We start from the raw sequence: 115,343 nt of genomic DNA, 5'->3' as shown, positions 1-115,343 counted from the left end.
CATGATTTCAGCATTTTGTGCTTCATCAGTAAGACCGACAAAGATGTTCAAATGCTCAGTCAAAATCTTCGAACCAAGAGCAATCGCTTCTTTTGGCCCAGTGCTTCCATCTGTCCAAACATCTAGCGTTAGCTTATCATAGTTTGATAATTGACCTACACGAGTGTTTTCTACCTGATAAGAAACACGAGCAACAGGTGTGTAAATGGAATCAATAGGGATAACACCGATTGGCTGATCCTCTCTTTTGTTTTGGTCAGCAGGCGTATATCCGCGTCCGCGTTTAGCAGTCAAACGCATATGAAGATGTCCATTTGCAGATAATGTTGCAATATGAAGGTCTGGATTTAAAATCTCCACGTCACTGTCATGCGTAATGTTGCCAGCAGTAACAGGTCCTTCACCCTGAATATCAATTTCAAGTGTCTTTTCTTCATCAGAATAGATTTTTAATGCTAATTTCTTAATGTTTAAAATGATGGATGTTACATCCTCTACGACGCCTTCAATTGTTGAGAACTCATGAAGTACCCCATCGACCTGAATCGAAGTAACAGCGGCACCTGGGAGTGAAGATAATAGGATACGACGTAAGGAGTTACCCAAAGTGGTACCATATCCACGCTCAAGTGGCTCTACGACGAATTTGCCGTATTTGGCATTTTCGCTGATCTCAACCGTTTCGATTTTTGGTTTTTCTATTTCGATCATCCAATAACCCTCCTTCAAAACGTCGAAACCTCGATTAGAATTCTAATCGAAATTCCCCCATGTATACGTTCCCGTTTTGTGCACAACAACTGGAATAAAAATTCTGTATAAAAAGCACTAAATTCATATCATATCCCATTATAGACAGATGATATAAATTCTATACAGAAAAATTACACACGACGGCGTTTTGGCGGACGGCATCCGTTATGTGGAACAGGAGTAACGTCTTTAATTGCCGTAACTTCAAGACCTGCAGCTTGAAGAGCACGAATAGCTGCTTCACGGCCTGCACCAGGGCCTTTAACTGTTACCTCTAAAGTTTTCATACCATGTTCCATTGATGCTTTTGCTGCAGTTTCAGCTGCCATTTGCGCTGCGAAAGGAGTAGATTTACGAGAACCTTTAAATCCAAGCGCACCTGCACTAGACCAAGAAATTGCATTTCCATGTACATCAGTGATGGTTACGATCGTATTGTTAAATGTTGAGCGGATATGAGCAACCCCAGCTTCAATATTCTTTTTAACACGACGCTTACGTGTATTAGTTTTACGTGCCATTTAAATTAACCTCCTTTGCCGATTACTTCTTCTTGTTCGCAACAGTCTTACGAGGACCTTTGCGAGTACGGGCGTTGTTTTTCGTATTTTGTCCACGAACCGGTAAGCCGCGACGATGACGCAATCCGCGGTAGCAGCCAATTTCCATTAAACGCTTAATGTTAAGTGAAATTTCACGGCGAAGGTCACCTTCAACCTTTAGCTTGTCAACGATATCACGGATTTTGTTTAATTCCTCTTCTGTTAAATCACGTACACGAGTATCTTCAGAAACAGCAGCTTCTGATAAGATTTTTTGTGCAGTTTTTTTGCCAATACCATAAATGTAAGTTAAAGAGATAACTACACGTTTTTCACGTGGAATATCTACACCAGCAATACGTGCCATAAATGTGCACCTCCTTGTCGATTAACCTTGTTTTTGTTTATGTTTAGGGTTTTCACAGATAACCATTACTTTGCCGCGTCTGCGGATAACTTTGCACTTTTCGCAGATCGGTTTAACAGATGGTCTTACTTTCATTATCCTAACCTCCTTGAGTTTCGGAGTGCAAACAATTATTTAAAACGGTACGTAATTCTACCGCGCGTTAAGTCATATGGAGAAAGTTCAACAGTCACTTTGTCACCTGGCAGAATCCTGATAAAGTGCATGCGGATTTTCCCAGAAACGTGAGCCAGCACAGTATGACCATTTTCCAATTCTACCTTAAACATTGCATTTGGCAAAGTTTCAATGACTTTACCTTCAATTTCAATTACATCATCTTTGGCCACATTCTCGTCCCCCTTCTCTTTAAAGAATTATCGTTCGTAAGACTAGTAATGTAAAGCGAGTCTTCTCGTTAGTACGAAGTTAGCAACCCTACAATTTTAACATATTGTTGTGTCTTTGTCCGCAAGTAATTTTTGCATAAAAGAAGAATAATTTCTTCAGTCATTCTTGCCCAACTCTCGGTTCTGCATACCCAGTACAATAGAAAAGCCAGTTACTTGCACATACAAATCAATTCTATGAGAGAAAAGCGAGAGTCGCGTGCCAATTTGGAACGATGAGCATTAACGAAGACCCCGCAAAAGTTCTTCGATATCAGCAAATACTTTATTAATATCCTGCTGACCATCAAGAGTACGCAAGTACCCTTTCTCTTCATAAAAAGATAATAATGGTTCTTGCTGTTTGATATTGACATCTAATCTGTTTTGAACGGTTTCAGCGTTATCATCTGCTCTCTGGTAAAGCTCTCCGCCGCACCGGTCGCATTCACCGTCTTTTGCAGGAGGATTGAACACTAGATGATAGGTTGATCCACATTCCTTACAGATACGACGTCCAGTCAAACGCTCCATTAAAATGCTTTTATCAACATTTATATTGATTACATAGTCGATTTTTTTATTTAAATCTACTAGTAAGTTTTCTAATGCATCTGCTTGAGGTACTGTTCTAGGAAAGCCATCAAGTAAGAAGCCATTTTGACAGTCTTCTTTACTCAACCGTTCACGAACGATGCCGATTGTTACTTCATCTGGAACAAGCTCGCCTTTGTCCATGAAGGATTTAGCTTTTAAACCCAGTTCAGTTCCTTCCTTCATTGCTGCACGGAACATATCTCCAGTTGAGATATGAGGGATGCGGTATTGTTCAACAATTTTTTCAGCCTGAGTGCCCTTACCTGCACCAGGTAGCCCCATTAATACTAAATTCACACATATTCCCCCTCGTGCTATATGTGAGGTTTATTGGGGCCCATTAAAGGGTCCCGCAAAACCCTTTTATTTAATAAATCCTTTATAGTGACGTTTAACTAATTGTGCTTCAAGCTGCTTATACGTTTCAAGCGCAACACCGACAACGATCAGCAAGCTAGTGCCGCCAATTTGAGCCGATTGCGGCAGATTCGCAATTTTAATAAATAAAACTGGAAGTACTGCAATAATAGCTAGGAAAATGGCGCCGATAAAAGTTAGACGATATAAAACGCGTGTTAAATATTCCTGCGTGCTCTTACCTGGACGAATTCCAGGGATATAGCCGCTTTGCTTTTGTAAGTTTTCCGCTGCTTGTTCAGGGTTAACTTGGATAAAGGCATAAAAATAAGTAAACGCAATAATTAATGCTGCATAAAGTGTCATCCCGATTGGATGAGAATAATCAAACACTTTCATAATCCAAAGCGTTACATCATTCGTTGGGAAGAAAGATGCAATCGTTCTTGGTGTAACTATAAACGAAACGGCAAAGATTACAGGGATTACTCCGGCTGCATTTACCTTTAATGGCATATGGGTAGACTGTCCGCCCACTGGATTACGTCCAACTGCCATTCTTTTCGCATATTGAATTGGAATTTTCCGAGTTGCCTGCTGGATAAAGATAACACCCACTACAATGGCAATTACTGCTATTGCAATTAGAACAACTGTCACGATACGTAGGAATAATTGCTCGCCTGCATTTTCAAACTGCTGAACATACATTTGATTGATAACATTTGGGATTCCGGCAACAATACCTGCAAAGATGATAATAGAAATACCATTTCCAACACCCTTAGCGGTAACTTGCTCACCTAACCACATTAAGAACGATGTACCTGCAGTCAGCACAACGGCAATTAATAAATACGTTCCAATTCCAGGATTTTCAATCAATTGTCCTTGGGACAAATTGTTAAAGCCATATGACATACCTAATGCTTGGATAAACCCAAGCACAATGGTGAAATATCGAGTGAATTGGGCAAGCTTCCGACGCCCTGCTTCCCCTTGCTTTGACCACTCCGTAAACTTAGGAACTACGTCCATCTGCAGGAGCTGAATAATAATTGAAGCAGTGATATATGGCATAATCCCCATTGCAAAAATAGAGAATTGCTTTAATGCGCCTCCGCCGAATGTATTTAGTACACCGAACACACTTAGCTTATCTTGCGCAGCAAGCACTTCGGCATTTACATTCGGCACTGGAATGAAAGTGCCGATTCGAAATACGACTAACATTAAAAGGGTGAATATGATCTTTCGACGTATATCACCCACGCGCATAAAATTGGAGATTGTCTGGAACATTAGATCACCTCAGTAGTTCCACCGGCAGCTTCGATCGCTTCCTTAGCAGCAGAGGAGAATTTATGAGCTTTAACTGAAAGTTTTTTCTCAACGTTCCCTTTAGCAAGAATCTTGATTCCTGCTTTTTCGTTACTTACCACGCCTGATTCGATAAGAAGTTCTGGAGTAACTTCTGTACCTTCTTCAAAGCGGTTTAGTGCATCAAGGTTAACAACGGCATATTCCTTACGGTTGAAATTGGTGAAACCGCGTTTTGGTAAACGACGGAATAATGGTGTTTGACCACCTTCAAAACCGATACGGACACCGCCGCCAGAACGAGCGTTTTGACCTTTATGACCTTTACCAGCTGTTTTACCTTGGCCAGAACCGATACCACGGCCTAAACGTTTACGCTCATGACGAGAACCTTCGGCAGGCTTTAATTCATGAAGTTTCATATTGGCACCTCCTTATGAAAGAAAACAATGAATTATTGTTCTTTTACTGTTACAAGGTGAGCAACTTTAGTAATCATACCGCGAATAGCAGCGTTATCTTGATGCTCAACTGTTTGATTTAATTTACGTAAACCTAGCGCTTTAACTGTTTCGCGTTGGTCTTGTGGACGACCAATTACGCTGCGGCTGAGGGTAACTAAAAGTTTATTCGCCATTTGATTTCCCTCCTTATCCTAACAGTTCTTCTACTGATTTACCACGTAATTTTGCTACGTCTTCAGCACGTTTTAGTTGTTTTAATCCTTCAACAGTAGCACGTACCATGTTAATTGGAGTGTTTGTTCCTAAAGATTTTGATAGGATATCCTGAACACCTGCTAATTCTAGTACTGCACGAACAGGACCACCGGCGATAACTCCTGTACCTTCAGAAGCAGGCTTTAGAAGTATTTCACCAGCGCCAAAGCGACCAATTACTTGGTGTGGAACAGTTGTTCCGACCATTGGCACTTCTACTAAGTTTTTCTTTGCATCTTCGATAGCTTTGCGGATTGCATCAGGTACTTCCTGCGCTTTACCAGTACCGAAACCGACATGGCCGTTTTTATCTCCCACTACGACAAGTGCAGAGAAACGGAAGCGACGTCCACCTTTAACAACCTTCGCAACACGGTTAACCGTAACTACGCGTTCTTCAAGTTCAAGTTTGTTTGGATCAATGCGACGCATCTAATTTGTCCCTCCTTTGTCTATTAAAATTGTAAGCCGTTTTCGCGGGCAGCATCAGCTAATGCTTGAATACGTCCATGGTAAAGGTATCCTCCACGGTCAAATACGACTGCAGATACTCCTTTTTCTACCGCACGTTTAGCGACTAATTCTCCAACCTTTTGTGCAGCTTCGATGTTGCTAGTTGACTCAAGGCTAAGTTCTTTATCTAATGTAGAAGCACTTGCTAAAGTAACTCCTTTAGTGTCATCGATTACCTGTGCATAAATATGCTGGTTAGAACGAAACACGTTTAGACGTGGACGAGCAGAGGTACCGCTAAGCTTCGCACGAACACGAGCGTGTCTTTTACGGCGAGTAGCGTTTTTATCTTGCTTCGTAATCATTTACGTCACTCCTTTCGTTTACTTATGCGGCATTACTTACCTGTTTTACCTTCTTTACGACGAACGAATTCGCCTTCGTAACGGATTCCTTTGCCTTTATAAGGCTCTGGAGGACGAACTTGACGGATATTGGCTGCTAATGCACCAACACGTTCTTTGTCAGTACCTTTAATGGTAATTTTTGTATTTGCAGGAACTTCAATTTCAAGGCCTTTTTCAGGTTCGATTTCAACTGGATGAGAGTATCCAACGTTTAAGACAAGCTTGGTACCTTGCTTTTGGGCACGATAACCAACCCCGATCAACTCTAATCTCTTTTCGAAGCCTTTAGAAACACCTTCGACCATATTTGCGAGTACCGCACGAGTTGTACCGTGCAATGCGCGGTGTTCTTTCACATCTGATGGACGAGTGATAGTTACAAGATTCTCTTCAACATTGATTGTAATATCTGGATTAAAAGAACGAGTCAGCTCGCCTTTTGGTCCTTTAACAGTAACAGTGTTGTTATTCACAGCAACTGTTACACCTGCTGGGATTTCAATAGGTTTTTTTCCTACGCGAGACATTTAGTGCACCTCCATTCATTCAAAAAATCTCTTACCAAACGTATGCTAAAACTTCTCCGCCGATTTGTTTAGCACGAGCTTCCTTATCAGTGATCACACCTTGTGAAGTAGAAACTAGCGCAATACCAAGTCCATTTAAAACACGCGGAACTTCGTTAGATTTTGCATAAACGCGAAGACCAGGCTTGCTTATACGCTTCAATCCAGTAATAACACGTTCGTTATTTGCACCGTATTTTAAGAAAATACGAATGATACCTTGTTTATTGTCTTCGATATATTCCACATCACGGATGAAACCTTCGCGCTTTAGAATTTCAGCGATTTCTTTTTTGATATTAGAAGCAGGTACTTCTAATTTCTCGTGACGCACCATATTCGCATTACGAATGCGAGTAAGCAAATCAGCAATTGGATCTGTCATGACCATTGTTTTTTACCTCCTTCCACAAACTCTAGTTTTACCAGCTAGCTTTTTTAACACCAGGAATTTGTCCTTTATATGCTAATTCACGGAAACAAATACGGCAAAGCTTAAATTTACGATATACAGAGTGTGGACGGCCACAGCGTTCGCAGCGTGTGTACTCTTGTACTTTGTATTTAGGCGTGCGCTTTTGTTTCGCAATCATTGACTTCTTAGCCACGTTTTCGCCTCCTTATTTAGCGATTACTTTTGGAACGGCATTCCGACTTGAGTTAACAATTCACGAGACTCTTCATCAGAATTTGCAGTTGTTACGATAACGATATCCATACCACGGATCTTGCTTACCTTATCGTAATCAATCTCAGGGAAAATTAGCTGTTCTTTAATACCTAATGTATAGTTGCCGCGACCGTCAAATGCTTTTTTAGAAACACCACGGAAGTCACGTACACGTGGTAAAGAAACAGAAACTAACTTATCAAGGAATTGATACATACGCTCACCGCGAAGAGTGACTTTTGCACCAATTGGCATTCCTTCACGAAGACGGAAACCAGCGATAGATTTTTTCGCACGAGTTACTAAAGGCTTCTGGCCAGTGATCAATGCTAATTCTTCAACAGCGTTATCAAGAGCTTTAGCGTTTTGAACTGCGTCACCAACACCCATGTTAATAACGATTTTCTCAATCTTAGGTACTTGCATAACAGATTTATAGTTGAACTTGCTCATAAGAGCAGGAGTGATTTCTTTTACATATTTTTCTTTTAGGCGGTTCATTGAGTGTACCTCCCTTCTTCTTTAGACTATTTATCTAATAATTCACCGGATTTAGCTACTCGGACTTTCTTGCCATCAACCGATTTGTAACCTACACGTGTAGGGTTACCTGTTTTAGGATCGATAGGCATTACATTTGATACATGAATTGGAGCCTCGAAGCTGATAATGCCGCCCTGTGGGTTTGCTTGTGAAGGTTTAGCGTGTTTTTTCACGATGTTCACGCCTTCTACAAGAACACGGCTTTCTTTAGGATAAGCAGCCAGGATTGTACCTGTTTTGCCTTTATCCTTACCAGAGATCACTCTGACCTTATCACCTTTTTTTACATGCATCCGTAAGCACCTCCTTAAAGGCAATTGGAATTTATAATTATAGTACTTCTGGAGCTAGAGAAACAATCTTCATAAAGTTATTGTCGCGAAGTTCGCGGGCAACTGGTCCAAAGATACGAGTACCACGTGGGCTCTTATCTTCTTTAACAATTACACATGCATTTTCATCAAAACGGATGTAGGACCCGTCAGGACGGCGGACACCGCTCTTTGTACGAACAACAACAGCCTTAACAACATCACCTTTTTTAACAACGCCACCAGGTGTTGCTTGTTTCACTGTACAAACGATAATATCGCCGATGTTAGCCGTTTTGCGGCCAGAACCACCAAGAACTTTAATGGTAAGCACTTCACGAGCACCAGAGTTGTCAGCAACTTTCAAACGTGATTCTTGTTGAATCATGTGTGTAACCTCCCTTCGGAAAAACTATCTCCGAACAATTAAATAATAACTGCTTTTTCTACTACTTCAACTAAACGGAAGCGTTTTGTAGCTGAAAGTGGGCGAGTTTCCATAATACGTACGATGTCGCCAACTTTTGCTTGGTTTTGCTCATCATGAGCCTTGTACTTTTTAGAGTACTTTACGCGTTTACCGTAAAGGGGATGCTTTTTGTATGTTTCGACAAGAACAGTTACAGTCTTATCCATTTTGTCAGAAACAACGCGTCCAGTGTAAACCTTGCGCTGGTTACGTTCACTCATCACTCGTGAACCTCCTTTCGGATTTTACTTATTAACGCTGATTTCTCTCTCGCGAATCACAGTTTTCATGCGGGCGATTGATTTGCGTACTTCACGGATACGAGCTGTATTTTCAAGTTGTCCAGTCGCCAATTGAAAGCGAAGGTTGAAAAGCTCTTCTTTTAAAGTTTTTACTTTTTGTTCAATTTCAGCAGTGGTAAGGTCACGAATTTCATTAGCTTTCATTTGATTCACCACCAATTTCTTCACGTTTTACAAACTTACATTTTACAGGAAGTTTGTGTGCAGCAAGACGAAGAGCCTCACGAGCGATTTCCTCAGGAACGCCGGCGATTTCAAACATGATTTTTCCAGGCTTAACTACTGCAACCCAGCCTTCAGGTGAACCTTTACCGGAACCCATCCGTACTTCTAGAGGCTTTGCAGTATATGGCTTGTGAGGGAAAATTTTAATCCAAACTTTACCGCCACGTTTCATGTAACGAGTCATAGCACGACGAGCAGCTTCGATTTGACGGTTTGTAACCCAGGAAGCTTCCAATGATTGCAGACCGAATTCACCAAATGATACTTCAGTACCGCCTTTTGCGTTTCCACGCATGTTACCACGATGTTGACGGCGGAATTTTACGCGTTTTGGCAATAACATGATTATTTGCCTCCTTCCCCAGTTTTCTTCTTAGTAGGAAGGATCTCTCCACGATAGATCCATACTTTTACACCAAGTTTACCGTAAGTAGTATCAGCTTCTGCTGTAGCGTAGTCGATATCGGCGCGAAGTGTATGAAGTGGAACAGTTCCTTCGCTGTAATGTTCTGAACGAGCGATATCGGCACCACCAAGACGACCGGATACCATTGTCTTAATACCTTTAGCACCAGCACGCATAGCACGTTGAATTGCTTGTTTTTGTGCACGGCGGAAAGATACGCGGTTTTCTAATTGACGAGCAATGTTTTCAGCAACTAACTTCGCATCAACATCAGCTTTCTTGATTTCAAGAATGTTGATATGAACACGTTTGCCAGTTAATTGGTTTAATGCTTTACGAAGTGATTCCACTTCAGTACCGCCTTTACCGATTACCATACCAGGCTTCGCTGTATGGATTGTAACGTTAACGCGGTTCGCAGCACGTTCGATTTCAACTTTAGACACAGAAGCATCTTTTAAGCGCTTCGTGATGTATTCACGAACCTTAATGTCTTCGTGTAAAAGATCAGCAAAGTCTTTACCTGCGTACCACTTAGATTCCCAATCACGGATGATTCCGATACGCAAACCGACTGGATTTACTTTTTGACCCACAGCTTATCCCTCCTTCTTCTCTGATAAAACGATTGTAATGTGGCTTGTGCGCTTGTTGATTTGGCTTGCACGGCCCATAGCGCGTGGACGGAAACGTTTTAAGGTTGGACCTTCATCAACGAATGCTTGGGAAACAACCAAGTTATTTACGTCCATTTCATAATTGTGCTCAGCATTTGCCATAGCGGATTTTAAAACTTTTTCAACAACTGGAGAAGCAGCCTTCGGAGTCAGATTTAAAATCGCCACCGCTTCACCAACTTGCTTTCCTCGAATTAAATCGACGACTAAGCGGACTTTACGAGGAGCAATACGGACTGTTCTTGCAACAGCTTTAGCTTGCATTGGGATGCCCTCCTCTCTTAACGTCTTGTTTTCTTATCATCGTTACCATGACCTTTGTAAGCACGTGTTGGAGCAAATTCTCCAAGCTTGTGTCCTACCATGTCTTCAGTAACATACACAGGCACATGTTTACGGCCATCATAAACGGCGATCGTATGACCGATAAATTGTGGGAAAATCGTAGAACGACGAGACCAAGTTTTAATTACTTGCTTCTTATCGGATTCATTTAATTTTTCTACCTTAACCATTAAATGATCATCAACGAATGGTCCTTTTTTTAAGCTGCGACCCATGAATGAACCTCCCTTCGTGAGTGGTCTACGGCTCTGTCTTTGAACCGTAGTTCAATCACGTTATTTTTTACGACGACGAATAATAAGTTTGTCGGATTTGTTTTTCTTCTTGCGAGTTTTGTAACCAAGAGTTGGTTTACCCCAAGGAGTCATTGGAGACTTACGTCCGATTGGTGAACGTCCTTCACCACCACCGTGTGGGTGATCGTTAGGGTTCATAACAGATCCGCGGACAGTTGGGCGTTTGCCTAACCAGCGAGAACGACCAGCTTTACCGATTTTAATAAGTTCATGTTGTTCGTTTCCTACTTGACCGATAGATGCACGGCATTCAGAAAGAATCATGCGAACTTCACCAGAAGTTAAACGTACAAGTACGTATTTTCCTTCTTTACCAAGTACTTGTGCGCTTGTTCCAGCAGAACGAACTAACTGGCCGCCTTTGCCTGGTTTTAATTCGATGTTGTGTACTACAGTACCAACAGGAATATTTGCTAATGGAAGTGAGTTACCTACTTTAATATCTGCCTCAGGGCCAGACATTACTTCCATGCCTACTTCAAGATTTTTAGGAGCTAAAATATAACGCTTTTCACCATCAACATAGTTGATTAGTGCAATGTTTGCAGAACGGTTTGGATCGTATTCGATAGTGGCAACGCGTCCAGGAATGCCATCTTTGTTACGTTTAAAGTCGATTAAACGATATTGACGCTTATGGCCGCCACCTTGATGACGAACAGTTAACTTACCTTGGTTGTTACGGCCGCCTTTGCTCTTTAATGGAGCTAAAAGTGATTTTTCTGGAGTGTTTGTTGTGATTTCAGCGAAATCAGAAACAGTCATCCCACGACGTCCGTTAGAGGTAGGTTTGTACTTTTTAATCGCCATTTTATTTCCCTCCTCTTATATTAGATTCTAGCTTTCAAAGAATTCGATTTCTTTGCTGTCAGCAGTTAGTTTAACAATTGCCTTGCGGCGTTTGTTTGTATAACCGCCAAATTTACCCATACGCTTGAACTTACCTTTGTAGTTCATGATGTTGACTTTATCAACTTCTACGCCAAAGATTTCTTCGACAGCATCTTTAACTTGAGTTTTATTAGCCTTAACATCCACTTCAAAAGTATATTTCTTTTCAGCCATTAGGTCAGTAGAACGTTCAGTGATAACGGGGCGCTTAATGATATCGCGTGCATCCATTATGCAAGCACCTCCTCTACTTTTTCAACCGCTGCTTTAGTCATGATTAATTTATCATGATTTACAACGTCTAATACGTTGATTCCATCAGCAGTTACAACTGTCACACCAGGAATGTTGCGAGCAGATAATGCTACGTTTTCATCAAGGTCAGCTGTAACGATTAATGCTTTTTTCTCAACAGAAAGACCATTTAAAACAGCTTTGAAGTCTTTTGTTTTTGGAGCATCGAACGCTAAGCTTTCAAGTACTAACATTTTTTCTTCTAGAACTTTAGAAGATAATGCTGATTTGATTGCTAAACGACGAACTTTTTTCGGTAATTTATAGCTGTAGCTGCGTGGTTGTGGACCAAAAACAGTACCACCTCCGCGCCATTGTGGAGAACGGATAGACCCTTGACGAGCACGACCTGTTCCCTTTTGACGCCATGGCTTACGGCCGCCGCCGGCTACCTCAGAACGATTTTTAACTTTATGAGTACCCTGACGTAAAGAAGCTCTTTGCATGATGATTGCTTCAAATAATACGTGTTGGTTAGGTTCAATACCAAATACGGATTCGTTTAACTCGATTTCACCAACTTGTGAACCGCTTTGGTTAAATAATGCTACTTTCGGCATTCCTATGTTCCTCCTTTCTTATGAAGTGATTATGCTTTAACCGCACCCTTGATTTTTAGTAATGCTTTTTTCGCACCTGGAACGTTACCTTTGATTAAAAGGAGATTACGCTCAGTGTCAACCTTAACGATTTCAAGGTTTTGTACAGTAACTTGCTCTCCACCCATGCGTCCAGGTAATAATTTACCTTTGAATACACGGTTCGGAGCAACTGGTCCCATTGAACCAGGACGACGATGGTAACGAGAACCGTGAGCCATTGGGCCGCGAGATTGTCCGTGGCGCTTGATAGAGCCTTGGAAACCTTTACCCTTTGAGATTCCTGTTACATCTACTAAATCGCCAGCAGCGAAAATATCAACTTTGACTTCTTGACCAACTTCATAGCCTTCTAAGTCACCCCCGCGGAATTCGCGAACGAAGCGCTTAGGAGCAGTATTTGCTTTTGCAGCATGGCCCTTTTCGGGTTTGTTAGCTAACTTTTCACGCTTATCTTCAAAACCTACTTGAATAGCCTCGTAGCCATCAGTTTCAGCAGATTTCTTTTGAAGAACAACGTTTGGAGCTACCTCAACTACTGTTACAGGAATTAAGTTTCCATTCTCTGCAAATACTTGAGTCATACCAATCTTTCTTCCTAAGATTCCTTTGGTCATGTAAGTCACACCTCCTAATTTTGTATGAATTTATTTGATTATAATTTGATTTCGATATCTACACCGGATGGTAAATCTAATCTCATTAAAGCATCAACTGTTTGTGGAGTTGGATTAACGATGTCGATTAGACGCTTATGTGTCCGCATTTCAAATTGCTCACGAGAATCTTTGTACTTGTGAACCGCACGAAGAATCGTATATACAGATTTTTCAGTCGGAAGCGGAATCGGACCAGACACTGCTGCACCTGAACGTTTTGCTGTTTCAACGATTTTTTCTGCAGATTGATCAAGGATTCTGTGATCATATGCTTTTAAGCGGATACGAATTTTTTGTTTTGCCATTATTTTCCCTCCTTTATTCGCCTATTTTCAAAATAGACATTTCTCAGTGAGAATTTCCCTAACACAGCGCCATGGCAAAGCGGCCGGGTGTGTCAGCAACCTCCCACATCATCGCAGTCAAAGACCAACATTGTCTATTATACATAAAACCTAAAGCAAACGCAACAGTAATTACGATTTTTTTTAGTCTTATGTCCTGAACACTTTTATTATTATAAAGGCTGTTATACATGATTTCAAGACATAATATTAATCTCCAGTAATCTCCTAAATTTATTGGGTTTAAACATTTATATTTATATAGAAGAAACTCGGAATATTTTTAAAGAACAATATAAAAAGCAGCTGGATCGTCACCCAGCTGCTTCTGTTATTTTGATTATTCAATGATTGTAGTGATTGAACCTGAACCTACAGTACGTCCACCTTCACGGATAGAGAACTTAGTACCTTCTTCAATCGCAACTGGAGCGATAAGCTCAACAGTCATTTCTGTGTTATCGCCAGGCATGATCATTTCAGTACCTTCTGGAAGAACAATGATACCAGTGATATCAGAAGTACGGAAATAGAATTGTGGGCGATAGTTTGAGAAGAATGGAGTATGACGTCCACCTTCTTCTTTAGATAATACGTAAACTTGTGCTTTGAACTTTGTGTGTGGAGTGATGGACTTTGGCTTAGCCAATACTTGTCCACGCTCGATTTCTTCACGTGCTACACCACGAAGAAGGGCACCGATGTTGTCACCAGCTTCAGCAAAATCAAGAAGCTTACGGAACATTTCTACACCTGTTACAGTTGTAGATTTTGGCTCTTCAGTGAAACCAACGATTTCAACTACGTCACCAACTTTAACTACGCCACGCTCAACACGTCCTGTAGCAACTGTACCACGGCCAGTGATAGAGAATACATCCTCAACTGGCATCATGAATGGCTTATCAGTGTCACGAGTTGGGTTTGGAATGTAGCTGTCAACAGCATCCATAAGTTCAACGATTTTTTCTTCCCATGCAGCATCGCCTTCTAATGCTTTAAGAGCAGAACCCTTGATAACCGGAGTGTCATCGCCAGGGAAATCGTATTCAGATAAAAGATCACGAATTTCCATTTCTACTAATTCAAGTAATTCTTCGTCATCAACCATATCACACTTGTTCATGAATACAACAAGGTAAGGTACGCCTACCTGACGAGAAAGAAGGATGTGCTCACGAGTTTGTGGCATTGGACCATCAGTTGCAGATACAACAAGGATACCGCCGTCCATTTGTGCAGCACCAGTGATCATGTTTTTAACATAGTCAGCGTGTCCTGGGCAGTCAACGTGTGCATAGTGACGTGCATCTGTTTCATATTCAACGTGTGCAGTAGAGATTGTGATACCACGTTCTCTTTCTTCTGGAGCACCATCAATTTGATCGTATGCACGAGCTTCAGCTTTACCTTGCTTAGCAAGTACAGAAGTGATTGCAGCAGTTAAAGTAGTTTTACCATGGTCAACGTGTCCGATTGTACCAATGTTAACGTGTGGCTTTGAACGGTCGAATTTAGCTTTTGCCATTTGGAAAATCCTCCTTTGGATTATAAAAATTAAGTATATTTAAGCGGAAACTGTAAAGGGGTAGACCCCGTTTCACAGTTTCCATTCTTACATAAGTAGTTATACTTTAAAGATAAGTAAAAATCAATTACTCACCTTTATTTTTTTTGATGATTTCTTCAGAGACTGATTTAGGTACTTCTTCGTAGTGGTCAAAGTGCATAGAGAATACTCCACGACCTTGTGTACTAGAACGAAGTGCAGTTGCATAACCAAACATTTCTGATAGAGGAACCATAGCACGGACAACTTGTGCGTTACCACGAGCTTCCATACCTTCAACACGTCCACGACGTGCAGTGATTTGTCCCATAATGTCACCAAGATACTCTTCAGGGATTACCACTTCTACCCTCATCATTGGTTCAAGAATTACAGGGCTACACTTAGATGCTGCATTTTTAAGTGCCAATGAAGCGGCAATTTTAAACGCCATTTCAGAGGAGTCAACATCATGGTATGAACCATCAAACAGTCTAGCTTTAATGTCAACTAAAGGATATCCAGCAAGTACTCCTCGCTCAAGAGCATCCTCTAGACCAGCTTGAACAGCAGGGATGTATTCACGAGGAACAACACCACCGACAATACCATTCTCAAATTCGAAGCCTTTTCCTTCTTCGTTTGGTGAGAACTCAATCCAAACGTGTCCGTATTGACCGCGTCCACCAGACTGACGAGCAAACTTACCTTCAACTTGTGCAGAAGCACGGAATGTTTCGCGGTAAGCAACCTGCGGTGCACCAACATTAGCTTCAACTTTGAATTCACGACGCATACGGTCAACGATGATATCTAGGTGAAGCTCACCCATACCAGCGATGATTACTTGTCCAGTCTCCTGGTCAGTATGTGCACGGAAGGTCGGATCTTCTTCTTGCAGCTTTTGCAGAGCAGTTGTCATTTTGTCTTGGTCAGCTTTTGATTTAGGTTCAACTGAAAGCTGGATTACTGGCTCTGGGAATTGCATAGACTCTAGGATAACAAGGTTTTTGTCGTCACATAGAGTATCACCAGTTGTTGTATCTTTCAAACCTACTGCTGCTGCAATATCACCGGCATAAACCTTTGAGATTTCTTGACGGCTGTTTGCATGCATTTGCAGGATACGTCCGATACGTTCACGCTTGCCTTTAGTTGAGTTCTGAACATATGAGCCAGACTCTAAAGTACCAGAGTAAACGCGGAAGAACGTTAATTTACCAACATAAGGGTCTGTCATAACTTTAAATGCAAGAGCTGAGAATGGCTCTTCATCACTTGAGTGACGCTCGATGATTTCCTCTTCATCATCCACAGCATGACCTTTGATTGCCGGTACATCTAATGGAGATGGGAGGTAATCAATAACTGCATCTAACATTAATTGAACACCTTTGTTTTTGAAAGCTGATCCACAGATAACTGGATAAAATTCAACGTTAACAGTACCTTTGCGGATTGCGGCTTTCAACTCTTCTTTAGAGATTTCCTCTCCGCCAAGGTATTTTTCCATTAACTCTTCATCAAGTTCTGCTACTGCCTCAACTAATTTCTCATGGTATTCTTCAGCTTGTGCACGGTATTCTTCTGGAATTTCACGAACTTCAATATCAGTTCCTAAGTCATTGCCATAGAATACAGCATTCATTTCAACAAGGTCAATGATAGCTGAGAATTGATCTTCAGCACCGATTGGCAACTGAATTGGATGAGCATTCGCTTGCAAACGATCATGTAATGTTTTTACAGAATACAGGAAGTCTGCACCGATTTTGTCCATCTTGTTTACGAATACTACACGTGGTACTCCGTAAGTTGTTGCTTGACGCCAAACTGTTTCAGTTTGCGGTTCAACACCCGACTGAGCATCTAGAACAGCTACCGCACCATCAAGTACACGAAGTGAACGTTCTACTTCAACAGTGAAGTCTACGTGCCCTGGAGTGTCGATGATGTTAACACGGTGGCCTTTCCATTGTGCAGTTGTTGCAGCGGAAGTGATTGTGATTCCGCGTTCTTGTTCTTGCTCCATCCAGTCCATCTGAGATGCACCTTCATGTGTTTCACCGATTTTATGAATTTTACCAGTGTAATAAAGGACGCGCTCAGTGGTAGTCGTTTTACCGGCATCGATGTGAGCCATGATGCCGATATTACGAGTGTTTTCTAAGGAGAACTCTCTTGCCATTGGGTCTTTCTCCTTCCTAGTAGAAAGTTTTTATATTTGAAGGTTAGATTACCAACGATAGTGAGCAAACGCTTTGTTTGCTTCAGCCATTTTGTGTGTATCTTCACGTTTCTTAACAGAAGCACCAGTGTTGTTAGCTGCATCCATGATTTCGTTTGCTAAGCGCTCTTCCATTGTTTTTTCACCGCGAAGACGCGCATAGTTTACTAACCAGCGAAGACCAAGGGTTGTACGGCGGTCAGGACGCACCTCAACTGGAACTTGGTAGTTAGCACCGCCGACACGGCGTGCTCTTACTTCTAGAACTGGCATGATATTTTTCATTGCTGCCTCGAATACTTCCATAGGTTCTTTTCCAGAACGTTCGCGGATTGTATTAAATGCAGAGTAAAGAATTTCTTGAGATTTACCTCTTTTACCGTCAATCATCATTTTGTTGATAAGACGAGTAACTAATTTTGAATTGTAAAGTGGATCTGGTAACACGTCTCTCTTTGCTACAGGACCTTTACGTGGCATGCTTTTTCCTCCTTTCAAAGAAGCTTCTATTTAGTATGATTATTTCTTAGCTGCTTTTGGTCTCTTAGTACCATATTTTGAGCGGCCTTGCATACGGTTGTTAACACCAGCTGTATCAAGTGCTCCACGTACGATGTGATAACGTACCCCTGGTAAGTCTTTTACACGTCCGCCACGGATAAGAACGACACTGTGTTCTTGAAGGTTGTGGCCGATACCAGGAATGTAAGCTGTCACCTCAATACCATTAGTCAAGCGTACACGAGCATATTTACGTAACGCTGAGTTTGGTTTCTTCGGAGTCATTGTACCAACACGAGTACATACCCCGCGTTTTTGTGGTGAAGATACATTTGTTTGTGATTTTTTGAAGCTGTTATAACCTTTATTTAGCGCAGGTGATTTTGATTTCTCAGTCGTAGACTGACGTGGTTTGCGCACTAATTGGTTAATTGTAGGCATGTTATTTCCTCCCTTCGTTAATTGTAAGCCCACACATCCAGGTGGTTCATTTTTTTGCAAAAAACAAAGTTTTTGCAGAATGCTCTATCTACAAAAACAGTTTTTAACGGATAATGGCTACAGCTGCTGCACCAACTTGAATTCCACATGCTTTGCCGAGCTTTTTCATGGAATCTACATATTGAACAGGAACATCTAAATCGCTGGCTGTTGTTACCACCTGGGCCGTTACTTTTTGATCAGCATCTGCCGCGATAATCAGCTCTTCGACTTTCCCTTCCTTCAGTGCTTTCACTGTTTGTTTTGTCCCTATAATAAAATTCTTCGCCTGTAATACTTTTTCATAAGACATGACTGCTATCCTCCAAAGTATCAGGTGTATAGGAGCACCTTTGATATAGTAACATCTTATAATATAGATGTCAACAAAACATTTAAATATTTTTCTTAAAATAGAGGCTGACTAAGGTCAGCCTCTTACATTTATTTAATCAATTGTTACTGGTTCTTCTGAGGTTGTATCCCGAAGGACTGGCTCTGCTTTGCGGTAGCGCTGCATACCTGTTCCGGCAGGAACCAGTTTTCCGATGATGACATTCTCTTTTAAACCAAGCAATTCATCACGCTTGCCCTTAATTGCTGCATCGGTAAGAACTCTTGTTGTTTCTTGGAACGATGCTGCAGACAAGAATGAATCTGTTTCAAGAGATGCTTTGGTAATACCAAGTAATACAGGACGCCCTGTTGCAGGTATCTTGCCGTTTAGTAATGCGGATTCATTGGCATCCGTAAACTGGTGAATGTCTAGTAGTGTACCTGGTAATACATCTGTATCTCCAGCCTCACTGACACGCACTTTACGGAGCATTTGACGGACCATAACCTCAACGTGCTTATCGCCAATTTCAACACCCTGCATCCGGTAAACCTTTTGCACTTCACGAAGCAGGTATTCCTGAACGGATATTACATCTTTCACCTTAATCAGTTCTTTTGGATCGATGGATCCTTCGGTTAATTCCTGACCTCGTTCAATTCGGTCTCCCACAGCAACTTTCAGACGGGCAGTATACGGAGCAGTGTAATTGCGCTGCTCTACCTCACCTTGGACTACAATTTCATGCTGGCGGTCGCGGCCTTCGTTAATACTGATGACCACACCATCAATTTCAGATATAACCGCTTGGCCTTTAGGGTTACGCGCTTCGAAAATTTCCTGAATACGCGGCAAACCTTGGGTAATATCGTTACCCGCAACACCGCCGGTATGGAATGTACGCATTGTTAACTGTGTTCCTGGCTCACCGATAGACTGAGCGGCAATAATACCAACCGCTTCACCCACTTCAACTTCTTGACCGGTTGCAAGGTTTCTGCCGTAACATTTTTTACATACACCATGGCGGGTATTACATGTAAATGCCGAACGGATTTTAACTTCTTCAATTCCAGCCTCCACAATGACAGTAGCAAGGTCTTCTGTAATTAGGCCATTTTCTGGTACAAGGATTTCCTTTGTTTCAGGATGCTTAATAGGCGTACGAGCATATCGGCCAATTAAACGCTCTTCGAGTGGTTCAATAACCTCGGTACCATCCTTTAATGCTCGGATGCTAAAGCCGCGGTCTGTTCCGCAATCATCTTCACGGACAATAACGTCTTGTGCAACATCAACGAGACGACGGGTTAAGTAACCTGAGTCAGCTGTCTTAAGCGCCGTATCAGCAAGACCTTTACGGGCACCGTGAGTGGAAATAAAGTACTCTAATACTGTTAATCCTTCACGGAAACTTGATTTGATTGGCAACTCGATAATACGTCCAGCCGGGTTGGCCATCAGACCACGCATACCAGCTAACTGTGTAAAGTTAGAGGCGTTACCACGGGCACCGGAGTCACTCATCATGAAGATTGGGTTAGTCTTATTCAAGGATTTCATCAATTTACCTTGAATAGTATCCTTCGCCTGGCTCCAAATAGAGATGACACGGTCATAACGCTCATCCTCTGTAATTAAACCACGTCTAAACTGTTTAGTAACATTATCAACCTTAGCCTGCGCATCATGGAGAATTTGCTCTTTCTCTTTAAGTACGACGATATCGGCAACACCAACAGTAATACCGGCTTTAGTTGAATATTTGAACCCTAAATCCTTCATGCGGTCGAGCATTTTGGATGTTTCGGTAATTTTGAAACGCTTGAATACTTCCGCAATGATATTACCAAGAATTTTCTTCTTAAACGGATCAATCAAAGGCATATTTTTAATCTTTTCTTTGATATTCTCGCCTTTTTCAACAAAGTACTTAGCAGGTGTTTCAACCTCTAAATTGTGTTTAGTTGGTTCATTGATATAAGGGAATGATTTAGGAAGAATCTCATTAAACACAAGCTTACCAACGGTTGTGATTAACAGCTTGTTGTTTTGTTCTTCTGTAAAAGTCTCATTTCCTAATTTGCCTGCATTAACAGCAATCCTTGTATGCAGGTGAACATAGCCATTTTGATAGGCAAGAAGGGCTTCGTCCGTGTCATTAAACACCATGCCCTCACCAACTGCACCTTCTCTTTCAAGGGTTAGATAATAGTTTCCTAATACCATGTCCTGTGAAGGAGTAACAACCGGTTTACCGTCTTTAGGGTTTAAGATGTTTTGGGCAGCAAGCATCAAAAGGCGCGCTTCAGCCTGAGCTTCAGATGAAAGCGGAACGTGTACAGCCATCTGGTCACCGTCAAAGTCAGCATTATATGCCGTACATACAAGCGGGTGAAGACGAATGGCACGACCCTCAACCAATGTTGGTTCGAATGCCTGAATCCCCAAGCGGTGCAGCGTAGGGGCACGGTTTAAAAGAACCGGATGCTCCTTAATGACGTCTTCAAGCACATCCCAAACATCAGGGGATACTCTCTCGATTTTCCGCTTTGCTGATTTAATATTATGGGCTAATCCCTTTTCAACAAGCTCCTTCATCACAAATGGCTTAAATAACTCTAGAGCCATTTCCTTAGGAAGCCCGCATTGATACATTTTTAGATTTGGGCCTACGACGATAACAGAACGTCCGGAATAGTCAACACGTTTTCCGAGCAAGTTTTGACGGAAACGTCCTTGTTTACCTTTTAACATATGAGAAAGCGACTTCAACGGACGATTACCAGGTCCTGTTACAGGACGACCGCGGCGGCCGTTATCAATTAAAGCATCTACCGCTTCCTGAAGCATCCGCTTTTCGTTTTGAACGATAATGCTAGGAGCTCCTAAATCTAATAAACGCTTTAATCGGTTATTACGGTTAATAACACGTCGGTATAAATCGTTTAAGTCAGACGTTGCGAATCTTCCGCCATCCAATTGAACCATTGGACGAAGCTCTGGAGGAATGACCGGAAGAACATCCAACACCATCCAGGAAGGTTCATTTCCTGAGTTACGGAATGCTTCCAAAACCTCAAGGCGTTTAATGGCACGTGTACGGCGCTGTCCTTGAGCTGTTTTAAGTTCTTCTTTCAACCCGTCAACTTCTTTATCTAAATCGATATCTGAAAGAAGTTTTTTGATGGCTTCTGCACCCATGGATGCTTGGAACTTATTACCATACTTTTCGCGATAAGCACGATATTCTTTTTCTGATAAAAGCTGTTTCTTTTCAAGTGCTGTGTCACCGGATTCTGTCACTACATATGAAGCAAAGTAAATAACTTCTTCAAGTGCTCTTGGTGACATGTCTAGTACAAGTCCCATTCGGCTTGGAATGCCTTTAAAATACCAAATGTGTGAAACTGGTGCTGCAAGTTCAATATGACCCATTCGCTCGCGGCGGACCTTTGCACGGGTAACTTCAACACCGCATCGGTCACAGACAACACCTTTATAGCGGACACGCTTGTATTTACCGCAATGACATTCCCAGTCCTTTGTCGGACCAAAAATTCTTTCGCAGAATAAACCGTCCTTTTCTGGCTTTAACGTACGATAGTTAATGGTTTCAGGTTTCTTAACTTCACCGAATGACCATGAGCGGATTTTATCTGGTGAAGCTAGACCTATTTTCATGTACTCAAAATTATTAACGTCCAGCAAGGGGCCTACCTCCCTATTTATGTCCAGGTTTTACCCTTAAATGCAAATGCATATAGAAAAGAAAAGCGCACTTATGCTATAGCTAGTTTGTTGCCGGAGCTATTTTTTTAAGTGCGCTTTTGCTAAAATGGATTACTCTTTTGAACCTACTTTTTCCGATTCAAAGCTTGGCGCATCAGGAACAATGTTTAAAGTGTCGACTTGCTGTAAGTCCTCTTCATCTTCCATATCACGCATTTCAATCTCTTCTTCATCGCCCGATAAGATCTTCACATCCATACCTAAGCTTTGAAGCTCTTTAATTAATACTTTAAATGATTCAGGAACACCTGGTTCTGGAACATTTTCGCCTTTTACAATGGCTTCATATGTCTTTACACGACCTACAACATCGTCTGATTTAACAGTCAGGATTTCCTGAAGAGTGTAAGCTGCACCGTATGCTTCCAGTGCCCATACCTCCATTTCACCGAAACGCTGTCCGCCGAACTGAGCTTTACCGCCAAGCGGCTGCTGTGTAACAAGAGAGTATGGTCCGGTAGAGCGGGCATGCAATTTATCGTCAACCATGTGCGCCAATTTAATCATATACATGACACCGACAGACACACGGTTATCAAATGGTTCGCCTGTACGGCCGTCATAAAGGACTGTTTTGGCATCGCGGGCCATTCCGGCTTCTTCAATCGTTGCCCATACATCTTCCTCACGGGCACCGTCGAATACCGGAGTAGCCACATGGATTCCTAATTGTCTTGCCGCCATACCTAAATGAAGCTCAAGCACCTGACCGATATTCATCCGTGATGGCACCCCTAATGGGTTTAACATGATATCAACAGGTGTACCGTCCGGCAGGAATGGCATATCCTCTTCCGGCAAAATTCTTGAGATAACCCCTTTGTTCCCGTGGCGTCCCGCCATTTTATCGCCTGCGGAAATTTTCCGCTTTTGAACGATATAGACACGGACTAACTGATTAACGCCTGGAGGGAGTTCATCTCCATCTTCACGGTTAAAGACTTTAACATCCAGAACAATACCGCCCCCGCCGTGTGGAACACGAAGAGAAGTATCACGGACTTCACGAGCCTTTTCACCGAAGATAGCATGTAAGAGACGTTCTTCAGCGGTCAATTCTGTTACCCCTTTTGGTGTAACTTTACCAACTAAAAGGTCTCCGTCTTTTACTTCTGCACCAATTCTTATGATTCCACGTTCATCGAGATTTCTTAATGCATCTTCACCGACGTTCGGAATATCACGAGTAATTTCCTCTGGGCCAAGCTTTGTATCACGAGATTCAGATTCATATTCCTCGATATGAATAGAAGTATAGACATCGTCTTTTACAAGACGCTCACTCATGATAATCGCATCTTCATAGTTGTATCCATCCCAATTTAGGAATGCAACAAGAACGTTTCTTCCTAACGCTAATTCGCCAAGCTCCATAGATGGACCATCAGCAAGAATTTCACCTTTTTTGACACGATTGCCAACAGCCACAATCGGACGCTGGTTATAGCATGTTCCTTGGTTGGAACGGATAAATTTCAACATCCGGTATTTATCAAGGTCACCTTTAACCTCTTGACCATCGATCTCTTTCACACGACGCACCCATACCTGACGGGCTTCAACGTGTTCCACAATACCATCATGCTTACAAACAACCGCTGCACCGGAGTCTTTTCCGGATACATATTCCATGCCGGTACCAACTCTTGGCGCCTCAGGCTGCATTAATGGAACCGCCTGACGCTGCATGTTTGCACCCATAAGTGCACGGTTGGAGTCGTCATTTTCAAGGAACGGAATACATGCCGTTGCCGCTGAAACAACCTGCTTTGGTGATACGTCCATATAATCGACCCGGTCGCGTTTAACGACAGTGTTCTCACCACGGAAGCGTGCAATAACATCTTCATCAAGGAAGGAACCATCTTCACCAAGACGGGCATTTGCCTGAGCGACAACATAATTGTCCTCTTCATCGGCTGTTAAATAATCGATTCGGTCTGTCACATTACCTGTATCAGGATCAACACGGCGGTATGGTGTTTCTATAAATCCAAAGCGATTAACTTTTGCATAGCTTGATAGTGAGTTAATCAAACCAATGTTTGGACCTTCCGGTGTTTCAATCGGACACATCCGGCCATAGTGAGAGTAGTGAACGTCACGAACTTCCATTCCAGCGCGTTCACGAGTCAAACCGCCCGGTCCAAGCGCTGATAGACGGCGTTTGTGGGTTAATTCCGCAAGCGGATTCGTTTGATCCATGAACTGGGATAACTGGGAGCTTCCAAAGAATTCTTTAATGGAAGCAATAACTGGACGTATATTGATTAACTGCTGCGGCGTAATCGTTGCTGTATCCTGTATGGACATCCTTTCACGAACAACGCGCTCCATCCGGGACAATCCAATTCGGAATTGGTTTTGCAAAAGCTCGCCAACTGAACGAAGACGTCTGTTCCCCAAATGGTCGATATCATCTGTATCTCCTACTCCGTGCAGCAAATCAAAGAAGTAGCTGATCGACGCAATAATATCGGCAGGAGTGATATTTTTAATTGGCTCTGCCACATAGGCATTACCTAACACATTAATAACTTTTTCATTTTCATCGCCAGGAGCGTATATCTTGATGCCCTGCATAATGATTTCTTCTTCCACCACACCACCAACAGGGTTGTAGCTTCTGAAATTGACGTTTTTCTCAAGTGCAGGCAGGATTCTGTCCAGATTTCTTCTATCCAAAACAGTTCCCTTTTCTGCAATGATTTCACCTGTTTCAGGGTCTGCCAACGTTTCCGCTAAGCGCTGATTAAATAGGCGGTTTTTAATATGAAGCTTTTTATTAATTTTATAACGGCCAACATTAGCCAAATCATAACGTTTCGGATCAAAGAAACGAGAAATCAATAAATTCTTCGCATTTTCTACAGTCGGAGGTTCACCTGGACGAAGACGTTCGTAAATCTCAAGTAACGCTTTATCAATACCTTCCGTATTATCTTTTTCAAGCGTGTTGCGGAGATACTCATTATCACCAATCAAATCAAGAATTTCTTGATCAGAGCCAAAACCAAGTGCACGCAAAAGAACCGTAACGGGCAGCTTCCGAGTACGATCTATTCTGACATATACGACATCCTTGGCATCTGTTTCATATTCAAGCCATGCGCCGCGGTTCGGAATGACAGTAGCCGTGTAGCCCTTTTTTCCGTTTTTATCAGTTTTTCCGCTGAAATAAACGCTCGGTGAGCGCACCAGCTGCGAAACAATAACGCGTTCCGCACCATTAATAACAAAAGTGCCGGTTTCCGTCATTAACGGAAAATCACCCATGAATACATCTTGATCCTTTACTTCGCCTGTTTCCTTGTTTACAAGACGTACTTTGACACGCAATGGAGCAGAATATGTAACGTCCCGTTCTTTTGATTCTTCTACAGAATACTTTGGATCGCCAAGACTGTAATCAATAAATTCCAGTGATAGGTTACCCGTAAAATCCTCAATTGGTGAAATATCCTGGAACATTTCACGCAATCCCTCATCAAGAAACCACTGATAAGAAGAGGTTTGGATTTCAATAAGGTTTGGTAACTCTAAAACTTCACTGATTCGTGCGTAACTCCTCCGCTTCCGGTGGCGTCCATACTGAACTAGTTGACCTGTCAACTGATTCACCCCTCAAATCAAGCGTAATTTAAAATCTATGCAAATCTTTTGAGCAGAGCTTTATAGCCCTATCCAAAAGACAAAAAGAAAAAGGGTTTTTTCCCAAAAACCGCATTTTCACATTTTGACTATTATTTTGTCATCATTTCCTTTTTATCCCTATTTTATACTTACAAAATGTATTTTTAGGAATAAATCGGTAATTATTATGATGGCATTTTATAATGCTATCACAACGACAATATCAAGTCAACAATTTTTTAGCTTTTATGATGAAATAACCTTTTGATTTGTCAATTACTTCAGCATTAGAAAATAGTTCTTTCATTTTCTCCATCGCCGAGGGAGCTCCCTGCTTCTTTTGAATGACTACCCATAATTCGCCTTCAGCCGCAAGACGTTCATAACTTTGTTCAAAAATATCATGAACGGTCTTTTTCCCGGCTCGAATGGGGGGATTGGTTAAAATAGCGGAAAAGGAATCTTCCTTTACACTAATGAGCCGGTCACTTTCATAGATTTTTACATTCTCTATTTTGTTGAGAACTGCATTTTCCCTTGCCAATTCAAGAGCCCGTTCATTCACATCTACCATATGAACAGTCCGGTTAGGGCTGCCCTTTGCAATAGATAAACCAATAGGGCCATAGCCGCAGCCAACATCGAGAATGGGACCGTTTATTTCCGGATTCGTAAAAGATTCAATTAATAGGCGTGAGCCAAAATCTACCTCTCTTTTTGAAAAAACTCCGTTATCAGTTTTAAACCGAAATAAATGGTTTTTTAGGGTGAAGTCCCAATATTTCGGGTCACTTTCGACCTTTTGGGTACGAGAATAGTAGTGTTCAGTCAAACGACTCACCTCTCGAGGAAATAGGTTAGAAGATATGAGGCACTAGCACCTTTTTAAGGTAGCCAAAAAAAGCCCGCTTATGCAGCGGACTTTTTTATAATGTTAAGATTACTTAACTTCAACGTTTGCTCCAACTTCTTCAAGCTTACCTTTGATTTCTTCAGCTTCTTCTTTAGAAATGCCTTCTTTAAGTGGCTTTGGAGTGTTGTCAACAAGATCTTTTGCTTCTTTAAGACCAAGACCTGTGATTTCACGAACAACTTTGATAACCTTGATTTTTTGATCTCCAGCGCCAGCTAGGATTACATCAAATTCAGTCTTTTCTTCAACAGCAGCAGCACCTGCGCCGCCAACCATTGCTACAGGAGCAGCAGCAGTTACGCCGAATTCTTCTTCGATTGCTTTTACAAGGTCGTTAAGTTCTAAAACAGTCATAGATTTAACTGCTTCAATGATTTGTTCTTTAGTCATTTTAATTTTCCTCCTTAATTTTCATTCCGTTATTAGTTAAGCGATAAGTTCTGTCCAGCTCCAGCTCCCAGCAGCTAGTGTCCTTCTCTCTTCTCCCTACGATAAGTCAACATCGGTTCGCTAACGCTCTCCGTGTTTCCTTTATCTCAGTCGAAGCGCTCCAGGCCATACGCTGCTAAACGGCCGCTTCCGCATTTCTATTAACTTACGCGCCTTGTTCTTCTTTTTGATCTGCAACTGCTTTTGCTGCAAGAGCAAGGTTGCGGATTGGTGCTTGAAGCACGCTGAGTAGCATAGAAAGCAAGCCTTCGCGTGAAGGAAGTTCAGCAAGAGCTTTAACCTCTTCAACAGTTGCGACGTTACCTTCGATAACACCCGCTTTTAATTCTAATGCTTCGTTCTTTTTCGCAAAATCGTTTAAGATTTTCGCTGGTGCTACTACATCTTCAGTACTGAACGCGATTGCGTTAGGACCTGTTAATGCATCGTTTAAGCCACCAAGACCTGCTTCATCAGCCGCACGGCGAACCATAGAGTTTTTGTAAACCTTGAACTCAACGCCAGCTTCGCGAAGCTGTTTACGAAGTTCAGTTACTTGAGCAACTGTAAGACCACGGTAATCAACAACGATCGTTGATACACTAGCTTTTAGTTTATCAGCAATTTCTTCGACAACCTGTTTTTTAGCTTCGATTGCACTGCTCATCTTAACACCTCCTGTAGAATGTCTACATTTATACCGGTCAGTAAAATGCCTCTATATCGTTAATTTAGACATAGAGGCAGCATAATCAGCTAAAAGTTTAGCTTAATTTATCGCATAACCTCGGCAGGATTATTAAGCACATACGCCCCTGCTGTCTACGGTACAAATGTTTATTATATTAAACAACAAAATTGATTATATAAAATCTAATTTTGATTGTCAATTGGAAAAATTAGTTACCTTATTTCGCTGTAACAGTAGAAGGATCTACCTTGATTCCAGGTCCCATTGTTGAAGTAACAGTTACGTTCTTCATGTAAGTACCTTTAGCAGCTGATGGCTTAACTTTTAACATTGTTTCGAACACAGTATTAAAGTTCTCAACAAGCTTTTCGTTTTCGAAAGAAGATTTACCGATAGGCACGTGGATATTTCCAGCTTTGTCAACACGGTATTCTACTTTACCTGCTTTAATTTCGTTGATTGCTTTTGTTACATCAAATGTAACTGTACCTGTTTTAGGGTTTGGCATTAAGCCTTTAGGTCCTAAAGTACGACCTAATTTACCAACTTCACCCATCATGTCAGGAGTTGCTACGATTACATCGAACTCGAACCATCCTTGTTGGATTTTGTTGATGTATTCTGCATCGCCAACATAATCAGCGCCAGCTGCTTCTGCTTCTTTCACTTTTTCACCCTTCGCGAATACTAATACGCGTTGAGTTTTACCAGTTCCGTTTGGAAGCACAACTGCACCACGGATTTGCTGATCAGCTTTCTTAGGATCTACGCCCAAGCGGAAAGCAACTTCAAGAGTTGCGTCAAATTTTGCAATATTTGTTTGCTTAGCAAGTTCAATTGCCTCTGCAATTGGGTAAGCTTTTGAACGATCTACAAGCTTTGCAGCTTCTAGGTACTTCTTACCTTTTTTAGCCATTTTTATTTCCTCCTAAATTGTGGTTTTAACGTCGTATAACTCCCACCTCGAAAAGCGGAGGCGCCTTGGACAGGGGCTTATGACCCCGTGCCCCTAGGCGCCGCAGCCAGCCAAGAAAAAGGTTGCGTGTATTTTTATAACGCGCAACCCCTTCATTACAACATAACAGTTACTTACATGGATTAGTCTTCGATAACAATACCCATGCTGCGTGCAGTACCTTCAACCATGCGCATTGCTGCTTCAACGCTAGCTGCGTTTAGGTCAGGCATTTTTTGTTCCGCAATCTCGCGTACTTTATCACGCTTTACTGTTGCTACTTTATTACGGTTAGGCTGGCCTGAACCAGACTGGATTCCAGCTGCTACTTTCAAAAGAACGGCAGCAGGAGGAGTTTTCGTAATAAATGTAAATGAACGGTCTTCAAACACCGTGATTTCAACAGGAATAATCAATCCAGCTTGATCTGCTGTACGAGCGTTAAATTCCTTACAGAATCCCATGATGTTAACACCGGCTTGACCTAGTGCAGGACCAACTGGCGGCGCAGGATTTGCTTTACCAGCAGGGATTTGTAATTTAACAACTTTAATTACTTTTTTAGCCACGAGACACACCTCCTTAAAGTCCGTGATGTGGTTAATAGGGTATTAACCCTCCCACTCATCTGAAGTCTTTATATGAATACAAAGAGCTTGACAAAAGTCTTGTCCAAGGAGTTTTCCTTAGACATACTGACCTATGAAATATTATCATTTTTTAAAAATGATTTCAAGTTTTTTTACAATATCAGATAATATTTCTTTAAAATTGACTTTTTACTGCGCTGAAAAAGGGCTGTTGATTGGAGCTCCGGGCACTTCGCTTTCCGCGGCCGTTTCGGGGAGCCTCCTCGGCGCTATCGCGCCTGCGGGGTCTCCCCTGAACCGTACTCCCCCAGGAGTCTTCGTGCCCTCCACTCCAATCAACAGGGTAGAAAAACTATCTTCAACTTTTTATTATTATTTTTAATTAAAGCTTATCAATTTGTGTGAATTCAAGTTCTACTGGGGTGTCGCGGCCGAACATGTTGACTAGGACTTTAAGCTTAGCTTTGTCTTTGTCCATCTCTTCGACAACCCCTGTGAAGTTGGCGAATGGGCCTTCTTTGACTTTGACGGTTTCGCCAATTTCGTAGTTAACGTCAATACGCTTTTCGTCTACGCCCATACGTTTCAGCAAACCGGTGACTTCTTCAGGAAGTAGTGGAGTCGGCTTTGAACCTGATCCAGCAGAACCAACGAACCCTGTAACACCCGGTGTATTACGTACGACATACCAAGAATCGTCGGTCATTACAAGCTCAACTAACACATATCCAGGAAACACCTTACGTTTGACTACCTTTTTCTTACCGTTTTTAATTTCTGTTTCTTCTTCTTCTGGAACTACGACACGAAAGATTTTATCTGACATGCCCATTGATTCCACACGTTTTTCTAAATTTGCCTTTACCTTATTCTCATAGCCTGAGTAAGTATGAACAACATACCAATTCTTTTCCATTTAAGAGGACTTGTGCGTCCGTCCCTCCCTAACAAAATTCAATTATTTTTTTTACCAAATTAAAAAACCCGCTAATGACGGGTTTTCTGCTAAAAATTCCTTGTGTTTTCCATTATACCATGAAGTACAAGTTATTATTCAAGAATTAAACGAATCAATTTTGAAATTCCTAAATCTAAAACAGCAAAGAATACGGCGAAAAAAGCAACAGTTGTTATAACGGTTACAGTAGAACGAGTCAGTTCTCCGCGTTTTGGCCAGCTGACTTTTCTCATTTCACGAACTACGTCACTGAAGAAATTCTTTATGCGAGACATTTAGTAGACCCCCAACTATCGTAAATAGCAATGCTAGAAAGTTAATCTTTTATTTTGTTTCACGATGAACAGTATGCAAACCACAGGTTTTACAATATTTATTTAATTCCAATCTCTCTGTTTGTGTATCATTGCTGGGAGTGGAATAATTTCTTGAACCGCAGATTGTGCAGGCAAGAACTCTCTTTTTACTCATCCTTAGGCACCCTCTTTATATCCCTAAAAATGTAACATGACCCCTATTTATTGTCAATAACATTCGGCAGGAGATTCAATCAAATCTGTGAGCGCATACAAAACTTACAGGGAAAACTCGCGAAACTCCAGGTACCGCTCTAGCTTCCTTTTTACCCGCTGCAGGGCATTATCAATCGATTTCACATGACGGTTAAGCTCTTCAGAAATTTCCTGGTATGATTGCCCGTCCAAATACAGAGCCAATACCTTGCGTTCTAAATCACTTAGCAATTCCGTCATTTTTACTTCTATATGGTCAAACTCTTCCTGGTTAATGATTAGCTCTTCCGGGTCGAGAACTTTTGCACCCGATAATACATCCATCAACGTCCGGTCTGATTCTTCATCGTAAATAGGCTTGTCCAAAGAAACATAGGAATTTAGCGGAATATGTTTCTGCCTCGTAGCTGTTTTGATCGCTGTGATGATTTGCCTTGTAATGCACAATTCAGCGAATGCTTTAAAGGAAGTCAGCTTGTCCTCCCTAAAATCGCGGATCGCCTTATACAGACCAATCATTCCTTCTTGAACAATATCTTCCTTATCCGCGCCAATTAAAAAATAGGATCTTGCTTTTGCACGTACAAAATTTCGATACTTATGGATTAAAAAATCCAATGCTTCACTGTCGCCTTGGTGAACCAAATCGACAATTTCCTCGTCTTCCATCACGAAAAACTGCTCGTTAACATTTGTCCCGAAGTCCGCACTCAACTTAAGATCCCCTCCACCGAACAAGCATAGATAGTATTATTATACATTAGAAAAATTTTGAAGTCGAGAGCTCACTTCTGTCCTCGACGCCATTTTTCAAAAATTTCTACCATTTCCTCGCTAATCGGTATTTTGTAGAAAGGCTTTTTCTCTTGAATTTTTTTTACCTTTTTCTCAATGCCTTTTTCAATGGAGGACATTTCTATTTCTAATTCACGGGCTGATTTTCTTAAAGCACCCTGTCCAAAAATTTGCCATTGTTCAGTGAAATCAGAAGTTGCCACGTGAACTTGAGTTCTTCGATTGCTCAGACTGATCGCCATTTTTTCAATCCGTTCATCCGCCGATTCATTTTCCTTCGTAAAAATCACTTCGACCTTGTGATTTTTATACTTTTTTTCCGTTCCTTTTACATAATGGGCATCAAAGACAACGATAACCCGAAAGCCGGAATAGGCCTGGTATTCGGCCATTTTTTCCACCAGTCGGTCCCTTGCAGCCGGCAGGTCCCGGTCCTTTAATGCTTTAAGCTCCGGCCACGCCCCGATAATGTTATAGCCATCCACTAGCAGGATATCCATATACTATCCCTCTAGGGTGTGCCGTTTCCGGTAAACCTCATACATCAGCAGTGCCGCCGCAACCGAAGCATTTAAGGATGTAACATGACCCGCCATTGGCAGATGAATGAGAAAATCACACTTATCACGGATTAACCGACCCATTCCCTTTCCTTCGCTGCCAATCACAAGGCCAAGCGGAAGCGTTCCGTCCATTTGCCGGTAATCCTGTTCTCCCAACGCATCTGTCCCAGCAATCCAGACTCCCCGTTCCTTCAGATCATCTATAGTACGCGCCATGTTTGTTACCCTGACTACCGGTATATATTCAATTGCCCCTGTCGAAGCTTTGGCGACCGTTGCCGTTAAACCAACTGCCCTTCGCTTTGGAATAATGATGCCGTGCGCCCCGACTGCATCCGCTGTTCTCATAATCGAGCCGAGGTTATGAGGATCCTCAATCTCGTCTAGCAGTAAAAAGAAAGGAGGCTCGTTTTTCTTTTCCGCTGCCACAAACAAATCATCCAATTCGGCATACTGATAGGCTGCGACATAGGCAAGGACACCTTGATGGTTCTGGTCAGTAATCTGGTCGATTTTTTTCTTTGGGACAAATTGCACGAGGACATTTCCCTCTTTTGCCAAATGGGTAATCTGCTGCATTTGCCCGCGCTGTGACCCTTCTGCAATTAAAATTTTGTTGATATCCCGTTTTGATTTCAGCGCCTCGATCACCGGATTTTTACCCACGATGTATTCCTGTTCCTGATTCATGTTGGAGTTCCTCCCTTCTTATTTTCCACATAGAAAAACGAATGGCGGACGAGTTCTTCTAAGCGGTCCTTCATTCCCATTAAATATAAATAGCCGATTAACGCTTCAAAGGCAGTGCTGTATCGGTAGGTTTGAACATCGGTATTTTTCGGGACAGTTCCTGATTTTGCATTTCTGCCGCGCATAACAACCGCCATCTCCTCCTCTAGCAAAAGTCCTTCATCCATCATTTGAAAAAGAATCTGGCATTGCGCTTTTGCCGAAACATACCTCGTCCCTTCACGGTGCAGTTGATGGGGCCTGACCCGCCCGCTGAACAAGAGGTGACGCCTTACGTACGTTTCATAGACAGCGTCACCCATGTAAGCAAGGGCGAGACTATTCAATTGGCTGGCATCGACTGTTTTATCGTATTCAAGCATTTAAATTATCCTCTTTTCCACCTTGTACCTTGAGGGGTATCTTCTAAAATGATATTCATTTCCTTTAACTGGTCGCGAATTTGATCAGCCAAGTTGAAGTTACGGTCCTTCCTGGCCTGAATCCGCTGTTCAATTAGAGCATCAATTTCTGCATCTAGTAACTCTTCTTTTTCAAAAGTTAGACCAAGAACAGCAAACAACTCTTCAAATTGTGATGTAAACGCATCAATGACTTCTACCGCTGTATTTTTTTCCATAAGATAATAATTTGCCAGCTTTGATAGCTCGAATAAAACTGAAATAGCCTTGGCTGTATTAAAATCATCGTCCATTGCTTCAATAAATTCATCACGATGTCTACTAATTTTATCAAGCCACTCTTGATTATTTTCCGTCAAGTTCGCACTATTTTCGCGGCGGTGTTTTAAATTTTGGTAGGAGGTGGTTAACCGATCAAGGGCTGCGGTTGTGCTCTCCAATAACTCTTGACTATAATTGATTGGATTGCGGTAGTGAACCGACAGCATAAAGAATCGTAACACCTGCGGGTTTATTTGCTTAATGATGTCATGGACCAGCACAAAGTTGCCAAGTGACTTTGACATTTTTTCATTATCAATATTAATATAGCCATTATGCATCCAATAGCGGGAAAAGGTTTTTCCGCTTAACGCCTCGGATTGGGCAATTTCATTTTCATGGTGCGGGAAGGTTAAATCCTGTCCGCCAGCGTGGATATCAATGGTTTCACCAAGGTATTTTTTCGCCATCGCAGAGCATTCGATATGCCAGCCCGGTCTTCCCAGCCCCCACGGGCTCTCCCAGAAAATTTCCCCTTCTTTGGCTGCTTTCCATAAAGCAAAGTCCAAATTATCTTCTTTTTTCTCGCCTACTTCAATTCTAGCGCCTGCCTGCAGTTCATCAATTGGCTGGTGGGAAAGCTTGCCGTAATCCCCAAAATGACGCGTCCGGTAATACACATCCCCCTCAGACTCATAGGCGTAGCCCTTCTCAATTAATTTGCTGATAAAGTCGATAATGATGTCCATGTTTTCCATGACACGCGGGTGGACATCTGCCTTTTTGCAGCCTAGTGCCAAAACATCTTCAAAATAGGCCTCGATAAACCGATTCGCAATCGTCGGAACATCTTCTCCGAGCTGATTGGCAGCGCGGATCAATTTATCGTCGACATCCGTAAAGTTGGATACATATTTGACGTCGTAACCGCGGTATTCTAAATAACGGCGGACTGTATCAAATACAATTGCCGGGCGTGCATTTCCGATATGGATATAATTATAGACAGTTGGCCCGCAAACATACATTTTGACTTTGCCTTCTTCAAGCGGTACAAATTTCTCTTTCTTGCGGGTAAGTGTATTATACAGTTGAATGGCCATTGACTTTTGTCCTTTCCTCTTTTAATTCTGCCAGTTCCTTTTTCAATTGATCCAGTTCCATTTGCAAATCTTTAAAGCGATCCGCAACCGGGTCTGGCAAGTCGGAATGGTTTAAATCTTTCCCGACACGAATGCCGTCCTTCATGACGACTCTTCCCGGAATTCCCACGACCGTGGAGTTTGGCGGAACTTCCTTTAAAACTACCGATCCGCCGCCGATTTTGGAATTTTCGCCGATGGTTATCGAGCCTAAAACCTTGGCACCAGTGGAGATGAGAACATTATCCTTAATAGTCGGATGACGCTTTCCTTTTTCTTTCCCTGTACCACCCAGTGTGACCCCTTGATAAATGGTAACATTATCGCCAATTTCACAGGTTTCCCCCACAACAACGCCCATTCCGTGGTCGATAAAAAATCTCCTGCCTATTTTTGCCCCCGGATGAATTTCAATTCCTGTGAAGAAGCGGCTTACTTGTGAAATAACTCGAGCAAGGAAAAACAATTTTCTCTTATAGAACCCATGCGCCAAGCGGTGGGCCCAAATGGCATGCAGACCAGAATAAGTTAGAATTACTTCCAAATAACTTCTTGCTGCCGGATCCTGATCAAATATTACATCAATATCCTCCTTCAATGTTTTGAACATTGATACTCCCCCCTTTGTTGTATACCCCTTTTTATTAAATAAAAAACGCCTCTGTCGTAAAGACAGAGACGCTTGATTTAACGTGGTTCCACTCTGATTAGGTCACAATGAATGCTGACACACTATTTGTGTGCGCATTTATATGACCTCACTCTACCTGTTAACGGAAAGGTTCCGCCCAAATCTACTCCAGAGGCAATCGTTTCGAAGTGGGACTCAGAGGTGCATTTTCAAAAAATGAGCGGCTTAAACCACTTTCAGCCGGTGATGGTTCTCTCTTTCAAGCATCATTTTTCTACTTTTCCTCATCAAAGCTTTAGCTCGTTTTATAATACTTATACTATATTACATTTTTTCTTGAATGTTAACTAATAATTTGCTTAATTCTATTTTGAACTTTCTCGCGGCCTAAAAGTTCAATCGATTTTGGCAGATCTGGTCCATGGGTTTGCCCCGTCACAGCGGCCCGAATCGGCATAAACAGATTTTTCCCCTTTTGCCCTGTTGATTTTTGGACAGCTTTCATCGCGGCCTGAATGCCCTCTGCCTGGAAGCTTGCAAGCTGATCAAGCTCCTGTGAAAAAGCTTTTAACACTTCAGGAACTTGAATACCGGCAAGTACTTCCTTCGCTTCTTCTTCATAGTCTGCCTCGTCCTTAAAGAACATATCCGAAAGCTCGACGATTTCCGCACCAAAGCTCATTTTCTCCTGTAGGAGAGAAACCAAAGTGCGGACCCATTGTTGTTCTTCCTCTGACAGGTTCTCGCTGACACGGCCGGCCTTGATTAAATGCGGCAGGGAAAGTTCCACTACCCGCTCTAGCTCTACTTTTTTCATATATTGATTGTTCATCCAAGCAAGCTTTTGTTTATCAAATAACGCCGGTGATTTGGACAGTCGCTCTGCATCAAAGATTTGAATAAATTCTTCTTTCGCGAAAATCTCCTCTTCCCCTGCAGGCGACCATCCGAGCAAAGCAATAAAGTTAAATAATGCTTCTGGAAGATAACCTAATTCCTCATATTGCTCGATAAATTGAATGATGGACTCGTCTCTCTTACTCAATTTCTTACGGCTTTCATTCACAATAAGCGTCATATGTCCAAAAACCGGTGCCTCCCACCCTAATGCTTCATACACTACTAGCTGTTTAGGGGTATTGGAGATATGGTCGTCTCCGCGAAGAACATGAGAGATTTTCATCAGATAATCGTCAATAACAACTGCAAAGTTATAGGTCGGCGTGCCATCCTTCTTGACCATTACCCAGTCGCCGCCGATTGTATCGGAATCAAAAGAGACGGTTCCTTTAACCATGTCATCAAAGGTATACGTCTTCCCTTCCGGAACAACGATACGGATGCTTGGTTTACGGCCTTCTGCCTCTAAACGGGCGCGGTCTTCCGAAGTTAAGTGCCGGCACTTGCCGGAGTAATGGGCGGTTTCACCACGGGCAATTTGCTCTTCCCGTTCTTTCTCCAATTCTTCCTCTGTACAGTAGCATTTATAAGCCTTTCCATTCTCTAAAAGCTGCTTATAGTAGGATTCATAAATATCGTTTCTTTCCGATTGGCGGTATGGACCATATTCACCGCCGACATCGACACTTTCATCCCAGTCCATTCCAAGCCATTTTAAATATTTTAATTGGCTTTGCTCGCCGCCTTCAATATTACGTTTCCTATCAGTATCCTCAATCCGGATAATAAACTTTCCGCCTTTATTGCGGGCAAACAAATAATTAAACAGTGCCGTACGGGCATTTCCGATATGTAAATGTCCGGTTGGACTTGGAGCGTACCTTACTCTAATCTCATTTGACATCATAATGCCTCCTCAGAAAAGCGGAAGCGCCTTGCCCAGGGGCACAAGCATAAGACGAGCCGGCGAGAAGGTTGCTCTTTAACCTTCTTGACGGATTGGCTTAGACCAGAGAGCCCCTAGGCGCTGCAGCTAGACAGCTTTCCCATTTAGTTCTCATACCGATATATTTTATCACTTGGCAGAACCTCAATAAAGTCTAAACCCCAACCTTTTTTAACAAAACAACAGCCTGGGCTGCAATCCCTTCACCTCTGCCGGGAAATCCAAGCTTTTCAGTTGTGGTCGCTTTCACATTGACCTGCTCCGGAGATGCCTCGAGAAGCTCTGCAATCCGCGACTGCATCTTACCAATATAAGGAGCCATTTTCGGCTTTTGGGCGATGATGGTGCAATCTGCATTAACAAGTTCATAGCCCTTCTCCTTCACAATTCCCCAAACATGCTCCATCAGCTTGGCAGAGTCTGCATCCTTAAAATTGGGGTCGGTATCAGGAAAATGCCTGCCTATATCTCCCTCGCCGATAGCCCCCAAACAGGCATCGGAAACGGTATGTAATAATACATCTGCATCGGAATGCCCCAGCAGCCCTTTTTCATACGGAATAGTGATACCGCCAATAATCAGAGGGCGTCCCTCGGTTAATTGATGAACATCAAAGCCCTGGCCAATTCGAAACATAATTCAAACTCCTTTTTATCCAGCTCCAGCGCCTAGGGACTCGGGGTCAAGGCGCTTCCGCTTTTATATTTCTCTTTTTTAAAATTGCTTCTGCAAAAAATAAATCCTCTGGTGTTGTAATTTTGATATTATCATAATCGCCCTCCACCATCGCCACTGGATGTCCCAATCTTTCTACCAAACTGGCATCATCAGTGCCAAGAAAGCTGTCTCTTTCTGCTTTTTCATATGCCTCACGGAGGAGGGAAATGCGAAAAGCCTGCGGGGTATGCACTGCCCACAAGCTCGAACGTTCCACAGTCTCGGTTACAGTACCACCCATGACCTTTTTCATCGTATCTTTTGCGGGTACGCCAATAATGGCAGCACTGGTCTCCTCTGCTACTCCCGTTAAACGGAGGATATGCTCTTTTTTGATGAACGGTCTGGCAGCATCATGAACTAGAATTATCCCATCGGTCTTGATGGTTCTTAACGCATTATAAATGCTGTGCTGGCGTTCAGAACCGCCCGGAACCATACTGACGGACTTTTTGATATGATGCTTATTGATTAAATCCCTGAATTCTTTTTCATCCTGCGGATTGACCGCTAAAATAATGGCCTCACAATCCTCATCATACGCGAAAACTTTAAGTGTATGAATGAGGATGGGCATACCTTCAAGTTCAAGCAAAAGCTTGTTTTTCCCCGCCCCCATTCGTTTTCCGGAACCGGCGGCAGGGATAATGACCTGGTAAGTCATAAATAACACAATCCTTTTTACAAAGCTTTTTCCAATAATTTCGGTTTGGCAAAAATCATTCTGCCGGCAGATGTCTGCAAAACACTTGTTACGAGTACATCGATCCGTTTGCCAATATATTCTCTTCCCTCTTCCACGACAATCATCGTCCCGTCATCCAAATAGGCAACACCTTGATGATATTCCTTACCGTCCTTGATTACTTGTACAGTTAATTCTTCTCCTGGGAGAACGACAGGCTTCACAGCATTTGCCAAGTCATTGATATTCAAAACGGAGACGTTTTGCAATTCACAAACCTTATTTAAGTTAAAATCATTCGTTACAAGAATTCCGTTCGTTAATTTCGCCAGCTTAACGAGCTTCGAGTCGACTTCCTGAATTTCTTCAAAATCTCCCTCGTAAATCTCTACCTTTACAGCCAGCTCCTTTTGAATTCTATTTAAGATATCCAATCCTCGTCTGCCGCGATTGCGTTTCAACACGTCAGAAGAGTCCGCAATATGCTGCAATTCCTCAAGCACAAATTGAGGAATAACAATCGTCCCATCCAAGAAGCCCGTTTGGCAAATGTCAGCTACACGTCCGTCAATAATGACGCTTGTATCCAATATTTTTAGGGATTTTAATTCTGCCTTATCTGGTTCCTCTTCAGCTGCCTTTTTCTTGCCGCCGCCTCGGCCAAACAAACCAAGAAGTTCATCGCGTTTTTTAAATCCAACCTGGAATCCTAAATAACCAAATAACAAGGTCAATAGAATCGGGGCCACTTCATTTAAGATTGGTACTTGTACGGCGTTTAGAGCAAAGCCGATCAAGAATGCAACCAACAAGCCAAATATTAAGCCAATACTTCCAAATAAAACATCTGTAACAGGAATCTTTACTAATGAATCTTCCGCCCATTTAATAAAATTAATAACGTAATCTACTGCCCAAAAGGTTATAAGATAAAAAATAATAGCACCTAAAATAGCAGTGACATAGGAATTATTGATAAACTGGCTATCATTTAGATGAAGTAGAACAAGTAATTGCGGCAAAAACAGAATTCCGAGCGTTCCCCCTGTAATGAGGAAGCACGCCTGTACAATTCGTTTTAACATTCCTTCACCTCCTCTTTTTCATTATAAACACAATAGAAAAATTGAAACGTTGCAAGTAAGATTATTTTTTCAAATTGTATTGATTTTGAAACAAATTTGTTACGTTAAAATCTAGGGTAGCATCGAAAAATGGGAGTGTCAAATAAATGGAAAAATACCCATTTTAGCATAGCCGTTTAGATTTTTTCAATAGTATTATAGATGGCGGTCTGTATATAAACGCTCCTTTATTAATTTGAAGCCCTCTTTGATCTTATTGGCACGTATTTCCCCTATGCCCTCCACTTCATCAAGGTCTTCAACTGTTGCATTAAGAATATTTGACAGATTCCCAAAGTTATTGATGAGATTTTCGATGATGACAGCCGGAAGCCTGGGGATTTTATTAAGAATCCGATATCCGCATGGATTTCGGTATTCATCGAGGTGCACATAGCCGAGGTACCCCAATAGCCTTAACAAGACCATGTCGTCAATGGTCCCGCTCGCCGTCATAGTCTGCATCCGCTGCAGGACTTCGTTCGGTTTTACCTCCCTATCAAACGCATAGTCCTTCATGATCAGCATCATTTCTTCTTCCAGTTCTGTCAGTATTTCATTCAACTGCAGCCGAATCAGCCGGCCTTCAGTCCCCAGTTCATACAAGAACCCCAGCAGTTCATTTTTAATCTTTAAGACCATTTCGAAGCGGTGGAGGACAAGCAAAAAATCATTATACGTAACAGAATCCTCAAATTCCAAAATACTTAAATTGGTAATGCTCTGCTCCAGGACGGATTTATATTTTTCCAGTGTTTGAATGGCCTGATTCGCCTTTGTTAAAATGACGGCTATGTCCTTGAGTGCATAACGGAAGTTCCCTTGATACAAGGTAATGACATTTCTTCTTTGGGAAATTGCAATCACAAGTGCTTTTGTCTGCTTGGCGACCCGTTCGGCAGTTCTGTGCCGCATCCCCGTTTCCGTAGTGGCGATATCAGTATCTGGGGCAAGCTGGGCGTTGGCAATCAATATTTTATTTCCGGTTTCATTTAAGATTATTGCCCCGTCCATTTTCGCCAATTCATATATAAAGCTTGGTGAAAAGGAACAATTAATTTCGAATCCCCCGTCAACAATCGCTTTTACCTTTTCGTTATAGCCAATTACAATCAAGCCGCCAGTATTGGCCCTTAAAACATTATCAAGTCCTTCTCGAATAGGAGTACCTGGCGCAATTAACTTTACTACATCATGAATGGATAGTTCCCCTGATTTTTTATTGTCCATCCGCTACCCTCCCAAAGCCGCCTTCAGCGCCTCGCTGACTGACGAAACGCCGATGAGTTCCACACCTTTTGGCCCATTCCAGCCACTAAGATTGTTAGCCGGCAAGATAACTCGCTCAAATCCCATTTTGGCGGCCTCCTGAACACGCTGCTCGATTCTTGAAACCCGTCTGACTTCTCCCGTTAAGCCGACCTCCCCAATAATACAATCAGTCGGCCTTGTTGGTTTGTCCCTAAAACTTGAAGCAATGCTTACGGCAATTGCCAAATCTATTGCCGGTTCATCCAATTTTACTCCTCCGGCTACCTTTAAATAGGCATCTTGATTGGCGAGGAGCATCCCTATCCGCTTCTCTAAAACGGCCATTAAGAGCGGTACCCGGTTGTGGTCAATCCCTGTTGCCATCCTTCTCGGGTTCCCAAAGCTGGTGGGCGAAATAAGCGCTTGGATTTCCACAAGAACAGGGCGGGTTCCTTCCATCGAAGCGACAACAGTTGATCCTGCCGCACCTCTAGAGCGCTCCTCCAAAAATATTTCCGATGGATTTTCGACCTCTTCAAGGCCAAATTCCTTCATTTCAAAAATTCCCATTTCATTTGTTGATCCAAAACGGTTTTTTACAGCACGTAAAATTCGATAGGTATGGTGTCTTTCACCCTCAAAATAAAGAACTGTATCCACCATATGCTCGAGCAGCCTAGGACCGGCAATCGACCCTTCTTTTGTAACATGCCCGACAATAAAGATAGCAATCCCCTTCGTTTTGCCAATTCTCATTAATTCGGCTGTACATTCGCGAACCTGAGAAACACTACCGGGCGCCGAAGTAACCTCCGGGTGGTAAACTGTCTGGATGGAATCGATAATGACAAAGCTTGGATTTGTGCTTTCAATGGTCCTGTTAATTTCCTCTAGGTTTGTCTCCGCATATACCATTAAATTTGGCGAAGCGATGTTTAACCGTTCCGCCCGAAGCTTGGTTTGCCGTAAGGATTCCTCACCGGATATGTATAAGACTTGATGGTCTTTTTTTGCTAGCTGTGAAGATACTTGCAGAAGGAGTGTTGATTTTCCGATGCCTGGGTCGCCGCCAATTAACACCAATGATCCCTTAACGACTCCGCCGCCAAGAACACGGTTCAATTCCTTTAAATCTGTATGGATTCTCGGCTCGCTGACCATTTCAATCGAAGTAATCGGAACGGGTTTAGAAAGAATGCCTGAACCGCCCTGAGAATGAGCAAACGCTCCCCTTCTTTGCGTCCCAGTAACCTCTACTTCTTCAACCATTCGATTCCAGCCGCCGCACCCTGGGCATTTTCCCATCCATTTAGGTGACTCATATCCGCAGTCCTGGCACATGAATTTTGTTTTTCGCTTTACCATTCTTGCTCTTCCTCTCTGTGCAAAAAAAACGTTCTCTTACATGGAAAAAGAGGTACACGATTTTACATTATTTACGTGTACCTCCCTTAGTTGGTTTCATCCTACATGATTATTTTGCCAAGCTCGTTTGCTCAGCTGTTCTGACTACAAATTCACCATTCTCGACGTCAATGATGGCAAGCCGGCCGGTCAATAAATTTCCTTTTAGCAACTCTTCCGACAGGCGGTCTTCAATATGTTTTTGAATAGCCCGTTTAAGCGGCCTTGCCCCATATTCAGGGTCATAGCCTTCTTCGGAAATCTTTCCTTTTGCCGCAGGTGTTAATTCAATATCAATATTTTGTTCCTTCAATCGCTTAATTAACTGATCAGATAATAGGGTGACAATTTCCTCCAGATGCTTTTTCTCAAGCGCATGGAAGACGATAATCTCATCAATCCGGTTCAGGAATTCAGGACGGAATGCTTTCTTCAATTCTTCCATGACTTTGCCCTTCATGTCTTTGTAGTCCTGAGCAGAATCCTGAATATTAAAGCCTACATACTTATTCCGCTTCAGGGCTTCTGCACCAACGTTTGAAGTCATAATTAAAACCGTATTGCGGAAATCAACTGTTCTTCCCTTCGAATCAGTTAAGCGGCCATCTTCCAATACCTGTAACAGGATATTAAACACATCTGGATGCGCCTTTTCAATCTCATCTAAAAGAATAACTGAATATGGCTTTCTGCGGACTTTCTCGGTTAATTGTCCGCCCTCCTCATATCCTACATATCCTGGAGGAGAACCAACAAGGCGGGATGTCGAGTGCTTCTCCATATATTCTGACATATCGATACGGATCATCGCATCCTCATCGCCAAACATCGCTTCAGCTAGGGCACGGGCTAATTCTGTTTTCCCCACCCCAGTTGGGCCAAGGAAGATAAAGGAGCCAATTGGCCGCTTTGGATCTTTTAATCCTGCTCTCGCACGGCGGACCGCTTTGGACACTGCCAAAACTGCTTCTTCTTGGCCAATCACGCGGGAATGCAAGATTTCTTCTAAATTAAGCAATCTTGCAGTTTCTGTCTCTGCGAGTTTGGAGACCGGAATACCAGTCCAGCTTGATACAACGGCGGCAATATCCTCAACCGTCACTTGGTTGTTTTCTTTACCCTGCTTTTCCTTCCAGCTCTTCTTCGTTTCCTCTAGTTGTTCACGCAGACGCTGCTCGGAATCTCTAAGTGATGCTGCTTTTTCGAATTCTTGGCTTTGAACCGCGGCGTCCTTTTCTTTCCGCACCTCTTCCAGCTTGACCTCAAGCTCTTTTAGGTTTGGCGGTGTTGTATAAGAGCGAAGTCGCACTTTTGATCCTGCTTCATCGATTAAATCAATCGCTTTATCCGGCAAGAAACGGTCGGAGATATAACGGTCGGAGAGCTTTACCGCTGCTTCAATCGCCTCATCGGTAATGGAAACACGATGATGAGCCTCATAGCGGTCACGCAGCCCTTCTAAAATTTGAACAGATTCTTCCGCAGTCGGTTCATCCACCCGAATAGGCTGGAAGCGGCGCTCTAAGGCAGCATCTTTTTCAATGTATTTTCGGTATTCATCTAGGGTTGTTGCCCCGATACATTGCAGCTCGCCACGGGCAAGCGATGGTTTTAAAATATTGGAAGCGTCAATGGCACCTTCTGCACCACCAGCACCGATTAAAGTGTGCAATTCATCAATGAACAAGATAATATTTCCGGCTTGGCGAATTTCATCCATTACTTTTTTCAGACGGTCCTCAAATTCACCACGGTATTTTGTTCCTGCTACAACTGTACCCATATCGAGCGTCATAACACGTTTATCGCGAAGAATCTCCGGAACTTCATTATTGACAATTTGCTGGGCAAGGCCTTCCGCAATGGCTGTTTTACCAACCCCTGGCTCACCAATCAATACCGGGTTGTTTTTCGTCCGACGGCTTAGCACTTCGATCACGCGCTGAATTTCCTTGCTGCGGCCAATCACTGGGTCAAGGCTGCCTTCCCTGGCGATTGCCGTTAGATCTCTTGCTAGGCTGTCAAGTGTCGGCGTATTAGCACTGACCGATGCACCGCCATGCTGTCCGCCGCTCTCATTGCTGCCTAATAATTGCAGCACCTGCTGGCGCGCTTTATTCAAGCTTACCCCAAGGTTATTAAGGACGCGGGCTGCCACCCCTTCTCCCTCACGAATCAGTCCAAGCAGAATATGCTCTGTCCCGACATAAGAATGTCCTAGTTTACGCGCTTCATCCATTGAAAGTTCAATTACTTTTTTGGCTCTTGGAGTGTAGTGAATAATCTGTGAGGCTTCCTGCCCTTTTCCAATTAAATTTTCAACTTCTTTTTGAATCTTATCTGAGCCTAATCCAAGACCATACAGAGCTTTAGCAGCAATCCCTTCACCTTCGCGGATCAATCCCAATAAAATATGCTCAGTTCCAATGTTGTTATGCCCAAGACGGATCGCTTCTTCCTGTGCTAAAGCTAGAACCTTTTGTGCTCTTTCAGTAAAACGGCCAAACATCATACTATCACTCCTCACCAATATTTTTAGATTCCATTATAAAACGTTCCCGAATTAATGCCGCCCGCCTTATGTCTCTTTCATGCGGTCTTAATGGTCCTCCAGCATATTGCTGAAGAAAACCAGGCTGCGTTAAAATCATCAATTCATTTAAGATGTTCTTTGATACATAATTTATATATCCCATATCTATTCCAAGACGAACATCCGATAAACATTTTGCAGCTTCCTTCGTTTCAATAATCCGGCTGTTTGTTAGGACCCCTAGGGACCTGAACACTCTGTCTTCTAATTGTATGTTCGAAGTTTTGCGTAATGCTTCACGTGCCGACCTTTCCTGTGAAATTAACTGGCTGACAACCCCCATTAAATCACGGCACATGTCTTCTTCAGATTTTCCAAGTGTAATTTGGTTGGAAATTTGGAAAATATTGCCGAGCGCTTCACTTCCTTCACCGTAAATTCCCCTAACCACAAATCCTAATTGATTGATAGCTGGAATAATCCGGTTAATCTGTTGTGTTAAAATTAAACCCGGCAAATGCATCATAACCGATGCCCGAAGGCCAGTGCCGACATTTGTTGGACAGCTTGTTAAATAGCCGTATTTTTCATCAAAAGCATATTGGAGATGAACTTCAAGCCAATCGTCAATTACGTTGGCAGCATCTAATGCTTCTTTTAGCTGCAGCCCAGGAAATAGGCATTGAATCCGAATATGATCCTCTTCATTAATCATTATACTAACTTCTTCATTTTCGGATAATAAAACTGCACCATATGGTGACTCCTCTGCCAATTGTGGGCTGATTAAGTGTTTTTCTACCAAGACCCTCTTTTGCAGCGGCTGCATCTCATCTATTTTCAGCAATTCCAAATGCCCAAAGTTTCGAAGGCTGGAAGTTTCCAAAATGCCCTCCAACTCATTAATAACTTGTTTGGCTTCCTCATGTGAAAAAAGGGTTGGGAATTTATATGCTTCCAGGTTTCGTGCCAAGCGAATTCTCGAGCTGAGGACAATATCGGATTCAGGCCCTTCCTCACTCATCCAGGAGCTGACCGCTTGATTTAAAAAACGTTCGAGCGACACCGTTATTCCCCTCCCTCATGACCAGCTGCTAACTTTTTCTCCAGCTGACGGATCTCATCGCGGATGGTTGCAGCTCTTTCAAATTCTTCTTGGATAATAGATTCTTTTAACGAGTTTTTCAGTTCATCAATTTGCTTGCGGAGATAAATCCCCCCGCCAATTCTTTTTGGAATTTTCCCGTTATGGGTCCAATTTCCACCATGAAGCCGCCCTAGAACGGGGATTAATTGTTCTTTAAAGGTCTCGTAGCAGAAGGAACAGCCGAAGCGTCCTACTTTCAAAAACTGTGGAAATGTCATGGAACAATGGTGGCATTGCAGGATTTCCGCCTGTTTAAACGGGCTCTCTGTTGGCTGTTGAAATGTCGGGTCGAAATTCAATAAACCTGCTAATAAATTATTAAAAGAAAACCCTGATTCACCATTAAAAATAAACATATCGCCCTTTTCCTGAGCACACTTTTCACAAAGGTGCACTTCCGTCTTTTCACCATTAATTATTTTTGTAAAATGGAGTGCCGCAGGCCTTTGATTACATTCTTGGCAAATCATACTTTCACCCTCTGGCTATATTATTTATATTTCAAAGATGTTAACATTGCCTTTAACATTCTTGCTCTTAATTCATCCCGGTATGGAAGATCAATATACAAAACAGAACGATCAATCACGCTTAACATGATTTTTGCCTCTCTCTTTGTAATAATCTCTTCCTGAATAAGCCGGCCAATCACATCCTCAGCACTTGCCTGACTGCAACGGCTATGAATAAGTGACAGCAAATGGTCAATCAATTGGGCCGAATCATGAGATTGCACCTTAATAATCCGGATATAACCGCCCCCGCCCCGTTTGCTTTCTACGAGATACCCCCGTTCAATCGTAAACCGGGTGTTAATGACATAGTTGATTTGTGAAGGAACACATTGAAATTTATCAGCAACCTCGCTTCGTTTGATTTCCACAATATCTTCTTCACTCATATCCAAAACCTGCTTCAGATATTTCTCAATAATATCGGAGATGTTTCTCATCTTCCCACCCCCTTGCACCATCTGACTTTGACTATATTTGACATTAATTATACTCAATTTTATTTCCAGATGCAACGATTCACTACTATATGATTTTCTCCAAATCTCGCGGTTGTGAAACCTATGATGAATGGGAAAAAACTACTAAATTTGAGATTAAGGTGTCATGGGTGAGGCATGGGGACGGTTTGAGGGATGCTTGGGGACAGTTGTGCCTCAAAAGCAAAAGATTGTTTCCGTCCTCTAAACATAACGAATTTAGGCTGCTGGGGATGGAATAGTCCATTGATTGATCACATTCTTAAGGACAAAACTTGCTGGGCTGAGGATCAAAATGTCCTTTAGGAGCCTTCTCGAGGACAAACTGATTAATCCAAAAGTTAAAATGTTCTTTAGATAGCTTCCTTAGCCACAAAACCGTTTTTCCCAAAGGTGTAAGTGTCCCTAAAATACCTTTTTAAGAAGTGCTTTCAGTAATTACGAATTATCTCCCATCACTGTTCACTTCACGCAAAAAAAAGACAACCTGTAAAAGTAACGGGTTCTGATACCTGTCACATAACTATAATTTGCTCAAAAAAATGTATGTGAATATGTACAACTAATTGCACCGCATTTTGCGGTGCTTTTTGTATATTACAGTAAAAAAGCACAGTTCTGTAAACTGAGCTCTTCCTTAAATTTATTTTGATTAACTTCTTCAACTATAGCACTCCTTTAGCATTTTAAATAACAATCAATTCAACAAAAAGAACTTGGTTTTCCAAGCTCTTTTGAATTTTTTTATTTATCTACTGTTCTAAGGAATACTTTTATAAATAACTTCTGTAATGAAATAGCATTGATGCGAATGTAATGATGGTGTATGCCAAGGATGTGAAAAAGGCAATATTAGGTGAAAACTCAAATTTTTGATTTTCCATTCTAATACCTGTGGTTCCTTGAATGGTCATATCCATATGTCGAGATGTGAAACCACCCTTGGATGTAGAAGACCAAATAATAACTGTGGCTGCCATTCCAATAACAAATGAATAATCAATGAATTTTGTATGGGTAAGATAAGTTATACCAAAACTCAATCCTAATAAAACTAATAGGGTAATTACAATGGTGATTAATGGTTTCATTATTTTTTATTTCCCCCTTTATCGCTATATTTATAAAATAACACATATTGGTATTATATTGGAAAGAAAGTCCAATTATAGGAGTTACCTAGAATTAATTTAATTCATAAACTAACCTTCATAGAGGCATTTCTGATATAAAAATAGCAGGTGTAGTGGTACAGGACCGCAATGGAAACATTATTATATGAAAACTGTATAGGAAAAGACACTGCACAGCCCTCTCTGCAAAGTGTCTTCATTTTCCTATCCCACAATTGCTGGTTTGGTAGTTCACTTCATTATCAGTTTAGTAATCGGCAAGCCACGTACCTGATGCGACAGTTAACTATCTTGTTATTCCAATACAAATCTTCTGTTTCCTTCATTAAAAGTAATATACAAAACAGCTTTCAAAAAGTACGGCTATTTAATATGATATTACCTATGCGTATTTTATTATATTTTTATTCTGTATATTTAAATTTTGCGATAGGATCCGTAACTTGTTATTAATATTAGGAACTATTTAACAATTATTTTGAAATAACTGGTATAATTTATTTAAATAGATATTGTAAAATTTGGAGTTAATTTGTGGAAAGTAGGGTTTAAATGAAGAATGGATTGTTAAAACGGTTATCCGCTAATATACTAAGGCAATTATTAAAATTGGTATTGCTATTAATAAGTATATGCAGCATTACTTCCCTTCGCTCATTAGTCTATTTGAGGGATAATGGAGGTTATGTTTCTCAAGGTTTTGGATTTTATCCAATGAATTTTTTAAAAACAGTTATTGTGACATTTTCGAACTTGTTTTCGATATATGATTCCAAATTTTTTTACTTGGGTAAATATTATGATGTGTTTCCTTATATTATAGATAAATATATTTACACTATGAGTATTTTATTTTTTGCCTTGATTATAACGGTCCTTGTGTCTTTCTGTTTTTCGTATGTATTTCTTTTCTGTGCTAGACACTTTAAAAAAATATGCAAATGTTTATTATTAGTAGCGGATTCCATACCAGATATAATTATCATTCTAGTATGCCAATTATTGGTTATCCGTATTTACCAAGTAACTGGATTTAAATTACTCCAGTTGTATGGAATTAGAGATAATGTTTATCTTCTTCCAATAATATGCTTAAGTTTTGTTCCCATAATAATGGTCACCAAAATAATGATTAAAATTTTTGAAGAAGAAATGGAACAACAATATGTCGAATTTGCTATTGCTAAAGGTTTATCACGTTCAGCAGTGTTTTTAAAACATATAATCCGAAACGTTATAAAATCATTATTTAGTCATATCGGTTTGATATACTGGTATATGCTATCATCTTTATTTATTATTGAATATCTATTTCAAATGAAAGGTTTTACAATACTTTTATATCGAGTCAGTGACAGCAGTTTATCTTCAGTAGTAATTATAATGATATTAATACCATTTGGCTTAATTAAAGCTACTTCTTTCAGAATTTATGAAAGGAGAGTATTAAATGACTAAGACTAAACTATCTAAAATTATTTTATTTGTCATTTGTGTTTTCTTGTTTCTTTTATTATCTGCGAGTTTTATATTTGAATTTGGGATTAAAAAATCAATTGAACCTGAAAGACTAATCTATACTTCAGAGGGGAAGGTTTTAAGACCACCATTCCCATCATCTATTGAACATCCATTAGGAACAGATAAAAATGGAAATGATCTATTGACTAAATTGATAATAGGTTTTAAATACACATTTTTCATATCAGTAATTGTCACTTTTTTTAGAATGATGATCTCAATTGTTTGTAGTTTATCTGTTTTGTTTCTTTTAAAGCCAATAAAATCTTATATCGAATCTTTTCTAACACCCTTTCTTTATGTTCCAGCTTTTATTTTGTTTTTCCTTTTAGCAAGTGGCGAAGAGGAATTAATTATTAACACTCACGGAGAATATTTTCTGATATTTTACCAAATTCTTATTATTGCTTTGATTGGATTTCCGCCGCTATTATCTCTTTTTATGAAAGAATTTGAACAACTATTAACCAAGGACTATGTGATAGCATCAAGGTTATTAGGGGCAAATAAAGTTCATATTGCAATAAGGCACATTTTTCCTGTTTTCAAAAAACGATTTTATATTGTTTTTGTACAGCAAACAATTTCTACTATTATCTTACTAATACATCTCGGTGTATTCCAAATATTCATTGGCGGAAAAGCAAAGGGTGGCATTGTTGGTGAAGATGATGACAAGTTCCTATCACAATCTAGTGAATGGGGAGGTATGATTGGTCAAAGTATATTTGATATGATTCATTTTCCGTGGCTATTATTATATCCTGCATTTGCAACGATATGCCTAATACTATTGTTAAACATTACTATCAAACAATTAGAAAAAATACAATAGAAGTGGGGAATATTGGGTGTATAATCTTTAGCAACATTTTATCTTTTATATATCCATAAATGACACTTTTTCAATTTACCGTTATGTTTACAAATTGTTCATAAATAATTACACTTTTTTATACAGCGAAATAAAAAACTCGTCAAAGGTAGACGAGTTTTCTTCGTTTATTCTGCCATTTTCTTTTTCCAATTAATCATCATTTAAATTGCATTTTTTGAAAAAACACCTCAAAACAGAATTATTACATTGGTGAAACACACGGGTTTTTGTTTAGAAAAAAATCGTCCCTTTCATCAGGCGACTATCGTTTATAAATAATATCCTCCCAGGAATACACCTTGTCAGCAATACCTATTCGCTGGGCCGGTGTCTTTTTTGTATCACCCGTCTTAAATGGTTTACAGAAGTTGTAGTATGTCCTAAGTATAGCAATAGCCATTTGAGCATACTTAGGATTAAAATTCGAGTATATATATGATTTTCCGTCTCCCCTGGATGTTACTAAAGGTCTTTCCAACACAGATAAACTTCGTCTGATTTCCTGTAAGAAGGCATTTACAGAGTTATCATTAGCCCTAACGATTAGTCTTGCTAAATGTTCATCGTCAAGCTTTGATGTGTCTGTAATAATGTCTATATAACGGCTACCACGGTCAGCCATTCCTATAGGATGCTCGATTTTGTGGGATTTATGGATATTATAAGGAGTTCCATCCGGTGCAATTTTTGTTTCGTAAAATTTGTGAGTTGCGAGCTTTCTATTCATATATTCAACAGCTAAGTCATACACCGAAAGTTCTTCTAGCCCATTGTCTTCTGCCCATTCCTTTAAATATTTTTTTGATTCAATAAATTCCTTATAAGCTTCTTCTCTGGAAAGTGTCTTATCAAAACCATTAACAAAGTAATGTAATTTATCTTGACCGATTTCTTCTGAAAATGCCTTCTTAATAGCTGCTTTCAAAACCATATCATCATCGCTGACGATACGCCATTTATCCGATTTCACCAGTTGTTTAATTAAAAACATCTGAGCCATAGTTGTATAGGTATGGTTAATGTGTAAGCCATCAACATATTTTTTTCTTTGGCTGAATTCATTTAATTCCCGATAATAGTCTTGCATATTTTGTGTATCCGTTGTTGTCGGCTCCATTGGAAAGTAGGAGTATCTAGTATATTTGGCATTTTTGCGAAGCTCTATCGGCAGATGATCATCTTTGTAGAATTCAGTATGAAATTTAATTTGTTCAAAATCAACATCCCAATCATAAGCAACATCTGCTCGAAAAACATAACGAGAATCTAACTCGCTGGTTATAACAGTTTGTGTTTGAATTTGTTTTTCGCTTACCTCTCCAGGTAATTTTTTTTGTCCCTTTTTACGGACGTTGTTCAAATAATACGCCATCATATCCGTATTCAGCCATATTCTTGGAAAATTCTTTTTAGCAAATTGCTTTGTTTCTCGAGTTTCTAAAAATTCTAGACAACATCGATATAACCATTCCAATTTATCATAATAAGTACCTCTCCCTATACCTAAAATTTCGCAGGTTCTAGATACTGGCACACGATTTATTAAATGTTTAGCGAATTGCAAAAGAATATCATTTCTTTTTTGGTTATAGGAAGTGGTTCTTGATTTATCAGGCAAGATATTTGTGTATTTTTTACACTTCTTACATTGAACTTTTTGGGCTTTAGAGGACGCTATTCCTCGTTTATAAAAAGTTTTTGGATTGGTAAAATAGGATTCTGGATTTACACAATCTTCTTTATGGAAACTATATTCAGGCTCTAACCGAATAACCGAATTAATACGAATCAAACGTTCTATTTCAGTAGCTAATGACCAATTTGAAATAGCTTTTGTTAGACATCCCAAAGTTGGTGCTCCGTTTGGTTCAGTAGGATCCGGAACACAATTTAGTAAACGATTTTTTTTACCAGTCAATTTATACCTGCTGCTTTTACCAATGTTATATTTTACCTGTGGTTGTTTATGGTTCTTGCAAAACGGATCAGAACAGTAATTAAGTTGGATTTCAAAATCTTTATCGTTCCAATAAAGATGGACAGGCTTATATATCTCACTAATATATTTTGTCTTCATTTTTTTATCTGAAAGTTTATTGTAATCAATTTCTCGTTGTTGCAATTCTTCAAATGATATACCTGAATCAATACGGCATACAGGATCATTAATGTCGGCCAACCGTTTAATTTTAACCATCGATTAAACCTAACTCACGCTTCATACGTATATTACTACGTTTACCTTCCACATATGTAATGAAATCTTCATCTTCTAATAAATACGGTAACAATTCTTCCAATAGTTGTGATTGGGTTAAACCAGTATAGTCCGAATAATGTTCTAGAATTTTTCGTGATTTAAATGACATTTTGAATGCTACATCCTCGGTATTGATATACTTTGGTTTAATTTTGATTTTCATTTCCTTATCTCCTATTTATCGGTAAATTTATGTTCGCCAATTTGTGTATGAAATTGTAATGCAATTTGTGGACTTACAGAAAACTCTGTAAGTCTGTTTTTTTACATACAAATAGCACTACAAATACAGACAATAATATTACCATAATACCTATATATCAACAAAAATAGACCATCAAATTTAATTACAATTTGATGGTCTATTTCATTTAAAATTTAATGTTTTGTGACAGGTATCAGAACCCGTTACTGTAAAAGGTTGTCTTTTTTATATGCCCGGCAGCGTCCTACTCTCACAGGGGCTTTCGCCCCAACTACCATCGGCGCTGAGAAGCTTAACTTCCGTGTTCGGGATGGGAACGGGTGTGACCTTCTCGCCATTGCTACCGGACCTATTGAGTTAGAGGTTTCATTCCCTCAAAACTAGATAATGCAGAAGAAGTAAATAAGAACGAGTTCGCCAAATTACATTGTTCATTGTCTAGCTCCAGCGTCCAGCAACTAGTGTCCTTCGGTCTTTTCCCTACGATAAGTCAACATCGATTCGCTTGCGCTCATCGTGTTTCCTTTATCTCAGTCAAAGCCCTCCAGGCCATACGTTGCTAACCGGCCGCTTCCGCTTTTCGATTTGGTTAAGTCCTCGATCGATTAGTATCAGTCAGCTCCACACGTCACCGCGCTTCCACCTCTGACCTATCAACCTGATCATCTTTCAGGGATCTTACTAGCTTGACGCTATGGGAAATCTCATCTCGAGGGGGGCTTCATGCTTAGATGCTTTCAGCACTTATCCCGCCCGCACATAGCTACCCAGCGATGCCTTTGGCAAGACAACTGGTACACCAGCGGTGCGTCCATCCCGGTCCTCTCGTACTAAGGACAGCTCCTCTCAAATTTCCTGCGCCCACGACGGATAGGGACCGAACTGTCTCACGACGTTCTGAACCCAGCTCGCGTACCGCTTTAATGGGCGAACAGCCCAACCCTTGGGACCGACTACAGCCCCAGGATGCGATGAGCCGACATCGAGGTGCCAAACCTCCCCGTCGATGTGGACTCTTGGGGGAGATAAGCCTGTTATCCCCAGGGTAGCTTTTATCCGTTGAGCGATGGCCCTTCCATGCGGAACCACCGGATCACTAAGCCCGACTTTCGTCCCTGCTCGACTTGTAGGTCTCGCAGTCAAGCTCCCTTGTGCCTTTACACTCTGCGAATGATTTCCAACCATTCTGAGGGAACCTTTGGGCGCCTCCGTTACATTTTAGGAGGCGACCGCCCCAGTCAAACTGCCCACCTGACACTGTCTCCCACCCCGATTTAGGGGTGCGGGTTAGAATTTCAATACAGCCAGGGTAGTATCCCACCGACGCCTCCACCGAAGCTGGCGCTCCGGTTTCTCAGGCTCCTACCTATCCTGTACAAGCTGTACCAAAATTCAATATCAGGCTACAGTAAAGCTCCATGGGGTCTTTCCGTCCTGTCGCGGGTAACCTGCATCTTCACAGGTACTATAATTTCACCGAGTCTCTCGTTGAGACAGTGCCCAGATCGTTACGCCTTTCGTGCGGGTCGGAACTTACCCGACAAGGAATTTCGCTACCTTAGGACCGTTATAGTTACGGCCGCCGTTTACTGGGGCTTCGATTCAGAGCTTCGCGTGAGCTAACCCCTCCTCTTAACCTTCCAGCACCGGGCAGGCGTCAGCCCCTATACTTCGCCTTGCGGCTTTGCAGAGACCTGTGTTTTTGCTAAACAGTCGCCTGGGCCTATTCACTGCGGCTCTTCGGGGCTATTCACCCCAAAAAGCACCCCTTCTCCCGAAGTTACGGGGTCATTTTGCCGAGTTCCTTAACGAGAGTTCTCTCGCTCACCTTAGGATTCTCTCCTCGCCTACCTGTGTCGGTTTGCGGTACGGGCACCATTCATCTCGCTAGAGGCTTTTCTTGGCAGTGTGGAATCAGGAACTTCGGTACTATATTTCCCTCGGCATCACAGCTCAGCCTGATGAGAAGCGGATTTTCCTACTTCTCAGCCTAACTGCTTACACGCACATATCCAGCAGTGCGCTTACCCTATCCTCCTGCGTCCCCCCATCACTCAAACGATAAAGAGGTGGTACAGGAATATCAACCTGTTGTCCATCGCCTACGCCTTTCGGCCTCGGCTTAGGTCCCGACTAACCCTGAGCGGACGAGCCTTCCTCAGGAAACCTTAGGCATACGGTGGATGAGATTCTCACTCATCTTTCGCTACTCATACCGGCATTCTCACTTCTAAGCGCTCCACCAGTCCTTACGGTCCAGCTTCAACGCCCTTAGAACGCTCTCCTACCGCGGACACCACAAGGTGTCCACCCACAGCTTCGGTGATACGTTTAGCCCCGGTACATTTTCGGCGCAGAGTCACTCGACCAGTGAGCTATTACGCACTCTTTAAATGGTGGCTGCTTCTAAGCCAACATCCTGGTTGTCTAAGCAACTCCACATCCTTTTCCACTTAACGTATACTTTGGGACCTTAGCTGGTGGTCTGGGCTGTTTCCCTTTTGACTACGGATCTTATCACTCGCAGTCTGACTCCCACGGATAAGTCATTGGCATTCGGAGTTTGTCTGAATTCGGTAACCCGATGAGGGCCCCTAGTCCAAACAGTGCTCTACCTCCAAGACTCTAACTACGTGAGGCTAGCCCTAAAGCTATTTCGGAGAGAACCAGCTATCTCCAAGTTCGATTGGAATTTCTCCGCTACCCACACCTCATCCCCGCACTTTTCAACGTGCGTGGGTTCGGGCCTCCATCCAGTGTTACCTGGACTTCACCCTGGACATGGGTAGATCACCTGGTTTCGGGTCTACGACTACATACTATTTCGCCCTATTCAGACTCGCTTTCGCTGCGGCTCCGTCTCTTCAACTTAACCTCGCATGCAATCGTAACTCGCCGGTTCATTCTACAAAAGGCACGCCATCACCCATGAACGGGCTCTGACTACTTGTAGGCACACGGTTTCAGGTTCTCTTTCACTCCCCTTCCGGGGTGCTTTTCACCTTTCCCTCACGGTACTGGTTCACTATCGGTCACTAGGGAGTATTTAGCCTTGGGAGATGGTCCTCCCTGCTTCCGACCGGATTTCACGTGTCCGGCCGTACTCAGGATCCACTCAGGAGGGAACGAAGTTTCGACTACAGGGCTTTTACCTTCTATGGCCGGCCTTTCCAGACCGCTTCATCTACCCCGTTCCTTTGTAACTCCATGTTGAGTGTCCTACAACCCCGAAAGGCAAGCCTTTCGGTTTGGGCTGTTCCCGTTTCGCTCGCCGCTACTCAGGGAATCGCGTTTGCTTTCTCTTCCTCCGGGTACTTAGATGTTTCAGTTCCCCGGGTCTGCCATCAATACCCTATGTATTCAGGTAAAGATACTGCTCCATTACGAACAGTGGGTTTCCCCATTCGGAAATCTCCGGATCAGCGCTTACTTACAGCTCCCCGAAGCATATCGGTGTTAGTCCCGTCCTTTATCGGCTCCTAGTGCCAAGGCATTCACCGTGCGCCCTTTCTAACTTAACCTAAAAGGTTTTACTTACTCTTAAAAATAAGAGAGAAAAACTAAAATGGCGATTACTCGGTTCTTACTTGGTTACTTCTTCTTTTACGATTATCTAGTTTTCAAGGAACAAGGCTACTGACTTCAATCACATCATGATTAAACATCAGAGCGTTACTTCTTGCAGCCTTGCGACGAGCTGAAGATTACTTCTTCGAACTACTGTGGCGCAGGAGCAAAAAATTAAGTTTTGAGAGATAATTCCCTCAAAACTAAACAAACAAGAAACAATCAAACAAACATGTATTGTCTGGCTCACAGGTCCAGCTTATATCCTTAGAAAGGAGGTGATCCAGCCGCACCTTCCGATACGGCTACCTTGTTACGACTTCACCCCAATCATCTGTCCCACCTTAGGCGGCTGGCTCCTTACGGTTACCCCACCGACTTCGGGTGTTACAAACTCTCGTGGTGTGACGGGCGGTGTGTACAAGGCCCGGGAACGTATTCACCGCGGCATGCTGATCCGCGATTACTAGCGATTCCGGCTTCATGCAGGCGAGTTGCAGCCTGCAATCCGAACTGAGAATGGTTTTATGGGATTGGCTCCACCTCGCGGCTTCGCTGCCCTTTGTACCATCCATTGTAGCACGTGTGTAGCCCAGGTCATAAGGGGCATGATGATTTGACGTCATCCCCACCTTCCTCCGGTTTGTCACCGGCAGTCACCTTAGAGTGCCCAACTGAATGCTGGCAACTAAGATCAAGGGTTGCGCTCGTTGCGGGACTTAACCCAACATCTCACGACACGAGCTGACGACAACCATGCACCACCTGTCACTCTGTCCCCCGAAGGGGAAATTCCTATCTCTAGGAGTGTCAGAGGATGTCAAGACCTGGTAAGGTTCTTCGCGTTGCTTCGAATTAAACCACATGCTCCACCGCTTGTGCGGGCCCCCGTCAATTCCTTTGAGTTTCAGCCTTGCGGCCGTACTCCCCAGGCGGAGTGCTTAATGCGTTAGCTGCAGCACTAAAGGGCGGAAACCCTCTAACACTTAGCACTCATCGTTTACGGCGTGGACTACCAGGGTATCTAATCCTGTTTGCTCCCCACGCTTTCGCGCCTCAGCGTCAGTTACAGACCAGAAAGCCGCCTTCGCCACTGGTGTTCCTCCACATCTCTACGCATTTCACCGCTACACGTGGAATTCCGCTTTCCTCTTCTGCACTCAAGTCCCCCAGTTTCCAATGACCCTCCACGGTTGAGCCGTGGGCTTTCACATCAGACTTAAAGGACCGCCTGCGCGCGCTTTACGCCCAATAATTCCGGACAACGCTTGCCACCTACGTATTACCGCGGCTGCTGGCACGTAGTTAGCCGTGGCTTTCTGGTCAGGTACCGTCAAGGTACCGGCAGTTACTCCGATACTTGTTCTTCCCTGACAACAGAGCTTTACGACCCGAAGGCCTTCATCGCTCACGCGGCGTTGCTCCATCAGACTTTCGTCCATTGTGGAAGATTCCCTACTGCTGCCTCCCGTAGGAGTCTGGGCCGTGTCTCAGTCCCAGTGTGGCCGATCACCCTCTCAGGTCGGCTACGCATCGTCGCCTTGGTGAGCCGTTACCTCACCAACTAGCTAATGCGCCGCGGGCCCATCTGTAAGTGTCAGCCGAAACCGACTTTCAACCTTCCCTCATGCGAGGGAAGAAATTATCCGGTATTAGCTCCGGTTTCCCGAAGTTATCCCAGTCTTACAGGCAGGTTGCCCACGTGTTACTCACCCGTCCGCCGCTAATCACCGGGAGCAAGCTCCCAGTGATTCGCTCGACTTGCATGTATTAGGCACGCCGCCAGCGTTCGTCCTGAGCCAGGATCAAACTCTCCAATAAAGTTGAGTCGATTAGCTCAAAAATGTTACGTTGGCTTCGTTTCATTCGAAACGAATATTATTGTTTGTTGACGTTTTTGTTTGTTTAGTTTTCAAAGAACTATTTAACCTGACGCTCAGAGGCGACTTTTATATATTAACAAGATAAAATAACAATGTCAATATATTATTTAAAATAATTGGTGGAGCCTAGCGGGATCGAACCGCTGACCTCCTGCGTGCAAAGCAGGCGCTCTCCCAGCTGAGCTAAGGCCCCGTAGAAATGGTCGGGAAAACAGGATTCGAACCTGCGACCCCTTGGTCCCAAACCAAGTGCTCTACCAAGCTGAGCTATTTCCCGAACTATTAAATTTGATGGCGCGCCCGACAGGAGTCGAACCCATAACCTTCTGATCCGTAGTCAGACGCTCTATCCAATTGAGCTACGGGCGCATTATTTAATAAATGGTGCCGAGGACCGGAATCGAACCGGTACGGTAGTCACCTACCGCAGGATTTTAAGTCCTGTGCGTCTGCCAGTTCCGCCACCCCGGCAAATATGGAGCGGAAGACGGGATTCGAACCCGCGACCCCCACCTTGGCAAGGTGGTGTTCTACCACTGAACTACTTCCGCGAAACTTAAATGGTGCGGGTGAAGGGAGTCGAACCCCCACGCCTTGCGGCGCCAGATCCTAAGTCTGGTGCGTCTGCCAATTCCGCCACACCCGCATATTAAAATGGTGAGCCATGAAGGACTCGAACCTTCGACCCTCTGATTAAAAGTCAGATGCTCTACCAACTGAGCTAATGGCTCGAAATAATTAGTTTCTCCAAAAAAACATAGTTATTCTGCTTAAAATCCCTTCGGGATTTCGCGCACGCCTCCGCTGATGTAACTCAAGGAGATAAGAAGCGTGGTGCCGGCTAAAGGACTTGAACCCTCAACCTACTGATTACAAGTCAGTTGCTCTACCAATTGAGCTAAGCCGGCATAATAATATGGTGGAGGATGACGGGATCGAACCGCCGACCCTCTGCTTGTAAGGCAGATGCTCTCCCAGCTGAGCTAATCCTCCATATATGATGGCCCGGCAGCGTCCTACTCTCACAGGGGCTTTCGCCCCAACTACCATCGGCGCTGAGAAGCTTAACTTCCGTGTTCGGGATGGGAACGGGTGTGACCTTCTCGCCATTGCTACCGGACCTATTGAGTTAGAGGTTTCATTCCCTCAAAACTAGATAATGCAGAAGAAGTAAATAAGAACGAGTTCGCCAAATTACATTGTTCATTGTCTAGCTCCAGCGTCCAGCAACTAGTGTCCTTCGGTCTTTTCCCTACGATAAGTCAACATCGATTCGCTTGCGCTCATCGTGTTTCCTTTATCTCAGTCAAAGCCCTCCAGGCCATACGTTGCTAACCGGCCGCTTCCGCTTTTCGATTTGGTTAAGTCCTCGATCGATTAGTATCAGTCAGCTCCACACGTCACCGCGCTTCCACCTCTGACCTATCAACCTGATCATCTTTCAGGGATCTTACTAGCTTGACGCTATGGGAAATCTCATCTCGAGGGGGGCTTCATGCTTAGATGCTTTCAGCACTTATCCCGCCCGCACATAGCTACCCAGCGATGCCTTTGGCAAGACAACTGGTACACCAGCGGTGCGTCCATCCCGGTCCTCTCGTACTAAGGACAGCTCCTCTCAAATTTCCTGCGCCCACGACGGATAGGGACCGAACTGTCTCACGACGTTCTGAACCCAGCTCGCGTACCGCTTTAATGGGCGAACAGCCCAACCCTTGGGACCGACTACAGCCCCAGGATGCGATGAGCCGACATCGAGGTGCCAAACCTCCCCGTCGATGTGGACTCTTGGGGGAGATAAGCCTGTTATCCCCAGGGTAGCTTTTATCCGTTGAGCGATGGCCCTTCCATGCGGAACCACCGGATCACTAAGCCCGACTTTCGTCCCTGCTCGACTTGTAGGTCTCGCAGTCAAGCTCCCTTGTGCCTTTACACTCTGCGAATGATTTCCAACCATTCTGAGGGAACCTTTGGGCGCCTCCGTTACATTTTAGGAGGCGACCGCCCCAGTCAAACTGCCCACCTGACACTGTCTCCCACCCCGATTTAGGGGTGCGGGTTAGAATTTCAATACAGCCAGGGTAGTATCCCACCGACGCCTCCACCGAAGCTGGCGCTCCGGTTTCTCAGGCTCCTACCTATCCTGTACAAGCTGTACCAAAATTCAATATCAGGCTACAGTAAAGCTCCATGGGGTCTTTCCGTCCTGTCGCGGGTAACCTGCATCTTCACAGGTACTATAATTTCACCGAGTCTCTCGTTGAGACAGTGCCCAGATCGTTACGCCTTTCGTGCGGGTCGGAACTTACCCGACAAGGAATTTCGCTACCTTAGGACCGTTATAGTTACGGCCGCCGTTTACTGGGGCTTCGATTCAGAGCTTCGCGTGAGCTAACCCCTCCTCTTAACCTTCCAGCACCGGGCAGGCGTCAGCCCCTATACTTCGCCTTGCGGCTTTGCAGAGACCTGTGTTTTTGCTAAACAGTCGCCTGGGCCTATTCACTGCGGCTCTTCGGGGCTATTCACCCCAAAAAGCACCCCTTCTCCCGAAGTTACGGGGTCATTTTGCCGAGTTCCTTAACGAGAGTTCTCTCGCTCACCTTAGGATTCTCTCCTCGCCTACCTGTGTCGGTTTGCGGTACGGGCACCATTCATCTCGCTAGAGGCTTTTCTTGGCAGTGTGGAATCAGGAACTTCGGTACTATATTTCCCTCGGCATCACAGCTCAGCCTGATGAGAAGCGGATTTTCCTACTTCTCAGCCTAACTGCTTACACGCACATATCCAGCAGTGCGCTTACCCTATCCTCCTGCGTCCCCCCATCACTCAAACGATAAAGAGGTGGTACAGGAATATCAACCTGTTGTCCATCGCCTACGCCTTTCGGCCTCGGCTTAGGTCCCGACTAACCCTGAGCGGACGAGCCTTCCTCAGGAAACCTTAGGCATACGGTGGATGAGATTCTCACTCATCTTTCGCTACTCATACCGGCATTCTCACTTCTAAGCGCTCCACCAGTCCTTACGGTCCAGCTTCAACGCCCTTAGAACGCTCTCCTACCGCGGACACCACAAGGTGTCCACCCACAGCTTCGGTGATACGTTTAGCCCCGGTACATTTTCGGCGCAGAGTCACTCGACCAGTGAGCTATTACGCACTCTTTAAATGGTGGCTGCTTCTAAGCCAACATCCTGGTTGTCTAAGCAACTCCACATCCTTTTCCACTTAACGTATACTTTGGGACCTTAGCTGGTGGTCTGGGCTGTTTCCCTTTTGACTACGGATCTTATCACTCGCAGTCTGACTCCCACGGATAAGTCATTGGCATTCGGAGTTTGTCTGAATTCGGTAACCCGATGAGGGCCCCTAGTCCAAACAGTGCTCTACCTCCAAGACTCTAACTACGTGAGGCTAGCCCTAAAGCTATTTCGGAGAGAACCAGCTATCTCCAAGTTCGATTGGAATTTCTCCGCTACCCACACCTCATCCCCGCACTTTTCAACGTGCGTGGGTTCGGGCCTCCATCCAGTGTTACCTGGACTTCACCCTGGACATGGGTAGATCACCTGGTTTCGGGTCTACGACTACATACTATTTCGCCCTATTCAGACTCGCTTTCGCTGCGGCTCCGTCTCTTCAACTTAACCTCGCATGCAATCGTAACTCGCCGGTTCATTCTACAAAAGGCACGCCATCACCCATGAACGGGCTCTGACTACTTGTAGGCACACGGTTTCAGGTTCTCTTTCACTCCCCTTCCGGGGTGCTTTTCACCTTTCCCTCACGGTACTGGTTCACTATCGGTCACTAGGGAGTATTTAGCCTTGGGAGATGGTCCTCCCTGCTTCCGACCGGATTTCACGTGTCCGGCCGTACTCAGGATCCACTCAGGAGGGAACGAAGTTTCGACTACAGGGCTTTTACCTTCTATGGCCGGCCTTTCCAGACCGCTTCATCTACCCCGTTCCTTTGTAACTCCATGTTGAGTGTCCTACAACCCCGAAAGGCAAGCCTTTCGGTTTGGGCTGTTCCCGTTTCGCTCGCCGCTACTCAGGGAATCGCGTTTGCTTTCTCTTCCTCCGGGTACTTAGATGTTTCAGTTCCCCGGGTCTGCCATCAATACCCTATGTATTCAGGTAAAGATACTGCTCCATTACGAACAGTGGGTTTCCCCATTCGGAAATCTCCGGATCAGCGCTTACTTACAGCTCCCCGAAGCATATCGGTGTTAGTCCCGTCCTTTATCGGCTCCTAGTGCCAAGGCATTCACCGTGCGCCCTTTCTAACTTAACCTAAAAGGTTTTACTTACTCTTAAAAATAAGAGAGAAAAACTAAAATGGCGATTACTCGGTTCTTACTTGGTTACTTCTTCTTTTACGATTATCTAGTTTTCAAGGAACAAGGCTACTGACTTCAATCACATCATGATTAAACATCAGAGCGTTACTTCTTGCAGCCTTGCGACGAGCTGAAGATTACTTCTTCGAACTACTGTGGCACAGGAGCAAAAAATTAAGTTTTGAGAGATAATTCCCTCAAAACTAAACAAACAAGAAACAATCAAACAAACATGTATTGTCTGGCTCACAGGTCCAGCTTATATCCTTAGAAAGGAGGTGATCCAGCCGCACCTTCCGATACGGCTACCTTGTTACGACTTCACCCCAATCATCTGTCCCACCTTAGGCGGCTGGCTCCTTACGGTTACCCCACCGACTTCGGGTGTTACAAACTCTCGTGGTGTGACGGGCGGTGTGTACAAGGCCCGGGAACGTATTCACCGCGGCATGCTGATCCGCGATTACTAGCGATTCCGGCTTCATGCAGGCGAGTTGCAGCCTGCAATCCGAACTGAGAATGGTTTTATGGGATTGGCTCCACCTCGCGGCTTCGCTGCCCTTTGTACCATCCATTGTAGCACGTGTGTAGCCCAGGTCATAAGGGGCATGATGATTTGACGTCATCCCCACCTTCCTCCGGTTTGTCACCGGCAGTCACCTTAGAGTGCCCAACTGAATGCTGGCAACTAAGATCAAGGGTTGCGCTCGTTGCGGGACTTAACCCAACATCTCACGACACGAGCTGACGACAACCATGCACCACCTGTCACTCTGTCCCCCGAAGGGGAAATTCCTATCTCTAGGAGTGTCAGAGGATGTCAAGACCTGGTAAGGTTCTTCGCGTTGCTTCGAATTAAACCACATGCTCCACCGCTTGTGCGGGCCCCCGTCAATTCCTTTGAGTTTCAGCCTTGCGGCCGTACTCCCCAGGCGGAGTGCTTAATGCGTTAGCTGCAGCACTAAAGGGCGGAAACCCTCTAACACTTAGCACTCATCGTTTACGGCGTGGACTACCAGGGTATCTAATCCTGTTTGCTCCCCACGCTTTCGCGCCTCAGCGTCAGTTACAGACCAGAAAGCCGCCTTCGCCACTGGTGTTCCTCCACATCTCTACGCATTTCACCGCTACACGTGGAATTCCGCTTTCCTCTTCTGCACTCAAGTCCCCCAGTTTCCAATGACCCTCCACGGTTGAGCCGTGGGCTTTCACATCAGACTTAAAGGACCGCCTGCGCGCGCTTTACGCCCAATAATTCCGGACAACGCTTGCCACCTACGTATTACCGCGGCTGCTGGCACGTAGTTAGCCGTGGCTTTCTGGTCAGGTACCGTCAAGGTACCGGCAGTTACTCCGATACTTGTTCTTCCCTGACAACAGAGCTTTACGACCCGAAGGCCTTCATCGCTCACGCGGCGTTGCTCCATCAGACTTTCGTCCATTGTGGAAGATTCCCTACTGCTGCCTCCCGTAGGAGTCTGGGCCGTGTCTCAGTCCCAGTGTGGCCGATCACCCTCTCAGGTCGGCTACGCATCGTCGCCTTGGTGAGCCGTTACCTCACCAACTAGCTAATGCGCCGCGGGCCCATCTGTAAGTGTCAGCCGAAACCGACTTTCAACCTTCCCTCATGCGAGGGAAGAAATTATCCGGTATTAGCTCCGGTTTCCCGAAGTTATCCCAGTCTTACAGGCAGGTTGCCCACGTGTTACTCACCCGTCCGCCGCTAATCACCGGGAGCAAGCTCCCAGTGATTCGCTCGACTTGCATGTATTAGGCACGCCGCCAGCGTTCGTCCTGAGCCAGGATCAAACTCTCCAATAAAGTTGAGTCGATTAGCTCAAAAATGTTACGTTGGCTTCGTTTCATTCGAAACGAATATTATTGTTTGTTGACGTTTTTGTTTGTTTAGTTTTCAAAGAACTATTTAACCTGCCGCCTAAAAGCGACTTTTTAATCATACCAAGTTATCAACTTAATGTCAACAACTTTTTTGAATTCTTTTGTCGAAGACTTACTGTCTCGCAACAACAGATATAAATATACCACCAATAATAATTTCGTGCAATAGTTTTTATTAGTTTTTTTAAACCGAAATACAAGTTTTAATATTCATTCTATTTAATCATAAATAAAAGAAAAAGTGCCGTTTTAACAGCACTTTTCCATAACAATTTACTTATGACGCATTAGCGGGAATAACAGAACATCACGAATTGATGGTGAGTTGGTCAATAACATTACTAAACGGTCAATACCGATTCCCAGCCCGCCCGTTGGAGGCATTCCATATTCCAATGCCTCTACGAAATCTTCATCCATCTCGTGCGCTTCATCATTACCCTGCTCGCGCTCTTTTAACTGGGCTTCAAAACGCTCACGCTGATCAATCGGGTCGTTTAACTCTGTGAAAGCATTAGCATGCTCACGAGCGACTATAAACAGCTCAAAACGGTCGGTAAACCGCGGATCCTCGTCATTTTTCTTTGCAAGCGGAGAAATTTCAACCGGATGTCCATAAATGAATGTAGGCTGTATCAATTTTTCTTCTACTTTTTGCTCAAAAAATTCATTAACGATATGACCATACAGCATATGCTCAGTAATTTCTACACCATGTTCCTTTGCAAGCTGACGAGCTTCTTCAACGCTTGTCTCTTTCCAGAAATCCACACCAGTGTATTCTTTGATGGCATCAACCATGTGGAGTCTTTTCCACTCCGGCTTGAGGTCTACTTCATATTCTCCGTACCGTACTGTTGTTGTACCTAATACTTCCTGTGCAATATGAGCGATGAGGTTTTCTGTCAAACTCATAATATCACGATAGTCAGCATAAGCCTCATATAATTCAATCATCGTAAACTCAGGATTATGACGTGTAGAAACACCTTCGTTACGGAATACCCGACCGATTTCATAAACCTTTTCAAGACCTCCGACAATCAAACGCTTCAAATGCAGCTCAATCGCAATCCTCATGAACAGCGGCATATCAAGTGCATTGTGATGTGTGATAAATGGTCTTGCAGATGCTCCGCCTGCGATGGCATGCATCATAGGTGTTTCAACCTCTAAATAACCATGGTCATCTAAATAACGGCGCATTGATTGAATGATTTTGCTGCGTGTAATAAAGGTTTCTTTGCTTTCCTGGCTCATGATTAAATCTAAGTAACGCTGACGGTAGCGCTGTTCAACGTCCTTTAAGCCATGGAATTTATCCGGCAGCGGACGGAGTGCTTTTGTTAAGAATACAAAGTTATCAACTTTAACAGATAACTCGCCAACCTTCGTTTTAAATAAAGTTCCATGAACGGCGACAATATCGCCTAAGTCAGCTGAATCAAACGTTTCATATGCCTCTTCGCCAACTGCGTCCTGGCGTACGTATATTTGGATTTGACCAGTTAAATCCTGGATATGGGCGAATCCCGCTTTCCCTTTGCCGCGTTTCGTCATAATTCTCCCGGCAATGGCAACTGTCACATTTTGAGTTTCCAATTCCTCTTTATCAAGTTCGCCATATTGACTGATTAACTCTTGACTGTTATGTGTACGATCAAAACGCTTACCAAAGGGATCCAGCCCTTTTTCCCGCATCGAATGCATTTTTTCACGTCTGACCTTTAATTGGTCATTTAATTCTTCACTCACAACTATCAACTCCATTAAACTTTTTTATGTAAAATGCATGTGAAATTCGCGCATCTGCATACTTTATTATTTTACACAAACTGAACAATTCAGACATCTAAAAAGATAGAATACAATAAAAACTGCCAGTAACCCACTGGCAGTCTTAACATCAAACAAAATAATTATAGAAAATAGCACAATTTATGTCAAATTCAGCCTACTATTGCCTGGCTTTGTTCTTCTGCCTCAGCATCTACTACTAATTCGTTTAATAAGGAAACGAGCTGTTCGCGTGTATCGCACTCATTTACGGCATTGCGCGCCTTGCCATTGCCTCGGATACCTTTTAAATACCAGGCAGCATGCTTGCGCATTTCACGGACTGCGATATTCTCATTTTTTAACGCAATCAATCTATCGAGGTGAAGGATGCAGACATCAATTTTTTCACGAACAGACGGTTCGCCCATTAATTTCCCGGTTTCTAAATATTGAACCGTTCGATAAATCATCCAAGGGTTCCCTAGTGCAGCCCGCCCAATCATGACACCGTCAACACCTGTTTGATCCAGCATTCTTTTGGCATCCTGTGGTGTTTGAACATCACCGTTGCCGATGACAGGAATATTTACTGACTGCTTTACTTCACGGATAATGTCCCAATTGGCTTTTCCTTCGTACATTTGAACGCGCGTCCTGCCGTGCAGAGCAACAGCTTTCCCACCTGCCCTTTCAACCATTTGCGCGTTTTTTACCGCAAAGATATGATCTTCATCCCAGCCCATCCGCATTTTAACTGTAACAGGCTTATCAACAGCATCTACCACAGCCGAAACCATTTCATAGATTTTATTTGGATCAAGCAGCCATTTCGCTCCAGCATCACATTTTGTGATTTTCGGAACAGGGCAGCCCATATTAATATCGATTATGTCAGCATTCGTATTTTTATCAACGAATCTTGCTGCCTCGACAAGCGTTTCTTTTTCGCCGCCAAAAATTTGCAGACTTAATGGTTTTTCCCGCTCATCGATATAAAGCATATTCATTGTTTTTTCATTTTTAAAAACAATTCCCTTGTCGCTAACCATTTCAGCACAGACCAAACCTGCACCAAACTCTTTTACCGTAAGGCGGAATGCTGAATTACAGACTCCAGCCATAGGCGCCAAGACGACAGGATTCTTCAATACAATATCGCCAATTTTCAGCATTAAACGCCCTCCTTAACTAAAGTTTTTCTATCCTCTATTCCTTTGGTGCTAAATCTTCCCTGGTAATTTTTAAAGCCAGTGCAATTTTCTCCAACAGTTCCTCTGCTGGCAGTCGGTTGCCCCGCTCAATTTCTCCCAAAATAGAAACTGATACCCCCAGTTCCTTTGAAAAGCTTTCTTGAGTAAAACCTTTTAGCTTCCGATAGGCTCGAATCCGCCTTCCCCATTTTTCTGCTTCCATATTCGGACTCCTTCTTTATCTTGTAATTCAACCATATATGCTCTAAGAGGCTTCTTCATCCCCGAAATATGAATATCTGGATTTATTTCAAAAAGCGGAATCATCACAAACGCCCGTTCCAGCATCCGCGGGTGCGGAACGATAAGCTTCTCTGTTTCAATATTTTCGTGATTAAATGACAAAATGTCAAGGTCAATCGTCCGCGGCCCCCATCTGATCTCCCTTTTCCTGCCCAGTTCCTGCTCAGTTTTTAAACATGTATCCAATAGTTCATTGGCATTTAAGACTGTTTTAACTTCGATAACCATATTTAAAAATAAATCCTGATCCTCATATCCGATAGGATCTGTCTCATATATTGAGGAGTTATTTACCAACTGAATTCCCGGATGATCGGTTAAGATTTGGATAGCCTTCGCCATATTATCATAACGGTTTCCGATATTTGAGCCAAGGGCAATAAATGCTGTATTTTCCACTTTTATCTTCTCCTTGTAATCTCGACAGCAACGAATTTGTAATGGCCGGGAATAGGAGGGTCAGGTTTTATCACTTTCACCGTAACCTCTTCAACTAAAGGAAATCCTAATAATACACTTCCGGCAATTTTCTCAGCGACTGCCTCGACTAACTTTTTAGGCTCACCCTCGACTACTTCCTTACATAATTGATAAAGCTCACCGTAATGAACAGAATGTTCAAGCGCGTCGGTTTCACCTGCTGTTTTTAAATCCAATGATATCGACAAATCGACAGAAAATCGCTGGCCCAATACAGTTTCTTCAGGAAAAACGCCGTGGTAGCCGTAAAACTCCATACCATTAACATATATTTTATCCAAGCATGTCACCCTTTCCCATCATTACATCCATCATTCTTGCCATCCTGCTCATTTCTTTGACATCGTGAACACGGATCATTTGGCAGCCTTTTTGAATGCCGTAACAGATGGTTGCCCCTGTACCTTCCATTCTTTCATTAACAGGCAGATCTAAGGCCTGACCAATCATTGATTTTCGGGAGGTTGCCAATAGAACAGGGTAGCCAAGCATCACAAGCTTATCTAAATTTTGCATCATCAGAAGATTTTCCTGATAGTCCTTAGCAAAACCAATGCCCGGGTCGAGAATAATATTTTCATCCTTCACACCCGCTTTTTTAACAATCGTGATGCTTTCATATAAATCATTGATGACATCCCTTACAAACAATCGATAATTTCGGTCATGGCGATTGTGCATTAGGATAATTGGAACATCATGTTCTGCCGCAACCTCACCCATCCGCTCATCCGCCTTTGCGCCCCAGATATCGTTAATAATATGGGCACCAGCTTGGATCGCCTGCCTAGCCACCTCAGCTTTGTATGTATCAATTGAAATGGGCACTTGAACTTGTTTGGCAATGGCCTCGATAATTGGAACTACCCGCTTAATCTCTTCCTCCTCAGGAACTACCGCAAACCCAGGACGGGTAGATTCTCCGCCGATATCAATAATATCAGCGCCAGCCTCAACCAGTTTCTTAGCATGTTCAACAGCCCTGTCAATATTATTAAATTTACCGCCGTCGGAGAAAGAATCTGGTGTGGCATTGAGGATCCCCATCACAATGGTTTTTCGAGTCATGTCCAATGTGTATGGCCCGCATTGGATATTTTGTTCAAAAGCTGTATTCATCCCATTCCCTCCTAAAAACTCTTATCCTTAAATCATACAATAAATCAGGACCGGGACACAAAAAAAGAGGCCGCCGGCAATTGCCGACGTCCCCCTGTCCGTTCACTTATTCTACATCGTATTGATATAGAGGAGTACTTAAATAACGCTCGCCGTTATCAGGAATAATAGCTAATACTTTTTTGCCTTTTCCAAGTTCCTTTGCCACCTTTAATGCTGCTGAAATAGCAGCGCCAGAAGAAATACCACCAAGGATTCCTTCTTCTCTGGCCGCGCGGCGGGAAGCATCAAATGCTTCTTCTGTGCTAATTTGAACAACTTCATCATAAATTTCTGTATTTAATGTCTCTGGAACGAATCCAGCGCCAAGGCCTTGCAGCTTATGCGGACCAGGCTTACCGCCAGATAGTACTGGAGAATCCTGTGGCTCAATCGCATAAATTTTTACATTTGGGAATTTTTCACGGATAACACTGCCGGCACCTGAAATAGTTCCGCCAGTACCAATTCCAGAAACAAATCCATCGAGCTGATCCATTTGCTCAACAATTTCTTTTCCTGTTGTTCTGCGGTGTACTTCAGGGTTGGCTTCGTTTTTGAACTGTTGCGGCATAAAGTAGCCTTTTTCAGCAACTAATGCCTCTGCGCGGGCAATAGCTCCCTTCATTCCTTCTGGTCCTGGTGTAAGAACTAATTCAGCACCATAGGCACGAAGCAGATTCCGTCTTTCTAAACTCATTGTTTCCGGCATTACAAAAACAGCTTTATAGCCCTTTGCAGCAGCTACCATCGCAAGTCCGATACCTGTATTGCCGCTTGTTGGCTCAACAATTGTATCGACACCTGGCTTGATTAAGCCTTTTTCTTCTGCTGCTTCAATCATTGCTAATCCGATACGATCTTTTACACTGCTGCCTGGATTAAAGTATTCAAGCTTTAAATAAACATCTGCGCTATTTTCATCAACTAATTTGTTAAGCTTTACAATCGGTGTTTGCCCAATTAATTCTGTTATGGAATTTGCTACACGAACCATCTGAAATCTCTCTCCATTCTATTCCGAGTATTTTTATTGGATTTGTATATATTGAATTTACCAGTTTTATACTTGTTTTGTCAATCTTTTTGACTAGGGAATTTTGTTAAAATTTTCGAAACAGATTTGCCTAAAAGAAAAACACAAGATGGATTCCTGTGTTTTAATTTATTTCATTATTTTTCCCGTAAAACCAGTTTACTTTGGCCTCTTTCCAGAGGGAAGAAGCAGAGGCTGGGGTCTTCATCTGCTCTAGGGCCAGTTGGCGGCGGACTTGGTTTTTAACCTCCTTGAAGGAGTACTTTTTACCGCTGATTTTGCCTTCCATTTTGATGATGGCATACCCTTCGTCAATCTTAAATGGTTTACTATAAGCTTTTTTCTTTAATTTTTTTGCCGTGTCAATATAACTTTCTGGGTATTGCTCATCCCCATCACTAATATAACCAATATCTCCGCCTTCATTCGCGGAGAATTCATCAATGGAACGCTCCGTTGCCAAAGCTGAAAAGCTCGACCCCTGCGCCAATTCTTTTATTGCCCTATTCGCTTCTTCCTTGGTTTTCACTACAATATGGGATAGATGATAAATTTCTGGGACATCGTATAAATCCTTGTTCTTTTGGTAATAGCTCTGTAATTCTTTGTCAGAAATGATCACATCTTTTGTCAAAAGCTCTTGCAGGAGAAGACTGTCCCGAATCTGTTCCTTCCACCTTTTCTCATCAAGCTGATTTTGTTGGGTGAATGCGCTATTCGTGGCCTGCAGGAGTCGAAATTCACGTTCAACCTCTTGGTCCGAGATTTTAATATCGTACTTCTTTGCCATCTCTCGAATAACCTTTTGATCAATCATCTCTTTTAAAATATCTTTCCCGTATCTTTTTTCTAATTCATTAAGCCATTCCTGTCTTGTAACTGTCTGCTTCCCCACGGTTGCCACAGCTTCATCATTTACTGCCGGCCCGCTATCTCCAGTTCCCTTTGTCAAGAAAAAGGCGATTGTTAAACAATTCAGCATGATAAGGCCGGCGATTACTATCCACTGTTGCTTTTTCCCCAAGCCTAATTCTCTCCCCATAATTGATTATTTAGCTGCTTCTTTCAATTCCTCCAGCTCTTCTTTTGTAAAAAGGTATTTCTCGTTACAGAAATGGCAATGAGCCTCTGCCTGCCCATCCTCTTCAATCATTGCAGTAATCTCATGGGCACCTAATCCAACAATAGCATCTGCAAAGCGCTGTTTTGAACAAGTACATTGGAATTTGACCGGCATGGTCTCCAAGATTTTCACATTCTCTTGTCCAAAAAGTTCATTCAAAATTTCTTCAGGGGTTAAACCCTTTTCCACCAATTTCGAAATAGGAGGAATTGTTTTCAGCCGTTCCTCCAATTTGGTAATAACGGGATCCTCTGTTCCAGGCAGGATTTGCAGGATAAAGCCGCCAGCTGCCAGAATGGAATCATCAGGATTCACCAAGACACCAACGCCAACTGAGGACGGGACTTGCTCGGAGGTTGCAAAATAATATGTAAAATCCTCTCCGAGCTCTCCTGACACAAGCGGAACCTGTCCAGAAAAGAAATCCCTGAGGCCAATATCCTTTACAATCGATAATGTCCCTTCCGTACCGACCGCGCGGCGGACATCAAGCTTACCGTGCTCATTCGATTCAAAATCAACCTCTGGGTTGGTCACATATCCGCGCACCTCACCGCTTGCGTTACTATCTACAAGAATCGGACCAAGCGGGCCGCCCCCATCAATTTTGATGGTCAGCTTTTCGTCGCCCTTAAGCATCGCCCCCATCATCACTCCTGCGGTCATTGCGCGGCCAAGCGCGGCAGAAGCCGTTCTCCATGTATGATGGCGCCTTTGCGCTTCACTGACCGTTTCCGTCGTGCGTACCGCATATGCCCTTATATTTCCATCATAGGCAAGCGCCTTAACTAAATAATCGTTCATGTTAAACCCCTTTCTAGTTGCTATTCTTTATATTATCCATATTCCGTTTATAGATAAGGTGAAGCCCCTTTAAAGTTAAAAATGGATCGACCACATCTATAGCTGTTGACTCTTGGGCAATTAAACTGGCAAGCCCGCCGGTTGCAATAACAGTTGGCTTTTTCTCACTATGCTCTGTCATCCGTCTAACAATGCCTTCAACTTGTCCAACATAGCCATAAACAATGCCTGCCTGCATAGCAGCAACGGTGTTTTTCCCAATAACTCCTTCCGGGCGGGCTATCTCAATACGTGGCAGCTTTGCTGCTCTTGAATACAAGGCTTCAGTAGAAATGCCAATTCCCGGCGCAATGGCACCGCCCATGTACTGGCGTTCCTCATTTACATAGCAATAGGTAGTAGCTGTTCCGAAATCAACAATTACTAACGGACTGCCATACTCATGGATCGCCGCAACAGCGTTTACAATTCTGTCTGCTCCAACCTCACGAGGGTTTTCATATTTAATATTTAGGCCAGTTTTAATACCAGGACCTACAACCAGCGGTTTCACATGGAAATATTTATGACACATTCTCTCTAAGGCGAACATGATTGGCGGAACAACAGATGAAATAATAATCCCATCTATATCGGTAAAAGCAAGGCCGGAATAATCAAACAAAGACTTAATATTCATCCCGAATTCATCTTCAGTACGGTTTCGACTTGTTTCCACCCGCCAATGGTATTTCAACTCTTCTCCCTTATAAACACCAAGGACAATATTTGTATTCCCCACATCAATAACGAAAATCACATTTATCACTCGCTTCTTAGAAAATTTCTTTTTCATATATGCAAACATAATACCATATTTAATATAACGGGTGAAAAAAAATAAGAGTGCTTCTACTGAAGCACTCTTTGTCATTTTATTTATTTTCTGAATCGTTAGGGGCATCTGCCTCTACGTCTTCATCTTTCTTCATGTTAATGTTTACCTTCACATCATCTGCTTTTTTCGTATCCAAGCGAACAGATTCTAATTCCGCAGGATTTTCCGGCAAATGGCCATTTTCAATCAAATACTTAATTTGCTCTGCATTTAGTGTTTCCACTTCCAGCAGGGTTTTGGCAATAAGGTCAAGTTTATCACGATTTTCCGTAAGGATTTGGCGGCATCTTTCATAAGATTCCTTTATAATCCGTTGAATCTCAAGGTCAATTTCATAAGCGATCGCATCAGAATAATTTTGTTCATTATGAAGGTCACGTCCCAGGAATACCTGCCCGCCTTGTGCCTGACCAAACTGGAGCGGTCCTAGCTTATCGCTCATTCCGAATTCCGTTACCATTCTACGGGCAATGCCAGTTGCGCGCTGGAAGTCGTTATGAGCACCAGTGCTGACTTCACCAAACACAATTTCTTCTGCAACCCGCCCGCCTAATAGACCAACAATTTTATCAAGTAATTCTGGCTTTGTCATGAAGTAGCGATCTTCTCTCGGAAGCATCACGGCATAACCGCCTGCCTGACCTCGCGGCACAATCGTTACCTTATGAACCATATCCGCTTCATCCAGGACTAAGCCGATAACTGTATGGCCGCCTTCGTGGAAAGCAACAATTCGTCTTTCCTTTTCCGAAATGACCCGGCTCTTTTTCGCCGGTCCAGCAATAACACGGTCAGTTGCTTCATCAATATCAACCATATCGATTTTCTTTTTATTTTGACGTGCAGCTACAAGGGCTGCTTCATTCAATAGGTTTTCAAGGTCTGCACCTGAAAAACCAGGTGTACGCATCGCGATATTTTTTAAATTAACAGTTTCGTCCAACGGCTTATTGCGGGCATGGACTTTAAGCACTGCCTCACGGCCATTGACATCCGGACGGTCTACCGTAATTTGACGGTCAAAACGTCCTGGACGAAGTAATGCAGGGTCTAAAATATCTGGTCTGTTGGTTGCCGCAATGATAATGATCCCTTCATTGGCACCGAAGCCATCCATTTCGACAAGCAATTGGTTTAACGTCTGTTCGCGTTCATCATGTCCACCGCCTAAACCGGCCCCGCGCTGACGTCCAACAGCATCAATTTCATCGATAAAAATAATACATGGTGCGTTTTTCTTCGCATTTTCAAACAAATCACGCACGCGGGATGCACCGACCCCAACGAACATTTCTACGAAATCAGAACCACTAATTGAGAAGAACGGAACGCCTGCTTCACCGGCTACTGCCCGGGCAAGCAAAGTTTTACCTGTTCCTGGAGGTCCGACTAACAGGACTCCTTTCGGAATCCGCGCGCCAAGCTCAGCAAACTTGCGTGGGTCTTTTAAGAATTCAACGACTTCCACTAACTCGGCCTTCTCTTCATCTGCACCAGCAACATCTCTAAAACGGACCTTTTTCTTATCGTCGTTATAAAGTCTTGCTTTTGATTTCCCAAAGTTCATAACTCGGCTGCCGCCGCCTTGGGCTTGGTTTAATAAAAAGAAAAATAAAATAAAGATAATCACAAACGGAATGATTGAAGTAAAGAAAGTTACCCAGCCGCTTGTTTCTTTAGCAGGCATTACTTCTACCTTAGAATCAGCTTTATCAATGCGATCAAGGATCTTTTCGCTGTTTGGAATATAGGTAATAAATTTCTTATCCCCAGCTTCCAACACTCCACGAACCTCATATACTCCCCGCTCAGGCTGCATCGAAAATGATTTAACTTCGCCATTTTCCAGTTGTGTTACGAACTTATCATAGGAAATATGATCGGTTGGTTCATTGCTGCCATTAAAAAAACTGACTACGCCAATAATGACTAAAAATATTAATAAATAAAAGATGGTATTACGGAAAATCCGATTCATCTCTTACCTCCTCCCGCGGGTAAAGACTATATTAAATAGTATCATAGAAAATCCTGTTAATTCAAGGAATTGCCCTCGCCATAATTGGTTTTGGACAGCGAGAATGATGTCTGGTTGTTTGGTTCCGATTAATGATTATTTGCTATATACTTCCGGTTTTAAAACACCAATATATGGAAGGTTTCGGTATTTTTCCATGTAATCCAAACCATAACCAACCACAAATTCATCAGGAACCTTAAAACCAACGACATCAGCTTGTATCTTGCTTTTTCTACCTGCCGGCTTATCCAGGAGCGTGACAATTTTTATGGATTTAGCCTTACGGTAATGGAATAAATCGACTAAATAGCTGAGTGTTAAACCGCTGTCGATAATATCTTCGATAATTAAGATATCTCTTCCTTCTACAGATGTATCTAAATCCTTAATTATTTTTACCTCTCCAGAGGAAACCATAGCGTTTCCGTAACTGGAAACATCCATAAAATCCATTTCCAAATAGCAATCCATTCGTTTTAACAAATCAGCCATGAAAGGCAATGCCCCTTTTAAGACGCCAATTGCAAGGGGGAAGCGATCTTTATATTCCTCGGTTAATTGAGCCGCTAACTCCTTTACTTTTTCCTGTATTTCCTCTTCTGATACTAATACTTCCTTAATATCCTGATCCATTATTAGAGTGCCCCCTAGAAGATGTTTACTTAATATATGTAAATAGTATATATTGTTTAGCTGACGTTTCTATACCTTCAGACGATGACTTTTTGAGACCCGGCAGCCATAGGATGCTGCCTTTCCTGTCTGTTATGACCGGCCAAGTATCCCTGTCATGAAGCGGGATTTTTTGGTCAATAAAGATATCTTTTAACTTTTTGGACCCTGTCATCCCTTTTAAGGTCATTCGATCGCCTTTTTTTCTTGTCCGAATGATAATCGGAAAGTTTATTCTCCCGGTGTCAAACACCGCCATATTAGCAGGAATATCAGCAATATCCAAACCGGTATATTCCACTTTAACACTAGTGCCATTAGGCAGATTAAATATTCCAGGCTCTTTCACTTCGATAAAGTATTGTTCCACTTTAACGGGCTTAAATTCAAAGGATAACTCCTGATAAGAACGGATTACTTTTAGCCCATCTGGAAAATCCAATTTCCCCGAAGGTCCGCCGCGATGGATTAGATTAAAAACTTGGTCGATATGTATGGCTGAAAGATCCACGCACCTATTTTTGTAAAGATAGTTTAATATTAGTTGAATACCCCTCCTTTGTAAAGGCAAAGGCAATTCAAGAAATCCCCCAATGTCAATCAGAATTTTATCGGCTTCTCTTTGTTTTTCTACTGTATTCATTTTTTCAATCGTTAATTCCTGAAGAAACGATTCATCCGCTTGCAGGTCTTCGCTAAATCGCTGAAATTGTTCATGAACAAGGGGATTTTCTGATTTTAAAAAAGGTAGAACTTCACTGCGAAACCGATTCCTGCTGTATACACCCTTTTTATTGCTTGGGTCGATTCTTGGTGTAAGCTGATACTTTTTGCAATACTGTTCAATTTCACCCTTTGTGACACATAAGAACGGGCGAAATATTGTACCGGAACGAAAGAAGCGGGAGAAAGGAATACCAGCCCTGGCCAATCCTGTACTGCCCCTTGTAAAGCGCATGAGAATCGTTTCGATTTGATCATCACCATGGTGTCCAAGAGCCAAATAGGGTGCTTGATACTTTTCCATAACTTGTGAATAAAAGGAGTATCGTACTTCCCTTCCAGCTACCTGTGAGCTTTTTCCTTCCTTCTTCATGATGTCCGTAACATTAACCCGGATCATTTCAAAAGGAACACCATACTGTCCACAAAATTCCTTAACGAACATAGCATCCTCATAAGATTCCTGGCCGCGAAACATATGGTCAACATGAGCAGCTATAATCGTAAGGTTCTGTTTTTCTTTCTTTTTTAGCAGGAAATGGAGCAGCGCCAACGAATCCGGCCCGCCTGAAACCCCGACGACAATCCTTTTGTCTTTAAGCTTAAATGAATGCCGGTTAAGAAAATCCTCAACCTTGGCTTCTAACATATAAATACACACTCTCTAAAATCAATGTTTGAAAAAAACTTAAGTTTAGAATACCACTCTTTTAGAGTAACTATCAAAATTATAAGCCCTCTTTTGAAAAGAAATATTTCATAAAAACCTGAACTCCTGTTATTACGGAGAAAGAATAAAAAAGTTTCATTTTTTTGCTAATAAGTAAGAATAAAATTTTTCCAAATTTTATTCTTACTTAACGCATAAATTCAACTACGCCTCATGAACCGGCCTTACGGACTCGCCAATCGGCAAGTTTTCATTTAAAGCAGTTTTAAAAAAATATATAGTCCATACAATACGCTTAGCACTATGGCGATAAAGAAAAATTCCAGCAAGCCGCTTTTTTTCTTTTTCTTTCGATAATCACGGCGGGAAATGTTGATATTCCCTTTTAGAGCTTGTGCAGACTGCTGGCCAGATTTGCTTCCTTTGGATACCGGTTTGGAATCCCTTTTAGGCTGGTCGCTAATGGTATCCAATAAGTCTGATCTCATTTGGCTGGCACTTGGATAATGTCCCATTAAGGCCTTTAGGATAACCCGCTCGCAGCGATGCAGCTCCGGTTTTAAACGAATCGCCTCTCTTAACTGCTCTATTCCGCCTGTTGTTTTTTTAAAACGCTTTGGGTAAGCAGTATTAATCATCATCATCGCTGCTGAGAACAAATCATAGGTTGCTTCGGCCTTTCTAGAGCCCAAGCCCCAATAGCCGCGATCATAGAACTCCGTGAATTCTTTAATGGCTCTTCCCTCGATTGTTGTTCCGCCGACATCAATGCACCTGATTTTCGGTGGAGGGCCGGTCACAATCAGGTTTTCCGGCTTTAAATCCCCAAAAATCCAGCCGCTGCCATGCAGCTTATCCAAATCATTTAATAATTGCAGGAACAATATTGGCATCCATGATTTACCTTTCTGCTCTAAAAAGGAAAGCAAATCAGGCCCTTGAATATATTCCATTACATAAAACGAAATAGGGCGGGAGTTCCCTTTGCCGACTTGCCAATCATCGACGTCAAACAAAGAAGGCCCAAGGGTTTCCTGGCCCTGGACCTTTGCAAAGGATTTTAAAACGTTTACCTCAGACGTGATGGACATACCGTTATCGCTCATTTTTAGAGCGACCTGCGTATTGTTATTCTTTGCAAGGTAGACCACCCCGTTTGCTCCAAATCCTAGTTCCTTTATAATTTTATATTGTTTGGAATGCCATCTCCCTGTTACAATCGTCCCCGGACTAATTTTATATTGATTCTTCCATGTATGATTCATCATCGTCTGATAAGAGACTCCTTAATGATCGTTTTTGATTGAAGGAGGATAGAGCAGTCCGGATGGCTGGCCCTGTCGGCGTTATTCCCCCCGTTGTCAACTTGGAAAAAATGCTTGTCAAATTTTGCAGGTTTGGCGTCCAATCCAACAATCTTTCGACATCATTCTTTTTCCCGGGAAATACATAAACAGAAAATTGATTATCCCCTGACCTTGCATTTAAGCTTAGCGAAAGGTCTAACAGCGCTTCTTTTACGGTCGGAAGCTTTTGCTTCATGCTCGCACTTGTATCGACAAGAATCAACACCTCTAATTCGACAGTCTCGCCGAGTTCATCGACAACCTCCATCACTTCGCCCCTTTTTTCCGGGGGCAGGTCCTCCATTGTCTTTGAACGGCCAAGGATCTGCTGCAGTTCCCGGTTTACCACCCCTTGGATGGTTTGGTTCATTGCTTTTCTTGTGACCATTTGAACCGTTTGTGAGAGCGCCTCGGCATAGACAATCTGGCTCACTCCGCCGCCTGAGGCAGCGATTCCTTCTATTTCCGTCATTCCTTTTTCATCAATCACATCATGCTCCATCACACCAATGACATTGACGGTTATTCCCTGTTCATGAGCTAGTGCAGCCATCGCAATCGGGTCCTCACCCTGATTGGAGCAGCCATCTGTAATTAATAGGATTTGGCGAATCTTCCCTGTGTACATAACCTTCTCCCTCCACAAATGAATTGGTATCATTGTCGACGAGGGAGAAAGTATTTATACATAAATCAGCAGAATCCAGTGTAAAATAATTGGTTACGCTTGGCGCTTCATCTTTTGTACAGGTATAGTTGCCCATTTCGGTGTATTATGCCTGATCTTTGCCACCATGACGGTCATATCATCGTCAATTATTTCCGATTTGGAGCGAATCACATCTTCTAGGATTAAATCAGCTACCTCTTGCGGGTCATCTGTTTCCAATTCGAGAATTTTCCGTTTCATCCATAAATCATAATTTTCTACATGTTTCGGTCCCTCAAAAACACCGTCGCTCATCATAATTAACAAGTCCCCTGCCTTTAACTGTTCATCCACTACATCCACCTCGAAATCCTGAAGAATTCCCATCGGCAGGTTGCTTGCTTGTATCTTAATGACTTTTTTCCCCCTTTTAATAAAGCTCGGCGTAGATCCTATTTTAAGAAATTTGGCAGATGCGTTTTTTAAATCAATCATCGCCAAGTCCAGTGTGGAAAATATTTCATCTGTTGTCCGCAGTGAGAGGATGGAATTAACCGATTTGATGGCGATTTTTTCCTCAATGCCCGATTGGAGAATTTTTTGCAACAGCTTTAGAGTCTCATCGCTCTCATAATGAGCCCGTTCGCCATTTCCCATTCCATCACTGATGGCGAGTGCCATTTTTCCAAGTCCCAGTTCAATCGTGGAATGGCTGTCACCGGACACTAAACCGCCATCCTTGGCAGCATGGGCTACTCCCGTGTCGACTGTATAGGCCTTTGAAGATCTAAAAACAACATGGCAGAAGCCATTTGGATAGGTTGCACATTCCTCCAATCTAACCACAATCGTTTCCCCAAGAATATCAGACAGCATTGGGGCAATTAATTTTTCACATTCCCCGTGGCCATTGCAAAATGGAACAGACATTTCAATATCAACATTTCCCGGCTCCAGACTGTAAATTTCCACCTGTTCAATATGGATGCCAAATCCTTGCATGGCCTCCATGATTTGCTCCTCCTGTTTGTAGTAGTTTTCCCGTTCCCGCTGGATTTCCTTGGCGAAATTATTCATAACCTCTGATACACCTAACAATTGGTCTGCAACCAGCTTGCGGCTCTCGTGTACCTTTTTCTTCAATTTAATATTGGCCTGGTAAAAGGTTAGTTCCTGGGCGATTGTCTCATACACTTTTTTCGGCCGTGAACAAAGCTTATCCCATTCTCTTGACAGCCTTAGAGAAATATTACCGTCGTTTTGATCCATTTCATGAATAATTTCCTCCATGTGTGCATAGGTTGTATTAAAATTCTTTGCCCAGCACTGCTCTTTTTTAAAGCAGGTTTGGCATGTCTTTTCGGTTACATGACTCATGAAGTAATCCATTTCTCGTTCATCTTCATTTTCGACGGGAAATGCATCAGTTTGTGAAAAGCTTTTCGAGAGGGCATGAAAGACATTTGAAAATTGCGAAACCCTTTGGGCCGTTACATCACGCATCTTTCTCATATATTTTTGCTGCTCAGCCATATGCTCGGGTGTTCCGGGGATATACTTTGCCAATCTTGAGGTAAAACTTTGGGGCGTTAGCAGGAATAAAAAAATAGCTGCCGCTGTTTCATAGATTGTTAAGAGCAGTGAGCCGCCCCCCTCACCGTACATGCCTATCAGCAGGGTGGCGATAAACAAGCCAACGGATACACCAATCTTTTTCCCTTCCTTGAGCAGCCCCCCTAAAACCCCTGAGAAGGCTAATAGACTCATATGATAGAAACTCGATACACTTGCCAGGCTGAATATTAGACCAGTGACAACTCCAACCGTTGAACCGACAGTTGCTCCTGCTATAAAGGAAAAGACGAGAACCAAATAGCGAGACAAGACATGTTCAAGCGATAAGTCATAGACCTTCCAGCCAATCGTTCCCGTCATAATCGATGCAAGCATGATGATCAAGCAGACGATTTCCTCTGTTTTTAACAGCTGCCTGCGTTTATTAGCTGTTAGCAGTGGAATGCTTTGCAGGAAAATCATCGTCAAAATAAAAGCAAGGCTGGCCTGGACCCCAACCATCATGGCATCATAAAGGGTTATGGTCTGGGAAAGAATAAAGGCCTCAGCCAATTTCGAAAGCCCTAAGATAATCCCCACAAAAAAAGGAAGCGCCCTCATTTCATTGTTCAGCCATTTTTTACTAATACGATAAATGAATAAGAACAGAAAAGTGACAATAAAGGTAAAGGCTGCATTTCCTAATGACAGGGTAGCGGCCCCTGTAACCAGTCCAATCAGGGCAAGCGGTGCCCGATCCTTTTTAATGAAATAAACAGCGGCGAAAAAGGGCAGACTAAACGGAGTCAGCTTTGCCAATATCAGGGCTCGTCCAAGTAAAAATCCCACGATTAATAATAGAAATCCCTTTTTAATAAAAAAGGACTCTAGCATGAATTGAAGCCTTTTTAACCCATAGTTCAAATTCCATTTTGGCGTGTGAAGATTGACTTCCCCGATCGGTTCTATTAAACTCGCATTTGGCTTTTCCATATATCCACACTCCCGATTCGTTATTGTTAGAATCTATTATAAGTTTGCTAGATTTAGAAGTTTGTCAAAATAGTGAACGAGTTCAAAGAATCGTTCGACGGTTTTCACTATTTTCATTCAAATAATATTATCTATTTTGATTTGTTGTCATTATTTCATAGTTTTTAATACATATTGATACAAAAAAAAGACAGGCCATTATGACCTGTCTTTTTGAAAAACCTGCTCTATTTGTTTAAAAGTCTGCAGCAAGTTAACCCCGTCTAGCTCCTCTTCCGCCGCGCTTGGACTCGGTGTGCCGCTTTAGGGAAGATAAACGATCTTCACTGTCTTTTAAGAATCTTGCCATTTTTTGCTCGAAGGATTCCGGTCTATTGTTATTACGATCGTTTGCCCTTCCTTGACGAGGACGTTGCGAATGGGAGTGTGAATGTTTTTTCTCTGGTTCCGGTCTATCTTTTGCTTTTTTGATGGAGAGTCCGATCTTTCCATCTTTCTCAACATTAAGGACCTTCACTTCAACCTGATCGCCAACCTTAAGATGATCATTAATATCTTTTACATAGTTGTCTGCGACCTCACTGATGTGAACGAGTCCTGTTGAACCATCCGGCAGCTCCACAAACGCTCCGAAATTTGTAATGCCTGTCACCTTTCCCTGTAACTTGCTGCCTACTTCGATTGACATAAAAAAAATGTTCCTCCTTAAAAATTTAAAAATCAACTTACTATATATTATACAGAAAGGGAAAATTGAGTGTCAATAACACTACGTATTGGTTCATTTTTCCTTCTTTTCTTCCGGAATATTAAAGATTATTTCGTTCTTGTCCGAGAAAAAATACTCTTTGCGTGCAAGCTTCGCAATGTAATCATCATCATTCAATTTGACGATGTTTTCTTTTAATATCTTCTCTTGCTTTTTTAAGTCTGCCAGCTGATGATTAAGCTTCCGCTTCTCCGCCACTTTCGCCTCCAAGATTCTTGTTTGGGAAAGATAACTCGATATCATTAAATAGGAAAGCAAACAGGCAAACACAAAAAACAGCGACAGCCGTCTGAGAAGCAGCTTTTTCCTGCGGGCTGATGCAATTTCAGCATATTCCTGCTGTTGGACATAAGCTGTTTGGATTTTTGATACTGCTTTTTGTCGTTCTGCTCCCATTTATATCCTTCCTTACTCTTTTCTTTTTTTCAACTTGTCCATCCACTTACTAATATAATTCACGATTTCCTTGGATTTTCCTGCCGTTCTATTATATAACTTCTCGACGGATTTTTTAATACCTTTCGGCAAAAGTTTCCAAAAAACAAACAATATTTTCTTCACAATGACAAATAGCAAGTTCAGGATATAAAGAAGGACCTTCCAAATAAATTTGACAAGGGATAATAACCCCCTGCCAAATGTTAATATGATGGCGATGACAAGCTGGATTAGACCAACAATTGGTTTATAAATTAAGAGGAGGAAGGTCCTTTTTATAAATTGGGAGAAGGCGATGACAGTCTCAATCAACAGCTCTAAGAGCCTCATGTATATCGATTTTAATAAGCTTTGGTAGGCGGCGAATCCACATAGGAGAGCAATAAAAATATAAAACCGCAATTCCCCGTTATTTGCTAAAAATAACGCGTAAAATATTAGTAAAGCTTGAATCATCCAAAATAACAAATCATTTAAAAATACAATCCAGCCTTTTCGATGGGGCCTCTTTAAAAACCGATGGTACGTGTCAAGCATGGCGCCAAATAATGACCCCATGCCAATCATGGAAAGCATCGTCAGAAATTGCGTAGAAAGGGTCATCGGAATAACTTGCTAAAGAATCCTTTAGCCTTCTCCCCGTGGTGTTCATCAAGATAGACCAAATCAAATATTTTCCCTTTAATCGAAACGATCCCTTTTTCGACATCCAAGTTCTTCATTTGCAGGTTCTGTCCCTTGATCGCTAAAAAGCCCATTGAAGTTTCTAATAAAAACTCCTCATTATCAAAGCTTTCCACTTGCTTTACACCGGTAATATCAAGAAGCTTTCTCCCTCTCATAATCACATCATGGTCAGGAATACTGCTTTTAGCAGGAGTATTATCATAATATTGGCTCATCCTTCATCCCTCACAATCATTTGTCCAGCTTCAGCGCTAAAGACGCTTCCGCCTTCTATTTGTACAACCTTTTTGTACATTTTTATGTGTGGGATGGGAGAATTAGAACATCTTTACTCGCTTTGCTCCTCGGAATAGCCGACCCGTTCTTCTTTCAGAATCGTATACATTTCCGCTGCTTCTTCCTTGCGGGTAGTTTCCTGAATTCGTTCAATTCGGACGGTAATTCTCCTGGGACCAAGGCGGAGTGTTAATTCATCTCCGACCTTTACTGTTGAACTTGCCTTTGCTTCCTTACCGTTGATTTCAATTCTTCCTTGGTCTGACACTTCTTTTGCCAGTGTTCTTCTTTTAATTAACCTTGATACCTTTAAAAATTTATCTAAGCGCATGTTAACTCTATCCTTTCTAAAGCCTTTTAATTTGGGTTAATACCAGTATTGATGGATGAGAACAGCCCCCATGCATCATAGCCCTTTTAATTTTGCCTTATCCCAGTATTGATCCAATTCCTCGAGGGAATGAGCTTCGATGGCTTTTCCGCTCATTTTTACCTTCTCTTCAATGTACTGAAAACGCCGAATAAATTTTTCATTTGTTGCAAACAAAGCTTCTTCCGGATTAATTTTTAAAAACCGGGCGACATTGACAAACGCAAACAATAAATCGCCGAATTCTTTATTTGCACGGACATTGCCTTCTTCCGTTCCATCAAGTTCAGCAATAAATTCCTCCAGCTCCTCTTTAACCTTCTCCAAGGCAGGGCCGATTTCCTTCCAATCAAAGCCCACCTTTGCCGCTTTCTTTTGGAGCTCATAGGCACGCAACAGATTAGGCAAGGCCAGCGAAACTCCTGCAAGCAATGAGACATCGGCTTGCTCCTCGCCCTTTTCCTGCTTCTTAATCTCCTGCCAATTCTTCACAACCTCATCGGCATTTGCCGCCACAGCATTTCCAAAAACATGAGGATGGCGGCGGACCATCTTCGCGGACAAGCCTTCAATCACATCCTCGATGGAGAAATACCCATCATCCTCGCCTATTTGTGCGTGCAGCATAACCTGCAGCAGGACATCTCCCAATTCTTCAATGAGATGGTCAATATCCTCGGTATTAATTGCTTCAATCACTTCAAACGTTTCTTCAATCAAATACTTCTTTAATGACTCATGGGATTGTTCTTTATCCCATGGGCAGCCATTTGGCCCCCTCAAATCGGCAATTATCTTGCGCAGCTTAGGGAAGGTTTTCCATAAGATTTCTTCCTCCTGTACAGGAGGGACATAGATGGACCTTAAATTATCAATAGATAAGTTCCGATCTAATTCATATAAAGGTACTTTCATAATCGCCTCTTCTTGACTGCCTGCTGCCGACACAATGTATACCTCATAATCGTCCGGAAGCTGTTCCATTAAGGTTAATTTCACATTCGAAGCAACAAAGGCATCATAAACCTGGCTGATGATCATATGCTGGTCTATTTGGAGCTGGCCAGCTTGAAGAGCGGTGCCGTCTAACAACTGAAACCCATCAATAGGGTCGATTTTTAAAGAAGTGAATAGTGCATCGATAAAACTTTGACCGCCGCCAATGATAATTTCAACCCCGGTCTTTGCGCCATTTTCCAAAAGAATTTGGACCGTCCGTTCTGCCACAAGGGGATGCCCTGGGACAGCATAAGTTACCGGTTCCGATTGTGCTTTTTCCAGCAAAGTTTCGGCAATTTCCTGATAGACATCTTCAAACTGCTCATGCTTTTCATAAACAGAGTCAAAGGAGGTGTAAATCAGTCCTTCCTTCACTAACTCTTCGACTACGGGATGCTCCTTTGTCCGCAAAAAAATCTGCTGTCCCTTAATAAGTTTTCGATAAACGCCGACCTGCAGTTGATCTAGATCGCCGGCACCTAAGCCGACAATTTCAATTTTTTTCACCATATTACTTTCGATCCTTTCGAGACATAAAATGAATGAGTTTGCTGCCAAACGGGAAAAGGGCAAGCTCTTCTTCAAGAAAAGTGCGTCCTCTAATAATAATCAAAACAAATAGAATCCCACCGAAAAATACTGCACTTAAGGACTGGATGGCTGCACCAAAGCGGCTTAATCCAAGTGGATCTAGCAGATGACCCGCCAAAAACAGCCAGCCTTTCAAAAAAAGAACCATAGCCAGTGCCGCCGATAAAACCGTCCTCATAAAGCGAAGATGAAAAAGCGGGATGGCCGCTACTTTTTTAATATGAATAAATAATAAAATAATGATAATACCGAGTGATAACAAAGTAGAAATTGCTGCCCCCATTGTTCCTAGCGTTGGTACGAATATCATGTTTAGTACATACTTAATGGGAAATATCGCTGCTACCGCTAAGGCTGGTAGGGCAAAACTGCCTAATCCCTGTAAAATGGCGACAATCGTTGCAATTAATGAAGTAAACAAAATAACAAAACTAAGCATCCCTAATACATCTGAACCATAATCGTTCTCAAACAGCATCGTGTTGGCCGGCCGAATAATCGCCCATAATCCAGCAGAAGCACCCACACCAATAACGATACTTACCTTTAGTGCTAATTGTATTTTGTGATATAAAAATTCTGGTTTGGAAGCAAGCCTCTCACGGCTAATCAACGGCACCAATGTTAATGACATTGAGGAAGCCGCAATTGTTCCCAGCTGGATGAACGGCTGGCCGCGGTCAAAAATTCCTTTTAAACTTTTCGCTATATCCCCGGGGGTTCCATTCGAAATAAGCAGAGAATAGAGGTTTAAAGAGTCAGCCATTTGAATAAAAATCATCAGCATGCCGCTGACACAAATGGTAAGTCCTTGAAACGTGAGCGCTATAAAGATCTGCTTTACCTGAAGGGCACTCGTCTTTAAACAACCTTTACTTGGTGCCATTAGTTTCCATTCTTTACGAATCCACATAAACATAAACAAAATAAGGCCAGAAACCAAGCTGCCCGTAATTGACCCAAACATCGCGCCTCCGCCGACAAGATAGAGGGAAACCCCTTTTTCCATTAACAGCCATGATAGAAAAAGAATCGTGACTACACGGATTGTTTGTTCTGCCACTTGAGATAAAGCTGTCGGTACCATTTCGCCTTTTCCCTGATAATAGCCCCGCAAAACAGAGACAAATGGAAAGATTAAAAAAACTACCGAAACCACCCGGATAATGACAGCCAAATGAGGATCCTTCATCCAAAGAGACAGCTGGCCGGCCCCAAAATAAAGAGCAACAAACCAAAGAAGGCCGAATATCTGCAAATAGATAAACGATAAAAAAAGAAGAAGGCGTGACTTTTCCTGGTCGCCTTTTTCCTGCAGCTCAGCATACAGTTTTGATATGACAACCGGAAATCCGGTAGTAGAAAGAACAACAGCCACCCCGTAAAAAGGATAAACCTGCTGATATATGTAAAACCCGACATCCCCGACGATGTTTTGAAAGGGAATCCGGTAAAAAGCACTTAATATTTTGGTGACCAGTGCCGCTAAAGCTAAAATTAAAGCCCCTTTAAACACAGCCTTTGAAGGATTGACATTATTCACAGTTTCACCTGCCTAATAATAAGAGCGCAATCATTATAACATTAAAAAAGGCAGCGCTGGCTGCCTTTTTTTAGATTTTTGTCTAGCTGCAGCGCCTAGGGGCTCACAGGTCTACAGCCAATCCGTCAAAAAGGCTGTCTTATGCCTGTCGCCCTGGGCAAGGCGCTTTCGCTTTTTGATTTTATTGCTCCATCTGCCTAGCGAGGAAACCTGCGGCCGTTTCAACAGCTTTTTGTTCAACCTCGCCAAGGGAGCCTTCCTTTGAAAAAATGATGACTGCTCCAATCGGGTCGCCATTTGCAATTATTGGCCCGATTGTATATGATGTTACTGGTTCCTCGTTACTCTCAACCAAGGCAACATCGCCCTGCTGGGTGCTGAGCATGGAGTTGCGATCCTCCATTGTTTTTTCGACTAAATCACTAATATTTTTATTTAAATAATCCTTTTTAGAACCGCCTGCTACTGCTATGTAGGCATCTCTATCACAAATTAAAACAGGGTTACCGAGGCTGTCAAATAGGGCTTCCGCATATTCTTTGGCAAAATCGCTTAATTCGCTGATTGGTGAATACTTCTTTAAAATGACTTCTCCATCCCGGTCCACAAAGATCTCTAACGGATCCCCTTCGCGGATACGCAGTGTTCTGCGTATTTCCTTCGGAATAACAACACGACCCAAATCATCGATTCGACGAACTATTCCAGTTGCTTTCATCCAATGTTGCCTCACTTTCATCTGATGATTTTTCAACTTGGTGAGTGACTTAATTTCCTTTAATTGAAATCATCACCAACTTTGAACTTAGTATCTTTCAACTGGAAAGTTCTATTCACATAGGACATATTTTTTTCACATATTCAGGAAAGATTCCCAGCAACACATAAAAGGGCCTGACCCCCGCTTTATAATGCGTTAATTAGGGGTCAGGCCTTTGTTTAATTCACAGGATTTCCCTGCTCTTTTTTCGCCAAGGAAATTCCCTTGATCATTTCAAACACAATATTAAGCCATTGTGCAGTCTCAAGGTCCTTTGTTTTAATCATGATTTTCAGCTTACGTCCTTCCATACCCGGGGTAACGGCTCTTCCGAAGCGGTTGCCAATATGGAAAAGCTTGCTGCCTTCAATCGTGTTTGTCATTTCTTCCGTTAATAAAATCGTGACATCCTGTTTGATCTGCTTAATCAGCTCTACTCCATTTTGGATGGCGTATACTTTCATCTCTGCAATTTGGAATAGGTAGCCGACCTCGTCAGGATATTCGCCAAAGCGGTCGAGCATCTCTGACTGCAGTTCGTCTATATCTTCAAGTGCGGAAGCTCCTCTGAAGCGTTTATACATTTCGATTTTTTGATGGCCGTCCCGGATATAGGAATCTGGAATATAAGCATCAATTTCAAGGTCAATTTCCACTGAAGGTTTTGCCTCAGCCTTAAGGTCACCCTTCCGTTCCTCAATCGCCTCTTTAAGCATTTGCGAATAAAGGTCAAACCCTACCGAATCAATAAATCCATGCTGCTGGGCGCCGAGTAAATTTCCCGCACCGCGGATGGACAGGTCCCGCATCGCAATTTTAAAACCGGAGCCTAACTCGGTAAATTCTTTTATTGCCTCGAGACGTTTTTCAGCTACCTCTGTCAAAACCTTATCCTTTCGATATGTGAAATAAGCGTAGGCCACCCTGTTAGATCTTCCGACCCGGCCGCGGAGCTGATAAAGCTGGGAGAGACCCATGCGGTCGGCATCATGGACAATCAAAGTATTAACATTCGGTATATCGACACCAGTTTCAATGATGGTAGTACTGACAAGGACATCGAAATCACCCGCCAAGAACCCCAGCATCACCGATTCAAGCTCGTTTTCCGACATCTGGCCATGGGCAGAGGCGACCTTTGCGTCCGGCACCAGCATGGAAATTTCCTCTGCCTTCCGGTCGATATCCTCTACCCGGTTATATAAAAAGTATACTTGTCCGTCGCGGGCAAGCTCACGCTCAATGGCTTCCCTGACTAAAGAACCGTTGTATTCCATCACATATGTTTGCACGGGGAAACGGTTTTCCGGCGGCGTTTCAATGACCGATAAGTCCCTGACGCCAAGCATCGACATATGCAGCGTTCTCGGGATTGGTGTGGCCGTTAAGGTTAACACATCAATATTTGTTTTCAGTTTTTTGATTTTCTCTTTATGTGTAACACCAAATCTTTGTTCCTCATCAATAATTAATAATCCCAAATCATGATAAACGATATCCTTAGAAAGCAGGCGATGCGTCCCCACCACAATATCCACTGTTCCCGCTTTCAGCCCTTTAATCGTTTCTGTCTGCTGCTTCTTTGTTCGGAACCTGCTTAATAATCCTATATTAATCGGAAAATCTTGAAATCTCTCCCTTAGGGTTTCGTGATGCTGCTGGGCCAAGATCGTCGTTGGAACAAGGAAAGCAACCTGCTTTCCGTCAGCAATCGCTTTAAAGGCAGCACGTATGGCGACCTCCGTTTTCCCATAACCTACATCACCGCATAATAACCGGTCCATTGGACGCGGACGTTCCATATCCTTTTTGATTTCGTGAATTGACCTTAGCTGATCATCCGTTTCACGATAAGCAAACGATGTCTCGAATTCCCGCTGCATATCCCCGTCCGGAGAAAAGGCATAACCAACAGCCGCTTCCCGCTCAGCATATAACTTGATTAAATCGTCGGCAATATCCTCTACCGATGATTGAACCTTTTTCTTTACCTTCTTCCAATCTGTACCGCCGAGTTTATAGACTTTCGGCTCTTTTCCTTCTGAACCGACATACTTCTGGACAAGGTCTATTTGTTCTACTGGTACATAAAGTTTATCTGTCCCTTGATATCGGATATGTAGATAATCCTTATGAATCCCGTTTATCACAAGAGTTTCAATGCCTAAATACTTTCCTATTCCATGATTCACATGAACAACATAATCGCCAATCTTCAATTCCGAGTAGCTTTTAATCCGCTCGGCATTGGATAGCTTTTGACGGCTGGAGGACGACCGTTTTATCCGTTTATTAAAAAGCTCTTCTTCTGTAATAACAGCAATTTTCTGAATAGAAAGTTCAAACCCTGTCTGCAGATTTCCTCTTATAATCTGAATTTTTCCAGGTAAAAGCTGCTGGTTCTCGGAAGTAACAGCTGCGTCAATCTCATAGTCTTCGAGCACCCGTTCTAGTTTGGCAACTCTCTCTTCGGAAGCCCCTAAAAATAAAATAGTATAATTCCCTTTTTTCCATCTTTCTATTTCTGATTTCAACAAATGCATCTGCCCGTGAAAATTCTGCATCGACCGGCAGGAAATATTAATAATATTTTGCGGACTGGTATTGGCCACATGCCGTAAAAATAACGACATATAAAGAATTGGAAATTGTTTTCTCTGCAAAAACGCCTGCAAATCGTGAGATATTTGGACATCATGGATAATTTGCCCTTCTGCAAGCAAAGCTGTATACCACTCTGCCTCCTCTTTCACAAGGGACTCATTCATCTCCTGAATCCTGCTGATTTCATCGATTATAACCAGCCCGTTCTTAGGCAGATAATCTAGTAAACTACTAGGGGTTTCATAAGCCAGTGACAAGTATTTAAAAACCTGATCAGGCTTTTGGCCATTTTTCAACTGCTCGAGCTCGAAGCCGATATTTTGGCTAAGCTCGATTTTTGCTTTATCATTTTTTAATTTTCTTAGACTGACCCCTAAACCATCTTCTATTTTTCCAACCATACGGCTATAGTGTTCTGCCTCTAATAATACCTCTGTTGCTGGTCCGATAAAGACCTCTGGCACCTTTTCCTTGGATCTTTGGTCCTCTAAAGAAAAATAACGAATCGAATCGATTTCTGTATCAAACAGTTCAATCCGCAGCGGGTTTTCCTCTGTTAATGGATAAATATCAATGATGCCGCCTCTTACACTAAATTCACCTGGTGTGGATACCATTTCTCCCCGTACATACCCCATTTGTACGAGAATGTTTAACAAGGAATCAAGATTGATATCCTCTCCTACTTTTAAGGAAAGTTGGTATTTTTCCCACAGTGATTTTGGAGGAAGAATTTTCTTTAATCCTGCAATTGGGACAATCATAATTCCCCTGGTCTGTTTGCTCCAATAATTTAAAGCTTCTATCCGCTGCGCCTTGAGCTCTGGACTGGCAACGCTCATCTCAGCAGCAATTAATTCATTTGCAGGAAAAAGGAAAACTTCCTTTTCATTCACTAAATTTGCAATGTCATCATAAAGTTTTTGTGCCTGCAGCAGATTATGAGTGACAACCATTATTGGTCTTTTCATTTTTTCGTAGATTGCAGCTGTCAGCAAAGTTCTTGATGAGCCGGATAGGCCCGCAATAAGCTGTTCCCTTAAGCCCTCTTCCACTCCGGAAATAACCGAGTAAATATCTTCCTGCTGAAGGAATAGTGATTTTAACCCCTCCAAAGTTTCTCCTCCTCCCGTATAGTTTGCTTCTATTAGGTTCATTTCTTAAATAGAAAAACGCTTTGGATTTCCCCTCCAAAGCTGGTTAATGAATAAGATAATCATATTGGTGAAAATCTGGATTCTTCTCTAATGCTTCCTGACAGTCCTCGCAAATTGCCTTTATATGAATATCACCCGAATTATCATAAGTAACCATATCCTGTCTCTCTTGGTCCGTTAGTCTATGAAGCCCAAGTGCTTCTGAATGGATCGATGTTTGCTGGATTGAACCAAGGTTTGAGCCACAATGGCGGCAATGGTAATGGATGGCCATACAATCCCTCCTGATCTCAAGATTCCCTGCTAATAGTATGAACCTTGCAGGAGGAACTTATTCATTCTCAAGTTAAATGGAAACTCTGCCGTTTCATGTCTTTATTGTATGAACGATACTTCTTTATCATGAACAATTCACTGATTATAATCGTTCATAACCTGCAAAAATGGCCTTTCCAGCCATGCTTCACAGGCATCGGCACTTTTTTCCACTGCTTCTTTGATTAGCAGCTGCTCTTCCGGACGAAACCTTCCTAGCACATAGTCAGGAACGCTGATTCCCGGAGGATGCGGCCTGTCAATTCCAATCCGGATACGGTTAAAGGCTTGAGTGCCAAGATGAGCCACTGTTGATTTTATTCCATTATGACCGCCTGGGCTTCCCTTTTGGCGCAGACGGATTTTTCCAACCGGCAAATCAAGGTCATCATAGATAACAACTAGGTCTTCCTGCTCTATTTTATAATAATCCATCACCGCAATGATAGATTCACCAGATAAATTCATATAGGTCAGCGGCTTTAGCAGCAATACCTTTTCCCCTTTGTGATTGCCCATGCCGTACAAACCTTTAAATTTTGACTGATTAAGGGGGATTTGCAGCCGATTTGCCAATTCATCTATGACTTCAAAGCCGACATTGTGCCGGGTTTGATCGTACTGTTTCCCGGGGTTACCTAAGCCAACAATTAATTTCATAGGGACTCCCGCCTCCTCTTCCTGTTTCGCCCGCCTGTTAAACAGTTTTCGAAACATAATGTTCTCCTCTTTTTTCAAAGTTGGGCTAAGTTCGGGCGCCAATAGCCCTTGTTGGTTACCTTTTCTCCGCTTTCGAGACCAGTTTGGGCTCCAATAGCCCTTATTGGTTTCCTTTTCTCTGATTTCGGGACCAGTATGGGATCTAATAACCTCTATGGGTTATCTCTTCTGTTGTTTTAGAACCAGTTCGGGCTTCAATAGCCATTATTGGTGCCACATTATGGATGGGCCATCCGCTTTAATAGTTATGTAACAAAAGACGTAACCTAAAGCTAGGTTACGTCTATTTCTATTCTTTCCCTTCAGGCTCTGTTTCCCTGCCTTCTTCATTGTCAGGGTGGCCGCCTTCCTGCTGCTCGCCAGCATTAATTTCCTCTTCTACTTTCGGAGGCAGAATAGAGGCGATTACTTCACTATCGTCATGATTAATCATAAAATCAAAGGCAGGAATGTCCCCCGCCATAATCGTTTCGCCTACCTGCAAATGAGAAACATCTACTTCAATTTGCGGCGGAATATTGTCTGGTGTAGTCGTAATGGAGAGCTCATGCAGTGGTTGCTGCAGAACGCCGCCGTCCTTCACGCCCGCTGCTTCTCCAGCCAAAACTAGTCTAACATCAACAGTTACTTTTGATGACTTATCAACGGCTAGAAAATCAACATGAATAACTTCTTTTTTAATGGCATCCTCTTGGAAAGCCGTTAATATAACATCCTGTTTGCTTCCATCAACATCAAGAGAAATGATTCCGTTTCTGCCTACAGCGCGAATGGTCTTTGTAAAATCAGCCCCACTCACAAACACCGGCTTGCTCTCAACCTTTGCTCCATATACAACAGCAGGAATATTGCCGTTATCGCGGATTTTCTTCAATTCCGATCGGTGCAGTTCCTTCCGCTCCTTCGCTTGTAAAACAGTACTCATGTATAGTCCACCTTCCTATTTCATTTATCTATATAAAATTTCCCCAAAAAAGGAAGGTCTAAACATATTTGTGCTGTTTCTTTTAAGAAAAGCAGAAGGCGCCCACTTAATAGCGACAAGCACAAGACGAGCCGGCCGAAAGGTTGCTTTTTAACCTTTTGGCCGGATTGGCATGTGACCTCGAGCCGATGGCGCCTCCTCCCAAAAGCTTTCGCTTTTGGTCGTGCGATGCTTACGCTGCCGAAGCTTTCCTTGTGGAGCTAGACAATAGAAAAGCGGGGACTCTTCACCTTAGATTAATCAAACAATGTGCTGACTGATTGCTCTTCGTGAATGCGAATAATTGCTTCGCCGATTAATGGTGCAACAGACAAGCTTTGGATTTTTTCAATTTTCTTTTCTTCCGGAAGATCTATCGAATTAGTTACAACCAATTCTTTAATTTTGGAATTCTGAATTCTTTCAATGGCAGGGCCAGATAAAACTGGATGTGTACAGCAAGCATAAACTTCTTTTGCCCCGTTTTCTACTAACGCATTAGCAGCCAGTGTAATGGTTCCTGCTGTATCAATAATATCGTCAATCAATATAGCAACCTTACCATCGATATTACCAACGATATTCATAACTTCAGCCACATTTGGTCTTGGACGGCGTTTGTCGATAATGGCGATTGGCGCCTTAAGCCTTTCAGCCATTTTTCTGGCTCTAGTCACCCCGCCATGGTCTGGAGAAACAACCACAAGATCACCACTTAATTCCTTATCTTTAAAGTAATCAGAAAGGATCGGCACACCCATTAGATGGTCAATCGGAATATCAAAGAATCCTTGAATCTGCGGTGCATGCAAATCCAGAGTCAGCACGCGGGTCGCACCGGCAGTCTCAAGCAGATTGGCCACTAATTTAGATGTGATTGGTTCACGGGCACGCGCTTTCCGGTCCTGACGAGCATAACCATAGTAAGGCATGACAATATTAATAGTTTTGGCTGAAGCCCTTTTTAATGCATCGATCATGATTAATAGTTCCATGATATTTTCATTTACTGGTGAGCTTGTCGATTGAATGACATAGACATCACAGCCGCGGATACTCTCTTCAATATTAATTTGAATTTCACCGTCACTGAATCTTGTAACCGAGCTCTTTCCAAGCTCTACCCCTATAACCTTGGCAATTTCTCTAGCTAGTGCAACATTGGAGTTTAAACTAAATACCTTTAAGTTTGGATCTAAATATTGGTTCGACATGAGGGCCCTCCATTTTGATTTTGCTTATTTCTTTATATTAAGCTTTTCAACATAATTTTCTTTATTCACTTGGTGTGCTCTGGCAATAGCCAAAGCATTGCCCGGAACATTCTTTGTGACAGTGGAACCAGCAGCAACATACGCTCCTTCACCAATCGTGACTGGGGCAACTAAATTGGAATTACAGCCAATAAACACATGATCTTCAATCTTTGTTAAATATTTATTTTTACCATCGTAATTAACCGTGATGGAGCCGCAGCCAATATTGACGTCACTGCCAACCTCCGCATCGCCGATATAGCTGAGATGGGACGCTTTGCTTCCTTTACCGAAAACAGCCTTCTTAATTTCTACAAAGTTGCCAATTTTCACCTCATCGGCAATTGCTGAATCCGGGCGGATATGAGCGAACGGCCCAATATTGACATGGGAGCCAATCGAACTATTATAAGCGGCAGATTGACGGATAACCGTCTCATCGCCAACATGACAGTTTGCAATTTCTGTATGTGGGCCAATGAGGCAATCTGCCCCGATCACAGTGTCACCTTTTAGGATTGTTCCAGGATGGATAACCGTATCAGGTCCAATTTGTACATCAGCTTCGATATAGGTGTTTTGCGGGTCAATAATGGTTACACCATTGCGCATTTGAGTTTCATTAATACGTCCGCGCATAATCCGTTCTGCTTCTGCTAAAGCCACGCGGTCATTAACCCCTAGAGTCTCATCCAAATCTTCAGTTTGGTAAGCTGAAACGATTTCTCCCTGCTTTTTCAAGATTTCAATAACGTCCGGTAAATAATATTCTCCCTGCACATTATCATTGGAAACATTTTTCAGTGCTTCGAATAAAGCCTGATTGTCAAAGCAGTATGTTCCTGTGTTTATTTCATTGATTTTCCGCTCTTCTTCCGTAGCATCTTTATGCTCCACGATTTTTTCAACAAAACCGCTTTCATTGCGAACGATACGGCCATAACCAGCAGGATTGTCGATTTTAGCCGTAAGAATCGACGCTTTTGCCTTTGCCGCTGCATGCTCTTTAAATAAAGCCTCCATCGTTTCTGCTTTAATAAGCGGCGTATCTCCGCATACGACAATCGTTGTTCCTTCTTTTCCCTCAAGCATGCTGGAAGCCTGCATCACCGCATGAGCTGTCCCTAGCTGCTTTTCTTGCAGGGCGTACAGACTCTCATCACCTAATTGGGCCCGTACTTTTTCGGCACCATGGCCGATGATGGTCACGATATCCTTAATATCAAGTTTTTTGACTTGATCTACAACATGCTGTACCATTGGTTTTCCGCACACAGGGTGCAATACCTTATAAAGCTTTGATTTCATCCGCGTTCCTTGCCCGGCGGCCAAAATCACAGCATAACGATTAGACATGGACTTTTCCTCCATCTTTTTAACCTTTTTATCCCGCATTAACGGGCAGTAAGCCCCGCTGGGCCAACTGCCCGTAAAAGCCCGATTCTGTTCAACTAACAATCAGTGGGTAAAAACCACCCACTGATTGAAGTTTCACTATATCCATTAAAAATATTATCGTAAATAGGAACTCATTTCAAGGAATGAACGATATGTGTCTAATGTCATAATATTACGTCTTTTTATGATTGGGAAATTTACTTTTGTGAGGAGATACAGTGGGGATTTTTGACATAATAAAAAGAGCCTTACTCAGAAGAAAGGCCCTAGTTGTTTATCCTCAGGAAGCTCCCGCTTCTTCGAATTCTACTTCCAATTCACCTAAACGGTGGTACTCAGCCAATACAGCTTCTTGGATTTTTCCACGTGTTCCTGAATTGATTGGATGCGCAATATCACGAAATTCTCCATCTGGAGTCCGTTTACTTGGCATAGCGACAAACAAACCGTTGTTTCCGTCAATAACGCGAATGTCGTGAACAACGAATTCATTATCTAATGTGATTGATGCAATCGCTCTCATACGACCGTCGGTATTAACGCGGCGCAGTCTTACGTCAGTTACTTCCATTTGCTCACACCCTTTTCTCAATGTTAGATAATAAATTCAACAAGATTTTGCGTTTTCCTTCTTTATTTTTAAAAAAATTTTTGAAAAATTAGGGCAAATTGGTGAACATTTGTAAATTTTGGCTTTTAGCTGACATAAATGCAAACTCGCCGATTAGCGAGCCCGATAGGACGGTTCATGAGGCGTGGTTGAATTTAAGTGTTAGGCAAGCATAAATTTGTGAAAATTTATATTCCCTATTAGCAAAAAAGAAAAACGCCCGTATTATTTTACGAGCGCTACTACTTCGATTTCAACTAAGGCGTCTTTTGGAAGACGGGCCACTTCTACGCAGGATCTGGCTGGTTTGTGTATGGAAAAATACTCTCCATAGACCTCATTAACCGAGGCAAATTCGTCCATATTCTTGATAAAAACGGTCGCTTTGACAACTGTTTCTAACGATGCGCCGGCTTCACTCAGAACAGCCTGCAAATTGCGGAACACTTGATGTGTTTGTTCTTTTACATCCCCTGTTACCATTGTTCCTTCAGCCGTTAACGGAATTTGTCCAGAGCTGTAAAACATATTGTTTACAATTATACCTTGTGAGTATGGTCCAATTGCAGCCGGGGCTTGATTGGTTTGTACAACTTTCATCGTATATTCCTCTCCTTTACCTATCAAAAAAGTTTCCCACTTCGACATTGATACTTTTTTCTTTAACATCTACATCTGACAGCTTAACTAACGATAAGTAGTCATCCACTAACCGGTCCTCTGTTTTCTCTGCTTCAACTAAAACAGCAATCCCTGCTACGTGGCCATTGAACTCCTCAAGCATGCTTACCATACCTAAGACTGTACCGCCTGCCTTCATAAAATCATCAACAATAAGGACATTTGCCCCTTCCTTCATGCTTCGTTTGGAAAGAACCATAGTTTGTATCCTTTTGGCTGAACCTGACACATAATTGATGCTTACAGTCGGCCCTTCCGTAACTTTACTGTCCCTTCTGACAATCACTACCGGAACATTTAATTGACTCGCAACGGCATATGCGAGCGGTATACCTTTTGTGGCTATTGTCATGACGACATCAATTTTAGCATCTGCATAGGCTGAAGCAATGATTCTTCCAGCCTTTTGAACCACCTGCGGACTGCCTAAAATATCGGTCAAATATAAATAACCGCCGGGCAAAAGCCGGTCAGGACTGCCGATAAGCCCACAGAGTTCATTAATGAAAGGCTCCGCTTCTCTCTTGCTTACCTTGACGAAAAATTTAACACCGCCAGCTGCTCCTGGTACGGTTTGCAGCGTTCCGATTCCCCTTTCTTCAAGAGTCTCTTTGACAATGGCCAAATCTTCACTAATTGAGGACTTTGCCGAAGAATAACGCTCCGCAAAAAAGGTAAGCGGCACTAACTGGCGAGGATGATCGAGCAGATAACTTGTCATATCTATCAAACGTTCACTGCGGCGAAATTTCATAACAACCCCCCGAAACCGAATATTCTAATTAAAGGATACTATTATTGTGCGCCTTTAATCAAGCGTATGCCGTTCACCTAACATTCTCACAGCAAAAACCTGGTCACAAAACCCGCGCAGGCCATTATAAATGCGATGCATTCTCGAATCGTGCTGAACCAGCCCAAAAACGGTTGGACCGCTGCCGCTCATTAATACGGCATCTGCACCGAATCGTTTCATTTGGTCTTTAATTTGTGCTACCTCTGGATGAAGACGTAAAGTTACTTCCTCTAGCACGTTTCCAACATGCTGGCAAACCTTTTGATAGTCATTATGCCCAATGGCATTGATCATTTCGTTAATATTTGGGTGGGTGATTCCGTTTACGTCCAAACGCCGATATACCTCAGCAGTTGAGACACCTATGAACGGCTTGGCCAAAATAACCCAGCATGTTGGCGGCGCCGGCAACTCAGTAATAAATTCCCCTCTACCCTTTGCCAGCGCAGTCCCACCGTACACACAAAAGGAGACATCTGAACCAATTTCACTGCCAAGTTCAGCCAGTTCATCCAAGGTCAGTCCAAGATTCCATAGCTTGTTAAGGCCCCTTAAAGTTGCGGCTGCATCGCTGCTTCCACCAGCCAAGCCAGCCGCGACGGGGATTGTTTTTTCAATGGAGATCGAAACACCCCTCTTTACATTAAAACGATTTTTTAACAGCAGTGCAGCCTGGTAGGCTAAATTACGCTGGTCATCGGGTACATACCGATTATGAGAAAGAATATGTATTTTATCCTCCTGTAATAAGGAAAGTTCAACCCGGTCGGCTAAATCAATGGTGGTCATAATCATTTCAACCTCATGATATCCATCGGGCCGTTTATGTAAAACATCCAGTGCTAAATTAATTTTAGCCGGCGCTTTAACTAAAAGCTTCACGCTCGTCCACCTACTTTTACAAATATCCTAAGAGACAGGCTCCTTTTGCCTGCATTCCTGCTTTCCGAATCCATATATTGTCCTATTTTACCACAAAACGACAATTGTAAGACGTGAATCCTATCAAATTTTATATTTTATCATAGTTTTGATAAGAAAAAAGTGATAATTTAAGGCAATTGGAAACTCGCCGGTTGGCGAGTCAAATAGGGCTGTTCATGAGGCGTAGTTGAATTTATACTTTCCTAGTCAGGCCAAGAAAAAAGCCGGAGGAGTTCCTCCGGCTTTGCTGCGACGTTTAAGTGTTTAAATAAATAGCGGAAGTTCTTTTGGGAATTAGGATTTATGCAAGTTTCTGCTGATTAGCTGCTGTTCCGCAAGCTCGATGGCCCGTTTTACCATGTTCCCTGCATCTTTTGCCCGAATGCCGCCCCAGCCCTCTGTTTGGACAACATCATAAAATCCAAGTTCTTTTGCTAATTCTTCTTTAAAGCGTTCGGACATGATTCCTCTTCTTCTGCCCATCTAAACAACCCCTTTCCTGCGCAGCATTATTAGTATGAGATAATTTGGGGTATAAATAATCTTTTTGAACAGCAAAAAGCAGTAAACCTGTGGTTTACTGCCATGCGTTGCTTATATTCTAGCTTAAAGCTGCATTTCCTGCTGCCTCTTCATAGAAGGTAATTTGAACAGTTTCGGTTAAAACATCAGCATAGCTGTATGAAACTCGTTCGAATGCATTCTCATCCTGATCCAGTTCGATGACAAAAACAGATGGGTACGTCTCTGCAAGGACACCGGAACGTTCAATTGTTTTTCGACGTCCTCCGTTGGCCTTTAGTAACAACCTTTTCCCTAAATTGGAATCCAGGGATTTTTTAATATCCGCTAAGGTTTTAGTCATTCGGTCCACCTCACTATGTAAAGTATATCACGCTGACATACTTATGTCAAACAAAAATATAAATTATATCAGTCCGACAAAAAGATTGTCAATATTTTTTGTTCTGTTTTTTTTGCTAAATTTCAACATTTCTAGCGTTGCCTGAAATGAATGGGAATATGTATCAAGAGAAAAAATAAACCCATTAGAGCAAAGCGAAAGTAGTTTACTATTGATGACTAGCTTTTCGCCATTCTAATAGGCCTATTCCTCCTCTTGTACTGGGTTATAGGGCATTCCGGTTCTGAGGACTCCTTTTGTTTCTATTCCTCCCAGCCCTTTTTCACCTGTAAGTGTATTCCTCAGTACATCCCAAACGTTGATTCTTTCCATAAAAGGGGTAAAACTGATTTTGGCGACGATATAGACCGGATCAAGGGCATGAATATTGATCCTAGACGGAGAGCTGGCAAAGTTTGCGCCGGCATGAATAAGCGATTCAAAATGAGATTGGCATGCTCCCGCAAAGATGACAAGCTGGTCCAAATGGGGCACTTTCCTTCGAGCTTCTCTAACCGTTTCCACAAAATGTTTTGAATGGCGGTACGCATTGATATCGCTCATTTTCCCCTTTGCTTTTGAATAGGCATCATGTCCAGTGATAACGAGAATGTCGGGACGATAATAGTCCATGTAGCCGCTAATTTTCGCAGGCATTTCTTTTTCATTGCAATGAATCCCCAAAACGGGAACACCAATTTTTTCATATAAGGCCATGCATTTTCTTAAATAGGCAGGGTCGCCATCTAGGTGAAGAACTTTTCCGGGGATTTGAAAATAGCTCCTCGACTTTACATATCCGCTAGTGGCTTCGTATTCCTGCCTCTCCCTCAATAAATCGACATCCTGTGTAAAAAGCCTTAAGGATTGCTCCTCGAGCGTCCTGTACTCCTTCGTGAGCTTTAACCGCTCATTTGGGTTGATTACCATCAAATCTTGATATGGGGCATCTGCCACCAGGCGAAAATCCTCGCCATAGAGGATCGCCACTGTCTGGCCATTGATTTTTTGTATATCGATAACTCGAAAGAGAATATCGCAATTATATGAACGTCTGCCGACAATATCATTTATTTTTATATCCACTGTCGTCACTCCAATAAGACCCGCTGGTAAGGCCTTCAAATAAGGTTCTTTGATAGGCTATGCATGGATAGTTGTCCTTGTGAAGAATTTATGTCTATTCAACTGCCTGCAAAAAAAAAATAGACCTATAAAAGGTCTATTGGAAGTATGCATACAGTTCGTCGCTTAAGCGGCCAAATTCTTCGAGGAACAGTGTTTCTCCCCTTCTTGATGGTTCAATGTTGCTAGCTGCCAAAGCAGCAAGGATTTCCTCTTTCTTTTGTTTGCCATCCGGAAGGCCGCTTGTCAGGTTGTTTAATAATGTTTTTCTTCTTTGAGCAAAGCTTGCTTTTGTCACCTGGAAAAAGAAGTTCTCATCCTTTACCTGGACGGCAGGTTGAGGCCGTTTGGTCAGTCTAATCACGGCAGAGTCAACATTAGGCTGCGGGACAAAAACCGTTTTTGGAACAATCATGACGGTTTCTGCTTCGGTATAATACTGAACTGCGATGGACAGGGAGCCGTAGTCCTTCGTTCCAGGCTTGGCTGAGATCCGGTCCGCCACTTCCTTTTGCAGCATACAAACGATGCCGCGAATCGGCAAATGCTCTTCAAGCAGCTTCATAATAATCGGCGTCGTTACATAATAAGGCAGATTAGCAACCACCATCACATCAGAAATGCCAGCAAATTCAGCAGCAATAACCTCCGCGACATCAGCCTTTAACACATCACTATGAATGACTTTTACATTCGAATATGGTGACAAGGTATCTTCTAAAATTGGCAATAGTCTTTGATCAATTTCAAAAGCAACCGTCTTTTTGCTCGAACGGGCAAGCTGTTCCGTTAAGGCTCCGATCCCTGGGCCAATTTCAATGGCTCCTGATTCATCGGTAAGCTCCGCAAAGCTGACGATTTTTTTTAATATATTCGTATCGATTAAGAAATTTTGTCCAAGGCTTTTCTTAAAGGAAAAACCGTATTTTTCTAAAATAGCCCTTGTTCTAACAGGGGTAGCGATATCTTTATCCATTACTCTCCTCCTGACGTACCTTGCTAAGTGCCTCAGCAAATTCCTGTTTGCTGATTTGAAACATCATGAGACGCTTATGCAGCTGCTTACCGTTTGTATAGCCGATTTTTAATAGTTTTCCTAATTGAATTCTCCGTTCTTTGGCACCTTCCCCGCCGATTAGGCCGGCAGTGATTAAATCATCCTGGCTGATTTCCTCTAAAATATCTTCATGCATGATTTGTGCGTCTTTTAAAGCCGCCCTGATTGCATCTGGCGAGGCGTGCTCAACCCCAATTCCTTTTTCTCTTTTTGCCAGGGCATCCTCTTTTGCCAGGAAAGCATGTTTACAGCCAGGAACCTGTTCGGCAATGGTTTTTCTAATTTTTTCACCCGGATAATCTGGGTCAGTAAAAATAATGACTCCCCTTGTTTCCTGGGCACGTTTTATTTTTTCGATTGTGGCTTGATTAACTGCGGATCCGTTTGTTTCAATCGTATCCGCCTCGACTGCCCGTTTAATGGCCGTCGTATCATCCCTTCCCTCCACCACAATAAATTCTTTGATTTTCATTTTGCCTCCAAAAAATAAATAAAATTGAAAAAAAGTTGAAACATTTTTGTAATGTCCATCGTCTATATTAACGAAACCATTCATAAACTTTAGTAATTACTCTCCTATGAGTTCGTTGTTAAGTATAAAGAAATTTTCCGAAAAAGTAAAAAAGCAGGGGGGACCCCCTGCCGCAAAATTGAATTATTGCAAAATCGTAATCTTTACTTTTTTACGTCCCCATCGATATGCATCTGCTTGTGAGGGCATAAAGACATCAATTTTATACCCTTTTATGGCCCCGCCTGTATCGGCAGCAATCGCATAGCCATAGCCTTCGACATAAACCTTCGTGCCAAGCGGAATGATATTTGGATCAACGGCAATTATTTTAGCGTTCGGGTTAGAGCGCAAATTAAAACCAGTTGCAGTCCTTCCTGAACAGCCATTACAATAGGCTGTATACGCTGTTGATGTCACGTATAGCTCTTTTCCTGCAGGAGGAACTTCGCCACGGGAAACTTGAAGGGCTAAATCCTTCGTACCGACTGCAACAACCCTATCCTGCTTTGCTGTAATCATCTGCTCACTGATTAACTTCCTTGCTACCTCTTTACCATTTTCGATTAGGACTTCATATTGTTTGGAAACGAGCCCTTTTTTACCTTGAGAGATGGTCTGTTCTTTCCCTTTCTCAAGGCTTTCATCCTTCTTGGTAACCACGGCAAATTCAACAGGTTCTTCCACTACATCGGTGACTTTTTCGACACGAATAACGTTAACAACACCATTTTCTGCTATGGTTTCTGTTAATGGCGGTTCAACTCGGTCTAAATCGTTTAGTTTGGTGCCCTGCTGCGTTAAAAAGTCAGCGACCGTAGTCGAAGTGGACCAGACTGCTTGCTCATTTCCGCCGTCGATAAATGTCAGATGAAAGGCCTTTGCGAAGCTGATTTTCATCTTATTTTTGATTGCCGTTTGCGGTCCGGGTGAAACTTTATCATGCTCTTTTAAAACAATATGTTGTTCTTTCAAAGCCTCCGCTACAGTCTCGGCTGTAGTCCAGATCGTTTTCTTCTCGTTGTTCTTGACAATGGTAACCTGTTTCGCTTGCAGCCAGACGATATGAAGGTTTTCATTCACCTTCGTACTCGCCTTTGGATACAAGTAGTCTTGGGAGCGCATTGAAACATCCAGTTCATCCAATAATTCCTTAATGGTATCTGCATGTGTTTTGATGACCTTTTGTTCGCCATTAAGAGTAATTGCCACCGTTTTCTTTGATCCTTCATAAAAAAGAATTCCAAGAGTTGTTAGCAAAACTACGAAACTAGCAAAAGCAATAGTCAAATTTCTCGCACTCCAAGACCGGAAAAACAGGCTTTTCATGTTTTTGAATACGATGAAAAACGCCTCCTTTTCTTATGGAGATATAGTGAAACCATGCCGCCGGCTGTCAACCCTTGCATATCCTGAGAACATATTCCTAATTATGCACATATCTGGAAACTTTGCAAAGGAAAACTTATCGACACGGTTATCCTATGTTGAAAAGGAGACGTGTAGAACTTTTTGTTATCTGAAAAAATTTGGACAAGCTTCTTACTGTTTCGACAATTTTCCCTATCAGTTTATGGCGAAACATTTTTTAGCATTTTGTGTCGTTACCTCGCCTACCTCTTCATACGTCAATCCCTTTATTTCGGCAATTTGCTCGGCAACCAACTTTACATAGCTTGGTTCATTTCGTTTTCCTCGGTAAGGATGCGGCGCCAAATACGGGCAGTCTGTTTCAATTAACAACTTATCAAGCGGAATTTCAGCAGCTACCTCCTTTGGCTTTTTAGCGTTTTTAAAGGTAACAGGGCCGCCCAGCGATATATAAAAGTTCATTTTCACACATTCTTTCGCTGTCTCTAAGCTGCCGCTAAAGCAATGCATGATCCCGCCAACTTCTGCCGCACCTTCCTCCTTTAAGATTTCAACAATATCATGAGTTGCTTCTCGGTTGTGGATGACAATTGGCAGCTTCACTTTTTTAGCCAGCCGAATTTGCTTCCTGAACACCTCTTTTTGAATATCCTTAGGCGACTTGTCCCAATGATAATCCAAGCCCATCTCGCCAATTGCGACTACCTTTGGATGTGCGGCAAGCTCCTCAATCCACTTTAGGTCTTCTTCTGTCATATCAATGGCATCTACAGGATGCCAGCCGACGCAGGCATAAATAAACTCATAGGTTTCTGCCAATTCCATCGCTCTGGTAATGGTAGGACGGTCAAAGCCCACTACTACCATATTTGTTACTCCTGTTTCCTGAGCCCTTGCAATTACCTCTTCAAGGTCCTCATTAAACTGTTCTGCGTTTAAATGGGCATGTGTGTCGAATAACATCTTATCCCCTTCTTTCCTTTTTCTTCAACATATTTCTCTTTTCTGCATAAACACGAAAAAAGGGAAATTTCCACGAAATTTGTTTCACGTGGAACACCGAAAAGCGGAGGCACCTTGACCAGGGGCGATATAGGGAGACTTATCGACTGGCAAGCGAGAGCACAGCCTGAGATTAGTCTCCCTTAACACGTACAGAAAGCGTTAGCTTTCTGTTAGCCAGGCATAAGTCGAGCCTTCTTGACGGATTGGCTGTAGACCTGCAAGCCCCTAGGCGCCGTAGCTAGACATCCCTAAAAGTAAAAGCGCCTAAACTAGGCGCTTTCATATTTACTTTACCTTTGAACCATTTGGAAGTGTTTGGTCTACTGTGGCAAGTGATAATTGTCCATCTTTTGAGCCGGCCAAGATCATTCCTTGTGATAATTCACCGCGAAGTTTAACCGGTTTAAGGTTTGTGATGCAGATAACCTTACGCCCCAACAATTCTTCTGGTTTGTAGTATTGGGCAATCCCTGATACAACCTGGCGTTTTTCATAGCCTAAATCCAACTGCAGCTTTAATAATTTATCAGCCTTCTTAATAGGTTCTGCCTGGATTACCTCCGCTACACGCAGATCAATTTTCATAAAGTCATCAATGGTGACTTCAGCGAGTTCTTCCGGCTTCTCCTCTTTCTTTTCTTCTGCTGCGGGAGCAGGAGCTGTTCCGCCTTGCATCTTTGCCTTGATAAATTCAACTTCCTCAGCGATTTCTAGTCTTGGAAACAATGGGGCATCTTTTTCAACTTTTGTCCCACTAGGGATATTGCCAAATGATTCAAGGCTTTCCCATGTCTTTAATGCTTCATCGTTAATTCCTAACTGTTTAAAGATCCCATTCGGTGTACGGGTCAAGAAGGGCTGAAGAAGAATGCCAATTCGGCGCAGCGATTCCGCTAGATGAACCATCACGCTGGCAAGCTCGCTTTTCTTTGCCTCATCCTTCGCTAACGTCCAAGGCTGTGTTTCATCAATATATTTATTTGTCCTGCTGACTAGCTGCCAAACGGAACTTAATGCAACAGAAAACTCCATTTTCTCCATGGCTTCTTCATACTTAGTAATCGTTTCCTGATTTGTTTGAAGCAATGATTCATCGAATTCACCAACAGATCCTGCATAGTCGGGAATAATCCCATTAAAGTATTTTTCAATCATCGCCACAGTCCGATTCAGGAGGTTTCCGAGGTCGTTCGCCAAATCAAAATTGATTCTTTCGATAAACCCTTCCGGAGTGAAGACACCATCTGCTCCAAAAGGAACCTCACGTAACAGATAGTAGCGAAGCGCATCAAGGCCATAGCGGTCAATCAATGTCACTGGATCAACCACATTTCCCTTTGACTTCGACATTTTCCCATCCTTCATTAACAGCCACCCATGCGCGAATACTTTCTTTGGCAGCGGGATATCCAGGGCCATCAGCATAATTGGCCAATAAATGGTGTGGAAACGAACAATTTCTTTACCGACTAAATGGACATCTGCCGGCCAGTATTTTAAATAGTTAGTGTCTTTTTCTGTGCCATAACCAAGTGCGGTAATATAATTGGAAAGTGCATCAATCCAGACATAGATTACATGCTTTGGATCCCCCGGCACCTTTATGCCCCAGTCAAAGGTTGTACGTGAAACAGCCAAATCCTCAAGTCCCGGCTTAATGAAGTTGTTGATCATTTCATTCTTGCGGGATTCCGGCTGGATAAATTCGGGATTCTCTTCATAATAACGCAGAAGCCTATCCACATACTTGCTCATTCTGAAAAAGTATGATTCTTCCTTTACCTTTTCTACCGGGCGGCCGCAATCCGGGCAGTTCCCGTCAACAAGCTGACGGTCAGTAAAAAACGATTCACAAGGCGTACAGTACCATCCTTCATATTGATCCAAATAAATATCGCCCTGCTCAAGTAGTCTGGCAAAAATCTTTTCGACAACCCGTTTATGCCTATCCTCTGTTGTCCGAATAAAATCATCATAGGAAATATCAAGCTTTTGCCAAAGCTCTTTAATTCCGCCAACAATTTCATCGACATAGGCCTGCGGGGTCACACCTAATTCTAGTGCTTTGCGCTGAATTTTTTGTCCGTGCTCATCAGTACCTGTTAGATATCTTACATCAAATCCGCGCAATCGCTTATATCGGGCCATTGCATCGCCCGCAACCGTCGTATAGGCATGTCCAATATGTAAATTACCGCTTGGATAATAAATCGGTGTCGTTATATAAAAAGATTTTCCCTCCATTTGTATCACTCCTCTAGTAATAGACCATTAATCCCCATCTAAACATTATTGCCCTTTTTTATTGGTCTCTAACATCAAAATATACCGAAAATTACGTTTTTGTGCAAGAAACCGAAATTTTGAGGGATTCCATTTTTTAAAAGTTTTTTCCAAAATACACCCATAAATTGCCCGTAAACTACGAAACTTATTTTTGAAATAAGAATGGTTTTTGTAGAATTTTGTCGAATTGTCGAATTCATGTCTAACGACAAATACTAGTTATCTATAGTATTAATGATAGTAATTATTGAAAATAAATCAAAAATCACTTATTAAATCAACTTTTTTCAACTGGGTAAAAATTCCTCATTATTTTTCAAAATTAAATAATTGACGGATTTGGGAAACGCTGGTATTATGAGTATATAAAATTTTTGTCGAATAATGACGAATAATAAAGAAGAAAAAATAATTGTTTAATAGTGAGAGGAGATTAATAAAATGAAATCTACTGGTATCGTTCGTAAGGTTGATGAATTAGGCCGCGTGGTTATTCCAATCGAATTAAGACGTACACTTGGAATTGCCGAAAAAGATGCTCTTGAAATCTATGTTGATGATGATCGCATTATTTTAAAAAAATACAAGCCAAATATGACTTGCCAAATCACTGGTGAGGTTTCTGATGATAATCTTGCTCTTGCTGGCGGAAAGTTAATTCTAAGCCGTGAAGGTGCAGAGCAGTTAATCAAAGAAATCCAAAGCAATTTTGAATTAGTAAAATAAGAAGACTTACTTATCAAAGGTAATCTCTTCTTTTATAAATAGATCAATAGGCTGACATTTTTGTCAGCCTCTTTTTATGTTTCAATATGGTAAGCCTGATAAACTTCCCGTTTATTTATTCCTCTGTCCTTCGCCGTTTGTTTAATGGCATCTTTAGAGGACATATCCTTTTCAGTTATGTAGTGTGCAACATGTTCTTCAATCGTTAACTGCTCCCACCAAGCAGCCTCCTCGGGCTCTGGTAATTCGCTGGTTCCTTCCACGATGACGCAGAATTCTCCGCGGATTTCCTCTTCATTAGCCCATTGTAGGGCCTCTTCGAGATTCCCCCTGATAAACTCCTCAAACTTTTTTGTCAGTTCTCGGCAAAGGGCGACCTTCCGGCTGCCAAGGACTTCAAGCATGAGGGCTAACGTTTCCTTCAGCCTATGCGGGGCTTCATAAAATATGATGGTAGCCGTTTGTCGCTTTAATCCTTCTAATTGCTCCCGTTTTTCCTTTTTGCCGCGGGGCAGAAATCCATAAAAATAGAATGGCTGGCAGACAAGTCCCGAGGCAATTAGCGAAGTGATCCCCGCATTTGCTCCAGGCAGCGGCACAACCGTCAGCATTTCAGCTGTAGCTTGCACGACAAGCTCATAGCCAGGGTCGGAAATGGCAGGTGTACCGGCATCGCTCACTAATGCAATCTTGGCGCCATCATTTAACCTTTGAATCAGCTTTTCCCCGCTTGTTCCTTTGTTATGTTCATGGTAGCTTACCAGCGGGGTGTCAATTTCAAAGTAATTCAACAGTTTTTTTGTATTTCTTGTATCCTCGGCGGCAATCAGGTCTGCCTCTTTTAAGATCCGTACGGCGCGAAAGCTCATATCCTCCAAATTTCCAATTGGGGTCGGTACCAAATAGAGAATTCCCTTATGCTCCTCATTCTCAAAGCTCTTTTGCTGCCACATCATCATCACCTATCTCTCTCACTAAAAAATCCAACTTTTGTTTCCGTGTCAGCTTTTTAAAATGATATTCCGCTCTTAGTGCATCACCTTTATTATTAAAGCCCTTATAATACGTCAGTTTAACCGGGCCGCGGCCCCTTGTATACTTGGCCCCTTTTCCATCATTGTGAAGCTGAATTCTGCGTTCTAGGTTATTAGTGTAGCCCCCATAGAAGCTGCCATCCCTGCAGGTCAGCACATAAAAATAATGCTCACTTTTCTCCATATAAAATCTCTCTTATTTCTGGTGTATATTCATCATTATCTTGATAAACGATCAGCGGTGGAAGAATTTTTAGATCCGGACTTCCATCCTTAATGGCTTCAACTAATATTGTATTGGCTTCCTTGCCCAATTTTGGGTAAACAAATTGGATTCTCTTCGGCTCCAGTCTATAGTGACGCATTAACGTTACAATATCCAATAGCCGCCCCGGGCGGTGTACAAACGCTACTTTCCCACCTTGCCTGACAAGGTCGCTTGATGCCTTAATAGCATCCTCTAGCGTACAGAGAATTTCATGACGGGCGATCGCCAAATGTTCATTTGGGTTAATTTCTCCCTTTGAGGGTGTCGTAAAATAAGGAGGATTGCAAGTTACCACATCAAATTTCCCGTATCCCAATTTTTTCGGCATATCCTTAATGTCCCCAAGAATCATCTCGAGCCTATTTTCAAGGCTATTATACTCAATACTTCTGACTGCCATATCGTAAAGGCGTTCCTGAATCTCCACCCCTGTAATTTTGCCTTTTGTCCTGGCACTTAAAAATAGCGGAATAACCCCGTTGCCGCTGCAAAGGTCGATAAGGTTTCCTTTTTGGATGGGGACATAAACAAACTTCGCCAAAAGGACTGCATCCAGTGAAAACGCAAATACAGATGGACTTTGAATAATCCTTAAGTTCTCGGCCAGCAAATAATCTAGGCGTTCATCATCCTTCAAGTTAATCATGTTTATTCATTCCTTATCAAAGTATGAAAATAGAGGCTGATGAAAAGTCAGCCTCTTAAGGTTATTTCTTATTTAGAAAAGATAGGCAGAATAAACAGTCGCCTTCCTTGCGCAAACTGCCAAAATGTAGATTGCAGATATGAAATCCCTCTTGATAAAGGCGAGCTAGATTATCATATCCTTCCCCGACATCAAACGGCTTTACATTTGGTGAAGGGTTTTGAGCCGCTTCCTCTGCCTTTTTGCTGCTATCCTTCTTTTCAGCTTCCGTGGTTACATCTAAACGGCGTCTTAAATGCTCATTTTCAAGCTTTAAACAATGATTTTCTTCTAGTATTTCAGCTAAGTGCTCCTTTAATTCCCCGAGCTGCTGGTAAAGATGGCCAATTTGTGTTTCCATATTACTTACTGATTCAAATATCTCTTTTTTATCCACGCCTTCCACCTCATTAATCTGTGGATTGTATCGAAAAGGCACCTTCTTTAATGATTTCGTCTAGTGTATATTCCAGAACTCGCTCCTGTTCTGTCAATTCTACCTGAAGAACCCGCTCTAAAATATTTAAACCTACCACTTTTCCCCTGCCATTAGGAGTTTCAATGACTTCTCCTAAATCTGGCAGCTGTTCTTTAGCAGATTCGTATTCATCATTTTCATATTTTAAGCAGCACATAAGCCGGCCGCATAAACCTGAAATTTTGGTAGGGTTTAAAGATAGATTTTGGTCCTTTGCCATTTTAATCGAAACAGGGTCAAAATCCCCTAGGAAAGTGGAACAGCACAGCATTCTTCCGCACGGGCCAATCCCGCCAAGCATCTTTGCTTCATCACGCACTCCAATTTGGCGCAATTCAATCCGCGTCCGAAATATGGCTGCCAAATCCTTGACAAGCTCACGAAAATCAACTCGTCCATCCGCAGTAAAATAGAAAATAATTTTATTGCGATCAAATGTATATTCAACATCCACCAGTTTCATATCCAGTTGATGTTCAGTTACTTTTTCATTACAAACCTCATAGGCTTCCTGGGCCGCCTGCTTATTTTCCTCGACAATCATCCGATCCTTCTGATCCGCGATCCTAACGACCTTTTTTAGCGGAAGGACCACATCATGTTCCTCAACCCGCTTCCGGGGTATCACAGCCCTGCCATATTCCACCCCGCGGACGGTTTCGACAATGACAAAGTCATCTTTTTGAATTGGGAGGTCTCCAGGATCAAAATAATAGATTTTCCCCGCTTTTTTAAAGCGTACTCCTACAACATCATACAAATTCAAGATCCCTCCTGCAATTTAAGCACAAGCTGTTCCATCATCAGCTGAGGATTCATGTTCGCAGCAAGCTTTCTCTTAGCTTCGAGAATAGCTGACATTTGAGCCGTTAAGCGCCGCCTTGATGTTCTTAGAGCAAACTGCCTCATGCGTTCCACTTCATTTTGAAAAGCAATTTGCTCCTGCTTATCTAATTGTATATATAGTAAATCTTTAAAAATAAGAAGTAATAAGTCTAACCCACGTTGAATTTGTTCCTTCTCTTTAAAGTGCAAGAACCAATCTGTCTGAAGCGTGACCATCGCTTCGAGCGAATTTTTTTCTAACACCTCATATAATTTTACCACTATTTTTTGGGCTTGTGCAAACCATTCATCGACATTTAATTCTAGCGCCTCATCCAGACTGTTAGTCAACTGTGCAAGTATTGGGGCTTTTTGCATTGTTACACCGTTTTCAACCAACTGACTTACCATTTTTTGCGGCGATAGTGGTTGGAATGTTAAAGCCTGGCATCTTGAGAGAATCGTCGGAAGGATTTTCTGAGGCTGTTCAGTTAATAATAATGCTGCCGTTTCGGCATTTGGTTCCTCCAGAAATTTAAGAAGGCTATTGGCAGCACTTACGCTCATCTTATCTGCGTGAACTAGCATATAGACCTTTTTTAAGGACTCTACTCCTTTTTTGGAAAACTCCGCCTGAAGGTTTCTGATTTGTTCCACCTTAATAGACTGACCTTCTGGCTCGATAATGTGCACATCTGGATGATTCCCGCTAATGATACGCCGGCAGCTGCTACAGTTCTCACAAGGTTTATAGCCCTCAATTAGAGATTCACAGAAAAGAGCCCTGGTTAGAAGTTCAGCGATTTCTTTTTTCCCCGTCCCTCTCATGCCCTCAAAAAGGTAAGCGTGAGCCACCCGATTTTTTAATAAGCTATTTTTTAACATTCGGAGAACCGCCGGCTGCAGTTCCTCCAATTGATCCCAGGTTTTCACCAAGATTATCACTCACTAACTAAGGAATAAGATTTTAAAAGTGTAAAAACTGCTCAATCGGCAGCACGAAAACCGTCGCCCCGCCAACCTCGACTTCTACTGGATAAGGGACATAAGAGTCGGCATTGCCGCCCATTGGTGAAACAGGTGACACCAGTTGGTCGCGGGCTCGGCAGTTATCCTTTATAATTTGAAGAGCCCGGTCAACACGAATATCTTCAGTACCGATTATGAAAGTGGTGTTTCCAGATTTTAAAAACCCGCCAGTACTGGCCAGCTTTGTTGCTCTAAAATTATTTTCCACCAACGCCTTTGACAAACGATTACTGTCCTGGTCTTGAACCACCGCAATAATAAGTTTCATAATTACTCCACCCTCTCCTTTAGATTTTCCGGCATTACTTACCCTATATTATAACAGTTTCTTTTGGGACTTACATTCGCATTAATTAGAAAGGTTTTCTTTGCTAGCAAAAAAAAGGCCTTATAGCGAAGGCCTTTTTTCAGTTAGTTTTGATTTGATTATTTCGAGTGTTTGTTGAAGAACATCTTCGATTGTTCCTGAAGCATCAAGTTTGATAATCCGGCTGGGGAATCGGTCTAAAATAATATGATAGCCTTCTCTCACCTTTTGGTGAAACTCCAGGTTTTCAAGATCCAAGCGGTTTACTTCTCTGCCTTTATTCTTATTAATTCGCTCAAGCCCCGCTTCTGGTTCAATATCAAAGTAGATGGTCAAATCCGGCATCATCTTTGCAATCGCAAATTGGTTAATCGTCCATACTTCATCAATTCCCAATCCCCGTGCATAGCCCTGATAAGCCAGGGAGCTGTCAACGAAACGGTCGCACAAGACAACTTTTCCCTCTTCTAAGGCCGGCTTTACTTTTTCAATTAAATGCTGTCTTCTTGCGGCTGCATAGAGCAGCGCTTCCGTACGTGGGTCCATGGCCGTATTTTCTTTTGCCAAAATGACGCGGCGGATTTGTTCCGCAATATCAATGCCGCCAGGTTCCCTTGTAACCATTGCCTTAGGCAGCTGCTCAGCAACCATACTGAGGATTGTAGTCTTGCCTGCCCCATCCGGGCCCTCGAATGTAATAAATGTTCCGTTCGTCATCAATGAAACCTCCAAAAATGTATATCTTAAGTTGTCCGAAAAACCTTTAGCATACTTTTTCTTAATAAGGAACCACCTTGAAACCTTGCCCCCGTTTTCATCAGCTTATGTAACCGGCTTAGCTTTTCAGCAGTGATTCGCTCTCCTTTTAACAACAACGGAATCCCAGGAGGATAAGGAATAATTGTTTCCGCACAGACCTTGTCCTCTGCTTCAGAAATAGAGATTTCCTGCTCCTCGTAATCGCCCATCCTTTTGATAGGAATAGCTAACTCAGAAATTCGATCATTACTTAATTGATATTCTTCCTTTATTTCACTACAAGAAACGTCTTTAAGAACAGCTTTTATTTTTACAGCAGTTTCCCTAAAGGGATACTTTTCGCCACTCTTCAGTAACGGAAGAACGAAAAGGACATTATTTGGATCAGCTAATTCTGTAAAAATGGAGTATTCCTCCAACCTTTTCTGCAGCTCAAAGCCACTTAATTTGCTCCGTGACTGAAGAGTGATTTTTATTAAATCCCCATGCTGATTTGGGTAGTCTAACACCTTAATCGCGGAAACATCAGCCAAGTCCTTTTTAAATAAATGAATCTCTCTTTGTAAATATTCTAAATCCCTCTGCTCATAGGCTGCCAGGTAGGCTCTCGCCAAATCCAACGATGCCATTATCGGATAGGAAGGGCTGCTGGACTGAAACATTTCCAAGTAATCCTTGACTTTATTATTCTTACGGAGGCAGCTA

Annotated in this window: 117 protein-coding genes, 9 tRNA genes, 6 rRNA genes and 2 other annotated features (2 of these 134 only partly in view); of the genes, 4 read left to right on the top strand and 128 right to left on the bottom strand. The window is 42.5% G+C overall.

Annotation, left to right across the window (positions count from 1 at the left end; translation table 11 throughout):
* The 40 genes from ACZ5AE_RS00835 to rplK all read right to left on the bottom strand — a co-directional run.
* Positions 1–711 carry the 5' portion of a DNA-directed RNA polymerase subunit alpha gene (locus ACZ5AE_RS00835; protein ID WP_464568607.1) on the bottom strand. 234 nt of this gene lie to the left of the window's left edge, so 711 of the gene's 945 nt are visible here — the first part of the coding sequence; its start codon is at positions 709–711; its stop codon lies beyond the left edge, outside the window.
* Positions 712–884: 173 nt separating this feature from the next.
* Entirely contained in the window at positions 885–1,274 is a 390-nt protein-coding gene (gene rpsK / locus ACZ5AE_RS00830; RefSeq protein ID WP_173062711.1) for a 30S ribosomal protein S11, read from the bottom strand.
* Positions 1,275–1,296: 22 nt separating this feature from the next.
* A complete protein-coding gene (gene rpsM, locus ACZ5AE_RS00825; protein WP_464568605.1) occupies positions 1,297–1,662 on the bottom strand; it encodes a 30S ribosomal protein S13 in 366 nt (121 codons plus the stop codon).
* A gap of 21 nt (positions 1,663–1,683) precedes the next feature.
* Positions 1,684–1,797, bottom strand: coding sequence for a 50S ribosomal protein L36 (gene rpmJ, locus ACZ5AE_RS00820; RefSeq protein ID WP_000868344.1), 114 nt, complete (start codon positions 1,795–1,797; stop codon positions 1,684–1,686).
* A 35-nt stretch (positions 1,798–1,832) separates the two neighbouring features.
* Complete coding sequence (gene infA / locus ACZ5AE_RS00815; RefSeq protein ID WP_007085268.1) at positions 1,833–2,051, bottom strand: translation initiation factor IF-1; 219 nt, start codon at positions 2,049–2,051, stop codon at positions 1,833–1,835.
* Positions 2,052–2,333: 282 nt separating this feature from the next.
* Positions 2,334–2,984 (bottom strand): adenylate kinase, encoded by a 651-nt coding sequence (locus ACZ5AE_RS00810; protein WP_464568600.1) that lies wholly within the window; start codon positions 2,982–2,984, stop codon positions 2,334–2,336.
* A 66-nt stretch (positions 2,985–3,050) separates the two neighbouring features.
* Positions 3,051–4,346 (bottom strand): preprotein translocase subunit SecY, encoded by a 1,296-nt coding sequence (secY, locus tag ACZ5AE_RS00805; protein ID WP_464568598.1) that lies wholly within the window; start codon positions 4,344–4,346, stop codon positions 3,051–3,053.
* Positions 4,346–4,786, bottom strand: coding sequence for a 50S ribosomal protein L15 (gene rplO / locus ACZ5AE_RS00800; protein WP_464568596.1), 441 nt, complete (start codon positions 4,784–4,786; stop codon positions 4,346–4,348). The genes secY and rplO overlap by 1 nt, the downstream gene beginning before the upstream one ends.
* 32 nt (positions 4,787–4,818) lie before the next feature.
* Complete coding sequence (gene rpmD / locus ACZ5AE_RS00795) at positions 4,819–5,001, bottom strand: 50S ribosomal protein L30 (protein WP_213121069.1); 183 nt, start codon at positions 4,999–5,001, stop codon at positions 4,819–4,821.
* 13 nt (positions 5,002–5,014) lie between these two features.
* The gene (gene rpsE / locus ACZ5AE_RS00790; RefSeq protein ID WP_213121070.1) at positions 5,015–5,515 is read right to left on the bottom strand and encodes a 30S ribosomal protein S5; all 501 of its coding nucleotides are present in this window, start codon (positions 5,513–5,515) and stop codon (positions 5,015–5,017) included.
* Between the two features lie 23 nt (positions 5,516–5,538).
* Positions 5,539–5,901, bottom strand: coding sequence for a 50S ribosomal protein L18 (gene rplR, locus ACZ5AE_RS00785; protein WP_464568593.1), 363 nt, complete (start codon positions 5,899–5,901; stop codon positions 5,539–5,541).
* 32 nt (positions 5,902–5,933) lie between these two features.
* Positions 5,934–6,470: a 50S ribosomal protein L6 gene (rplF, locus tag ACZ5AE_RS00780; protein ID WP_464568591.1), complete on the bottom strand. Its 537-nt coding sequence runs from the start codon at positions 6,468–6,470 to the stop codon at positions 5,934–5,936.
* Between the two features lie 31 nt (positions 6,471–6,501).
* A complete protein-coding gene (gene rpsH, locus ACZ5AE_RS00775) occupies positions 6,502–6,900 on the bottom strand; it encodes a 30S ribosomal protein S8 (RefSeq protein WP_464568589.1) in 399 nt (132 codons plus the stop codon).
* A gap of 31 nt (positions 6,901–6,931) precedes the next feature.
* On the bottom strand, positions 6,932–7,117 hold the full coding sequence (gene rpsN / locus ACZ5AE_RS00770; RefSeq protein ID WP_009499044.1) for a 30S ribosomal protein S14: 186 nt from the start codon (positions 7,115–7,117) through the stop codon (positions 6,932–6,934).
* A gap of 23 nt (positions 7,118–7,140) precedes the next feature.
* Positions 7,141–7,680: a 50S ribosomal protein L5 gene (gene rplE / locus ACZ5AE_RS00765; RefSeq protein ID WP_464568587.1), complete on the bottom strand. Its 540-nt coding sequence runs from the start codon at positions 7,678–7,680 to the stop codon at positions 7,141–7,143.
* A gap of 26 nt (positions 7,681–7,706) precedes the next feature.
* Positions 7,707–8,015: a 50S ribosomal protein L24 gene (rplX, locus tag ACZ5AE_RS00760; protein WP_213121075.1), complete on the bottom strand. Its 309-nt coding sequence runs from the start codon at positions 8,013–8,015 to the stop codon at positions 7,707–7,709.
* 37 nt (positions 8,016–8,052) lie between these two features.
* Positions 8,053–8,421: a 50S ribosomal protein L14 gene (rplN, locus tag ACZ5AE_RS00755; protein WP_038538479.1), complete on the bottom strand. Its 369-nt coding sequence runs from the start codon at positions 8,419–8,421 to the stop codon at positions 8,053–8,055.
* A 38-nt stretch (positions 8,422–8,459) separates the two neighbouring features.
* Entirely contained in the window at positions 8,460–8,723 is a 264-nt protein-coding gene (gene rpsQ, locus ACZ5AE_RS00750; protein ID WP_066321295.1) for a 30S ribosomal protein S17, read from the bottom strand.
* A gap of 24 nt (positions 8,724–8,747) precedes the next feature.
* The gene (rpmC, locus tag ACZ5AE_RS00745; protein WP_464568583.1) at positions 8,748–8,948 is read right to left on the bottom strand and encodes a 50S ribosomal protein L29; all 201 of its coding nucleotides are present in this window, start codon (positions 8,946–8,948) and stop codon (positions 8,748–8,750) included.
* Positions 8,938–9,372, bottom strand: a complete 435-nt coding sequence (gene rplP / locus ACZ5AE_RS00740; RefSeq protein WP_464568581.1) for a 50S ribosomal protein L16 — start codon at positions 9,370–9,372, stop codon at positions 8,938–8,940. Before rplP ends, rpmC begins: the two co-directional genes overlap by 11 nt.
* A 2-nt stretch (positions 9,373–9,374) precedes the next feature.
* Positions 9,375–10,031 carry a 30S ribosomal protein S3 gene (gene rpsC / locus ACZ5AE_RS00735; RefSeq protein WP_213121078.1) on the bottom strand — a complete coding sequence of 219 codons (657 nt, stop codon included), beginning with the start codon at positions 10,029–10,031 and terminating at the stop codon, positions 9,375–9,377.
* A gap of 3 nt (positions 10,032–10,034) precedes the next feature.
* Entirely contained in the window at positions 10,035–10,376 is a 342-nt protein-coding gene (gene rplV / locus ACZ5AE_RS00730; protein WP_213121079.1) for a 50S ribosomal protein L22, read from the bottom strand.
* Positions 10,377–10,393: 17 nt separating this feature from the next.
* The gene (gene rpsS, locus ACZ5AE_RS00725) at positions 10,394–10,672 is read right to left on the bottom strand and encodes a 30S ribosomal protein S19 (RefSeq protein WP_213121080.1); all 279 of its coding nucleotides are present in this window, start codon (positions 10,670–10,672) and stop codon (positions 10,394–10,396) included.
* Between the two features lie 60 nt (positions 10,673–10,732).
* Complete coding sequence (gene rplB / locus ACZ5AE_RS00720) at positions 10,733–11,563, bottom strand: 50S ribosomal protein L2 (RefSeq protein WP_464568578.1); 831 nt, start codon at positions 11,561–11,563, stop codon at positions 10,733–10,735.
* A gap of 27 nt (positions 11,564–11,590) precedes the next feature.
* Positions 11,591–11,875 (bottom strand): 50S ribosomal protein L23, encoded by a 285-nt coding sequence (gene rplW / locus ACZ5AE_RS00715; RefSeq protein WP_249367016.1) that lies wholly within the window; start codon positions 11,873–11,875, stop codon positions 11,591–11,593.
* Positions 11,875–12,498 carry a 50S ribosomal protein L4 gene (gene rplD / locus ACZ5AE_RS00710; protein ID WP_464568575.1) on the bottom strand — a complete coding sequence of 208 codons (624 nt, stop codon included), beginning with the start codon at positions 12,496–12,498 and terminating at the stop codon, positions 11,875–11,877. The genes rplW and rplD overlap by 1 nt, the downstream gene beginning before the upstream one ends.
* Before the next feature lie 29 nt (positions 12,499–12,527).
* Positions 12,528–13,154 (bottom strand): 50S ribosomal protein L3, encoded by a 627-nt coding sequence (gene rplC, locus ACZ5AE_RS00705; protein ID WP_464568573.1) that lies wholly within the window; start codon positions 13,152–13,154, stop codon positions 12,528–12,530.
* Positions 13,155–13,192: 38 nt separating this feature from the next.
* Positions 13,193–13,501: a 30S ribosomal protein S10 gene (gene rpsJ / locus ACZ5AE_RS00700; protein ID WP_007085291.1), complete on the bottom strand. Its 309-nt coding sequence runs from the start codon at positions 13,499–13,501 to the stop codon at positions 13,193–13,195.
* 379 nt (positions 13,502–13,880) lie between these two features.
* Positions 13,881–15,068, bottom strand: coding sequence for an elongation factor Tu (tuf, locus tag ACZ5AE_RS00695; RefSeq protein ID WP_464568571.1), 1,188 nt, complete (start codon positions 15,066–15,068; stop codon positions 13,881–13,883).
* Positions 15,069–15,195: 127 nt separating this feature from the next.
* Positions 15,196–17,277: an elongation factor G gene (gene fusA / locus ACZ5AE_RS00690; protein WP_464568569.1), complete on the bottom strand. Its 2,082-nt coding sequence runs from the start codon at positions 17,275–17,277 to the stop codon at positions 15,196–15,198.
* 48 nt (positions 17,278–17,325) lie between these two features.
* Entirely contained in the window at positions 17,326–17,796 is a 471-nt protein-coding gene (gene rpsG, locus ACZ5AE_RS00685) for a 30S ribosomal protein S7 (RefSeq protein WP_213148274.1), read from the bottom strand.
* Between the two features lie 39 nt (positions 17,797–17,835).
* Entirely contained in the window at positions 17,836–18,258 is a 423-nt protein-coding gene (rpsL, locus tag ACZ5AE_RS00680; RefSeq protein WP_213121087.1) for a 30S ribosomal protein S12, read from the bottom strand.
* A gap of 103 nt (positions 18,259–18,361) precedes the next feature.
* Positions 18,362–18,610: a 50S ribosomal protein L7ae-like protein gene (locus tag ACZ5AE_RS00675; protein WP_464568566.1), complete on the bottom strand. Its 249-nt coding sequence runs from the start codon at positions 18,608–18,610 to the stop codon at positions 18,362–18,364.
* Positions 18,611–18,745: 135 nt separating this feature from the next.
* Positions 18,746–22,345 (bottom strand): DNA-directed RNA polymerase subunit beta', encoded by a 3,600-nt coding sequence (gene rpoC, locus ACZ5AE_RS00670; RefSeq protein WP_464568564.1) that lies wholly within the window; start codon positions 22,343–22,345, stop codon positions 18,746–18,748.
* Between the two features lie 132 nt (positions 22,346–22,477).
* Positions 22,478–26,038, bottom strand: a complete 3,561-nt coding sequence (gene rpoB, locus ACZ5AE_RS00665) for a DNA-directed RNA polymerase subunit beta (protein WP_464568562.1) — start codon at positions 26,036–26,038, stop codon at positions 22,478–22,480.
* Positions 26,039–26,282: 244 nt separating this feature from the next.
* Positions 26,283–26,891: a class I SAM-dependent methyltransferase gene (locus ACZ5AE_RS00660; protein ID WP_464568560.1), complete on the bottom strand. Its 609-nt coding sequence runs from the start codon at positions 26,889–26,891 to the stop codon at positions 26,283–26,285.
* A 108-nt stretch (positions 26,892–26,999) separates the two neighbouring features.
* Complete coding sequence (gene rplL, locus ACZ5AE_RS00655) at positions 27,000–27,362, bottom strand: 50S ribosomal protein L7/L12 (protein ID WP_464568558.1); 363 nt, start codon at positions 27,360–27,362, stop codon at positions 27,000–27,002.
* 205 nt (positions 27,363–27,567) lie between these two features.
* Positions 27,568–28,068, bottom strand: a complete 501-nt coding sequence (gene rplJ / locus ACZ5AE_RS00650) for a 50S ribosomal protein L10 (RefSeq protein WP_464568556.1) — start codon at positions 28,066–28,068, stop codon at positions 27,568–27,570.
* Positions 28,069–28,101: 33 nt separating this feature from the next.
* Positions 28,102–28,247: a sequence feature (ribosomal protein L10 leader region), on the bottom strand.
* 62 nt (positions 28,248–28,309) lie between these two features.
* On the bottom strand, positions 28,310–29,008 hold the full coding sequence (gene rplA / locus ACZ5AE_RS00645; protein WP_464568554.1) for a 50S ribosomal protein L1: 699 nt from the start codon (positions 29,006–29,008) through the stop codon (positions 28,310–28,312).
* Positions 29,009–29,190: 182 nt separating this feature from the next.
* Positions 29,191–29,616: a 50S ribosomal protein L11 gene (gene rplK, locus ACZ5AE_RS00640; protein ID WP_042453928.1), complete on the bottom strand. Its 426-nt coding sequence runs from the start codon at positions 29,614–29,616 to the stop codon at positions 29,191–29,193.
* A 133-nt stretch (positions 29,617–29,749) separates the two neighbouring features.
* On the opposite strand from rplK, the gene ACZ5AE_RS00635 reads away from it, so the two are divergent.
* Positions 29,750–30,019, top strand: coding sequence for a hypothetical protein (locus ACZ5AE_RS00635; RefSeq protein WP_464568552.1), 270 nt, complete (start codon positions 29,750–29,752; stop codon positions 30,017–30,019).
* On the opposite strand, the gene nusG is transcribed toward ACZ5AE_RS00635, so the two are convergent.
* From nusG to ACZ5AE_RS00535, 20 genes are all read right to left on the bottom strand, one after another.
* Positions 30,020–30,553 (bottom strand): transcription termination/antitermination protein NusG, encoded by a 534-nt coding sequence (gene nusG, locus ACZ5AE_RS00630; protein ID WP_464568550.1) that lies wholly within the window; start codon positions 30,551–30,553, stop codon positions 30,020–30,022.
* 134 nt (positions 30,554–30,687) lie between these two features.
* Positions 30,688–30,870, bottom strand: coding sequence for a preprotein translocase subunit SecE (gene secE / locus ACZ5AE_RS00625; protein WP_213121096.1), 183 nt, complete (start codon positions 30,868–30,870; stop codon positions 30,688–30,690).
* A gap of 49 nt (positions 30,871–30,919) precedes the next feature.
* Positions 30,920–31,066 carry a 50S ribosomal protein L33 gene (rpmG, locus tag ACZ5AE_RS00620; RefSeq protein ID WP_464568547.1) on the bottom strand — a complete coding sequence of 49 codons (147 nt, stop codon included), beginning with the start codon at positions 31,064–31,066 and terminating at the stop codon, positions 30,920–30,922.
* Positions 31,067–31,170: 104 nt separating this feature from the next.
* A complete protein-coding gene (gene sigH / locus ACZ5AE_RS00615) occupies positions 31,171–31,821 on the bottom strand; it encodes an RNA polymerase sporulation sigma factor SigH (protein ID WP_213121098.1) in 651 nt (216 codons plus the stop codon).
* A 71-nt stretch (positions 31,822–31,892) separates the two neighbouring features.
* A complete protein-coding gene (locus tag ACZ5AE_RS00610) occupies positions 31,893–32,402 on the bottom strand; it encodes an NYN domain-containing protein (RefSeq protein WP_464568545.1) in 510 nt (169 codons plus the stop codon).
* A 3-nt stretch (positions 32,403–32,405) separates the two neighbouring features.
* A complete protein-coding gene (gene rlmB / locus ACZ5AE_RS00605; RefSeq protein WP_464568543.1) occupies positions 32,406–33,155 on the bottom strand; it encodes a 23S rRNA (guanosine(2251)-2'-O)-methyltransferase RlmB in 750 nt (249 codons plus the stop codon).
* Entirely contained in the window at positions 33,152–33,577 is a 426-nt protein-coding gene (locus tag ACZ5AE_RS00600; RefSeq protein ID WP_464568541.1) for a Mini-ribonuclease 3, read from the bottom strand. The genes rlmB and ACZ5AE_RS00600 overlap by 4 nt, the downstream gene beginning before the upstream one ends.
* 5 nt (positions 33,578–33,582) lie before the next feature.
* On the bottom strand, positions 33,583–34,980 hold the full coding sequence (gene cysS / locus ACZ5AE_RS00595; RefSeq protein WP_464568539.1) for a cysteine--tRNA ligase: 1,398 nt from the start codon (positions 34,978–34,980) through the stop codon (positions 33,583–33,585).
* Positions 34,961–35,629 carry a serine O-acetyltransferase gene (gene cysE, locus ACZ5AE_RS00590; RefSeq protein WP_464568537.1) on the bottom strand — a complete coding sequence of 223 codons (669 nt, stop codon included), beginning with the start codon at positions 35,627–35,629 and terminating at the stop codon, positions 34,961–34,963. Before cysE ends, cysS begins: the two co-directional genes overlap by 20 nt.
* A gap of 61 nt (positions 35,630–35,690) precedes the next feature.
* Positions 35,691–35,950 (bottom strand) — a binding site (T-box leader).
* A 43-nt stretch (positions 35,951–35,993) separates the two neighbouring features.
* Positions 35,994–37,454 (bottom strand): glutamate--tRNA ligase, encoded by a 1,461-nt coding sequence (gene gltX, locus ACZ5AE_RS00585; protein ID WP_464573498.1) that lies wholly within the window; start codon positions 37,452–37,454, stop codon positions 35,994–35,996.
* Between the two features lie 196 nt (positions 37,455–37,650).
* On the bottom strand, positions 37,651–38,133 hold the full coding sequence (ispF, locus tag ACZ5AE_RS00580) for a 2-C-methyl-D-erythritol 2,4-cyclodiphosphate synthase (RefSeq protein ID WP_464568535.1): 483 nt from the start codon (positions 38,131–38,133) through the stop codon (positions 37,651–37,653).
* A gap of 46 nt (positions 38,134–38,179) precedes the next feature.
* Entirely contained in the window at positions 38,180–38,878 is a 699-nt protein-coding gene (gene ispD / locus ACZ5AE_RS00575; protein ID WP_464568533.1) for a 2-C-methyl-D-erythritol 4-phosphate cytidylyltransferase, read from the bottom strand.
* Positions 38,879–38,895: 17 nt separating this feature from the next.
* Positions 38,896–39,984 (bottom strand): PIN/TRAM domain-containing protein, encoded by a 1,089-nt coding sequence (locus tag ACZ5AE_RS00570; protein ID WP_464568531.1) that lies wholly within the window; start codon positions 39,982–39,984, stop codon positions 38,896–38,898.
* Between the two features lie 195 nt (positions 39,985–40,179).
* On the bottom strand, positions 40,180–41,253 hold the full coding sequence (gene disA, locus ACZ5AE_RS00565) for a DNA integrity scanning diadenylate cyclase DisA (RefSeq protein WP_464568529.1): 1,074 nt from the start codon (positions 41,251–41,253) through the stop codon (positions 40,180–40,182).
* A 3-nt stretch (positions 41,254–41,256) separates the two neighbouring features.
* Positions 41,257–42,639, bottom strand: coding sequence for a DNA repair protein RadA (gene radA / locus ACZ5AE_RS00560; protein WP_464568527.1), 1,383 nt, complete (start codon positions 42,637–42,639; stop codon positions 41,257–41,259).
* 109 nt (positions 42,640–42,748) lie between these two features.
* Complete coding sequence (clpC, locus tag ACZ5AE_RS00555; RefSeq protein ID WP_464568525.1) at positions 42,749–45,190, bottom strand: ATP-dependent protease ATP-binding subunit ClpC; 2,442 nt, start codon at positions 45,188–45,190, stop codon at positions 42,749–42,751.
* Positions 45,191–45,194: 4 nt separating this feature from the next.
* Positions 45,195–46,277, bottom strand: coding sequence for a protein arginine kinase (locus ACZ5AE_RS00550; RefSeq protein ID WP_464568523.1), 1,083 nt, complete (start codon positions 46,275–46,277; stop codon positions 45,195–45,197).
* Positions 46,278–46,279: 2 nt separating this feature from the next.
* Positions 46,280–46,828: a UvrB/UvrC motif-containing protein gene (locus ACZ5AE_RS00545; RefSeq protein WP_464568521.1), complete on the bottom strand. Its 549-nt coding sequence runs from the start codon at positions 46,826–46,828 to the stop codon at positions 46,280–46,282.
* Positions 46,829–46,848: 20 nt separating this feature from the next.
* Complete coding sequence (locus ACZ5AE_RS00540) at positions 46,849–47,310, bottom strand: CtsR family transcriptional regulator (RefSeq protein WP_213121113.1); 462 nt, start codon at positions 47,308–47,310, stop codon at positions 46,849–46,851.
* An 812-nt stretch (positions 47,311–48,122) separates the two neighbouring features.
* The gene (locus ACZ5AE_RS00535; protein ID WP_464568519.1) at positions 48,123–48,440 is read right to left on the bottom strand and encodes a hypothetical protein; all 318 of its coding nucleotides are present in this window, start codon (positions 48,438–48,440) and stop codon (positions 48,123–48,125) included.
* Positions 48,441–49,034: 594 nt separating this feature from the next.
* Between ACZ5AE_RS00535 and ACZ5AE_RS00530 the strand changes: the two genes are divergently transcribed.
* Both ACZ5AE_RS00530 and ACZ5AE_RS00525 read left to right on the top strand, forming a co-directional pair.
* The gene (locus ACZ5AE_RS00530) at positions 49,035–49,940 is read left to right on the top strand and encodes an ABC transporter permease subunit (protein WP_464568517.1); all 906 of its coding nucleotides are present in this window, start codon (positions 49,035–49,037) and stop codon (positions 49,938–49,940) included.
* Positions 49,933–50,838 carry an ABC transporter permease subunit gene (locus tag ACZ5AE_RS00525; RefSeq protein WP_464568515.1) on the top strand — a complete coding sequence of 302 codons (906 nt, stop codon included), beginning with the start codon at positions 49,933–49,935 and terminating at the stop codon, positions 50,836–50,838. Before ACZ5AE_RS00530 ends, ACZ5AE_RS00525 begins: the two co-directional genes overlap by 8 nt.
* Positions 50,839–51,142: 304 nt before the next feature.
* On the opposite strand, the gene ACZ5AE_RS00520 is transcribed toward ACZ5AE_RS00525, so the two are convergent.
* The 59 genes from ACZ5AE_RS00520 to metG form a co-directional block, all read right to left on the bottom strand.
* Positions 51,143–53,077: an insertion element protein gene (locus tag ACZ5AE_RS00520; RefSeq protein WP_464568513.1), complete on the bottom strand. Its 1,935-nt coding sequence runs from the start codon at positions 53,075–53,077 to the stop codon at positions 51,143–51,145.
* A complete protein-coding gene (locus ACZ5AE_RS00515; protein WP_464568511.1) occupies positions 53,070–53,303 on the bottom strand; it encodes a hypothetical protein in 234 nt (77 codons plus the stop codon). The genes ACZ5AE_RS00520 and ACZ5AE_RS00515 overlap by 8 nt, the downstream gene beginning before the upstream one ends.
* A 273-nt stretch (positions 53,304–53,576) precedes the next feature.
* Positions 53,577–53,693: ribosomal RNA gene (gene rrf / locus ACZ5AE_RS00510) — 5S ribosomal RNA — on the bottom strand.
* Between the two features lie 237 nt (positions 53,694–53,930).
* Positions 53,931–56,866 (bottom strand): 23S ribosomal RNA (locus ACZ5AE_RS00505).
* Between the two features lie 317 nt (positions 56,867–57,183).
* Positions 57,184–58,733, bottom strand: a 16S ribosomal RNA gene (locus ACZ5AE_RS00500).
* Positions 58,734–58,912: 179 nt separating this feature from the next.
* Positions 58,913–58,988, bottom strand: a tRNA-Ala gene (locus ACZ5AE_RS00495).
* Between the two features lie 7 nt (positions 58,989–58,995).
* Positions 58,996–59,072 (bottom strand) — tRNA-Pro (locus ACZ5AE_RS00490).
* Positions 59,073–59,087: 15 nt separating this feature from the next.
* Positions 59,088–59,164, bottom strand: a tRNA-Arg gene (locus ACZ5AE_RS00485).
* A gap of 13 nt (positions 59,165–59,177) precedes the next feature.
* A tRNA-Leu gene (locus tag ACZ5AE_RS00480) sits at positions 59,178–59,266 on the bottom strand.
* A gap of 5 nt (positions 59,267–59,271) precedes the next feature.
* Positions 59,272–59,346 (bottom strand) — tRNA-Gly (locus tag ACZ5AE_RS00475).
* Positions 59,347–59,356: 10 nt separating this feature from the next.
* Positions 59,357–59,441: transfer RNA gene (locus tag ACZ5AE_RS00470), tRNA-Leu, on the bottom strand.
* Positions 59,442–59,450: 9 nt separating this feature from the next.
* Positions 59,451–59,526: transfer RNA gene (locus ACZ5AE_RS00465), tRNA-Lys, on the bottom strand.
* Positions 59,527–59,627: 101 nt separating this feature from the next.
* Positions 59,628–59,703: transfer RNA gene (locus ACZ5AE_RS00460), tRNA-Thr, on the bottom strand.
* Positions 59,704–59,712: 9 nt separating this feature from the next.
* Positions 59,713–59,788, bottom strand: a tRNA-Val gene (locus ACZ5AE_RS00455).
* 10 nt (positions 59,789–59,798) lie between these two features.
* Positions 59,799–59,915: ribosomal RNA gene (rrf, locus tag ACZ5AE_RS00450) — 5S ribosomal RNA — on the bottom strand.
* A 237-nt stretch (positions 59,916–60,152) separates the two neighbouring features.
* Positions 60,153–63,088, bottom strand: a 23S ribosomal RNA gene (locus tag ACZ5AE_RS00445).
* Positions 63,089–63,405: 317 nt separating this feature from the next.
* A 16S ribosomal RNA gene (locus ACZ5AE_RS00440) occupies positions 63,406–64,955 on the bottom strand.
* The 16S, 23S and 5S rRNA genes sit together here with 9 tRNA genes alongside, the layout of an rRNA operon.
* Positions 64,956–65,306: 351 nt before the next feature.
* Entirely contained in the window at positions 65,307–66,803 is a 1,497-nt protein-coding gene (gene lysS / locus ACZ5AE_RS00435) for a lysine--tRNA ligase (RefSeq protein ID WP_464568509.1), read from the bottom strand.
* A gap of 179 nt (positions 66,804–66,982) precedes the next feature.
* Positions 66,983–67,984 (bottom strand): tRNA dihydrouridine synthase DusB, encoded by a 1,002-nt coding sequence (gene dusB, locus ACZ5AE_RS00430; protein ID WP_464568507.1) that lies wholly within the window; start codon positions 67,982–67,984, stop codon positions 66,983–66,985.
* 34 nt (positions 67,985–68,018) lie between these two features.
* Positions 68,019–68,225: a helix-turn-helix domain-containing protein gene (locus ACZ5AE_RS00425; RefSeq protein WP_464568505.1), complete on the bottom strand. Its 207-nt coding sequence runs from the start codon at positions 68,223–68,225 to the stop codon at positions 68,019–68,021.
* Positions 68,177–68,704 carry a 2-amino-4-hydroxy-6-hydroxymethyldihydropteridine diphosphokinase gene (gene folK / locus ACZ5AE_RS00420; protein WP_464568503.1) on the bottom strand — a complete coding sequence of 176 codons (528 nt, stop codon included), beginning with the start codon at positions 68,702–68,704 and terminating at the stop codon, positions 68,177–68,179. The genes ACZ5AE_RS00425 and folK overlap by 49 nt, the downstream gene beginning before the upstream one ends.
* A gap of 2 nt (positions 68,705–68,706) precedes the next feature.
* Entirely contained in the window at positions 68,707–69,066 is a 360-nt protein-coding gene (folB, locus tag ACZ5AE_RS00415) for a dihydroneopterin aldolase (protein ID WP_464568501.1), read from the bottom strand.
* On the bottom strand, positions 69,059–69,904 hold the full coding sequence (gene folP / locus ACZ5AE_RS00410) for a dihydropteroate synthase (protein WP_464568499.1): 846 nt from the start codon (positions 69,902–69,904) through the stop codon (positions 69,059–69,061). The genes folB and folP overlap by 8 nt, the downstream gene beginning before the upstream one ends.
* A gap of 106 nt (positions 69,905–70,010) precedes the next feature.
* Positions 70,011–70,940, bottom strand: coding sequence for a cysteine synthase A (gene cysK / locus ACZ5AE_RS00405; protein ID WP_464568497.1), 930 nt, complete (start codon positions 70,938–70,940; stop codon positions 70,011–70,013).
* Between the two features lie 163 nt (positions 70,941–71,103).
* Entirely contained in the window at positions 71,104–72,021 is a 918-nt protein-coding gene (locus tag ACZ5AE_RS00400) for a peptidyl-prolyl cis-trans isomerase (protein ID WP_464568495.1), read from the bottom strand.
* A 6-nt stretch (positions 72,022–72,027) separates the two neighbouring features.
* Complete coding sequence (gene hslO / locus ACZ5AE_RS00395; protein WP_464568493.1) at positions 72,028–72,906, bottom strand: Hsp33 family molecular chaperone HslO; 879 nt, start codon at positions 72,904–72,906, stop codon at positions 72,028–72,030.
* Positions 72,907–72,919: 13 nt separating this feature from the next.
* The gene (locus tag ACZ5AE_RS00390) at positions 72,920–73,705 is read right to left on the bottom strand and encodes a type III pantothenate kinase (protein WP_464573497.1); all 786 of its coding nucleotides are present in this window, start codon (positions 73,703–73,705) and stop codon (positions 72,920–72,922) included.
* A gap of 115 nt (positions 73,706–73,820) precedes the next feature.
* Positions 73,821–75,761, bottom strand: a complete 1,941-nt coding sequence (gene ftsH / locus ACZ5AE_RS00385; protein WP_464568491.1) for an ATP-dependent zinc metalloprotease FtsH — start codon at positions 75,759–75,761, stop codon at positions 73,821–73,823.
* 135 nt (positions 75,762–75,896) lie between these two features.
* Positions 75,897–76,436: a hypoxanthine phosphoribosyltransferase gene (hpt, locus tag ACZ5AE_RS00380; RefSeq protein WP_464568489.1), complete on the bottom strand. Its 540-nt coding sequence runs from the start codon at positions 76,434–76,436 to the stop codon at positions 75,897–75,899.
* A gap of 25 nt (positions 76,437–76,461) precedes the next feature.
* Complete coding sequence (tilS, locus tag ACZ5AE_RS00375) at positions 76,462–77,847, bottom strand: tRNA lysidine(34) synthetase TilS (protein ID WP_464568487.1); 1,386 nt, start codon at positions 77,845–77,847, stop codon at positions 76,462–76,464.
* Positions 77,848–78,122: 275 nt separating this feature from the next.
* Positions 78,123–79,136, bottom strand: coding sequence for a protein kinase domain-containing protein (locus tag ACZ5AE_RS00370; RefSeq protein ID WP_464568485.1), 1,014 nt, complete (start codon positions 79,134–79,136; stop codon positions 78,123–78,125).
* On the bottom strand, positions 79,105–79,842 hold the full coding sequence (locus tag ACZ5AE_RS00365; RefSeq protein ID WP_464568483.1) for a VWA domain-containing protein: 738 nt from the start codon (positions 79,840–79,842) through the stop codon (positions 79,105–79,107). The genes ACZ5AE_RS00370 and ACZ5AE_RS00365 overlap by 32 nt, the downstream gene beginning before the upstream one ends.
* A gap of 93 nt (positions 79,843–79,935) precedes the next feature.
* Complete coding sequence (gene spoIIE / locus ACZ5AE_RS00360) at positions 79,936–82,410, bottom strand: stage II sporulation protein E (RefSeq protein ID WP_464568481.1); 2,475 nt, start codon at positions 82,408–82,410, stop codon at positions 79,936–79,938.
* Positions 82,411–82,663: 253 nt separating this feature from the next.
* A complete protein-coding gene (locus ACZ5AE_RS00355; RefSeq protein ID WP_213121132.1) occupies positions 82,664–83,098 on the bottom strand; it encodes a S1 domain-containing RNA-binding protein in 435 nt (144 codons plus the stop codon).
* 93 nt (positions 83,099–83,191) lie between these two features.
* On the bottom strand, positions 83,192–83,575 hold the full coding sequence (locus ACZ5AE_RS00350; protein ID WP_464568478.1) for an FtsB family cell division protein: 384 nt from the start codon (positions 83,573–83,575) through the stop codon (positions 83,192–83,194).
* 12 nt (positions 83,576–83,587) lie between these two features.
* Entirely contained in the window at positions 83,588–84,220 is a 633-nt protein-coding gene (gene yabQ, locus ACZ5AE_RS00345) for a spore cortex biosynthesis protein YabQ (RefSeq protein WP_464568476.1), read from the bottom strand.
* The gene (yabP, locus tag ACZ5AE_RS00340; RefSeq protein ID WP_213121135.1) at positions 84,217–84,519 is read right to left on the bottom strand and encodes a sporulation protein YabP; all 303 of its coding nucleotides are present in this window, start codon (positions 84,517–84,519) and stop codon (positions 84,217–84,219) included. Before yabP ends, yabQ begins: the two co-directional genes overlap by 4 nt.
* A gap of 113 nt (positions 84,520–84,632) precedes the next feature.
* Positions 84,633–84,911 carry an RNA-binding S4 domain-containing protein gene (locus tag ACZ5AE_RS00335; protein WP_464568473.1) on the bottom strand — a complete coding sequence of 93 codons (279 nt, stop codon included), beginning with the start codon at positions 84,909–84,911 and terminating at the stop codon, positions 84,633–84,635.
* A gap of 75 nt (positions 84,912–84,986) precedes the next feature.
* Positions 84,987–86,459 carry a bifunctional methyltransferase/pyrophosphohydrolase YabN gene (yabN, locus tag ACZ5AE_RS00330; RefSeq protein ID WP_464568471.1) on the bottom strand — a complete coding sequence of 491 codons (1,473 nt, stop codon included), beginning with the start codon at positions 86,457–86,459 and terminating at the stop codon, positions 84,987–84,989.
* A gap of 1 nt (position 86,460) precedes the next feature.
* Entirely contained in the window at positions 86,461–88,083 is a 1,623-nt protein-coding gene (locus ACZ5AE_RS00325; protein WP_464568469.1) for a putative polysaccharide biosynthesis protein, read from the bottom strand.
* Between the two features lie 181 nt (positions 88,084–88,264).
* On the bottom strand, positions 88,265–88,801 hold the full coding sequence (spoVT, locus tag ACZ5AE_RS00320; RefSeq protein WP_464573496.1) for a stage V sporulation protein T: 537 nt from the start codon (positions 88,799–88,801) through the stop codon (positions 88,265–88,267).
* Between the two features lie 221 nt (positions 88,802–89,022).
* Complete coding sequence (gene mfd / locus ACZ5AE_RS00315) at positions 89,023–92,562, bottom strand: transcription-repair coupling factor (RefSeq protein WP_464573495.1); 3,540 nt, start codon at positions 92,560–92,562, stop codon at positions 89,023–89,025.
* A gap of 85 nt (positions 92,563–92,647) precedes the next feature.
* The gene (locus ACZ5AE_RS00310) at positions 92,648–92,878 is read right to left on the bottom strand and encodes an anti-sigma-F factor Fin family protein (protein WP_464568467.1); all 231 of its coding nucleotides are present in this window, start codon (positions 92,876–92,878) and stop codon (positions 92,648–92,650) included.
* 137 nt (positions 92,879–93,015) lie between these two features.
* On the bottom strand, positions 93,016–93,579 hold the full coding sequence (gene pth, locus ACZ5AE_RS00305) for an aminoacyl-tRNA hydrolase (protein WP_464568465.1): 564 nt from the start codon (positions 93,577–93,579) through the stop codon (positions 93,016–93,018).
* Between the two features lie 349 nt (positions 93,580–93,928).
* Positions 93,929–94,564: a 50S ribosomal protein L25/general stress protein Ctc gene (locus ACZ5AE_RS00300; protein ID WP_464568463.1), complete on the bottom strand. Its 636-nt coding sequence runs from the start codon at positions 94,562–94,564 to the stop codon at positions 93,929–93,931.
* Between the two features lie 296 nt (positions 94,565–94,860).
* Entirely contained in the window at positions 94,861–95,817 is a 957-nt protein-coding gene (locus ACZ5AE_RS00295; protein ID WP_464568461.1) for a ribose-phosphate diphosphokinase, read from the bottom strand.
* Between the two features lie 24 nt (positions 95,818–95,841).
* Positions 95,842–97,215, bottom strand: a complete 1,374-nt coding sequence (gene glmU / locus ACZ5AE_RS00290) for a bifunctional UDP-N-acetylglucosamine diphosphorylase/glucosamine-1-phosphate N-acetyltransferase GlmU (protein ID WP_464568459.1) — start codon at positions 97,213–97,215, stop codon at positions 95,842–95,844.
* A 322-nt stretch (positions 97,216–97,537) separates the two neighbouring features.
* Positions 97,538–97,828, bottom strand: coding sequence for a septation regulator SpoVG (spoVG, locus tag ACZ5AE_RS00285; protein ID WP_003347151.1), 291 nt, complete (start codon positions 97,826–97,828; stop codon positions 97,538–97,540).
* A 264-nt stretch (positions 97,829–98,092) separates the two neighbouring features.
* Entirely contained in the window at positions 98,093–98,467 is a 375-nt protein-coding gene (gene ridA / locus ACZ5AE_RS00280) for a 2-iminobutanoate/2-iminopropanoate deaminase (RefSeq protein ID WP_464568457.1), read from the bottom strand.
* Positions 98,468–98,483: 16 nt separating this feature from the next.
* Entirely contained in the window at positions 98,484–99,302 is an 819-nt protein-coding gene (gene purR / locus ACZ5AE_RS00275; RefSeq protein WP_464568455.1) for a pur operon repressor, read from the bottom strand.
* A 54-nt stretch (positions 99,303–99,356) separates the two neighbouring features.
* The gene (gene ispE / locus ACZ5AE_RS00270; protein WP_464568453.1) at positions 99,357–100,226 is read right to left on the bottom strand and encodes a 4-(cytidine 5'-diphospho)-2-C-methyl-D-erythritol kinase; all 870 of its coding nucleotides are present in this window, start codon (positions 100,224–100,226) and stop codon (positions 99,357–99,359) included.
* 336 nt (positions 100,227–100,562) lie between these two features.
* Positions 100,563–100,751 (bottom strand): small, acid-soluble spore protein, alpha/beta type, encoded by a 189-nt coding sequence (locus ACZ5AE_RS00265; RefSeq protein WP_464568451.1) that lies wholly within the window; start codon positions 100,749–100,751, stop codon positions 100,563–100,565.
* A gap of 118 nt (positions 100,752–100,869) precedes the next feature.
* Positions 100,870–101,133, bottom strand: a complete 264-nt coding sequence (veg, locus tag ACZ5AE_RS00260; protein ID WP_213121148.1) for a biofilm formation stimulator Veg — start codon at positions 101,131–101,133, stop codon at positions 100,870–100,872.
* Between the two features lie 243 nt (positions 101,134–101,376).
* Positions 101,377–102,258, bottom strand: a complete 882-nt coding sequence (gene yabG / locus ACZ5AE_RS00255) for a sporulation peptidase YabG (RefSeq protein WP_464568449.1) — start codon at positions 102,256–102,258, stop codon at positions 101,377–101,379.
* A gap of 136 nt (positions 102,259–102,394) precedes the next feature.
* Positions 102,395–103,273, bottom strand: coding sequence for a 16S rRNA (adenine(1518)-N(6)/adenine(1519)-N(6))-dimethyltransferase RsmA (gene rsmA, locus ACZ5AE_RS00250; RefSeq protein ID WP_464568447.1), 879 nt, complete (start codon positions 103,271–103,273; stop codon positions 102,395–102,397).
* Positions 103,266–103,826 (bottom strand): ribonuclease M5, encoded by a 561-nt coding sequence (gene rnmV, locus ACZ5AE_RS00245; protein WP_464568445.1) that lies wholly within the window; start codon positions 103,824–103,826, stop codon positions 103,266–103,268. The genes rsmA and rnmV overlap by 8 nt, the downstream gene beginning before the upstream one ends.
* A 183-nt stretch (positions 103,827–104,009) precedes the next feature.
* Complete coding sequence (locus ACZ5AE_RS00240) at positions 104,010–105,194, bottom strand: ubiquitin-like domain-containing protein (RefSeq protein ID WP_464568443.1); 1,185 nt, start codon at positions 105,192–105,194, stop codon at positions 104,010–104,012.
* A 237-nt stretch (positions 105,195–105,431) separates the two neighbouring features.
* A complete protein-coding gene (locus ACZ5AE_RS00235) occupies positions 105,432–106,199 on the bottom strand; it encodes a TatD family hydrolase (protein WP_464568441.1) in 768 nt (255 codons plus the stop codon).
* Positions 106,200–106,526: 327 nt separating this feature from the next.
* A complete protein-coding gene (metG, locus tag ACZ5AE_RS00230) occupies positions 106,527–108,485 on the bottom strand; it encodes a methionine--tRNA ligase (RefSeq protein WP_464568439.1) in 1,959 nt (652 codons plus the stop codon).
* Between the two features lie 483 nt (positions 108,486–108,968).
* Between metG and ACZ5AE_RS00225 the strand changes: the two genes are divergently transcribed.
* The gene (locus tag ACZ5AE_RS00225; RefSeq protein WP_423800287.1) at positions 108,969–109,253 is read left to right on the top strand and encodes an AbrB/MazE/SpoVT family DNA-binding domain-containing protein; all 285 of its coding nucleotides are present in this window, start codon (positions 108,969–108,971) and stop codon (positions 109,251–109,253) included.
* Positions 109,254–109,327: 74 nt separating this feature from the next.
* Here ACZ5AE_RS00225 and rsmI read toward each other — a convergent pair whose 3' ends face one another.
* The 9 genes from rsmI to ACZ5AE_RS00180 all read right to left on the bottom strand — a co-directional run.
* A complete protein-coding gene (rsmI, locus tag ACZ5AE_RS00220; RefSeq protein ID WP_464573493.1) occupies positions 109,328–110,206 on the bottom strand; it encodes a 16S rRNA (cytidine(1402)-2'-O)-methyltransferase in 879 nt (292 codons plus the stop codon).
* Positions 110,184–110,471 (bottom strand): GIY-YIG nuclease family protein, encoded by a 288-nt coding sequence (locus tag ACZ5AE_RS00215; RefSeq protein ID WP_464568436.1) that lies wholly within the window; start codon positions 110,469–110,471, stop codon positions 110,184–110,186. The genes rsmI and ACZ5AE_RS00215 overlap by 23 nt, the downstream gene beginning before the upstream one ends.
* A complete protein-coding gene (locus tag ACZ5AE_RS00210; protein WP_464568434.1) occupies positions 110,458–111,201 on the bottom strand; it encodes a tRNA1(Val) (adenine(37)-N6)-methyltransferase in 744 nt (247 codons plus the stop codon). The genes ACZ5AE_RS00215 and ACZ5AE_RS00210 overlap by 14 nt, the downstream gene beginning before the upstream one ends.
* Before the next feature lie 61 nt (positions 111,202–111,262).
* Positions 111,263–111,637 carry a DNA replication initiation control protein YabA gene (gene yabA / locus ACZ5AE_RS00205; RefSeq protein WP_464568432.1) on the bottom strand — a complete coding sequence of 125 codons (375 nt, stop codon included), beginning with the start codon at positions 111,635–111,637 and terminating at the stop codon, positions 111,263–111,265.
* 13 nt (positions 111,638–111,650) lie between these two features.
* A complete protein-coding gene (locus ACZ5AE_RS00200) occupies positions 111,651–112,478 on the bottom strand; it encodes a PSP1 domain-containing protein (RefSeq protein ID WP_213121159.1) in 828 nt (275 codons plus the stop codon).
* A 2-nt stretch (positions 112,479–112,480) separates the two neighbouring features.
* Positions 112,481–113,479, bottom strand: a complete 999-nt coding sequence (gene holB, locus ACZ5AE_RS00195; protein WP_464568430.1) for a DNA polymerase III subunit delta' — start codon at positions 113,477–113,479, stop codon at positions 112,481–112,483.
* 31 nt (positions 113,480–113,510) lie between these two features.
* On the bottom strand, positions 113,511–113,840 hold the full coding sequence (locus tag ACZ5AE_RS00190; protein WP_213121161.1) for a cyclic-di-AMP receptor: 330 nt from the start codon (positions 113,838–113,840) through the stop codon (positions 113,511–113,513).
* A 120-nt stretch (positions 113,841–113,960) separates the two neighbouring features.
* Positions 113,961–114,596, bottom strand: a complete 636-nt coding sequence (gene tmk / locus ACZ5AE_RS00185; protein WP_464568428.1) for a dTMP kinase — start codon at positions 114,594–114,596, stop codon at positions 113,961–113,963.
* Between the two features lie 26 nt (positions 114,597–114,622).
* A protein-coding gene (locus ACZ5AE_RS00180) for an aminotransferase class I/II-fold pyridoxal phosphate-dependent enzyme (protein ID WP_464568426.1) crosses the window boundary here: on the bottom strand, positions 114,623–115,343 show its 3' portion. 719 nt of this gene lie beyond the right edge of the window; the window shows 721 of its 1,440 coding nt (coding positions 720–1,440); the start codon falls outside the window, past its right edge; it ends in the stop codon at positions 114,623–114,625.

The organism is Neobacillus sp. S1227 (assembly GCF_055385255.1).
This window is presented reverse-complemented; position numbering and strand designations above follow the sequence as displayed.

Coding starts and splice junctions, on each gene's coding strand:
- rplV (WP_213121079.1), bottom strand. CDS start 10,376: ATGCAAGCTAAAGCTGTTGCAAGAACAGTCCGTATTGCTCCTCGTAAA.
- rplC (WP_464568573.1), bottom strand. CDS start 13,154: ATGACCAAAGGAATCTTAGGAAGAAAGATTGGTATGACTCAAGTATTT.
- rnmV (WP_464568445.1), bottom strand. CDS start 103,826: ATGAAAATCAAAGAATTTATTGTGGTGGAGGGAAGGGATGATACGACG.
- rpsQ (WP_066321295.1), bottom strand. CDS start 8,723: ATGAGTGAACGTAACCAGCGCAAGGTTTACACTGGACGCGTTGTTTCT.
- ACZ5AE_RS00675 (WP_464568566.1), bottom strand. CDS start 18,610: ATGTCTTATGAAAAAGTATTACAGGCGAAGAATTTTATTATAGGGACA.
- tuf (WP_464568571.1), bottom strand. CDS start 15,068: ATGGCAAAAGCTAAATTCGACCGTTCAAAGCCACACGTTAACATTGGT.
- rpmC (WP_464568583.1), bottom strand. CDS start 8,948: ATGAAAGCTAATGAAATTCGTGACCTTACCACTGCTGAAATTGAACAA.
- rplF (WP_464568591.1), bottom strand. CDS start 6,470: ATGTCTCGCGTAGGAAAAAAACCTATTGAAATCCCAGCAGGTGTAACA.
- ACZ5AE_RS00540 (WP_213121113.1), bottom strand. CDS start 47,310: ATGAGAAACATCTCCGATATTATTGAGAAATATCTGAAGCAGGTTTTG.
- ACZ5AE_RS00365 (WP_464568483.1), bottom strand. CDS start 79,842: ATGTACACAGGGAAGATTCGCCAAATCCTATTAATTACAGATGGCTGC.
- metG (WP_464568439.1), bottom strand. CDS start 108,485: ATGGAGGGAAAATCTTTTTATATAACGACACCGATTTATTATCCAAGC.
- gltX (WP_464573498.1), bottom strand. CDS start 37,454: ATGTCAAATGAGATTAGAGTAAGGTACGCTCCAAGTCCAACCGGACAT.
- folP (WP_464568499.1), bottom strand. CDS start 69,904: ATGAATACAGCTTTTGAACAAAATATCCAATGCGGGCCATACACATTG.
- ACZ5AE_RS00520 (WP_464568513.1), bottom strand. CDS start 53,077: ATGGTTAAAATTAAACGGTTGGCCGACATTAATGATCCTGTATGCCGT.
- cysS (WP_464568539.1), bottom strand. CDS start 34,980: ATGGCCATTCAACTGTATAATACACTTACCCGCAAGAAAGAGAAATTT.
- rplO (WP_464568596.1), bottom strand. CDS start 4,786: ATGAAACTTCATGAATTAAAGCCTGCCGAAGGTTCTCGTCATGAGCGT.
- spoIIE (WP_464568481.1), bottom strand. CDS start 82,410: ATGGAAAAGCCAAATGCGAGTTTAATAGAACCGATCGGGGAAGTCAAT.
- rplP (WP_464568581.1), bottom strand. CDS start 9,372: ATGTTATTGCCAAAACGCGTAAAATTCCGCCGTCAACATCGTGGTAAC.
- dusB (WP_464568507.1), bottom strand. CDS start 67,984: ATGCTGAAAATTGGCGATATTGTATTGAAGAATCCTGTCGTCTTGGCG.
- rpmD (WP_213121069.1), bottom strand. CDS start 5,001: ATGGCGAATAAACTTTTAGTTACCCTCAGCCGCAGCGTAATTGGTCGT.
- spoVG (WP_003347151.1), bottom strand. CDS start 97,828: ATGGAAGTAACTGACGTAAGACTGCGCCGCGTTAATACCGACGGTCGT.
- yabP (WP_213121135.1), bottom strand. CDS start 84,519: ATGAGCCAATATTATGATAATACTCCTGCTAAAAGCAGTATTCCTGAC.
- rpmJ (WP_000868344.1), bottom strand. CDS start 1,797: ATGAAAGTAAGACCATCTGTTAAACCGATCTGCGAAAAGTGCAAAGTT.
- tmk (WP_464568428.1), bottom strand. CDS start 114,596: ATGACGAACGGAACATTTATTACATTCGAGGGCCCGGATGGGGCAGGC.
- rpmG (WP_464568547.1), bottom strand. CDS start 31,066: ATGAGTAAAAAGAGAGTTCTTGCCTGCACAATCTGCGGTTCAAGAAAT.
- ACZ5AE_RS00530 (WP_464568517.1), top strand. CDS start 49,035: ATGAAGAATGGATTGTTAAAACGGTTATCCGCTAATATACTAAGGCAA.
- rplN (WP_038538479.1), bottom strand. CDS start 8,421: ATGATTCAACAAGAATCACGTTTGAAAGTTGCTGACAACTCTGGTGCT.
- ACZ5AE_RS00215 (WP_464568436.1), bottom strand. CDS start 110,471: ATGGAGAAAAGTGAGCATTATTTTTATGTGCTGACCTGCAGGGATGGC.
- rpsS (WP_213121080.1), bottom strand. CDS start 10,672: ATGGGTCGCAGCTTAAAAAAAGGACCATTCGTTGATGATCATTTAATG.
- ACZ5AE_RS00350 (WP_464568478.1), bottom strand. CDS start 83,575: ATGGGAGCAGAACGACAAAAAGCAGTATCAAAAATCCAAACAGCTTAT.
- rplL (WP_464568558.1), bottom strand. CDS start 27,362: ATGACTAAAGAACAAATCATTGAAGCAGTTAAATCTATGACTGTTTTA.
- fusA (WP_464568569.1), bottom strand. CDS start 17,277: ATGGCAAGAGAGTTCTCCTTAGAAAACACTCGTAATATCGGCATCATG.
- rplJ (WP_464568556.1), bottom strand. CDS start 28,068: ATGAGCAGTGCAATCGAAGCTAAAAAACAGGTTGTCGAAGAAATTGCT.
- ACZ5AE_RS00355 (WP_213121132.1), bottom strand. CDS start 83,098: ATGTCAATCGAAGTAGGCAGCAAGTTACAGGGAAAGGTGACAGGCATT.
- rpsE (WP_213121070.1), bottom strand. CDS start 5,515: ATGCGTCGCATTGATCCAAACAAACTTGAACTTGAAGAACGCGTAGTT.
- ACZ5AE_RS00225 (WP_423800287.1), top strand. CDS start 108,969: ATGAAATCTACTGGTATCGTTCGTAAGGTTGATGAATTAGGCCGCGTG.
- clpC (WP_464568525.1), bottom strand. CDS start 45,190: ATGATGTTTGGCCGTTTTACTGAAAGAGCACAAAAGGTTCTAGCTTTA.
- rplB (WP_464568578.1), bottom strand. CDS start 11,563: ATGGCGATTAAAAAGTACAAACCTACCTCTAACGGACGTCGTGGGATG.
- rpsH (WP_464568589.1), bottom strand. CDS start 6,900: ATGGTCATGACAGATCCAATTGCTGATTTGCTTACTCGCATTCGTAAT.
- ACZ5AE_RS00525 (WP_464568515.1), top strand. CDS start 49,933: ATGACTAAGACTAAACTATCTAAAATTATTTTATTTGTCATTTGTGTT.
- secE (WP_213121096.1), bottom strand. CDS start 30,870: ATGTCTCGCATAAAGAATTTCTTCAGTGACGTAGTTCGTGAAATGAGA.
- hpt (WP_464568489.1), bottom strand. CDS start 76,436: ATGGATCAGGATATTAAGGAAGTATTAGTATCAGAAGAGGAAATACAG.
- rplW (WP_249367016.1), bottom strand. CDS start 11,875: ATGGATGCACGCGATATCATTAAGCGCCCCGTTATCACTGAACGTTCT.
- purR (WP_464568455.1), bottom strand. CDS start 99,302: ATGAAATTTCGCCGCAGTGAACGTTTGATAGATATGACAAGTTATCTG.
- ispD (WP_464568533.1), bottom strand. CDS start 38,878: ATGACTTACCAGGTCATTATCCCTGCCGCCGGTTCCGGAAAACGAATG.
- rsmA (WP_464568447.1), bottom strand. CDS start 103,273: ATGGATAAAGATATCGCTACCCCTGTTAGAACAAGGGCTATTTTAGAA.
- ACZ5AE_RS00545 (WP_464568521.1), bottom strand. CDS start 46,828: ATGATTTGCCAAGAATGTAATCAAAGGCCTGCGGCACTCCATTTTACA.
- ispF (WP_464568535.1), bottom strand. CDS start 38,133: ATGTTTCGAATTGGCCAGGGCTTTGATGTTCATCAATTAACCGAGGGA.
- rpsK (WP_173062711.1), bottom strand. CDS start 1,274: ATGGCACGTAAAACTAATACACGTAAGCGTCGTGTTAAAAAGAATATT.
- rplE (WP_464568587.1), bottom strand. CDS start 7,680: ATGAACCGCCTAAAAGAAAAATATGTAAAAGAAATCACTCCTGCTCTT.
- ACZ5AE_RS00235 (WP_464568441.1), bottom strand. CDS start 106,199: ATGTTATTCGACACACATGCCCATTTAAACGCAGAACAGTTTAATGAG.
- rplX (WP_213121075.1), bottom strand. CDS start 8,015: ATGCATGTAAAAAAAGGTGATAAGGTCAGAGTGATCTCTGGTAAGGAT.
- ftsH (WP_464568491.1), bottom strand. CDS start 75,761: ATGAATCGGATTTTCCGTAATACCATCTTTTATTTATTAATATTTTTA.
- rplR (WP_464568593.1), bottom strand. CDS start 5,901: ATGATTACGAAGCAAGATAAAAACGCTACTCGCCGTAAAAGACACGCT.
- ACZ5AE_RS00295 (WP_464568461.1), bottom strand. CDS start 95,817: ATGTCGAACCAATATTTAGATCCAAACTTAAAGGTATTTAGTTTAAAC.
- ridA (WP_464568457.1), bottom strand. CDS start 98,467: ATGAAAGTTGTACAAACCAATCAAGCCCCGGCTGCAATTGGACCATAC.
- ACZ5AE_RS00210 (WP_464568434.1), bottom strand. CDS start 111,201: ATGATTAACTTGAAGGATGATGAACGCCTAGATTATTTGCTGGCCGAG.
- veg (WP_213121148.1), bottom strand. CDS start 101,133: ATGACTAAAACCTTAGCGGATATTAAAAAATCCCTGGATTCCAATTTA.
- ACZ5AE_RS00190 (WP_213121161.1), bottom strand. CDS start 113,840: ATGAAACTTATTATTGCGGTGGTTCAAGACCAGGACAGTAATCGTTTG.
- spoVT (WP_464573496.1), bottom strand. CDS start 88,801: ATGAAAGCAACTGGAATAGTTCGTCGAATCGATGATTTGGGTCGTGTT.
- ACZ5AE_RS00400 (WP_464568495.1), bottom strand. CDS start 72,021: ATGGGGAGAGAATTAGGCTTGGGGAAAAAGCAACAGTGGATAGTAATC.
- yabN (WP_464568471.1), bottom strand. CDS start 86,459: ATGGTGAAAAAAATTGAAATTGTCGGCTTAGGTGCCGGCGATCTAGAT.
- cysE (WP_464568537.1), bottom strand. CDS start 35,629: ATGTTCAAAACATTGAAGGAGGATATTGATGTAATATTTGATCAGGAT.
- rlmB (WP_464568543.1), bottom strand. CDS start 33,155: ATGAATCAGGAACAGGAATACATCGTGGGTAAAAATCCGGTGATCGAG.
- pth (WP_464568465.1), bottom strand. CDS start 93,579: ATGAAATTAATTGTTGGCTTAGGTAACCCCGGGAAACAGTACGATCAA.
- ACZ5AE_RS00600 (WP_464568541.1), bottom strand. CDS start 33,577: ATGCTTGAATACGATAAAACAGTCGATGCCAGCCAATTGAATAGTCTC.
- ACZ5AE_RS00335 (WP_464568473.1), bottom strand. CDS start 84,911: ATGCGCTTAGATAAATTTTTAAAGGTATCAAGGTTAATTAAAAGAAGA.
- rpsL (WP_213121087.1), bottom strand. CDS start 18,258: ATGCCTACAATTAACCAATTAGTGCGCAAACCACGTCAGTCTACGACT.
- radA (WP_464568527.1), bottom strand. CDS start 42,639: ATGGTAAAGCGAAAAACAAAATTCATGTGCCAGGACTGCGGATATGAG.
- secY (WP_464568598.1), bottom strand. CDS start 4,346: ATGTTCCAGACAATCTCCAATTTTATGCGCGTGGGTGATATACGTCGA.
- yabQ (WP_464568476.1), bottom strand. CDS start 84,220: ATGACCCTTTCTACGCAATTTCTGACGATGCTTTCCATGATTGGCATG.
- ACZ5AE_RS00635 (WP_464568552.1), top strand. CDS start 29,750: ATGAAATATTATCATTTTTTAAAAATGATTTCAAGTTTTTTTACAATA.
- ACZ5AE_RS00370 (WP_464568485.1), bottom strand. CDS start 79,136: ATGATGAATCATACATGGAAGAATCAATATAAAATTAGTCCGGGGACG.
- rpsM (WP_464568605.1), bottom strand. CDS start 1,662: ATGGCACGTATTGCTGGTGTAGATATTCCACGTGAAAAACGTGTAGTT.
- rplA (WP_464568554.1), bottom strand. CDS start 29,008: ATGGCTAAAAAAGGTAAGAAGTACCTAGAAGCTGCAAAGCTTGTAGAT.
- ACZ5AE_RS00425 (WP_464568505.1), bottom strand. CDS start 68,225: ATGGAAGCAGAAAAATGGGGAAGGCGGATTCGAGCCTATCGGAAGCTA.
- rsmI (WP_464573493.1), bottom strand. CDS start 110,206: ATGTGGCAGCAAAAGAGCTTTGAGAATGAGGAGCATAAGGGAATTCTC.
- rpsG (WP_213148274.1), bottom strand. CDS start 17,796: ATGCCACGTAAAGGTCCTGTAGCAAAGAGAGACGTGTTACCAGATCCA.
- ACZ5AE_RS00610 (WP_464568545.1), bottom strand. CDS start 32,402: ATGGATATCCTGCTAGTGGATGGCTATAACATTATCGGGGCGTGGCCG.
- hslO (WP_464568493.1), bottom strand. CDS start 72,906: ATGAACGATTATTTAGTTAAGGCGCTTGCCTATGATGGAAATATAAGG.
- tilS (WP_464568487.1), bottom strand. CDS start 77,847: ATGTTAGAAGCCAAGGTTGAGGATTTTCTTAACCGGCATTCATTTAAG.
- ACZ5AE_RS00515 (WP_464568511.1), bottom strand. CDS start 53,303: ATGAAAATCAAAATTAAACCAAAGTATATCAATACCGAGGATGTAGCA.
- rpsJ (WP_007085291.1), bottom strand. CDS start 13,501: ATGGCAAAACAAAAAATTCGTATCCGCTTAAAAGCATATGATCACAGA.
- rplD (WP_464568575.1), bottom strand. CDS start 12,498: ATGCCGAAAGTAGCATTATTTAACCAAAGCGGTTCACAAGTTGGTGAA.
- lysS (WP_464568509.1), bottom strand. CDS start 66,803: ATGGAGTTGATAGTTGTGAGTGAAGAATTAAATGACCAATTAAAGGTC.
- ACZ5AE_RS00535 (WP_464568519.1), bottom strand. CDS start 48,440: ATGAAACCATTAATCACCATTGTAATTACCCTATTAGTTTTATTAGGA.
- disA (WP_464568529.1), bottom strand. CDS start 41,253: ATGGACAATAAAAAATCAGGGGAACTATCCATTCATGATGTAGTAAAG.
- ACZ5AE_RS00300 (WP_464568463.1), bottom strand. CDS start 94,564: ATGAGTACTGTTTTACAAGCGAAGGAGCGGAAGGAACTGCACCGATCG.
- glmU (WP_464568459.1), bottom strand. CDS start 97,215: ATGTCTAATCGTTATGCTGTGATTTTGGCCGCCGGGCAAGGAACGCGG.
- ACZ5AE_RS00240 (WP_464568443.1), bottom strand. CDS start 105,194: ATGAAAAGCCTGTTTTTCCGGTCTTGGAGTGCGAGAAATTTGACTATT.
- ACZ5AE_RS00570 (WP_464568531.1), bottom strand. CDS start 39,984: ATGTTAAAACGAATTGTACAGGCGTGCTTCCTCATTACAGGGGGAACG.
- ACZ5AE_RS00310 (WP_464568467.1), bottom strand. CDS start 92,878: ATGGCCATCCATTACCATTGCCGCCATTGTGGCTCAAACCTTGGTTCA.
- ACZ5AE_RS00265 (WP_464568451.1), bottom strand. CDS start 100,751: ATGGGCAGAAGAAGAGGAATCATGTCCGAACGCTTTAAAGAAGAATTA.
- cysK (WP_464568497.1), bottom strand. CDS start 70,940: ATGGTTCGTGTAGCAAATTCCATAACAGAATTAATTGGGCAAACACCG.
- nusG (WP_464568550.1), bottom strand. CDS start 30,553: ATGGAAAAGAATTGGTATGTTGTTCATACTTACTCAGGCTATGAGAAT.